This window comes from Phaeobacter sp. LSS9 (assembly GCF_003443595.1).
Lineage (GTDB): Bacteria > Pseudomonadota > Alphaproteobacteria > Rhodobacterales > Rhodobacteraceae > Phaeobacter > Phaeobacter piscinae.
Map to the genome: position 1 here is coordinate 2,727,043 of NZ_CP031956.1, position 115,343 is coordinate 2,842,385.

General features: G+C 60.5%; 91 protein-coding genes, 3 tRNA genes and 3 rRNA genes (2 of these 97 only partly in view). 54 read left to right on the forward strand and 43 right to left on the reverse strand.

What is annotated here, in order from left to right; translation table 11 throughout:
- A protein-coding gene (locus D1820_RS13110; RefSeq protein ID WP_118069361.1) for a matrixin family metalloprotease crosses the window boundary here: on the reverse strand, nucleotides 1-907 show its 5' portion. 335 nt of this gene lie to the left of the window's left edge; 907 of the gene's 1,242 nt are visible here — the first part of the coding sequence; its start codon is at nucleotides 905-907; its stop codon lies beyond the left edge, outside the window.
- A gap of 465 nt (nucleotides 908-1,372) precedes the next feature.
- On the opposite strand from D1820_RS13110, the gene D1820_RS13115 reads away from it, so the two are divergent.
- On the forward strand, nucleotides 1,373-1,582 hold the full coding sequence (locus D1820_RS13115) for a hypothetical protein (protein WP_052463933.1): 210 nt from the start codon (nucleotides 1,373-1,375) through the stop codon (nucleotides 1,580-1,582).
- A 65-nt stretch (nucleotides 1,583-1,647) separates the two neighbouring features.
- Here D1820_RS13115 and D1820_RS13120 read toward each other — a convergent pair whose 3' ends face one another.
- Nucleotides 1,648-2,496 carry a TIGR00730 family Rossman fold protein gene (locus D1820_RS13120; protein ID WP_118069362.1) on the reverse strand — a complete coding sequence of 283 codons (849 nt, stop codon included), beginning with the start codon at nucleotides 2,494-2,496 and terminating at the stop codon, nucleotides 1,648-1,650.
- 193 nt (nucleotides 2,497-2,689) lie between these two features.
- Between D1820_RS13120 and D1820_RS13125 the strand changes: the two genes are divergently transcribed.
- From D1820_RS13125 to dapD, 3 genes are all read left to right on the forward strand, one after another.
- On the forward strand, nucleotides 2,690-3,634 hold the full coding sequence (locus D1820_RS13125; RefSeq protein WP_118069363.1) for a threonine/serine dehydratase: 945 nt from the start codon (nucleotides 2,690-2,692) through the stop codon (nucleotides 3,632-3,634).
- A 48-nt stretch (nucleotides 3,635-3,682) separates the two neighbouring features.
- Complete coding sequence (locus D1820_RS13130; RefSeq protein WP_118069364.1) at nucleotides 3,683-4,288, forward strand: GntR family transcriptional regulator; 606 nt, start codon at nucleotides 3,683-3,685, stop codon at nucleotides 4,286-4,288.
- Between the two features lie 124 nt (nucleotides 4,289-4,412).
- Nucleotides 4,413-5,240, forward strand: a complete 828-nt coding sequence (gene dapD, locus D1820_RS13135; RefSeq protein WP_096790175.1) for a 2,3,4,5-tetrahydropyridine-2,6-dicarboxylate N-succinyltransferase — start codon at nucleotides 4,413-4,415, stop codon at nucleotides 5,238-5,240.
- Nucleotides 5,241-5,427: 187 nt separating this feature from the next.
- On the opposite strand, the gene hutU is transcribed toward dapD, so the two are convergent.
- The 4 genes from hutU to hutI are packed head-to-tail and all read right to left on the reverse strand — an operon-like array spanning nucleotide 5,428 to nucleotide 10,629.
- Nucleotides 5,428-7,107, reverse strand: a complete 1,680-nt coding sequence (gene hutU, locus D1820_RS13140) for a urocanate hydratase (RefSeq protein WP_118069365.1) — start codon at nucleotides 7,105-7,107, stop codon at nucleotides 5,428-5,430.
- Nucleotides 7,104-7,889, reverse strand: coding sequence for an N-formylglutamate deformylase (gene hutG, locus D1820_RS13145; protein WP_118069366.1), 786 nt, complete (start codon nucleotides 7,887-7,889; stop codon nucleotides 7,104-7,106). Before hutG ends, hutU begins: the two co-directional genes overlap by 4 nt.
- Nucleotides 7,886-9,409 carry a histidine ammonia-lyase gene (gene hutH, locus D1820_RS13150; protein ID WP_118070198.1) on the reverse strand — a complete coding sequence of 508 codons (1,524 nt, stop codon included), beginning with the start codon at nucleotides 9,407-9,409 and terminating at the stop codon, nucleotides 7,886-7,888. Before hutH ends, hutG begins: the two co-directional genes overlap by 4 nt.
- 5 nt (nucleotides 9,410-9,414) lie before the next feature.
- Nucleotides 9,415-10,629, reverse strand: coding sequence for an imidazolonepropionase (gene hutI / locus D1820_RS13155; protein WP_118069367.1), 1,215 nt, complete (start codon nucleotides 10,627-10,629; stop codon nucleotides 9,415-9,417).
- Between the two features lie 75 nt (nucleotides 10,630-10,704).
- Here hutI and D1820_RS13160 point away from each other — a divergent pair, with 75 nt between their 5' ends.
- The 3 genes from D1820_RS13160 (at nucleotide 10,705) to D1820_RS13170 (ending at nucleotide 13,290) form a co-directional block, all read left to right on the forward strand.
- Complete coding sequence (locus tag D1820_RS13160; protein WP_118069368.1) at nucleotides 10,705-12,072, forward strand: formimidoylglutamate deiminase; 1,368 nt, start codon at nucleotides 10,705-10,707, stop codon at nucleotides 12,070-12,072.
- 96 nt (nucleotides 12,073-12,168) lie between these two features.
- Complete coding sequence (locus tag D1820_RS13165; RefSeq protein WP_096790180.1) at nucleotides 12,169-12,870, forward strand: GntR family transcriptional regulator; 702 nt, start codon at nucleotides 12,169-12,171, stop codon at nucleotides 12,868-12,870.
- Nucleotides 12,871-12,942: 72 nt separating this feature from the next.
- Nucleotides 12,943-13,290 carry a hypothetical protein gene (locus D1820_RS13170; protein ID WP_040174930.1) on the forward strand — a complete coding sequence of 116 codons (348 nt, stop codon included), beginning with the start codon at nucleotides 12,943-12,945 and terminating at the stop codon, nucleotides 13,288-13,290.
- 80 nt (nucleotides 13,291-13,370) lie between these two features.
- Here D1820_RS13170 and D1820_RS13175 read toward each other — a convergent pair whose 3' ends face one another.
- The 3 genes from D1820_RS13175 to D1820_RS13185 form a co-directional block, all read right to left on the reverse strand.
- Entirely contained in the window at nucleotides 13,371-14,426 is a 1,056-nt protein-coding gene (locus D1820_RS13175; RefSeq protein ID WP_118069369.1) for a transporter substrate-binding domain-containing protein, read from the reverse strand.
- A 75-nt stretch (nucleotides 14,427-14,501) separates the two neighbouring features.
- Entirely contained in the window at nucleotides 14,502-15,581 is a 1,080-nt protein-coding gene (locus tag D1820_RS13180; protein WP_254683311.1) for a Hint domain-containing protein, read from the reverse strand.
- A 52-nt stretch (nucleotides 15,582-15,633) separates the two neighbouring features.
- Complete coding sequence (locus D1820_RS13185) at nucleotides 15,634-17,208, reverse strand: Hint domain-containing protein (protein WP_118069370.1); 1,575 nt, start codon at nucleotides 17,206-17,208, stop codon at nucleotides 15,634-15,636.
- 412 nt (nucleotides 17,209-17,620) lie between these two features.
- Between D1820_RS13185 and dapE the strand changes: the two genes are divergently transcribed.
- Both dapE and rnr read left to right on the forward strand, forming a co-directional pair.
- Nucleotides 17,621-18,778, forward strand: coding sequence for a succinyl-diaminopimelate desuccinylase (gene dapE, locus D1820_RS13190; protein WP_118069371.1), 1,158 nt, complete (start codon nucleotides 17,621-17,623; stop codon nucleotides 18,776-18,778).
- A gap of 103 nt (nucleotides 18,779-18,881) precedes the next feature.
- A complete protein-coding gene (rnr, locus tag D1820_RS13195; protein WP_118069372.1) occupies nucleotides 18,882-21,152 on the forward strand; it encodes a ribonuclease R in 2,271 nt (756 codons plus the stop codon).
- Between the two features lie 20 nt (nucleotides 21,153-21,172).
- On the opposite strand, the gene D1820_RS13200 is transcribed toward rnr, so the two are convergent.
- Nucleotides 21,173-21,619, reverse strand: coding sequence for a DUF1801 domain-containing protein (locus tag D1820_RS13200; RefSeq protein ID WP_118069373.1), 447 nt, complete (start codon nucleotides 21,617-21,619; stop codon nucleotides 21,173-21,175).
- An 87-nt stretch (nucleotides 21,620-21,706) separates the two neighbouring features.
- Here D1820_RS13200 and D1820_RS13205 point away from each other — a divergent pair, with 87 nt between their 5' ends.
- Nucleotides 21,707-22,441 carry a YafY family protein gene (locus D1820_RS13205; RefSeq protein WP_118070202.1) on the forward strand — a complete coding sequence of 245 codons (735 nt, stop codon included), beginning with the start codon at nucleotides 21,707-21,709 and terminating at the stop codon, nucleotides 22,439-22,441.
- Between the two features lie 110 nt (nucleotides 22,442-22,551).
- On the forward strand, nucleotides 22,552-23,946 hold the full coding sequence (locus D1820_RS13210) for a lytic murein transglycosylase (protein ID WP_118069374.1): 1,395 nt from the start codon (nucleotides 22,552-22,554) through the stop codon (nucleotides 23,944-23,946).
- Between the two features lie 5 nt (nucleotides 23,947-23,951).
- Here D1820_RS13210 and ubiB read toward each other — a convergent pair whose 3' ends face one another.
- Together ubiB and ubiE are read right to left on the reverse strand one after the other, a co-directional pair.
- Nucleotides 23,952-25,487 (reverse strand): 2-polyprenylphenol 6-hydroxylase, encoded by a 1,536-nt coding sequence (ubiB, locus tag D1820_RS13215; protein WP_040174916.1) that lies wholly within the window; start codon nucleotides 25,485-25,487, stop codon nucleotides 23,952-23,954.
- A gap of 3 nt (nucleotides 25,488-25,490) precedes the next feature.
- Nucleotides 25,491-26,243 carry a bifunctional demethylmenaquinone methyltransferase/2-methoxy-6-polyprenyl-1,4-benzoquinol methylase UbiE gene (gene ubiE / locus D1820_RS13220; RefSeq protein ID WP_118069375.1) on the reverse strand — a complete coding sequence of 251 codons (753 nt, stop codon included), beginning with the start codon at nucleotides 26,241-26,243 and terminating at the stop codon, nucleotides 25,491-25,493.
- Nucleotides 26,244-26,348: 105 nt separating this feature from the next.
- Here ubiE and mutM point away from each other — a divergent pair, with 105 nt between their 5' ends.
- The 7 genes from mutM (at nucleotide 26,349) to D1820_RS13255 (ending at nucleotide 33,856) form a co-directional block, all read left to right on the forward strand.
- Nucleotides 26,349-27,200, forward strand: coding sequence for a bifunctional DNA-formamidopyrimidine glycosylase/DNA-(apurinic or apyrimidinic site) lyase (gene mutM, locus D1820_RS13225; RefSeq protein WP_118069376.1), 852 nt, complete (start codon nucleotides 26,349-26,351; stop codon nucleotides 27,198-27,200).
- Between the two features lie 64 nt (nucleotides 27,201-27,264).
- On the forward strand, nucleotides 27,265-28,041 hold the full coding sequence (locus D1820_RS13230) for an enoyl-CoA hydratase (protein ID WP_076618309.1): 777 nt from the start codon (nucleotides 27,265-27,267) through the stop codon (nucleotides 28,039-28,041).
- Nucleotides 28,042-28,328: 287 nt separating this feature from the next.
- Complete coding sequence (rpsT, locus tag D1820_RS13235) at nucleotides 28,329-28,592, forward strand: 30S ribosomal protein S20 (RefSeq protein WP_014876530.1); 264 nt, start codon at nucleotides 28,329-28,331, stop codon at nucleotides 28,590-28,592.
- Between the two features lie 592 nt (nucleotides 28,593-29,184).
- A complete protein-coding gene (dnaA, locus tag D1820_RS13240; RefSeq protein ID WP_118069377.1) occupies nucleotides 29,185-30,612 on the forward strand; it encodes a chromosomal replication initiator protein DnaA in 1,428 nt (475 codons plus the stop codon).
- Between the two features lie 310 nt (nucleotides 30,613-30,922).
- Nucleotides 30,923-32,044: a DNA polymerase III subunit beta gene (dnaN, locus tag D1820_RS13245; RefSeq protein WP_040174904.1), complete on the forward strand. Its 1,122-nt coding sequence runs from the start codon at nucleotides 30,923-30,925 to the stop codon at nucleotides 32,042-32,044.
- 97 nt (nucleotides 32,045-32,141) lie between these two features.
- Nucleotides 32,142-33,239, forward strand: coding sequence for a DNA replication/repair protein RecF (recF, locus tag D1820_RS13250; RefSeq protein WP_118069378.1), 1,098 nt, complete (start codon nucleotides 32,142-32,144; stop codon nucleotides 33,237-33,239).
- Entirely contained in the window at nucleotides 33,236-33,856 is a 621-nt protein-coding gene (locus tag D1820_RS13255; protein ID WP_118069379.1) for a LysE family translocator, read from the forward strand. Before recF ends, D1820_RS13255 begins: the two co-directional genes overlap by 4 nt.
- A gap of 15 nt (nucleotides 33,857-33,871) precedes the next feature.
- On the opposite strand, the gene D1820_RS13260 is transcribed toward D1820_RS13255, so the two are convergent.
- A complete protein-coding gene (locus D1820_RS13260) occupies nucleotides 33,872-34,471 on the reverse strand; it encodes a TetR/AcrR family transcriptional regulator (RefSeq protein WP_118069380.1) in 600 nt (199 codons plus the stop codon).
- 100 nt (nucleotides 34,472-34,571) lie between these two features.
- Between D1820_RS13260 and D1820_RS13265 the strand changes: the two genes are divergently transcribed.
- The 14 genes from D1820_RS13265 (at nucleotide 34,572) to D1820_RS13335 (ending at nucleotide 51,245) form a co-directional block, all read left to right on the forward strand.
- A complete protein-coding gene (locus D1820_RS13265) occupies nucleotides 34,572-35,165 on the forward strand; it encodes an NAD(P)H-dependent oxidoreductase (RefSeq protein ID WP_118069381.1) in 594 nt (197 codons plus the stop codon).
- 85 nt (nucleotides 35,166-35,250) lie between these two features.
- The gene (gyrB, locus tag D1820_RS13270) at nucleotides 35,251-37,668 is read left to right on the forward strand and encodes a DNA topoisomerase (ATP-hydrolyzing) subunit B (RefSeq protein WP_040174895.1); all 2,418 of its coding nucleotides are present in this window, start codon (nucleotides 35,251-35,253) and stop codon (nucleotides 37,666-37,668) included.
- A 416-nt stretch (nucleotides 37,669-38,084) separates the two neighbouring features.
- Complete coding sequence (locus tag D1820_RS13275; RefSeq protein ID WP_118069382.1) at nucleotides 38,085-38,912, forward strand: hypothetical protein; 828 nt, start codon at nucleotides 38,085-38,087, stop codon at nucleotides 38,910-38,912.
- A gap of 152 nt (nucleotides 38,913-39,064) precedes the next feature.
- The gene (locus tag D1820_RS13280) at nucleotides 39,065-40,144 is read left to right on the forward strand and encodes a transporter substrate-binding domain-containing protein (protein ID WP_118069383.1); all 1,080 of its coding nucleotides are present in this window, start codon (nucleotides 39,065-39,067) and stop codon (nucleotides 40,142-40,144) included.
- Nucleotides 40,145-40,155: 11 nt separating this feature from the next.
- Nucleotides 40,156-41,181, forward strand: a complete 1,026-nt coding sequence (locus D1820_RS13285; RefSeq protein ID WP_118069384.1) for a transporter substrate-binding domain-containing protein — start codon at nucleotides 40,156-40,158, stop codon at nucleotides 41,179-41,181.
- Between the two features lie 1,044 nt (nucleotides 41,182-42,225).
- Nucleotides 42,226-43,689: ribosomal RNA gene (locus D1820_RS13290) — 16S ribosomal RNA — on the forward strand.
- Nucleotides 43,690-43,839: 150 nt separating this feature from the next.
- Nucleotides 43,840-43,915 (forward strand) — tRNA-Ala (locus tag D1820_RS13295).
- A gap of 25 nt (nucleotides 43,916-43,940) precedes the next feature.
- Nucleotides 43,941-44,017: transfer RNA gene (locus tag D1820_RS13300), tRNA-Ile, on the forward strand.
- A 421-nt stretch (nucleotides 44,018-44,438) separates the two neighbouring features.
- Nucleotides 44,439-47,266, forward strand: a 23S ribosomal RNA gene (locus D1820_RS13305).
- A gap of 118 nt (nucleotides 47,267-47,384) precedes the next feature.
- Nucleotides 47,385-47,499 (forward strand): 5S ribosomal RNA (gene rrf, locus D1820_RS13310).
- The 16S, 23S and 5S rRNA genes sit together here with 3 tRNA genes alongside, the layout of an rRNA operon.
- 146 nt (nucleotides 47,500-47,645) lie before the next feature.
- Nucleotides 47,646-47,722 (forward strand) — tRNA-Met (locus D1820_RS13315).
- Nucleotides 47,723-48,003: 281 nt separating this feature from the next.
- Entirely contained in the window at nucleotides 48,004-48,633 is a 630-nt protein-coding gene (locus D1820_RS19205; RefSeq protein ID WP_254683312.1) for a thermonuclease family protein, read from the forward strand.
- 406 nt (nucleotides 48,634-49,039) lie between these two features.
- On the forward strand, nucleotides 49,040-49,552 hold the full coding sequence (locus D1820_RS13325) for a GNAT family N-acetyltransferase (RefSeq protein ID WP_162894098.1): 513 nt from the start codon (nucleotides 49,040-49,042) through the stop codon (nucleotides 49,550-49,552).
- A gap of 454 nt (nucleotides 49,553-50,006) precedes the next feature.
- Complete coding sequence (locus tag D1820_RS13335; protein ID WP_118069387.1) at nucleotides 50,007-51,245, forward strand: AAA family ATPase; 1,239 nt, start codon at nucleotides 50,007-50,009, stop codon at nucleotides 51,243-51,245.
- Between the two features lie 380 nt (nucleotides 51,246-51,625).
- On the opposite strand, the gene D1820_RS13340 is transcribed toward D1820_RS13335, so the two are convergent.
- The 8 genes from D1820_RS13340 to D1820_RS13375 form a co-directional block, all read right to left on the reverse strand.
- The gene (locus tag D1820_RS13340; protein ID WP_118069388.1) at nucleotides 51,626-53,353 is read right to left on the reverse strand and encodes a hypothetical protein; all 1,728 of its coding nucleotides are present in this window, start codon (nucleotides 53,351-53,353) and stop codon (nucleotides 51,626-51,628) included.
- Between the two features lie 411 nt (nucleotides 53,354-53,764).
- Nucleotides 53,765-54,913 (reverse strand): hypothetical protein, encoded by a 1,149-nt coding sequence (locus D1820_RS13345; protein ID WP_118069389.1) that lies wholly within the window; start codon nucleotides 54,911-54,913, stop codon nucleotides 53,765-53,767.
- 181 nt (nucleotides 54,914-55,094) lie between these two features.
- A complete protein-coding gene (locus tag D1820_RS13350) occupies nucleotides 55,095-55,313 on the reverse strand; it encodes a hypothetical protein (protein WP_118069390.1) in 219 nt (72 codons plus the stop codon).
- Nucleotides 55,314-55,432: 119 nt separating this feature from the next.
- Nucleotides 55,433-55,681: an AlpA family transcriptional regulator gene (locus tag D1820_RS13355; RefSeq protein ID WP_118070206.1), complete on the reverse strand. Its 249-nt coding sequence runs from the start codon at nucleotides 55,679-55,681 to the stop codon at nucleotides 55,433-55,435.
- Nucleotides 55,682-55,764: 83 nt separating this feature from the next.
- Nucleotides 55,765-56,241 carry a hypothetical protein gene (locus D1820_RS13360; RefSeq protein ID WP_162894099.1) on the reverse strand — a complete coding sequence of 159 codons (477 nt, stop codon included), beginning with the start codon at nucleotides 56,239-56,241 and terminating at the stop codon, nucleotides 55,765-55,767.
- Between the two features lie 469 nt (nucleotides 56,242-56,710).
- Complete coding sequence (locus tag D1820_RS13365) at nucleotides 56,711-57,889, reverse strand: site-specific integrase (protein WP_118069392.1); 1,179 nt, start codon at nucleotides 57,887-57,889, stop codon at nucleotides 56,711-56,713.
- Between the two features lie 327 nt (nucleotides 57,890-58,216).
- Nucleotides 58,217-59,563 (reverse strand): aminotransferase class III-fold pyridoxal phosphate-dependent enzyme, encoded by a 1,347-nt coding sequence (locus tag D1820_RS13370; RefSeq protein WP_118069393.1) that lies wholly within the window; start codon nucleotides 59,561-59,563, stop codon nucleotides 58,217-58,219.
- Nucleotides 59,560-60,369, reverse strand: coding sequence for an IclR family transcriptional regulator (locus tag D1820_RS13375; RefSeq protein WP_118069394.1), 810 nt, complete (start codon nucleotides 60,367-60,369; stop codon nucleotides 59,560-59,562). Before D1820_RS13375 ends, D1820_RS13370 begins: the two co-directional genes overlap by 4 nt.
- Nucleotides 60,370-60,485: 116 nt before the next feature.
- Here D1820_RS13375 and D1820_RS13380 point away from each other — a divergent pair, with 116 nt between their 5' ends.
- The 10 genes from D1820_RS13380 (at nucleotide 60,486) to hpaH (ending at nucleotide 70,915) form a co-directional block, all read left to right on the forward strand.
- A complete protein-coding gene (locus D1820_RS13380; protein WP_118069395.1) occupies nucleotides 60,486-61,430 on the forward strand; it encodes a tripartite tricarboxylate transporter substrate-binding protein in 945 nt (314 codons plus the stop codon).
- Between the two features lie 63 nt (nucleotides 61,431-61,493).
- Nucleotides 61,494-62,033, forward strand: a complete 540-nt coding sequence (locus D1820_RS13385; RefSeq protein ID WP_118069396.1) for a tripartite tricarboxylate transporter TctB family protein — start codon at nucleotides 61,494-61,496, stop codon at nucleotides 62,031-62,033.
- 12 nt (nucleotides 62,034-62,045) lie between these two features.
- Entirely contained in the window at nucleotides 62,046-63,563 is a 1,518-nt protein-coding gene (locus tag D1820_RS13390; protein WP_118069397.1) for a tripartite tricarboxylate transporter permease, read from the forward strand.
- Nucleotides 63,564-63,568: 5 nt separating this feature from the next.
- Nucleotides 63,569-65,053, forward strand: coding sequence for an aldehyde dehydrogenase (locus D1820_RS13395; RefSeq protein WP_118069398.1), 1,485 nt, complete (start codon nucleotides 63,569-63,571; stop codon nucleotides 65,051-65,053).
- 11 nt (nucleotides 65,054-65,064) lie between these two features.
- The gene (locus D1820_RS13400) at nucleotides 65,065-66,324 is read left to right on the forward strand and encodes a Tm-1-like ATP-binding domain-containing protein (RefSeq protein ID WP_118069399.1); all 1,260 of its coding nucleotides are present in this window, start codon (nucleotides 65,065-65,067) and stop codon (nucleotides 66,322-66,324) included.
- A gap of 62 nt (nucleotides 66,325-66,386) precedes the next feature.
- Nucleotides 66,387-66,776 carry a 5-carboxymethyl-2-hydroxymuconate Delta-isomerase gene (locus tag D1820_RS13405; RefSeq protein ID WP_118069400.1) on the forward strand — a complete coding sequence of 130 codons (390 nt, stop codon included), beginning with the start codon at nucleotides 66,387-66,389 and terminating at the stop codon, nucleotides 66,774-66,776.
- Nucleotides 66,773-68,284 (forward strand): 5-carboxymethyl-2-hydroxymuconate semialdehyde dehydrogenase, encoded by a 1,512-nt coding sequence (gene hpaE / locus D1820_RS13410; protein ID WP_118069401.1) that lies wholly within the window; start codon nucleotides 66,773-66,775, stop codon nucleotides 68,282-68,284. The genes D1820_RS13405 and hpaE overlap by 4 nt, the downstream gene beginning before the upstream one ends.
- Complete coding sequence (gene hpaD / locus D1820_RS13415; protein ID WP_040171727.1) at nucleotides 68,284-69,267, forward strand: 3,4-dihydroxyphenylacetate 2,3-dioxygenase; 984 nt, start codon at nucleotides 68,284-68,286, stop codon at nucleotides 69,265-69,267. The genes hpaE and hpaD overlap by 1 nt, the downstream gene beginning before the upstream one ends.
- Entirely contained in the window at nucleotides 69,264-70,118 is an 855-nt protein-coding gene (locus tag D1820_RS13420; RefSeq protein ID WP_118069402.1) for a fumarylacetoacetate hydrolase family protein, read from the forward strand. The genes hpaD and D1820_RS13420 overlap by 4 nt, the downstream gene beginning before the upstream one ends.
- A complete protein-coding gene (hpaH, locus tag D1820_RS13425; RefSeq protein WP_118069403.1) occupies nucleotides 70,115-70,915 on the forward strand; it encodes a 2-oxo-hept-4-ene-1,7-dioate hydratase in 801 nt (266 codons plus the stop codon). The genes D1820_RS13420 and hpaH overlap by 4 nt, the downstream gene beginning before the upstream one ends.
- Nucleotides 70,916-71,002: 87 nt before the next feature.
- On the opposite strand, the gene D1820_RS13430 is transcribed toward hpaH, so the two are convergent.
- From D1820_RS13430 to D1820_RS13440, 3 genes are all read right to left on the reverse strand, one after another.
- Nucleotides 71,003-71,992: a Hint domain-containing protein gene (locus D1820_RS13430; protein WP_118069404.1), complete on the reverse strand. Its 990-nt coding sequence runs from the start codon at nucleotides 71,990-71,992 to the stop codon at nucleotides 71,003-71,005.
- A gap of 4 nt (nucleotides 71,993-71,996) precedes the next feature.
- Nucleotides 71,997-72,221, reverse strand: coding sequence for a hypothetical protein (locus tag D1820_RS13435; protein WP_118070208.1), 225 nt, complete (start codon nucleotides 72,219-72,221; stop codon nucleotides 71,997-71,999).
- A 295-nt stretch (nucleotides 72,222-72,516) separates the two neighbouring features.
- Nucleotides 72,517-73,431: a rhodanese-related sulfurtransferase gene (locus D1820_RS13440; protein WP_040171720.1), complete on the reverse strand. Its 915-nt coding sequence runs from the start codon at nucleotides 73,429-73,431 to the stop codon at nucleotides 72,517-72,519.
- A 121-nt stretch (nucleotides 73,432-73,552) separates the two neighbouring features.
- Here D1820_RS13440 and pncA point away from each other — a divergent pair, with 121 nt between their 5' ends.
- From pncA to pncB, 3 genes are all read left to right on the forward strand, one after another.
- Complete coding sequence (gene pncA, locus D1820_RS13445; RefSeq protein ID WP_118070210.1) at nucleotides 73,553-74,158, forward strand: bifunctional nicotinamidase/pyrazinamidase; 606 nt, start codon at nucleotides 73,553-73,555, stop codon at nucleotides 74,156-74,158.
- Nucleotides 74,159-74,216: 58 nt separating this feature from the next.
- Nucleotides 74,217-76,481, forward strand: coding sequence for an ATP-binding protein (locus D1820_RS13450; protein WP_118069405.1), 2,265 nt, complete (start codon nucleotides 74,217-74,219; stop codon nucleotides 76,479-76,481).
- Between the two features lie 64 nt (nucleotides 76,482-76,545).
- Nucleotides 76,546-77,835, forward strand: coding sequence for a nicotinate phosphoribosyltransferase (gene pncB, locus D1820_RS13455; protein WP_096790189.1), 1,290 nt, complete (start codon nucleotides 76,546-76,548; stop codon nucleotides 77,833-77,835).
- Nucleotides 77,836-77,961: 126 nt separating this feature from the next.
- Here pncB and D1820_RS13460 read toward each other — a convergent pair whose 3' ends face one another.
- The 5 genes from D1820_RS13460 to D1820_RS13480 form a co-directional block, all read right to left on the reverse strand.
- A complete protein-coding gene (locus D1820_RS13460) occupies nucleotides 77,962-79,419 on the reverse strand; it encodes an aldehyde dehydrogenase family protein (protein ID WP_118069406.1) in 1,458 nt (485 codons plus the stop codon).
- Complete coding sequence (locus tag D1820_RS13465) at nucleotides 79,412-79,885, reverse strand: GNAT family N-acetyltransferase (protein WP_118069407.1); 474 nt, start codon at nucleotides 79,883-79,885, stop codon at nucleotides 79,412-79,414. The genes D1820_RS13460 and D1820_RS13465 overlap by 8 nt, the downstream gene beginning before the upstream one ends.
- Nucleotides 79,882-81,489, reverse strand: a complete 1,608-nt coding sequence (locus D1820_RS13470; RefSeq protein WP_118069408.1) for an ABC transporter ATP-binding protein — start codon at nucleotides 81,487-81,489, stop codon at nucleotides 79,882-79,884. Before D1820_RS13470 ends, D1820_RS13465 begins: the two co-directional genes overlap by 4 nt.
- Nucleotides 81,486-82,301: an ABC transporter permease gene (locus D1820_RS13475; RefSeq protein WP_118069409.1), complete on the reverse strand. Its 816-nt coding sequence runs from the start codon at nucleotides 82,299-82,301 to the stop codon at nucleotides 81,486-81,488. The genes D1820_RS13470 and D1820_RS13475 overlap by 4 nt, the downstream gene beginning before the upstream one ends.
- A gap of 121 nt (nucleotides 82,302-82,422) precedes the next feature.
- The gene (locus D1820_RS13480; RefSeq protein WP_040171710.1) at nucleotides 82,423-83,370 is read right to left on the reverse strand and encodes an ABC transporter permease; all 948 of its coding nucleotides are present in this window, start codon (nucleotides 83,368-83,370) and stop codon (nucleotides 82,423-82,425) included.
- A 196-nt stretch (nucleotides 83,371-83,566) separates the two neighbouring features.
- On the opposite strand from D1820_RS13480, the gene D1820_RS13485 reads away from it, so the two are divergent.
- Nucleotides 83,567-84,751 (forward strand): acetoin utilization protein AcuC, encoded by a 1,185-nt coding sequence (locus D1820_RS13485; RefSeq protein WP_118070212.1) that lies wholly within the window; start codon nucleotides 83,567-83,569, stop codon nucleotides 84,749-84,751.
- Between the two features lie 70 nt (nucleotides 84,752-84,821).
- On the opposite strand, the gene D1820_RS13490 is transcribed toward D1820_RS13485, so the two are convergent.
- Nucleotides 84,822-86,300, reverse strand: a complete 1,479-nt coding sequence (locus D1820_RS13490) for an ABC transporter substrate-binding protein (RefSeq protein ID WP_118069410.1) — start codon at nucleotides 86,298-86,300, stop codon at nucleotides 84,822-84,824.
- 160 nt (nucleotides 86,301-86,460) lie between these two features.
- Here D1820_RS13490 and panB point away from each other — a divergent pair, with 160 nt between their 5' ends.
- From panB to glpK, 3 genes are all read left to right on the forward strand, one after another.
- Nucleotides 86,461-87,324: a 3-methyl-2-oxobutanoate hydroxymethyltransferase gene (gene panB, locus D1820_RS13495; RefSeq protein ID WP_040171706.1), complete on the forward strand. Its 864-nt coding sequence runs from the start codon at nucleotides 86,461-86,463 to the stop codon at nucleotides 87,322-87,324.
- A gap of 7 nt (nucleotides 87,325-87,331) precedes the next feature.
- The gene (gene panC, locus D1820_RS13500; protein WP_118069411.1) at nucleotides 87,332-88,189 is read left to right on the forward strand and encodes a pantoate--beta-alanine ligase; all 858 of its coding nucleotides are present in this window, start codon (nucleotides 87,332-87,334) and stop codon (nucleotides 88,187-88,189) included.
- Nucleotides 88,190-88,256: 67 nt separating this feature from the next.
- On the forward strand, nucleotides 88,257-89,741 hold the full coding sequence (gene glpK, locus D1820_RS13505; protein ID WP_118069412.1) for a glycerol kinase GlpK: 1,485 nt from the start codon (nucleotides 88,257-88,259) through the stop codon (nucleotides 89,739-89,741).
- Between the two features lie 120 nt (nucleotides 89,742-89,861).
- Here the strand turns inward: glpK and D1820_RS13510 are convergent, their stop codons facing one another.
- From D1820_RS13510 to D1820_RS13560, 11 genes are all read right to left on the reverse strand, one after another.
- Nucleotides 89,862-91,118: a flavin-dependent oxidoreductase gene (locus tag D1820_RS13510; protein ID WP_118069413.1), complete on the reverse strand. Its 1,257-nt coding sequence runs from the start codon at nucleotides 91,116-91,118 to the stop codon at nucleotides 89,862-89,864.
- 102 nt (nucleotides 91,119-91,220) lie between these two features.
- A complete protein-coding gene (idi, locus tag D1820_RS13515) occupies nucleotides 91,221-91,769 on the reverse strand; it encodes an isopentenyl-diphosphate Delta-isomerase (RefSeq protein WP_040171699.1) in 549 nt (182 codons plus the stop codon).
- Nucleotides 91,770-92,027: 258 nt separating this feature from the next.
- On the reverse strand, nucleotides 92,028-92,492 hold the full coding sequence (locus D1820_RS13520; protein WP_096870335.1) for a cytochrome c family protein: 465 nt from the start codon (nucleotides 92,490-92,492) through the stop codon (nucleotides 92,028-92,030).
- Between the two features lie 154 nt (nucleotides 92,493-92,646).
- Nucleotides 92,647-93,684, reverse strand: a complete 1,038-nt coding sequence (locus tag D1820_RS13525; RefSeq protein WP_118069414.1) for a P1 family peptidase — start codon at nucleotides 93,682-93,684, stop codon at nucleotides 92,647-92,649.
- A gap of 125 nt (nucleotides 93,685-93,809) precedes the next feature.
- Complete coding sequence (locus tag D1820_RS13530; protein WP_118069415.1) at nucleotides 93,810-94,571, reverse strand: SDR family oxidoreductase; 762 nt, start codon at nucleotides 94,569-94,571, stop codon at nucleotides 93,810-93,812.
- Nucleotides 94,572-94,637: 66 nt separating this feature from the next.
- Nucleotides 94,638-95,057, reverse strand: coding sequence for an alternative ribosome rescue aminoacyl-tRNA hydrolase ArfB (gene arfB / locus D1820_RS13535; RefSeq protein ID WP_118069416.1), 420 nt, complete (start codon nucleotides 95,055-95,057; stop codon nucleotides 94,638-94,640).
- Nucleotides 95,058-95,422: 365 nt separating this feature from the next.
- Nucleotides 95,423-96,055, reverse strand: a complete 633-nt coding sequence (locus D1820_RS13540) for a queuosine precursor transporter (protein WP_118069417.1) — start codon at nucleotides 96,053-96,055, stop codon at nucleotides 95,423-95,425.
- A gap of 170 nt (nucleotides 96,056-96,225) precedes the next feature.
- On the reverse strand, nucleotides 96,226-97,155 hold the full coding sequence (locus D1820_RS13545) for an esterase-like activity of phytase family protein (RefSeq protein ID WP_118069418.1): 930 nt from the start codon (nucleotides 97,153-97,155) through the stop codon (nucleotides 96,226-96,228).
- Nucleotides 97,128-98,051, reverse strand: coding sequence for a penicillin-insensitive murein endopeptidase (gene mepA, locus D1820_RS13550; RefSeq protein ID WP_118069419.1), 924 nt, complete (start codon nucleotides 98,049-98,051; stop codon nucleotides 97,128-97,130). Before mepA ends, D1820_RS13545 begins: the two co-directional genes overlap by 28 nt.
- On the reverse strand, nucleotides 98,048-99,412 hold the full coding sequence (locus D1820_RS13555) for an MFS transporter (protein ID WP_118069420.1): 1,365 nt from the start codon (nucleotides 99,410-99,412) through the stop codon (nucleotides 98,048-98,050). The genes mepA and D1820_RS13555 overlap by 4 nt, the downstream gene beginning before the upstream one ends.
- A gap of 74 nt (nucleotides 99,413-99,486) precedes the next feature.
- Entirely contained in the window at nucleotides 99,487-100,074 is a 588-nt protein-coding gene (locus D1820_RS13560) for an acyl-CoA thioesterase (protein WP_118069421.1), read from the reverse strand.
- 134 nt (nucleotides 100,075-100,208) lie between these two features.
- Here D1820_RS13560 and D1820_RS13565 point away from each other — a divergent pair, with 134 nt between their 5' ends.
- From D1820_RS13565 to yaaA, 3 genes are all read left to right on the forward strand, one after another.
- Nucleotides 100,209-100,496 (forward strand): YggT family protein, encoded by a 288-nt coding sequence (locus D1820_RS13565; RefSeq protein ID WP_014873231.1) that lies wholly within the window; start codon nucleotides 100,209-100,211, stop codon nucleotides 100,494-100,496.
- A gap of 222 nt (nucleotides 100,497-100,718) precedes the next feature.
- Nucleotides 100,719-102,797: a DNA helicase RecQ gene (gene recQ / locus D1820_RS13570; protein WP_205521413.1), complete on the forward strand. Its 2,079-nt coding sequence runs from the start codon at nucleotides 100,719-100,721 to the stop codon at nucleotides 102,795-102,797.
- A gap of 29 nt (nucleotides 102,798-102,826) precedes the next feature.
- Nucleotides 102,827-103,591, forward strand: a complete 765-nt coding sequence (gene yaaA / locus D1820_RS13575) for a peroxide stress protein YaaA (protein WP_118069423.1) — start codon at nucleotides 102,827-102,829, stop codon at nucleotides 103,589-103,591.
- Nucleotides 103,592-103,618: 27 nt separating this feature from the next.
- Here the strand turns inward: yaaA and D1820_RS13580 are convergent, their stop codons facing one another.
- Nucleotides 103,619-105,913: a response regulator gene (locus tag D1820_RS13580; RefSeq protein WP_118069424.1), complete on the reverse strand. Its 2,295-nt coding sequence runs from the start codon at nucleotides 105,911-105,913 to the stop codon at nucleotides 103,619-103,621.
- Nucleotides 105,914-106,222: 309 nt separating this feature from the next.
- Here D1820_RS13580 and D1820_RS13590 point away from each other — a divergent pair, with 309 nt between their 5' ends.
- Together D1820_RS13590 and pbpC are read left to right on the forward strand one after the other, a co-directional pair.
- Complete coding sequence (locus D1820_RS13590) at nucleotides 106,223-111,532, forward strand: alpha-2-macroglobulin family protein (protein ID WP_118070214.1); 5,310 nt, start codon at nucleotides 106,223-106,225, stop codon at nucleotides 111,530-111,532.
- Between the two features lie 62 nt (nucleotides 111,533-111,594).
- Nucleotides 111,595-113,619 (forward strand): penicillin-binding protein 1C, encoded by a 2,025-nt coding sequence (pbpC, locus tag D1820_RS13595; protein WP_371311705.1) that lies wholly within the window; start codon nucleotides 111,595-111,597, stop codon nucleotides 113,617-113,619.
- A gap of 34 nt (nucleotides 113,620-113,653) precedes the next feature.
- On the opposite strand, the gene D1820_RS13600 is transcribed toward pbpC, so the two are convergent.
- Nucleotides 113,654-115,343 carry the 3' portion of a hypothetical protein gene (locus D1820_RS13600; RefSeq protein WP_118070218.1) on the reverse strand. It continues 371 nt past the right edge of the window, so 1,690 of the gene's 2,061 nt are visible here — the last part of the coding sequence; the start codon falls outside the window, past its right edge; it ends in the stop codon at nucleotides 113,654-113,656.

The window sequence follows — 115,343 nt, forward strand, 5'->3', positions numbered from 1 at the left end:
CGTGTCCGCGATTGCCGTAGAGGACATCATTGTCGCTACCACCGGAATAGGCGTCGCCCGTTGTGCCGCCGATCAGAAGGTCGGCGCCATTGCCCCCGAATAGGCGATCCTCCCCCAGGCCACCAATCATCGTGTCGCGCCCATCCGCGCCACGTAGTGTGTCATCTGCTTCGCGACCCCGAACGTGGTCATGGCCGCCCTTGGCATTGATGGTGGTATTTTGATCGGTTCCGATCACCGTTTCAGAAGCATTCGTGCTGCGGATGATGATCGGGTCGCTTCCGCCGCCCAATATTTCCCAACCCGCAAAGCTGTCGGAGCTGCCATAGAGATGCTGCATTGCCTGAACGTCGAATGTACCCAAGTCGGTCACATAGGCAGGGCTATGATTGTAGGTCATTACGGTGTTCGCGGGCGTATCCGCGTGGTGATCTAATGTCAGACCACCGTCATGAGAGTGTTGCAGCCCGAGGGCATGACCTATTTCATGCAACACCGTGACATAGCCATAAGTGCCTTTTGTCATGACATCCGTATCAACGGTCAGGTCACCCCTGCCGGTGAAGCCATTTCCGGACATTGCGATATTGGCCCAGCCACCAGCACTGCTGCCGGTTGTACCAAACGCATTGATCATGCCCCGGCCTTCGACTTCGATAAACCGGACCCCCGAAATGTCTTCGTAGAGGGAAAGTCCTTCGCGAAAGATGTCGCGCTGATCCTCGTCAAATGACCAGTACTCCGTCGCGCCATAAGGATCACTGACTGCAGGATCTGCAAGGCTGCCTGTCTCTGTGAAGCTGTATGTGATGATTGCCTGCGTCCCCAGGTCTGCAGGGGCGTTCCAGCGAAAATGATCACCATCAAGATAGTATAGCAGCGCTGAATAATCCGAGACTCTTGGCATGTGACCACTCCACATTGGGTTGCCGTCAATCTCGTCAATGAATGTGGCGCCGATACGCCCAAGATTGGGACTTTTTGCGCAGTTTTCGGCTCGCAAACGACCTGAGAGAGACAGCCATTACTGATCCACCCCTGTCTGTGTCGCTGCTGAGCCCTTCTCGAAAGTGTATTTTATTCAACGCTGTATGTTGAAGCTGGAGGGAGGTCAGGCAATGCCCCATTGCATCAACTTTCAGAAAATGACGTTTCTGCGCCGGAAGGTCACATTCAAAACAACCCTCTTAAAGATTGGAGATCAGACGGCGAATCTGATGGCTCTTGGTATCCGGTTGCCAGGTGGCAATTTCGAACTCACTGACTTGCAGGTTTGGGTGTCGCCCAGAAATTTTCACAATTGCGGTACATTTCCGCCATTTCGGCAAGACAGTTTCCAAATCGTAGACAGTCAATGGAAGGGAAAGAGATCATGGCACGTCACACACCGGCCGCCACGCCGATTGAGCCCACCGTTTTGGATCTGGTGCGCGAAGAACGCGGCAAGGCGCTCAGCCCACGTGAATGGAAATTCCGCCTGCGCGGCTATGGCTATGCGATCAAGGATATCGAAGGATCGCAAATTCTGACTCGCCTGCCACATGGAAAACCGCTGGGAGTCCTGCCTGCTGAATTTGCCTGACCCGTTTGCAGATTTGCCGGCCCCCGCCACGCGCGATGTGTCGCGCGACGGGGAAGGTCATATGATCAATCGTCGCGACCGGGCAGGCTGTCGCGCGGCGGCGCTGGTGCCCAGTTGTCGATAATGTGGATTGCCTCCTCGGCGGTTTCCACAAAACGGAACAGATCAAGATCCTCCTCGGAGATGGTGCCCGCATCCGCCAGCGCCTCCCAATTGATGATCTTCTCCCAGAAGGCACGGCCGAACAGCAGGAACGGCACACGTTCCATCCGGCCGGTCTGAATAAGTGTCAGAGTTTCAAACATTTCATCCAGGGTGCCAAAGCCACCAGGGAACACGGTGATGGCGCGCGCGCGCATCAGGAAATGCATCTTCCGGATCGCAAAATAATGGAAATTGAAACACAGATCGGGCGTCACATATTCATTTGGCGCCTGCTCATGCGGCAGCACGATATTAAGGCCAACAGAGGCGCCTCCGGCATCAATCGCACCACGGTTGCCAGCCTCCATCACACCCGGTCCACCGCCGGTGACGATGACGTCATTCTTGCCACCGGTGAGCATGGATTTTTCGGTCATCAGCTTCGCAAATTTGCGGGCTTCATCGTAGAAATGCGACAGATCTCGCAATGTCTTGGTGCGTGCCTGATCCTTATCCTTAGGGGCCGGGATCCGCGCACCGCCAAACATGACGATTGTGCTCTCGATACCATGTTCATCCAGCATGAGCTGGGGTTTCAGAAGCTCCAGTTGCAACCGCACCGGTCGCAGCTCGTCGCGGCAGAGAAAATCCTTATCTGCAAACGCCAGACGATACGCGGGGGATTCGGTCTGCGGTGTCGATGGCACATGCTCGGCGCGATCCCTGTCAGAATGTGCATCCCGGAATCGGCTGTGGCGATCATCATTCATTGCAAACCTACTGTGTTATTTCTGAAATAAAGCGGAGTTTCAGTTCTACCGCTTTGGCTGTCGTGGCGCCAGTCCGGAATGGCGTGCCAATACGCAGGTGATCCGCAGTGAAGCTTGGTCAGGTGCAACGAGGGCTTGCGCCCGCCGGTACAGGGCTTACGGTCAGCGCGCCAATGGCAAAAGGGGACAGCATATGCATTGGACGCAGGATATCAGGGCCGCTGACACGCGGATCCGCCCGTATATTCAACGCACACCGATACTCGAAACCACCGGTTTCGGATTGGATTACCCAATCTCGCTGAAGCTGGAGCATATGCAGCACACCGGCAGCTTCAAGGCGCGGGGCGCCTTCAACACGTTGTTGGGCGGATCTGTGCCGGATGCAGGGCTGGTCGCGGCATCAGGCGGCAATCACGGAGCAGCGGTTGCCTACGCGGCAAAGCGGCTTGGGCTGCGCGCGCGCGTTTATGTGCCTGAAATGGCAGGCCCTGCAAAAATTGCGCTGATCCGGGCCTGTGGCGCCGATCTGAAGGTTGTGCCGGGTGCCTATGCCAATGCGCTAGAGCAGGCGCAGGCTTATGAACAGCAGACAGGTGCCATGCAGGTCCATGCCTATGATGCAGCTGCAACAGTGATTGGTCAGGGGACCTGTTTCGCCGAATGGGATGCCCAGGGTCTGGAGGCGGATACCCTTCTGATCGCGGTGGGTGGCGGCGGCCTTATCGCTGGCGCGATGGCCTGGTACGGTAGCGCGAAGAAGATCGTGGCGGTGGAGCCTGAAACCAGTTCGGCCCTGAACGCAGCGCTTGCGGCAGGCGCGCCTGTTGATGTCGAAGTCTCGGGTGTAGCTGCAAATGCACTTGGTGCTCGGCGCATTGGAACCATCTGTTATGGGTTGGCACAGGATCAGTCTGATACCGTGACCTCGCTCACTGTGTCGGATGAGGCAATTACTGATGCGCAGAACAAACTATGGCAGGAGCGCCGGCTTCTGTTGGAGCCAGCAGGTGCAACTGCGTTGGCAGCACTGACCAGCGGCGCCTATCAACCCGCCCCGGATGAGCGGGTTGCCGTGCTTCTCTGCGGTGGCAATATTGCCCATGATCCGCTGGAGGCACCACATGTCCCTTCGTGAGTGCCGTGTTGGCTTCTGGCTCGCTCACCGATGTCGCGGTGGTGTATCATGAGTGTCAGTGCCACGATCTCTGACCGTATCTATCATGCGTTGAGCGAGCGGATTGTCACCGGCGCGCTGCCTGCAGGTGAGAAACTGCGCCAGGATCATATCGCGCGTGAGTTCAACGCCAGCCATGTCCCGGTCCGCGAGGCGCTTCTGCGGCTGGAGGCACATGGACTGGCCAAGTCCATTCCCCGGAGGGGGATGCGGGTGACGGCTCTGGATCCCTCTGAAATACGCGAGGTCATCGAGATGCGTGTCTCGCTGGAATTGCTGGCGTTGCAAAACGCGTTTGCCCATCTGGGGGCGGCGGAGCTGGAGGCCGCAGATGCCGCACGCCTGGCCTGCGACGCTGCAACAGATATGGCTGATTGGGAGCAGAAAAACCGGGCCTTTCATCGGGTGATCCTGTCGCCCTGCGGCATGCCACGTCTGCTGGCGACAATTGATGATCTGCATATCGCTTCTGCCCGGCATCTCTTTGCCAACTGGAAGCACCGCTGGAGCCAGCGGGTCGATACCGACCATGCCCTGATCGTACAGGCCATGCGCCGTCGCGATGTGACCACTGCCTGCGATATTCTGCGCCGCCATCTGCGCCGCGTGCGCTAGGTGCCAGCTACCGCGACCGCGATTGGCCGCTGCGGAGAGGAATATTGACGCAATCCGCACATGACCCCATGGCAAAATGAGGGTATGTAGCAGCGAAACCAACCACACGCCGGAGAGACCCCTGATGTCCAACGCCCAGCTGGAAACCGCAATCGAGGCCGCTTGGGAGGCCCGTGACACCATCACATCCGCCACCACAGGTGAGCAGCGTGATGCGATCGAAGAGACCCTGAACGCATTGGATTCCGGCAAGCTGCGTGTGGCCGAGCGGCAGGACAGTGGCGACTGGCATGTCAACCAATGGGCCAAGAAGGCCGTGCTGCTGGGCTTCCGCATCAAGGATATGGAAGAGCAATCCGGCGGCCCGCAGGGCTCCGGCTGGTGGGACAAGGTCGATAGTAAGTTCAAAGGCTGGGGTGAAACCCAATGGAAAGCGGCGGGTTTCCGTGCCGTCCCCAACTGCGTTGTTCGCAAATCGGCCTATATCGCGCCGGGCGTGGTCCTGATGCCGTCCTTCGTGAACCTCGGGGCCCATGTCGATGAGGGCACCATGGTTGACACCTGGGCGACCGTTGGCTCCTGTGCCCAAATCGGCAAGAACGTGCACCTTTCCGGCGGCGTCGGTATTGGTGGCGTGCTGGAGCCGATGCAGGCGGGTCCCACGATCATTGAGGACAATTGCTTCATCGGGGCACGCTCCGAGGTGGTCGAAGGCTGCATCGTGCGGGAAGGCTCTGTCCTCGGCATGGGCGTCTTTATCGGCCAGTCCACCAAGATCGTTGATCGCGAAACCGGGGAAGTCATGTATGGCGAAGTGCCGCCCTATTCGGTTGTCGTCGCAGGCTCAATGCCATCGAAAAACGGCGTTAACCTCTACTGCGCGGTGATCGTGAAGCGTGTCGATGAGAAGACCCGCTCCAAGACCGGAATCAACGAGCTGCTGCGCGACTGAGTGCGCAGCACAGCCTGGCAAACGGAACGCGCCCTGGAAAACGGGGCGCGTTTTCTATTGTCAGGACCGGGGCTTTGCCCCGGACCCCAGAGTATTTTCTGGAAAGATGACAGGGGGGCTACATGTCACCTTTCTCCAAGTACTCCGGGGTGAGGCCGTAAGGCCGAGGGGCAGAGCCCCCTTGACCTCAGAGGATGCCGGGCAGATTCAGCCCGTGTTCGCGTGCGCAATCCTTGGCAATGTCATATCCTGCATCTGCATGGCGCATGACACCGGTGGCCGGGTCGTTCCACAGCACGCGTCCGATGCGGCGGTCGGCGTCCTCGCTGCCGTCGCAGCAGATCACCACGCCGGAATGCTGTGAGAAGCCCATGCCAACGCCGCCGCCGTGGTGCAGCGACACCCAGGTGGCACCCGATGCCGTGTTCAGCAGCGCATTCAAGAGCGGCCAGTCGGACACCGCGTCCGAGCCGTCCATCATCGCCTCGGTCTCACGGTTGGGCGACGCCACCGAACCCGAATCCAGATGGTCGCGGCCAATCACCACCGGTGCGGACAATTCGCCGTTGCGGACCATCTCGTTAAACGCGAGGCCGGCCTTGTGGCGGTCGCCGAGACCGATCCAGCAAATCCGCGCGGGCAGGCCCTGGAAGGCAATCCGCTCTTGCGCCATGTCCAGCCAGCGATGCAGGCCTTCGTTCTCGGGGAACAGTTCCTTCATCTTGGCGTCGGTCTTGCGGATATCCTCCGGGTCGCCCGACAGCGCGCACCAGCGGAACGGGCCGATGCCACGGCAGAACAGCGGGCGGATATAGGCGGGCACAAATCCGGGGAAGTCGAATGCGTTCTCCAGCCCTTCCTCCAGCGCCATCTGGCGGATGTTGTTGCCATAATCCACTGTGGGCACGCCCATCGCGTGGAAATCGCACATCGCCTTCACTTGCACCTTCATGCTGGCCCGCGCGGCTTTCTCCACCGCTTTCTTGTCGCTCTCGCGCTTTTCCTTCCACTGGGCCATGGTCCAGCCCTGCGGCAGATAGCCGTTGACCGGGTCATGGGCCGAGGTCTGATCGGTCACGATATCAGGCTTCAAGCCACCCGCCTTGGCGCGTTCCACCAGCTCCGCAAACACATCCGCCGCATTGCCCAGAAGACCCACGGATTTCGCTTCGCCCGCAGCGGTCCAGCGCTCGATCATCTCCAGCGCCTCGTCCAGGGTCTCGGCCTTCTCGTCCAGGTATTTGGTGCGCAGGCGGAAGTCGATACTGTCCGGGTTGCACTCCACTGCCAGGCAGGATGCCCCGGCAAACACAGCCGCCAAAGGCTGCGCGCCGCCCATGCCGCCAAGACCGCCGGTCAGGATCCACTTGCCGGTCAGATCGCCGCCGAAATGCTGGCGGCCGGCCTCGGCAAAAGTCTCATAGGTGCCCTGCACGATGCCCTGCGTGCCGATGTAAATCCACGAACCGGCCGTCATCTGGCCGTACATCATCAGGCCCTTCTTATCGAGCTCGTTGAAATGGTCCCAATTGGCCCAATGCGGCACCAGGTTGGAGTTGGCGATCAGAACGCGGGGCGCATCCTTGTGGGTCTGGAACACGCCGACCGGCTTGCCCGACTGCACCATCAGGGTCTGGTCTTCCTCAAGGTTTTTCAGGGTCTCGACGATCAGATCGAAATCCTTCCAGGTGCGCGCGGCGCGGCCGATGCCGCCGTAAACCACCAGCTCATGCGGGTTTTCGGCCACATCGGGATGCAGGTTGTTCATCATCATCCGCATAGGCGCCTCGGTCATCCAGGACTTGGCGGTGATTTCCGAACCGGTGGGCGGGAAGATGTCGCGGGTGTTCTTGCGGGGATCGCTCATGCCGAGGGCCTCCAGTTTTTGAGATCAGTCAGGATTTTGGTGAGATGGACGCGCAAGCGGTACGCGCGCTCCGGCAGATAGGTCCATGGCGGGCTCTCCTGGCAGTAGGTGGCCTGCGCCAGCTCCATCTGGATCGCATGCAATCCCTCCGCAGGCCGCCCGTAGTGGCGGGTGGTCCAACCGCCCTTAAAACGGCCGTTGAGGGTCGAGGTATAGCCCTCTGCCGCCGCGCAACGGGCCACGGTCAGCGCCTCGATTTCAGGCGCGCAGGTGGTGCCCAGATTGGTGCCAGTGTTAAAATCCGGCAGACGGCCCTCAAACAGGAACGGGATATCGCCGCGGATCGAATGGCAGTCATAAAGGATGGCAAAACCGTGGATCGCCTTCACCCGCTCAAGCGCTGCCATCAGCGCCGCGTGATAGGGCGCGTGATAGGTATCGCGGCGGTGGGTGATCTCCGCCTCATCCGGCGCCTTACCTTCGCGCCAGATCGGCAGCCCGTCAAAATCCGTCAGCGGCACCAAAGTGGTGGTATTTTGCCCAGGATAGAGACTGATACCGGCGGGATCGCGGTTCACATCGATCACATAGCGGTGGATGGGGGTGCGTACCGTCGTGACATCCTCCACCAAGCCGCCGTAAAGGACGTGGATATGCCAGTCGGTATCTGCCAGCGCCCGGCCCGTCTCGTTCAGACAGTCCCAGATTTCCGGCGGCACATCGGTGCCGGTGTGGGGCAGCCCCAGCACCAGCGGCGAGGCGCCTTGGGTCACTTCGATCATGCCGTCACCTTCACGCCTGCGGCATCCGCCACGCGGCCCGCGCGCACCATCGCACTGGCCGTTTCGATGTCCGGTGCCAGATAGCGGTCCTCTGCCAGCGCGGGAATGTCCGCGCGCAGTATCGCCAGCACGTCCTGCAGCCGGGCCGAGGTCTTGAGCGGCGCACGTGCCTCCACCCCTTGTGCGGCACAGAGCATTTCAACGCCCAGGATCACCGACAGGTTGGCGTTCATCTTCGACAGACGCAGCGCGCCGTGCGCGGCCATCGACACGTGGTCCTCCTGATTGGCGGACGTCGGCGTCGAGTCGGTGACGCAAGGGTTGGCGAGATGCTTATTCTCGCTCATCAGCGCGGCGGTGGTCACTTCGGCGATCATGAAGCCGGAGTTCAGACCCGGATCAGGGGTCAGGAACGGCGGCAGGTCGTGGCTAAGGGTCGGATCCACCATCAGCGCCACCCGGCGCTGTGCAATGGCGCCGATTTCGGCGACGGCCAGCGCGATCTGGTCAGCGGCAAAACCCACGTATTCGGCGTGAAAGTTCCCACCCGAAACAATGCGGCCCTCATCCACCAGCACCAGCGGATTGTCGGTGACAGCGTTGGCCTCGATCTCCAGCGTCTTGGCGGCCATCCGCAGCACGTCCAGCGCCGCGCCTACCACCTGCGGCTGGCAGCGGATGCAATAGGGGTCCTGCACCCTTGTGTCGCCCTCGCGGTGGCTCTCGCGGATCTCGGAACCGTCCATGATCCCGCGCATCTGTTGCGCAACGTCGATCTGCCCGGCATGGCCGCGCAATGTGTGGATATCGGCGATCAGCGGCGCGGTGGAGCCCATGATGGCGTCCGTGGTCAGTGATGCGATGGTCATCGAGGCCTCTGCCATGCGCCAGGCGTCAAACAGCCCGGCGAGCGCACAGGCGGTCGAGAATTGCGTGCCGTTGATCAACCCCAAGCCTTCCTTGGGACCCAGAATAATTGGCTCTAACCCGGCTTTTTTCAGCGCTTCCGCGCTGGATATGCGAGAACCTTCGAACGTGGCCTCTCCTGCCCCGATCATCGCCGCCGCCATATGCGCCAGTGGTGCCAGATCGCCGGAGGCGCCCACGGAGCCCTGCGACGGGATCACCGGCACCACGCCGCGCTCCAGCATCTGCTCGATCTGCTCAATCACCAGCCAGCGCACGCCAGAGGCGCCGCAGCCCATAGACAGCAGTTTCAGCGTCATCATCAGCCGGGTCTTATCCTCCGGCAGCGCCTCGCCCACCCCGCAGCAATGGCTGAGGATCAGGTTCCGCTGCAGGGTGGCGGTGTCTTCCGGCGCAATCTTGGTCGAGGCCAGCTTGCCGAAGCCGGTGTTGATGCCATAGACGGCGTCCTCACCTGCTGCTGCCTCTGCCACCATCTGAGCGGCGGCCTCCACTGGTTCACGGGCCGAGGCGTCCAGTTTGGCCGGGGTCAGGTTGCGGTAGATATCTTCCAGCGTGGACAGGGTCACCGTGCCCGGAACCATCTGAATCATCTCGGTCATTGTTTGCCCTCATAAATACGGGTGTAAAGCGGGTTGAAGCCGATGCGGTAGGCAAGCTCGGCAGGGGTTTCCACGTCCCAGACCGCCAGATCGGCGCGCATATCGGCAGCGATTTGACCACGATCCGTCAGCCCCAGCGCGCGGGCGGCATTGCGTGTGACGCCTGCCATCGCCTCTTCCGGCGTCATGCGGAACAGGGTGCAGCCCATGTTCATGGTCAGCAGCAAGGAGGTCAGCGGCGAAGAGCCGGGGTTGCAGTCGGTTGCCAGCGCCATCAGCACGCCGTGGGTACGGAAGTGCTCGATCGGGGGCGCTTGGGTTTCGCGGATTGTGTAAAACGCACCGGGCAGGATCACGGCCACCGAACCCGCAGCAGCCATCGCTTTGGCGTCGTCCTCGGTGGCGTATTCCACATGATCGACCGACAACGCACCGTAGTGCGCCGCCAGCGCGGTGCCGCCCTGATGGCTCAGCTGTTCGGCATGCAGTTTCACCGGCAGGCCCAGTTCCTGCGCCACCTTGAACACCCTTTCGATCTGCGCGGGGGCAAAGGCGATGTTTTCGCAGAAGCCGTCCACCGCATCGACCAGACCCTCGGCATGGGCGGCGCGCAGGGCGGGGATGCAGACCTCGTCGATATAGGCATCGTCCCGGCCCTTGTACTCGGCAGGTGTGGCATGGGCGCCAAGGAAAGTGGTTTTCACCGTCACCGGGCGCAACTGGCCCAGCCGACGGGCGGCGCGCAGCATGTTCAGCTCGGTCTCGCGGTCCAGCCCGTAGCCGGATTTCACCTCCACCGCCGTCACGCCCTCGGAGATCAGCGCATCCAAACGCGGCAGCGCGCCCTGCACCAGATCCTCCAGCGAGGCCTCGCGGGTGGCCGACACGGTTGAGACGATGCCACCGCCAGCACGGGCGACCTCCTCGTATGACGCACCGTTGAGGCGCATCTCAAACTCCATCGCCCGGTTGCCGCCAAAGATGATATGGGTGTGGCAATCGATCAGACCGGGTGTGATCAGACGCCCCCCCATCGAAACGCGCGGCCAGTCGGCGTAGTCCTTAGGCAGCTGCGCCTCAGGCCCCGACCAACGGATCCAGCCGTCTTGTACAACGATCAAGCCGCCAGGGATCAAGCCATAGGCAGGATCACTGCCAGCCATCGTTGCCAGTGTCGCATCACAGATCAGATAGGAATGGGGGCTGTCCATGGCATCCTCGCAAAAACGCTTGATAGGCGTAATGTATGAATCTAATATCATTATGTCTATACATAAGAGGATCTGATGCAGACAATTTTTGCACATCACGCGCGGATGCCTCAGGGCTGGGTCACCGATCTGCGCCTCACGATTGAGGCGGGAAAGATCACAACGCTTGAACCCGGTGCGGCTGTGCAGCCGCAGGACCATCGGGTCGGGGCATTGGTGCCGGCATTGGCCAATCTGCATTCTCACAGTTTCCAGCGGGCGATGGCTGGAATGACCGAAACCCGCGTGTCAGGCCGGGACAGCTTCTGGTCCTGGCGCAAGCTGATGTATCAATTCGTCGACCACCTGACGCCTGAGCAGTACGAGGCGATTGCCGCGCTTGTTTTCATGGAGATGCTGGAGGCGGGGTATGCGTCGGTCGGGGAGTTCCACTATGTGCATCACCAGCCGGGAGGTCAGCCCTACGAGGCGCTGGGAGAGCTGAGCAATCGCGTGTTTGCGGCGGCGGATTTGACCGGAATCGGGCTGACCCATCTTTCGGTTCTGTATACCTACGGTGGCGCGGGGCAGGTCCCTTTGAGCGGTGGACAGCAGCGGTTTGGCAATGATGTGGGGCGCTACGCAGATCTTCTGTCAGACTGTCGCACTGCTGCGCGTAAGCATTTGCCATCGGATGCGCGGGTCGGCATTGCGCCCCATTCACTGCGTGCGACCGCGCCGGAGGAACTGGCCGAGGTGCTCACACTGCGCGCGGGAAGCCCGGTTCATATCCACATCGCTGAACAGCCGCAGGAGGTCGCAGATATCAGCGGATGGCTGGGAGAGCGACCGGTGCAATGGTTGCTGAACAACTGCGCGGTCGACACGGATTGGTGTCTTATCCACGCAACCCATATGACGGAGGAGGAAACCCATGATCTGGCCCGCAGCGGCGCGGTGGCTGGGCTCTGTCCGATCACCGAGGCAAATCTGGGCGACGGGCCGTTTAATGGCGCGTTGTTCCAGGAGGGTGGCGGTCGCTTTGGTGTGGGGTCGGACTCGAATGTCAGAATTTCCCTCAGCGAGGAACTGCGGTTGCTGGAATATTCGCAACGGCTACGCGATCTCGCCCGCAATGTGATGGTGCCAGGGGAGGGATCGGTCGGCGCGGCCCTCTATCTTGGTGCAGCCAGCGGCGGGGCTCAGGCTCTGGGTCGTGACGCCGGCCGTCTTGAGGTTGGCGCATTGGCGGATCTGATGGCTTTTGACACAACTGATGTGGCGCTTTGCGCATTGCGTCCGGATCAGTTGCTGGATGGGCTGTGTTTTGCTGCTGATGATTCTGTCGTTCGCGATGTCTGGTCGGCGGGACGCCATGTTGTGACCGGCGGGCGCCATGCGAACCGTGCACAGATCATCGCCCGCTATACCTCTGCCGTGGCTTCGCTTCTGAGAGCGCTTTGACAGGTGGGATTGGGACAAATGGGATTGGGACACATGGGGTTGCGGCACAGGATGGCCTGTGGCAGCGGTTGAGCAGGGCACAAGAGGGGTAGAGGCATGACAGAGCGGACAAAAACCGGTTTTCAGGACGTCCGTGATGAGGTGCTGAAACGCATTCAGGATCGGGTCTGGGGGCAGGGTGATCTATTGCCGACCGAGCAGGAGCTCGCAGAAGAATTTGGCTGCGCCCGCGCCACGGTAAACCGCGCGCTGCGGGAACTGGCAGATCGCGGCATCATTGACCGCAAACGCAAAAGCGGCACACGGGTGGCAGTGTTACCCGTGAAACAAGCCAAGCTCGAAATCACCCTGACCCGCCAGTTGGTCGAGGATCGCAACGCTAATTACCGTTATGCGCTGGTCCACCGGGAGGAGGTCCCGGCGCCGGGATGGCTGTCATCGCAGCTTCAGCTGGCGGCTGACACCCCGGTGCTGCACATCCGTGCGATGCACTATGGTGACAATCACCCGTTTCAGTTCGAAGATCGCTGGATCAATATTGCCGCTGTGCCCGGCGTTACTGCGGCTGACTTCAGTACGGTCGGGCCTAATGAATGGCTATTGGCCGAGGTGCCGTTTTCGACGGCGGAACTCAGCTTTGGGGCAATTGCTGCTGATGCGGCGCTTGCCGAATACCTTGCTTGTCCGATTGCTGCGCCATTGTTTCAGATGGAGCGCACGACGTGGTTTCAGGCGCAGCCGGTGACTTTTGTCAGGATGAGTTTTCATCCGGGCTATCAGATGCGCAGCCGCTACTGACCGGGCGCGTTACTGCGCGCGGCAGTTTGGCTTGTATTGACCAAACCCCCGTCACAGGGATATGGCGAGCGCATGGAAAAAAAGAAAATCTCCCGTCAGCAGGTCTACACGCTTGTGGTGCAGATCGGGCGCAAGGAAGGTGATGGCCTTCCCGAAGGGGCCACTGGTGCAGCCCTGATGATCTACGCCTCCGGCGTTGATGAGGCTGAGGCCGTGCGTGAAACCGTTGCTATCCTGAAGCAGGCCGATACCGCGCCGCTGGATGTCACCGGCTATGGGACTTTGGCTGACCGTGAGGCCGAGGATCAAGACATCTCGGATGAAGAGCGGGCGCTGATGCAGCGGGCGCTGGACGAGAATTCGGTGATTGTCGCACAGATGACGCCGTTCTTTGAGGACGGGCCTGCAACTCTGCACTGACGGCGGGCGGGCCTTTGGTGTCTCTGACATAGTACGGTCCTGGGGCAGGCTTGGATGCAGGCCGCCCTGGTCACGTCTGGTCAGGGCGCCTTGCCGAACCACTTACGGTAGATGTCGCCATATTCGCCGTTTTCGCGCAGGGCCAGCAGGGCGCGGTTGATCTCTTCCAGATGTGGTGAGCCGTCCGGCAGCAACAAGCCATAGTCCTCGCGCAGGAATACCTGACCAACCGCGCGCCCATGCAGGCGACCGTTGTCTTCCATATAGTGATCCAGCACGGGAGCATCGAACACCACAACCCGTGTATTACCGCTTTCAAAATCGCTCAGCAGTGAGGCCAGATCCGAGAACCCGCGATAGCTGATATCACGCCGCTCGAGGAAGCGGGCGGCTGTGGACTCAGCGAGGGTGCCGACGTCTTTGTCATAGAGGTCATTGACAGAGTTGATCGATCCGCTGATCGCCTCAACCGTCATAACGGCAGTGATCTTGGCGACGAAGAGGGACACCACGAATAGTGAGGATACAACGAGAATCACGCCAAAGATCCGCCCAATCGGCGTGCGCGGTACCCGCTCCTCGAACCCACCGTTGACGACAAGGTTCAGGGCCCACCAGAATGACGGGAACCAGGCCTCTTTCAGGGGGCGGTCGAAATAGGGCTGGGCGCGCCGTTCCAGCCCCCACATCAGCATCCCACCCCCCATCAGCAGGACGACCGCAATCACGATGGCGATCATCAGATCGGCGGAGAACAGCACCCGGATCAGCGAGGGTGAACGCACATCAGCCGCCGCCACCATGATCCGCAGACCGCTCTCAAAGATGGGGTGGCTGAAATCCATATCGGTTTCGCGCGCTGCGGTGATGGAGATATTGGCCGCCGCCATATCCACCTCACCCGTGCGCACCATTTCCAGCATCTCGCCAAAGGTATCGGCGCGGATCAGCTGATAATCCCACCCCAACCGGTCGGTCAGGCTGCGCACCAGATCAATGGAGAACCCGGTCTCGCGGTCGCCGTCCATCATCGAAAATGGAGGCCGCGTTACGGTGCTGACGGTCAGGGTCTCGGCAGTCGCCGCCAGCCCCCACAACAGGTAGATCAGGACAAAAGGAGCAAAGAAGCGGCGCAACGGAACGATAGAACCCCATGAGACATCATTCGTTTTGTCCTTAGAATGTCCCAAAGCCTCAGGCAAGTGTCGCGGTCAGGCGATGCGCCGTTCTGCCAAAACTGCGGCATCAAAGCTGCGCAGCAACGGGGCCGGATCCATGGCATGTTCGGGGAGTGTATTGCGATCCAGATGGGACAGCGCGCTGGCCTCATAGGCGCTGCGCTTTCTTCGCAGGCGACCCAAATACAGGCTTTCGACGGCCGTGCCCGCTGCGATGAAGCGTTGATGACGTGGCAGTATCAGTTGGGTCAGTTCGATCAATGGGCAAGGACGGTCAGGTCTGCCGTGCAGCGCAACCGTCGTTGGTGCGGCCACCGCAGTTCCCTGAAGCATCTCCGCCGTCAGTCGAACAGCCGGGCGACCAAAGAGGTAATCCACATCCGTGCCGGAGATCACCAACCGCTGCTGTGGCGCCATCAAAAGATCCTCAGTCAGCCCAAAGAATGGCGCCCGCAGACGCATGGGGGCATCGTGACCGGTGGCTGGGACGCGGCGGTCGATGCGATGCAGAACAGGCACGGCATCGCCCTCGGGTGTCAGCACCAGATCTCCGCGCCGCAGCTGTCCCAGCGATGTCTCTCCATCGGGGGTGGCAATCTTTGTCTCTGGTATCAGCCCGGCAAGCGGCGTTAACGGCACAATGTCAGAGTTCAGCGAAACGGCCCGCAGCCCGCAGACCTCCGCCGTGGCTGGCAGCAGCGACAGCAGTGTTTTTGCGTCCCGCACCCGCAATGGTGGAGGCGATGAAATGTCCACGGTCGCGATGTTTCCGCCCGAACCGGTCATCAGCGCCAACCGCCCCCAGCGCAACAGGCTGTCCCAGGAATAGATCAGCCGCGCTGCATCGCTTTCGGTGCTAAGAGCGGTGTCGGCAATGATCCGGTGCTCCAGTTCGCAGCCCGGTTGGCAAAGGGTCAGCGTGATGCCACGGCCCAGATTGCGCTTCACACGCAGCAGGAGGGGCCAGCCCTCCGGATCCTCTATTGTTCGCTCCAGCCGCAGCAGATCACCGCTTGGGCGCGCCTCATCCAGAGACAGATCCAGACAGAGGCTGCCCCTTGTCATCAGGGCGTTGTCGGGGCCACCGGGGCAGCGGCTGTGTTGGGGCGTCACCAAGGCGATCCCCTTCCGGTCGATGCTATGTGCCGCCACCCAACTCATCTGATCAGCCCGCATCAAGTGTGGCGGAGAGCAGGCGCGCCTCATAGCTGCGCAGGCTGGGGCGGGCTGCCGGGCCATAGCCCTCGCCGGTGCGGGGGTCGAGGTCCGGGAACAGCGCTTGCAGTTCGTCCAGAACGTCGCGGTCGAATTGCCGACTGGTTTGCGGTCCGGGCTGGAAGCTCTCGGTCACCAAACCTTCACTGATGACCAGCTGATGATCATCGAACAGCACATGGACATAGGTGACCTCCCCACCGGGCTTGCGCGTGATCGACCGGTCGTTGACCAGGTCTTTGGCTGCGACCAGAACCTCACGCGCACCAAACAGCATTTCGGCCATCCCGTTACTCAGCAGTACGCGGTGCTGCGGCGACACCCAAAGGTCGTCATGATCGCCAAGCGCGCCGGCCCTGATCCTGATCGGGGCAAAACGCCCCTGCGCCTGTACCCGCCGCGTGCCGATCCAGCGCAGGGGTTGCAAGCCATCGTCGCGGGTCATGACCAAATCACCGGGCTGCAGGGTTTCGACAGGGACCAACCCCCGGTCTGTCAGCAGGCGGCTGCCGGCCACGAAACAGGGGATGCTGGTTGCCTCCACATAGCCGACATCGCTGTTGGTGCCATTGCTGGCCGTATAGGTGAAGGCGAAGTCTTCCACATCGCCATCGCCGACCAGGGTCAAGGTGCCGTTTGCATTGAGCTGGACCTGCTGGCCGGTGCCCAGCGTGATCACATCTCCGGCAACCACGGCGGTGCCGTTGATATGTGTGATGGTCAGTGCTGTTGCTGAGTTGTTGGTATCATTGGCCAGTACATTGACCACCCGCGATCCATTGGCGTCAACGCGGACCGTGTCGGTTTCCGCGATCACTTCGGTCTGCGCGGAGTCAGCGGCGATCAGCAGGTTACTGTCGTAGCTGCTGTCCGACACATCGGCGATACCGATCCGTATGGTGTTTTCCACACCGGGATCGACCTGCATGGTCAGCGTCATGGTGACGGTCAGACCGTCCATTTCTGTGTTGTAGTCGTCGTTGGCGTTGTCGAGGTAGATGTTGGAGTTATTGCCGGAGTTCACATTGCCCGGATCAGCGTCGCCATTGCCGATCTCCAAGTTCACCATCTGGCCATTGACCCAAACGCCGACGAAATCCTGAAACACCGAGTCCTGATACTCAGGGTATTCCTCAGAGGCAAAGACGAACTGCATTGTCATGACCGAGCCGTCGGGCACAAACGTCACATCCAGATAGGAGGCGTCGAATGTCCGTGTGCCCGCAGCCGCGTTGAAGGCCGGATCGCCGTTCGGACCATTGCTGGCAGTCGACTGATTGTTGGACTGATTGGCCTCACCGGTGGAGTTGGTATAGGCGCTGGCCTGACCTGTGGAGAGGATGATGCCGGTATCGGAGGGCGTCGCTCCGGGTGCGATTGTATCGCCGTCAGAATAGATCGCCGAGGCGCGGGTATCGCCGGTGTAGCTCGCGTTCACCACCCGCACGCTATCGCCAAAGATGGTCTCAGCCATCTGTTCCGCAGTCGCGTTGATGTTATATGTCAGCTCGGATGCCGCAACCATTGCTCTGTCTCACCTCTGCACGATGAGGCAGCATATGTGTCAGATCACGACATCATACCAGCGGTTGCCGGTGGCGCGTCCCTGCCGGGGCCACGCAATGTTCGATCTGCGCTGTGGCCCCGCTATTACGGTGGATCCCCAGCATGACTACTCTGCCTCGAGTCGTATGTTAGCTTTTTGTTAACATTTTCACCGGTGTCTTGTCTGGTTGACCAAGGGGTGACGGCGGAACAATGCAGGTCTGCGCGGCATTTACGCCACAAACGGGCGCCTTGCTCCGTAGGTAGACGCGCGGCGGGGCGGCCTTATGGGATCGCCCCCGGCGTGGAGGTTTGCACCATGGCCCGAACCGGGGTAGCCAGTGGTCGCAGACCAGGGCCAGAGACGTGCGGCCCATATCCGGAGGATCCAAATGACGCATTCGCCACTCGACCCGCAACAGCTGACCGCCGATTTGATCCGCTGTGCCTCTGTCACGCCGCAGGAGGGCGGAGCGCTGGTCCTGCTGGACAAGGTGCTGAGTGCGGCTGGTTTCACCTGCACCCGTGTGGATCGTGGCGAGGTCAGCAACCTGATCGCCCGTTGGGGTGACAAGGGCCATCCCCGCACCATGGGCTTCAACGGCCATACCGATGTGGTGCCGGTCGGTGACACGGATGCCTGGACCGTTGACCCTTTTGGTGCTGAGGAGAAAGACGGCTTTCTCTATGGGCGGGGGGCGACGGATATGAAATCCGGCGTTGCCGCCTTTGTGGCTGCGGCTGTTGATCTGGTGCAGACCGCACCGCCTGAGGGGGCCATTCTTCTGACCATCACTGGCGACGAAGAAGGTGATGCCATCGATGGCACCACCGCGTTGCTAGACCATATGGATCGCGTGGGAGAGCAGATGGACGTCTGCCTGGTGGGAGAGCCGACCTGCCCCAATGAGATGGGGGAGATGATCAAGATCGGACGTCGCGGGTCGCTGTCTGCCTGGTTCACGGTCACCGGCGTGCAGGGTCATTCGGCCTATCCCCACCGCGCCAAGAACCCGCTCAATGCCATGGTGCGCCTGATGGACCGCCTTGCCAGCCACGAGTTGGATCAGGGCACGGATCATTTTGATGCCTCCACCCTTGCGGTGGTGACCATTGATACCGGCAACCCGGCGACCAATGTCATCCCGGCGCAGGCGCGGTCCACGGTCAATATCCGCTTCAACGATGCTCATTCCGGCGCGGCGCTCAGCGATTGGCTGCGCGCAGAAGCGGCGCGTGTCGCAAGCGATTTCGATGTTGATATCGGGGTTGAGATCAAAATCTCTGGCGAGAGTTTCATCACGCCGCCGGGACCGCTGTCCGATCTTGTCAGCGCCGCAGTCGAGGCCGAGACCGGTCGCAAACCTGAGCTGTCCACCACCGGCGGCACCTCGGATGCGCGGTTTGTCAAAAATCACTGCCCGGTGGTTGAAGTGGGTTTGGTTGGCAAAACGATGCATCAGGTTGATGAACGGGTGGAAATTGCTCAGATCCACCAGCTGAAGTCGATTTACGGCCGCATCCTGCGCGATTATTTCGACCAAGGCTGATCGAATATGGAAACTGATACCTGAACAGCGCGCGCCCGGGCAATGACGTCTGCGGCGCGCTTTTCACGATGACCTTGGGGGCTGGGCGTGGTAGCTCAGGCATATGACCCGTATTCCTTCCAAGGCCGAGATCCTCGACTGGATCGCAGCCCATCCGACCCATACCTCCAAACGCGACATCGCCAAAGCTTTCGGCATCAAAGGCTCCGACAGGATCGATCTGAAACGGATCCTCAAAGAACTTGAGGCCGAAGGTCATCTGGAAAAGCGTAAAAAGACCTACCGCGACCCTGAGCGCCTGCCTCCGGTCAGCGTTCTGCAGATCAAAGCGCCGGATGGCGATGGCGATCTTTTTGCACGGCCGCTGGAATGGCATGGGGAAGGGGTCGAACCTGTCGTGCTGGTGATGCCGCGCGCATCAGACCCCGCGCTGGGCGAGGGGGACCGCATTCTGGCCCGCCTAACCGTGGTTCAGGATGCCGATTATCACTACGAGGCCCGGTTGATCCGCCGAATCGGCACCAATCCGCGCCGGGTGATCGGGATCTTCCGCAAGGGTGACGAAGGCGGGCGTATCGTGCCCATCGACAAATCCGCCTCCACGGAGTGGGCCGTTGCGGAAAACGCCACCCACGGCGCGCGCGACGGCGAACTGGTTGAGGCGGAACAGGCCGGACCGAAATCGCGCCTTGGCCTGCCACGCGCCCGCGTGGTGGAGCGGCTGGGCGATCCATCGGCGCCCAAGGCGGTGTCGCTGATTGCGATTCATCAGCATGGTATCCCCGACCATTTCCCGGATGAGGTCATCGCCGAGGCTGATGCCGCCAAACCGATGGGTCTGAAAGGACGTGAGGATCTGCGAGATCTGCCGTTGATCACCATCGACCCTGCGGATGCGCGCGATCATGACGATGCCTGTTATGCCCATGCCGATGAAGATCCCAAAAACCCCGGTGGCCATGTCATCTGGGTCGCGATTGCCGATGTCGCTGCTTATGTGCAGCCGGGGTCAGCGCTGGACCGCGCGGCACGCAAACGTGGCAATTCAAGCTATTTCCCGGATCGCGTTGTGCCCATGCTGCCAGACCGGTTGTCAGGTGACCTGTGCAGCCTGCACGAAGGGGTGCCGCGGGCCTGCGTCGCGGTGCGGATGCAGATTGATGCCGATGGCAACAAAATCGCTCATCGCTTTGTGCGGGGGTTGATGCGATCGGCGGCGTCCCTGCATTACGCTGAGGTGCAAGAGGCGATAGATGGCGCGCCAACGGATCGCACAGGCCCCTTCCTGGAGCCTGTGATCAAGCCGCTCTACGCCGCCTACGCTGCGTTGGTCAAAGCCCGGGCAGAGCGCCAGCCGCTGGATCTGGACCTGCCGGAACGCAAAATCGTCCTGGATGAGAAGGGCACAGTCGTTTCGGTGAATTTCCGCGACCGTCTGGACGCGCATAAGCTGATTGAGGAATTCATGGTGCTGGCCAATGTGGCAGCCGCGGAAACCCTGATCAAGAAACGCACGCCGTTGTTGTTCCGCGTGCATGAGGAACCGGCACCGGAGAAGCTGGAAGCGTTGCGTGAGACCGCCCGTGCCGCCGGTCTGTCGTTGGCGAAGGGGCAGGTCTTGCAGACCCGCCACCTGAATGCGCTGCTGAACGGGGCCGCCGGGACCGATGATGCGGAGCTGATCAATATCTCCACCCTGCGATCCATGCAGCAGGCCTATTATGGGCCGGAGAACTTCGGCCATTTCGGTCTGGCCTTGCGCAATTATGCACATTTCACCTCACCCATCCGCCGCTATGCCGACCTGATCGTACATCGTGCGTTGATCACCGCTCATGGTTGGGGTGATGACGGGCTGGACAGTGCCGAGATCGAACGGCTCGAACAGACCGCCACCCATATTTCAGAGACCGAACGCCGGTCGATGATGGCCGAACGGGACACCACAGATCGCTATCTTGCCGCCTATCTGGCGGAACGGGTCGGCAATGAATTTGAGGGGCGTATCAGCGGCATTGCCCGCTTTGGCGCCTTTGTGAAACTGGATGAGACCGGGGCCGATGGTCTGGTGCCGGTGCGCTCTATCGGGCGGGAGTTTTTCCATTTCGATGCCGAGGCCGGAACCCTGATGGGAGCGGACACCGGCCTGATCATCGCCATCGGCCAGCGGGTGAAGGTGCGTCTGGCACAGGCCACTCCGGTGACCGGAGGGCTGGAACTGGAATTGCTGTCGATCGAGGACAAACCGATGCCAGCGGGCGGCGGTGGCGGGCGGCGCAGCCCGGCGGGTCGATCCGTGAAACGCAAATCCGCCAAGGCAAAGGCCAAGCGCAGCAAGATCAAGCGCAAGGTGGAACGCAAGCGCCGCAGCTGATTTGACTGCGCCTTGCAGCCCTAGTTGAACCGGTCCGGGTCCCTGCGGGCCCGGTCCGCAGCAGACTTGGATTTGTGATAGGTCAATGCGTGGCGGATCAGCCAGCCGTGGCGCAGAGGTTCCACCTCCTCGACACGGTTGAACAGGACGCCACGGGTTCCGTCGAATCTGTCCCAAGCCGGAAAACGATTGGCAAAATTGTCGATTACCCGGCTTTGGCAGTGAACCAACAACGCAAATCGCGCCTGATTGGACCGGCCCAGACGCAGTGGGGTGCCCAGCCCGGCGCGCGCCGCGACATAGGAGGGCTGCCCCCATTTCAGGGTCTCCGTGACCGGCCCGACATCCGGATCGCTTTCAGCCACATCAAAGATCAGCGCGCGCAATCGCAACAGGCCTTCCCGCGTGCCCGGTGGCGCCTGATCAAAAACGGCAGAAATTTCAGCGCTGGCAAAGGGGCGGGTCATATTAATCTGGCTCCTGGAAGATGCGTTACCCTGTTTTAGAGGTTACTGATGACAGAAACTGTCATCAGGGATAGAGATGATGGGGCCATGTCCCGATCTCATCGTCTTTTTCAGGTTATGCAGCTGCTGCGTCAGGGCGGTGGTCCTCACACCGCCGCTAAACTGGCGCAGGACCTTGGTATTTCTTCCCGAAGTGTTCACCGCGATATCGCTACCCTGCGCGAGATGGGAGCGATTATCGACGGCGAGGCAGGCTATGGCTTCACCCTGATTGAGGACAATGCGCTGCCGCCCATGGGGTTTCGCGACACTGAGCTGGAGGCGCTGGTTCTTGGCCTTCGTGAGGTGCAGCAGATTGGTGATCCAGAACTGGCCGACGCCGCCGTCGAGGCCTTGCGCAAGCTGCAGGCGCGGCTGCCCAATCGTCAGGCTCATCGGCTGCGACATGCGGTGTTGTCTGCCTATCGGTTTCAGCGTCCACAACCGCCGGGGATCGCCCTGGCCGACCTGCGCCGTGCGACTTGGGATGAGGTCGAGGTACGACTGGATTATTGCGATGCCAAGGGTGCCGTCACTCAGCGACAGGTCAAGCCCCTTGGCTTGGTCTATTTTGATCGCTCCACCGTGCTGATCGCCTGGTGCGGATTGCGAGATGACGTGCGGGTATTTCGCGTTGACCGGATTGCGGGGTTTGAGGCCACAGACGTCAGTTTTCGTCCCCACCGGGTGCCGATGCTGCGGGATGCGCTGGCTCAGATGCGCGCTGATCGTGCAGCCTGCGCGCCGCAGACCGACGTGGAGCCTGATGCGCCCGAGGGGTAGCGCGGTGTTTCTGATACGTCGGCAAGCCTCCGCACATCGGCGCGCCACTGCTTTGAGCGAGGCAGGGATGCGGGTAGACTGAGGCAGAGCAGATAAAAATGAGGTGTAAGATGCAGTATGATCTTGGCGCCCGCAGGCACATAGCCCTGACAGCAGCGATGTTTGCGGCCCTCGTGGCGACCGATGCCAGCGTTGCAGCCAATCCTTTGCCCACAGCCGCTGGACCGCTTGTGGAGATTGCGGCATCGCAACCGCCGCAGGTGTCCTTGCGCCCAACCGCCCGCCCGGTGACGCCATCGGGCGTGGCAGCGACCCCATTGCGGCCACGGATACGCCCGGCGCAACAGACCCCCACACCTGAGGAGCCTCGGGCCTCCCCGGCCACGCAGCGCGCCTTTGAGGCCTGGATCACCGCGTTCCGCGCCCGCGCCCGGGCTGACGGACTGTCGCAGGCTACGCTGGACCGGGCGCTCGCAGGTCTGAAATTCGATCCGAAGATAGTACAGCGTGATGGCAACCAATCGGAGTTCGTAACTCCGATCTGGACCTATCTGGAGCGTGCCGTGTCCGACGCGCGCATTGACAACGGACAGGCTGCCCTGCGCGAGCACGCCCAGCCGTTGGCCCGCATCGAAGCCACATATGGCGTCGACAGGGAGGTTGTCGCGGCAGTCTGGGGCATGGAGAGCAACTACGGCACCTTTCGGGGGGAGCGCGATATCATCCGGTCGCTGGCGACGCTGGCCTTTGATGGACGGCGCGCTGCGTTTTTTGAAAGCCAGCTGATCGCAGCCTTGCAGATCCTTCAGGCGGGTGACGTGACGCCGGAGGCGATGACCGGCAGCTGGGCCGGAGCCATGGGGCATACGCAGTTCATGCCGACCTCCTACCTTGCCTATGCGGTGGATTTCACTGGGGATGGCAAACGCGATATCTGGTCCGACGATCCCACTGATGCGCTGGCATCAACCGCCGCCTATCTGAAGCGTTTCGGCTGGGTCAAAGGCCAACCCTGGGGATTGGAAGTGCGCTTGCCGACCGGGTTTAACTACGCGCTGGCGGATCGTAAAATCACCAAATCCGCGCAGGCCTGGCGGCAGCTGGGGGTGACCCGCGCCGATGGCGAGGCCCTTCCGGATCATGGCAAGGGCGCCGTACTGCTGCCCGCCGGTGCGCAGGGGGCTGCCTTCATCGTTTACAGAAACTTTGCCGTGATTGAGCGATACAATGCAGCGGATGCCTATGTGATTGGTGTCGGGCACCTGAGCGACCGGTTGCGTGGCGCGGGACCGATCCACGCCAGCTGGCCGCAGGACAGCCGCCCCCTGACCTCTAAAGAACGGCGCGAGTTACAGCAGCGGCTGACTGGCGCGGGCTATGGTACCGGCGGTGCGGACGGGCGGATCGGGCCGAAGACCCGCGCCGCCCTGCGCGCTTATCAGCTGGCCATGGGGCTGACCCCGGACGGCTATCCGTCGCTTTCGGTGCTCAACCGCCTGCGCTGATGGGTCTAGCTGAAGGCGGCTGCAGCAACAGCAATCGCCATCCCCAGCCCCAGACCGCAGAGACCCGGCAGCACCCAGCCAGTCTTGCCGGACCGGCGGTTGCGGTCATCGGTGTCATGGGTCTGGGCGATCAACGCCTGTTCCACAAGCGCGGGCAGACGCGGACCAAAACGGGCCATCACCTTGGCCGTGCTCATCAAATCATTGACGATTGCCCGGGGACCGATGGATTTCTTGATGTAATCCTCCACCACGGGGCGGGCCGAATCCCAGATGTTGATATGGGGGTCCAGTGACCGCGCCACACCTTCCACCACTACCATGGTGCGCTGCAGCAGGATCAGTTCTGTCCGGGTTTCCATGCCAAAGCGCTCGGTCACTTCAAACAGGTAATTGAGCAACCGCCCCATGGAGATATGGGTGGCATCCATGCCAAAGATCGGTTCCCCCACCGCGCGCAGGGCGCGGGCAAATTCATCGACATCGCGGTCGGCAGGCACATATCCGGCCTCAAAATGAACCTCGGCGACACGCTTGTAGTCCCGTTTGATGAAGCCAAAGAGAATCTCGGCGTAGACCCGGCGGGTGTATTCGTCGATATGCCCCATGATGCCAAAATCATAAGCGATGATATCGCCATTGGCCGCGACTTTCAGGTTGCCCTGATGCATGTCCGCATGGAAATAGCCATCGCGCAGCGCATGGCGCAGAAACAACGAGAGTACACGCTCCGCCAGCACCCGACGGTCATGCCCCGCGGCATCCAGCGCGGCATTGTCACCCAGCGGTAACCCGTCGGCCCAGCCCAGTGTCATCACGCGGCGAGCGGAGTGATTCCACAGAATCTGGGGCAGCTGAAACCCGGTGTCGTCCTTGGTATTGGCGGCAAACTCGGAGGCGGCCGCACTTTCCAATCGCAGATCCAGCTCTCCTTGCACAACCCCGTCGAAATGTTTGATCACGTCCATCGGCTTCAATCGCCGCGCGCCGGGGGCAAAGAGATCGGCAATGCGTGCCGCAAAGTAGAACGCGTCCACATCTTTGCGAAACGCGCGCTCGATGCCGGGGCGCAGAACCTTCACCGCAACTTCGCGTTCGTTGTCGACCAGACGCGCCCGGTGGACCTGCGCGATGGAGGCGGCGGCGATCGGTTCGCTGAACTCGGAATAGATCTGCTCGACCGGCTGACCCAGTTCCTGCTCGACCTGCGCCATGGCTTCCGCACGCGAAAACGGCGGTAGCTTGTCCTGTAGCACGCGCAATTGCAGCGCCAGATCATCGCCCACCACATCGGGCCGCGTCGACAGGACCTGTCCAAATTTGATGTAGGCCGGCCCCAGCGCCGTCAGCGCGCGCGTGGCCGGTGGCATATTGGGGTCGCCCTTGTAGCCTAGCCATTTGAAGGGCCAGCCAAGGGTGCGGGCCAGAATGCGCAGGGGTTTTGGCGCTTCAAACGCATCCAGTACGACATTCATGGCGCCCGTGCGCTCGAATGTGGCGCCTGTGCGGATCAGGCGGATAATATTGTGGGGGCCACGCATGGTTCAGATCTTCCAGCCGGAGTGCAACGCCGCGATGCCCAGCGACAGGTTGCGGTATTTTGCGTTGGCAAACCCGGCTTCGCGCAGCATCGATAGGAACGTGTCCTGATTCGGGAAATTACGGATCGATTCGACCAGATATTGATAGCTGTCATAGTCGTTGGCGATCATCTGACCCATGCGGGGAATCACATTGAAGGAATAGAGGTCATAGGCCTTCTGCATTGCCGGGTTTGGCAGTTGGCTGAATTCCAGCACCATCAGCCGCCCGCCGGGTTTCAGCACCCGGTAAGCCTCATTCAGCGCTTCCTGAGGGCGGGTGACGTTCCGAATGCCAAAGGAGATGGTGTAGACGTCAAAGGTATTGTCCTTGAACGGCAGCGCCATGGCATCGCCGGTGACCCAGTCCAGACTGTCGGCCATCTGTGCGGCCTCAGCCCGTTTGCGGCCCTCTTCCAGCATTGGCGCGGTCAGATCCAGTACGGTGGAATGGCCATAGCCCGCGCGCTTCAGGAATCGGAACGAGATATCGCCGGTCCCACCGGCCACATCCAGAAGGCGCTGACCGGGGCGCGGTGACAGCCAGTCCATCATCGCGTCTTTCCAGAGCCTGTGGATGCCCATGCTCATGACGTCATTCATCACGTCATATTTTGACGCGACTGAGTTGAATACGCCCTGCACGCGCCCCGCCTTTTCCGACTCGGGCACGGTTTCAAACCCGAAATGGGTGGTATCTTCAGATCTCTGGGTCATGCGGCTTGCCGTTTGTTGTGTGTCGCCCCAGTTATAGGGCGCTGAGAGGGCGTTACAATGCGGCCCTTCGGCCCCATGTTGGTGCAATGTGTCAGGAGGGATGTAATGCCAGAATTGCCCGAGGTCGAGACGGTGCGCCGCGGATTGTCCCCTGCGATGGAGGGGGCGGTGATCGAAAAGGCTGCCATCAATCGACCAGATCTGCGCTGGCCTTTTCCCGAACGTATGGCCGAACGGCTGACCGGGCGCCGTGTCACCGCGCTGCGACGGCGCTCCAAATACATCCTGGCCGATCTGGACAGCGGCGAGACGCTGCTGGTGCATCTTGGCATGTCGGGACGCATGACCGTGTCTGGTGATCCTCTGGGCCAGTTCGTTCATGATCACCCGCAGGCGCAGAAACACGACCATGTGGTGTTCGACATGGACAATGGTGCGCGCATCACCTTCAACGATCCGCGCCGCTTTGGCGCTATGGACCTGCTTGAGACGGCCACTGCGGATCAGCACAAGCTTCTGGCGGTTCTCGGGCCGGAACCGCTTGGCAACAGCTTTCACGAAGAACACCTGATCGCGGCCTTCAAGGGGCGCAATACGCCGGTGAAATCGGCGCTTCTGGATCAGGGAATCATCGCGGGTCTTGGCAATATCTATGTCTGCGAGGCGCTCTTCCGTGCGGGAATATCGCCCAAACGCAAGGCCGGGCAGATCGCCGCGCAGCGGGTTGGCGCCTTGGTTCCGATCATCAAGGACGTGCTGACGGATGCCATCAAGGCGGGTGGTTCATCACTGAAGGATTTCCGCCAAGCTGATGGAGAACTTGGATATTTCCAGCACAGCTTTGATGTCTATGGCCGTGAGGGAGCGCCCTGCCGACGGGCGGGATGCGATGGTACCATAGGTCGGATCACCCAGTCGGGGCGCTCTTCCTTCTACTGTGGCAAATGCCAAAGATAGCTTGAATGCGATGTGTCGCGTGATAATGACTCTTCCCTGAACGGAACAACCGAAAGCGACTATCATGGCCTATGAGACGATCAACGTCGAAGTGCAGGACCACGTTTGCCAAATTAAACTGAACCGGCCCGAAGCGTTGAACGCGCTCAATTCCGAGCTTTTGAGTGAGCTTTGCACTGCCCTGGAAGAGGCAGACGCCAGCGACAAGGTGCGCTGCATCATCCTGACCGGGTCGGAGAAGGCCTTCGCCGCAGGCGCCGATATCAAGGAGATGTCGGAAAAGAGCTTTACCGAAGTGTTCTCAACCAATCTGTTTGCTGGTGTGAATGACCGCATCAGCGCGATCCGCAAGCCGATCATTGCAGCCGTGGCAGGCTACGCGCTTGGCGGCGGATGTGAGCTGGCGATGCTTTGCGATTTCATCATTGCCGCAGATACCGCCAAATTCGGCCAGCCCGAGATCAATCTTGGCGTGATTGCTGGTATCGGCGGCACCCAACGCCTGACCCGCTTTGTCGGGAAGTCGAAATCCATGGATATGAACCTGACCGGTCGTTTCATGACCGCTGAAGAGGCCGAGCGCGCAGGGCTGGTGTCTCGTGTGGTGCCCGCCAAGAAGTTGTTGGATGAAGCCACCGCAGCGGCGCATAAAATTGCTGAGAAATCCCTGCTAACAGCGATGGCAGTGAAAGAAACCGTGAATCGCAGCTATGAGTTGCCGCTGAGCGAAGGGCTGCTGTTTGAACGCCGCGTTTTTCACTCAATGTTTGCCACTGAGGATCAGAAAGAGGGCATGGCCGCCTTCTTGGAAAAGCGCGAAGCTCAGTTCCGCGACAAGTAAGCCTGTTCACAGGCTGTGGCGACGCAATCTGCGGCGTCTCTTTCCGAGATATGAAACGGGCAGGCGCTGGCGTCTGCCCGTTTTCCGTTGGTACCGCGGCAGCGTGCGGGAACCGGGAAGGGCGAGCAGCTCCGACATGACTTGCATTCCTCGGGGTTTGACGTTACTACCCGCCGCCATACATGCGCGTGCAGCCCGCTTGGCTAGAATCACACCGGTGGATCGGATCCGGGTTCGGCTGGCATTGCGCCTATTGAAAACACGAAACCAAAGTTAGGTCCTACACCATGGCAAATTCGCCTCAGGCAAAAAAGCGCGCCCGTCAGAACGAGAAACGCTTTGCTGTCAACAAAGCCCGTCGTTCGCGCATCCGTACCTTCCTGCGTAAAGCTGAAGAAGCTATCGCTTCCGGCGACAAAGAAGCAGCAGCAGAAGCTGTGCGCGCTGCTCAGCCCGAACTGATGCGTGGCGTGACCAAAGGCGTCTACCACAAGAACACTGCATCGCGGAAAATCTCCCGTCTGACCGCCCGCGTCAAAGCGCTGGGTTAAAACGGGGTATTCGAGGGAGCGGCTGATTCCATTGCACCCGCGCTGAGCGCTCCCCCGACAAGCCGTAAAAAATACAAAGGCGTCGCGTTCCGCGGCGCCTTTTGCATTTTGGTCACAGCTGATGCGACCTCGGCGGGCACAGGGGATTCTTTGTGACCAATCCCTGAGTCAACATCATAGTTTCATTGCTGCGACCCCTTCCGAATTGCTACCACTGTTACAGCGATTCACTCGCTGGGGGGACAGGCTGCTATAGCATCCTTGATGGGACTCAAGGGCGCTGATTGCGCTGGTACACAGGCATTTCAATGCGCCGTGCACCACGCTCCTGCTGTGTTTCTGGAGTCATCCAGACGGCAGGCCTGTTCCAATTGTGTATGTATTTGGTTCGTCTATTCGACCGCCGCAAACTTGCTTGCCGGTTGATGTAAACGCGACCCCAAACTTTGCCTTCTGCGAGGCAGTGCTGCTCCGGTTGCGGGTCAGTACACACATCCGCTGTGCGTGAACGTCGTCTGGGTTTTGGGCCAGGCTGGGGATGAAACAAGAGGCCAAATAAGGGCCGATGCTATTGGGACGCGTGAGGCGCAGAATGACGGAAGAGAACTGGGGCCGGTTGAGACAGCGTTTGTTGAAAACCGTGGGGCAAAATAACTTTACGACTTGGATCGAACCTCTGGAGTTTACCTGCGTGGAGAATGGTGTTGCCATTTTCAACGTACCGACAAACTTCATGGGCAATTATGTCAGCCAGAACTTTGCTGACCTGATCCTGCATGAACTGAACATGTCCGGTGAACCGGTGCAGCGGCTGGCCTTTAGGGTTGCAGCCAATACAGCTGCACGTCCGACCGCTGTCGACACCGCAGGTGCTGCTGATGACCTGCCGCTCGATCTGGATGATGAGGCGCTGACCGATCTGCCGCGCGCCCGCGCTGCCACAGGTCACGGTGCCGCGCCAAAGGATCCGGGCGAGACATTGCAGGCCGCACCGCTGGATCCGCGTTTCACCTTCGACAGCTTTGTTGTGGGTAAGCCCAATGAGCTTGCGCATGCGGCTGCGCGTCGCGTCGCTGAAGGCGGGCCGGTGACCTTCAACCCGCTGGTGCTCTATGGCGGGGTTGGTCTGGGTAAAACCCACCTGATGCACGCGATTGCCTGGGAACTGACCGCCCGCAATCCCGAATTGAATGTGCTGTATCTCTCTGCAGAACAGTTCATGTACCGCTTTGTGCAGGCGCTGCGCGAACGCAAGATGATGGATTTCAAACATCTGTTCCGCTCCGTGGATGTGCTGATGGTCGACGACGTTCAGTTTATTGCCGGCAAGGACAGCACCCAGGAAGAGTTCTTCCACACCTTCAACGCGCTGGTGGATCAGAACAAGCAGATCATCATTTCCGCCGATCGCGCTCCGGGGGAGATCAAGGATCTGGAAGACCGCGTTCGGTCACGTCTGCAATGTGGTCTGGTGGTCGATCTTCACCCAACGGATTATGAGCTGCGTCTGGGCATCCTGCAGTCCAAAGTGGCGCAGCAGATGCAGACCTACCCGGATCTGCGGATTGCGGATGGTGTGCTGGAATTCCTGGCCCACCGCATTTCGACCAATGTTCGTGTTCTCGAAGGTGCGCTGACCCGTCTGTTTGCCTTTGCATCGCTCGTTGGTCGTGAGATCGACATGGAGCTGACCCAGGATTGTCTGGCGGATGTGCTGCGCGCGTCTGAGCGTAAGATCACCGTCGAGGAGATCCAGCGCAAGGTGTCCGAGTATTACAACATCCGCATGTCCGACATCATCGGCCCCAAACGCCTGCGCTCTTATGCGCGTCCGCGTCAGGTGGCGATGTATCTGTGTAAGCAGCTGACCAGCCGCAGCCTGCCGGAAATCGGTCGTCGGTTTGGTGGGCGTGACCACACCACCGTGATGCACGGCGTGCGTCGTATCGAAGAGCTGAAGACAATCGACGGCCAGATCGCCGAAGATGTCGAAATGCTGCGCCGCTCGCTGGAGGCCTGACATCTCTCGGTGTCAGTCGCCGATTTTTGCCCTGACGCATCGTCAGCTGGCATCCCCAAAAGTCCCGCATGACCCCGGCCAGTCCGGGGTCTTTTGCCCTCTGGGCCAATGGGATTGCGGAATGACACAAATCGGGTGGTTGCGGGCAAACCATGCCGGAGAGCCACGTTTACCGGGGATAAATCGGACAAGGGGGCATCCGCCCTTGACGCTGCGCACAATCCCTTGGACAAATCCATAAAAAGCCTTGTGCCGAAGGGGTAAAGCGTTACGTTGCTTCTCCCGGCCAGACGTTAGAGGACTTAGGGACATGAAGATCAGCATCGAACGCGGCACCCTGTTGAAAGCTGTGGCTCAGGCCCAGTCAGTGGTTGAGCGCCGCAACACCATTCCGATCCTGGCAAATGTGCTGATTGAGGCCGAAGGGGACACTGTTCAGTTCCGCGCCACCGATCTGGATATCGAGGTGGTCGACAAGGCCCCGGCCCAGGTCGAACGCGCAGGCGCCACCACCGTTGCCGCCACCACCCTGCATGAGATTGTGCGCAAACTGCCCGATGGCGCGCTGGTCACCCTGACTGCAGATGCCGCCAGTGGCCGCCTGACAGTGGAGGCCGGCCGCTCGAACTTCTCGCTGGCCACCCTGCCGCGTGAAGATTTTCCGGTGATGGCCTCTTCCGAATATCACTCCAACTTCACCGCCAATGCAGCCGTCCTGCAGCGGCTGTTTGACAAGTCGAAATTCGCCATCTCCACCGAGGAGACCCGCTACTATCTGAACGGTGTCTATATGCATGTCGCGGATGGTGTCGAAGGCGGCAAGGCGCTGCGCTGTGTCGCCACCGACGGTCACCGGCTGGCGCGGATTGATGCCAATCTGCCGATGGGTGCCGAGGATATGCCCGGTGTGATCGTGCCGCGCAAAACCGTGGGCGAGCTGCGTAAGCTGCTGGACGACGATGAGATGGACATTGCCGTTTCTGTCTCGGAGACCAAAGTGCGCTTTGCCACGCCCAATATCACCCTGACCTCGAAGGTGATCGACGGCACCTTCCCCGACTACACGCGGGTCATCCCGGCAGGCAACACCCGCCGTCTGGAAGTGGACGCTTCCGAATTTGCCCGCGCTGTGGACCGGGTCGCAACCGTGTCCTCCGAACGGTCGCGCGCGGTGAAGCTGCAGCTGGACGAGGATCGGCTGATCCTTTCTGTCAACGCACCCGACAGCGGTGCCGCTGAGGAAGAGCTGGCAGTGGCCTATCGGGACGAGCGGCTGGAGATCGGTTTCAACGCAAAATATCTGCTTGAGATCGCCAATCAGGTTGATCGTGAAAATGCGGTCTTCATGTTCAATTCATCCGGTGACCCGACTCTGATGCGGGAAGGCAGCGACGAAAGCGCGGTTTATGTCGTCATGCCGATGCGGGTGTGATCTGCCGGACGGTGCGCTTGCCCCTCTTGGCGTCTGAACTGTCCGCCGGGCGGGGGAATTTGAGTATTTTTGGAAAGATGACACGGGATCCCGCCTTATGCTGGCGTTGACGACCCTGACACTGTCGCACTTCCGCTCGCATCTGCGGGCGGATTTGCATTTGGACGGTCGCCCTGTGGCCATCCATGGTGCCAATGGCGCGGGCAAGACGAATATTCTTGAGGCGGTATCGCTGTTTTCCCCCGGTCGCGGTCTGCGCCGTGCCAGCGCTGCTGATATGGCGCGTCGGCCTGAGGCTCTTGGCTGGAAGCTGAAGGGCCAGCTGACCGCCGCGCGGCAGAGCTATGAGGTGGAAACCTGGTCGGAAGCGGGCAAGGCGCGTCAGGTCAAGATCGACAATAAAGCCGCCAGCCAGATTGATCTGGGGCAGATCTGCCGCGTCGTCTGGCTGATTCCCGCGATGGATCGGTTGTGGATCGAGGCGGCCGAAGGGCGGCGGCGGTTTCTCGACCGCATCGTGCTGAGTTTCGATCCCGGCCATGCCGAGGCGACGTTGCTCTATGAAAAGGCCATGCGGGAGCGCAATCGCCTGCTGAAGGAACAGATCCGCGATGCTGCCTGGTACCGGGTCTTGGAAACGCAGATGGCCGAAAGCGGCCATCGCATCCACGCGGCGCGCACTGCAGCGGTGGATCGTCTGCGCATGGCGCAGGAGGCTGCCGAAACGGCCTTTCCCGCGGCTGAACTGGAACTGATCCAATCCGACGGTGGGCTTCCGGATACCGCAGCAGATCTGCAGGAAGCCTTTGAGGAGGGTCGGTTTCGCGATCTGGCGGCTGGGCGTACCCTGCTGGGGCCGCACCGCACGGATCTTCTGGGCACCTATCAGGCCAAGGGCGTGCCTGCGCGCGATTGCTCCACCGGGGAACAGAAGGCGCTGCTGGTGTCGCTGATTCTTGCCAATGCACGGGCGTTGATCGCAGAAGGCGGCGCACCACCAATTCTGCTGCTGGACGAGGTTTCGGCGCATCTGGACGTGACTCGCAGGGCCGCGCTCTACCAGGAGATCGTGACGCTTGGAGCACAGGCCTGGATGACGGGCACCGGCCCCGAATTGTTCGATGAATTTGACGGCAGAGCGCAGATGCTCACCGTTGAGGACGGCGCCACAGGCTCCGAAGTGGTGGCGGGATGAGCGTGTCTGCCTGGGATCTGACTCTCTATGCAGGTGGGTTATTTGTGTTGTTTCTAACGCCGGGGCCGGTTTGGCTGGCGGTGATGGCGCGGGCGATGTCGGGCGGCTTTCCCGCGGCCTGGCCGCTGGCCTTGGGCGTGGCCTGCGGTGATATTCTCTGGCCGCTGGTGGCGGTGGCGGGCGTGTCCTGGATTGTATCAGAGGTCACCGGCCTGATGGAGGTGCTGCGCTGGGTCGCCAGTGCGATGTTCCTGTTCATGGGAGGGATGTTGCTGCGGCACGCCGATGCCCGGATTGAGGCCAATAGCGCGCTGACCCGTCCGGGGTTATGGGCCGGTTTCATCGCCGGTATCGCGGTCATTCTGGGCAATCCGAAGGCGATCCTGTTCTACATGGGGGTGCTACCGGGGTTCTTTGATCTGACAGCTGTCACCCATCTCGATATCCTCGCCATTGTGGTGCTGTCTTTTCTGGTGCCTCTGGCGGGGAACCTGTGCATGGCGGGTCTGGTCCACCGGGTGCGTTGGCACATCACATCCCCGGCGACAGTGCGCCGGATCAATATCGTGTCGGGGTGCCTGCTGATCGGGGTTGGGTGTCTGATCCCCTTCGTTTGAGGTTTGCACCGGTTCCTACGCCCCGGATGGCAGCACCAGCCATGGGCTGAGATAAGTCAGAAGATCCTTGCGGAAGTCGCCGGGGGCATCATGTGCGGCGCAGAATGACAGGGCCAATATATGATTCAGGAAGGCCTGCATCCCCTCGGCCAGCACGTCAGCTGACTGATCCTGACGCAGCGTGCCGGTGTTCTGCAGCTCGGTGACCCAACCGGACCAGAGCGAGGTCTGGCGGCAAAAACTCTGTGCGATGACCGCATCGGTTTCGGTGCCCGTGGTGCCTGAGTAGCGCAGCAGCAGATCGAAAATCACCCGGTCCTGCGCCACGAACTGCACCACAGGCAGCAGTCGGTCAATCACCTCCTCCAGCGTCTGCGGCGCGGGCAAGGCTTCAGTCTCGTCCAAAACCGCCATGATCCGGGGGCCGATCACCGCAGCGAGTAGGCCATTTTTGTCGCCGAAATGCGAAAATAACGTGCCCTTTGCGACCCCGGCTTCTGCAACCACATCCTCTACTCTCAAACCGCTATAGCCCGATGCGGTGATTTGCGCGGCAGCCACCTCCAGCAGGCGGGCGCGGGTTTCCAGTCGGCGTTGTTGCGGAGCGCGGGACATGATGACCTCTCATAAATATGACCATGGTCAATTAATTTATTGACCATGGTCATTTTCTCAATAAGTTGACCTCAGTCACTTTTAAGATTCGGAGGTCCCTATGTCCACGCGAAAAATCATCATCCTCAACGGTCACCCGGCGCCCAGTTCGCTGTCCCAGTCGCTTTGTCAGACCTATCAAGCGGCGGCAGAGGCAGGCGGCCATCAGGTGCGCTACCATGACCTGTCGTCCATGCAATTTGATATCGATTACGGGCAGACGGGATACAAGAATGTAAAACCGTTGGAACCGGATCTCGCAGCTTTTCTCACCGATCTGGAATGGGCTGATCACGTTGTGATGGCGACACCTATGTGGTGGGGCGCGATACCGGCAAAGCTGAAAGGCGTCTTTGACCGCGCACTCTTGCCGGGCCGCGCGTTTGATACCCGCAACGTCAATGTCCTGGGGCTGCCTGCGCCGATGCTCACCGGCAAGACAGCGCGGGTATTGCTGACGTCTGACACGCCCGCGCTCTGGCTGCGGCTGATCTACGGCAATGCGATCAAGCGGATTATCAGCAGTCAGATCCTGGGATTTGTCGGGATCAAACCGACGCGCTTCTCGTCTTTTGCACCGGCAACAGATGCTGCGGAGAAGACCGTCCTTTCCTGGCAGCGCAAGGTCGCGGACCTAGGCGCCAGAGCAGCCTGATTCCACCAAGAAAAAAAGGGGCTTGCGCGTGACATTCCCGGCCAGACTTCGTATAAAATCCTGAAGCAAAGACAGGAAGATGTGAATGTCCGGAAACGAGCAGGCCCCCGCAGACTATGGCGCGGATTCCATCAAAGTTCTCAAAGGCTTGGAGGCGGTTCGCAAACGCCCCGGCATGTATATCGGGGACACCGACGATGGGTCGGGGCTGCACCATATGGTGTATGAGGTTGTCGACAATGGCATCGACGAGGCGCTGGCCGGTCACGCGGACCGGGTGGTCGTGAAAATTCACGCCGATTCCAGCGTCTCGGTGAACGACAACGGGCGCGGGATTCCGGTTGGGATTCATGAAGAAGAAGGCGTTTCAGCGGCTGAGGTCATCATGACCCAGCTCCATGCTGGCGGTAAGTTTGACAGCAACTCCTACAAGGTTTCTGGCGGCCTTCACGGCGTGGGCGTTTCTGTGGTGAACGCGCTGTCAGATTGGCTGGAGTTGCGCATCTGGCGCGATGGCAAGGAACATGTCGCGCGGTTTGAGCGTGGCGATACGGCTGAACACCTGAAAGTTGTTGGCGAATGTGGTGATCAGACCGGTACCGAGGTGCGCTTTCTCGCGTCTACCGATACGTTCTCCAATCTCGAGTATTCGTTCGAGACGCTGGAAAAACGCCTGCGTGAACTGGCATTCCTGAACTCAGGCGTGCGGATCATCCTGATTGACGAGCGTCCGGCCGAACGGCTGGAGGTGGAGCTGTTCTACGAGGGTGGCGTCAAGGAATTCGTCAAATATCTTGATCGGTCGAAGTCGCCCGTGATGGAGGCGCCGATCTATATCACCGGCGACAAGGACGACATCGGGGTCGAGGTCGCGATGTGGTGGAACGACAGCTATCATGAAACGGTGCTGCCCTTTACCAACAACATCCCGCAGCGGGACGGCGGCACCCATGTTGCGGGCTTTCGCGGTGCGCTGACCCGCACCATCAACAACTACGCGCAATCCTCCGGCATCGCCAAGAAGGAGAAGGTCTCCTTTACCGGGGATGACGCCCGCGAGGGGCTGACCTGCGTGCTGTCGGTGAAGGTGCCTGATCCGAAATTCTCAAGCCAAACCAAGGACAAACTGGTCTCCTCCGAGGTGCGACCGGTGGTCGAAAGCCTGGTCAACGAAAAGCTGGCGGAGTGGTTTGAGGAGAACCCAAATCAGGCCAAGCAGATCGTCGGCAAGATTATCGAAGCCGCCCTCGCACGGGAGGCCGCCCGCAAGGCGCGCGAGCTGACCCGCCGCAAGACGGCGATGGATGTGAATTATCTGGCCGGCAAATTGAAAGACTGCTCGGAGAAAGATCCATCCAAAACCGAAGTCTTCCTGGTGGAGGGGGACTCCGCCGGTGGCTCCGCCCAGACCGGGCGCGACCGGATGACCCAGGCGATCCTGCCTCTGCGGGGTAAGATTCTGAACGTGGAGCGTGCGCGTTTTGACCGGATGCTTGGCAGTCAGGAAATCGGCAACTTGGTGATGGCTCTGGGCACCGGCATTGGCCGGGATGAGTTCAACATCGAGAAGCTGCGTTACCACAAGATCGTCATCATGACTGACGCAGACGTCGATGGCGCCCACATCCGAACCCTGTTGCTCACGTTCTTCTATCGCCAGATGCCGGAGCTGATCGAAGGCGGGTATCTCTATATCGCGCAGCCGCCGCTATATAAGGTGTCGCGCGGCAAATCGGAGGTCTACCTCAAGGATCAGGCCGCCCTTGATGAATATCTGATCAATCAGGGCGTCGACGGGGCGGTGCTGAAACTGGGCAGCGGCGAGGAACTGGTAGGTCAGGATCTTGCCCGTGTTGTCGATGAGGCGCGTCAGCTCAAGCGTGTTCTGGACGCCTTCCCCACCCATTACCCGCGTCATATTCTTGAGCAGGCCGCGGTTGCCGGCGCCTTTGTACCCGGTGCTGTTGATGCTGATCTGCAGGGCGTCGCTGATAAGGTGGCGCAGCGTCTGGACCTGATTGCGTTGGAATATGAACGTGGCTGGCGTGGGCGGATCACACAGGATCACGGCATTCGCCTGTCACGAATCCTGCGCGGGGTTGAGGAGCTGCGCACCCTGGACGGCCCTATGTTGCGCTCCGGCGAGGCCCGGAAAACCGGCAGCTTTACCAATAGCTTGCAGGAAATCTACGGGGCTGCGGCGACCCTCGTCCGGCGCGACCGCAGTCAGGCGATTCACGGCCCGCTTGGCCTGTTGAAAGCCATTCTTGAAGAGGGCGAAAAAGGTCTTGCGCTGCAGCGTTACAAAGGTCTGGGTGAGATGAACCCCGACCAGCTGTGGGAGACAACGCTGGACCCTGATGCGCGCACCCTGTTGCAGGTCCGCGTCGAAGACATGGTTGAGGCGGATGATCTCTTCACCAAGCTGATGGGTGACGTCGTCGAACCCCGGCGCGAGTTCATCCAGAAAAACGCACTGAGCGTGGAAAACCTGGATTTTTGATTTCAGCCGCGGGCAGCATGTTGTCGCTGCCCGCAACCAATCTGCCCGCGACGGTTCACCTGAGCTGGGGATGGCGCTGAGGCTTTCGGCGACGCGAGCTGGTACCGGTTTCGGTCGCTCTGCGACATGACTCGCTCATAACTCTTCTCATGATTGCATCTGGGGTAAGCGGTGATCCGTTCGGCGGGCGCGCGTGCGGCGGATATGATCGGCATGCGTACACCAAATATTTTGGTTCTGTATATTGAGGGATTGCCCGGTTTGCCTCTCAACATGAGCTTCCCCACAGCAAATCCTGTAGAGATTTACCATTCTGCCGCAGAATGTTGACGCAGAATCGCTCGAACGTTAAGAATCGGTTAATAAAACGCGGCTCGACCGCGATTTTCGGAGCAGCCGGGGGGTAGTGTGTGCCGATGTTGAGCGTAAAGAAAGACAGTGAAACCGGAACAGATGTTGCTGATGCCGGTGATCGCCCGGTGCGCTCGGTCCAGATTGATGGTGTGATCTCCTCAAGCAACAGCGCGCTTCGCTCTCCTCAGGCGGGAAAATCCCGCGCCAAGGCAAATATCGCGGCGGTGACCTCCGTTGCGACGGATCGGTCAGAACTCAATCCGGACATCAATAAGGGGGCTGGTGGATCATTGAACGCTGCAACCGGGAAGGCTGACGGGCGTAAGCCTGCTCCCGGCCGTCCCCTGGCCCAGATGTCGCCGATTGTGAAACTGGGGGCCGCAGCTGCGGTCCTGGGTTTGTTTGCCGTGGGTCTTGCGGTGCTGCAGTTCGGACCTGATGAGACTGCCGAAACGGCTGTTGATCAGCCCCGCGTGGCACGGTTGCTGACGCCGCAGGCGCTGGCGGGCCTGGACCCAAGTGCCACCCCGAGCGAGCGCGCTGCGGCTGAGGAACTGCTGACGGCTGCAGTCGAAACCGCCGCGCCGCTCAGCGCCGAAGATGCCATGGTTGCGCAGATGACCGCAGGAACGCTGGCGGCGCTGCGGCGTGGCAGTGCCGTGACCCCGTCTGCGGACGCAGAACAGCCCGCCGCCCCGGCGTCGCAGGCCCATACTGCGCTCTATAGTCTGGTGCTGCGGGCCGTCGGGCAGGGGCAATCGCCCGCCTATATCGACCAAATGGTAAATGACGCCTATCGCAGCGAGACCATCACCGTACCTGCGGCGCTGATCGGCGCAGATGGGCGCGTCGATACCGCAACCATTCTGGCGCTGTTCGTCGGTCAGTAGCGCCAGCGCCGGGCCGGTTTTGCTGCGTGCGCCGATGCGCTCGACCGAAACGCGGCAGAGCGCCAAGATATAAGCTTTCCAACCGTTTTAAGACAAAGAGGCGGCGCCGACGATCGGCGCGGGACGCCCGAGTTCAACCCAAGAGGGATATTATGAAAAAACACCTGATCGCGGCGCTCTGTTGCGTTACCGGCCTGCTGGCTACGCCTGCCGTCGCCGAGACCTGCGGTGGCACATATAAGGTGCGCCCCGGGGACAGCCTGTCGCTGATTGCTGATCGGCTTTACAAGGATGTGGGCATGTGGAGCGCGATCCACAGCCGCAACATCGACGCGATTGGCCCGCGCCCGGATGCGATCCGCGTTGGCATGGAGCTGACAATGGCCTGCCTGAATGGTCTGCCGACAGGGCTGCCCGGCGGCAAGGCGGTTGCGGATGCGCAGCCGGTGGTCGCGGCACCGGTCAAGGTCCAGCCGGGCACCGCCGCCGTGCGCAGCAAGATCAATCTGCTGACCGGGGATGACTATGCGCCCTTCACCTCCAAGACTGCCCACAATGGCGGGCTGATCACCGAGGTGGTGAATGCGGCGATGACCGATGCCGCTCCGGCGCAGGGCTTTGCCATCCACTGGGTGGACGACTGGGCCTCCCATTTCGATCCGCTGCTGTCGAACGCGCTGCTGGATCTGGGCTTCCCTTGGTATCGCCCGGATTGCGACACCATGCCGGAGAGCTACCGCTGCGTGAACTTCCTGTTTTCGGACCCGATGTTTGAGACGCTGATGCTGCTCTTTGTCGATAAATCGCGCCCCTTCACCTTTGAGACGGACGCGGACATTGAGGGCAAGACACTCTGCCGCCCGGCGGGGTATCTGACCTTCGATCTGGATGGCTACGGGCGCCGCTGGATGGAGGAGAAGAAGATCACCCTCAAACAGCCGCATAAGGTTGCCGATTGTTTCGAGATGGTCGCCAAGGGGGAGGCAGATGCCGTTGCGATCAATGAATTCACCGGACGCAGCGTGATGAAGGAAAACGATCTGCTGGATCAGTTTGAGGTGCTGCCACTGCCGCTCTCAGTGCTGGGTATCCATGTGGTGGTGCATAAAACCCATCCACAGGCCGAAGATATGCTGACCATGATCAATACCGGTCTGCGCAATATCCGTGAGAACGGTCGCTATCAGGCCATTATCGAGGATCACATGGCCAGGATCTGGGCCGGCTTCTGAGGGAGGGCGCCATGTTGAAACATCTCGCACCGGCGGCCATAGCGCTGCTGCTGGCCATCGGTGTCGCACCACGCGCGGCGCAGGCCATCTGCAATGTCGATTACCGGGTACAGCCCGGCGACACGCTCTTCTCGATTGCCGAAACCCATTATAGTGACCGCAGCCGCTGGACGCTGATCTACTATAGCAACCAGCATGTGCTGGAGGGGCCCAGCGTCATCCCAGGCAAAACCCTGCACATTCCCTGCGCGCAGCAGGCCTCCGCGCCTGATGCCACGCCCCTGCGCAAGGATGACGCGGAGATGAAGCTGTTGACCGGTGGTGGCTTCGCCCCGTTCACCGATCAGACGCTGCCCGGTCAGGGGATGGTGACCGAACTGGTCAATGCCGCGCTGGAGCTGACCCCTGCGCCGGTGTCCTATTCGATCACTTGGGAACAGGATTGGTCGAAACATCTGTTCCCGATGCTGGATGAGAAACAGTTCGATATGGGGTTCCCCTGGCTGAAGCCGGATTGCGCGGCAAACCCAACGGATGAGCGCTGCGTGAACTTCCATTTTTCGGAACCGCTGATGACCATCCCGATTATGGTCTTCGTGCGGGCAGATGCCGCCTTCGCCTTTGACAGCGACGCCGATATGCTGGGCAAGACCCTGTGCCGTCCAGAAGGATACTACACCCACGACCTTGATCGCGGCGATCGTCGCTGGTTGAGCGAGGGCAAGCTGACGCTGGTTCAGGCCGCGGATCCCGGTGCCTGTTTCCGCAAGCTGATGGCGCGGGAGGTGGATGCGGTATCCCTGAACCTCTTCCTTGGCGCGAACACGCTGATCTCAGAGGGGCTGCGTGATCAGGTGATCCCTCTGGAGCGTCCACTCTCCGAAGAAGGCCTGCATGTGGTGATTTCCAAACGCCACTGGCGCGGCACCTCGCATCTCTATCGCATCAACGCAGGCCTGAAGGCGCTCAAGGCTGATGGCCGATTTCAGGACATCGTCTCGCGTCATCTGGAACTGTTCTGGGCGCAACTCCAGTAACACCAGACAGACCGCACCCCTGTAAGGGGCGAGGTCTCCCGCCAGAACCGAACCTTTGGTCCTATTCTGTTGGGCCAGGCGCCGCGCCCCTTGCAGGGGTGCGGCGTTTGCAGTCCGAAAGCGCGGCGCATTTTTGTACGGCGCGGGTTGTGACCTTTGGCGTGCCCCCGGTCACCACCCAGTCCGGTCTTCATATATATGATGAGAGGAGGGGGACGCCTGTGGTTCGTCTGGCCTTTGGCGACACCGTCCAGACGAACCTGTGTTGTTTGTTTTTCGGTGATTTTGGTTTGTTTGTTTGCGTGTGTGTTTGGCGAGTCTGTGGATATGTGGGGCGAGTCTGTGGGTAAGTTGTGTTTGGGGGGATTTGGGGCTGTGTTTTGGCGGGGTTGGGGTGGATTTCGGGTCAGGTATGCTGACTTTGTTGGTGTGTAACTCTTTGATTTTGTTTGATTTCACGTTTTTCTCTGCGGAAACTTTGATTTTCTTTGATTTTGGTGTTGCGGCTTTGTGTAACTCACCTTAGAACCCCCTTCACCGGCGGCGCTGAGGCGCTACTGAGACACACCGGACGGGACGGCGGCGACGCTGGGATGGACGGGAAACGCGGCGGAGAGACGCTGGGACGGGCTGGAGAGGCGGTCGGACGCATCGGAAAGACGGTGGCATTTGTGGGGTTTTGATCGGCGGGCGCGTCAGGAATTTGGCGCATCTGTTGGTTGTTGTCTCTGGATGTATGCTCTTTGACATTGATGATATCTGAAGAGATATGTGGGCGGTTTGGTTCATTCGATGGATCAACCTCTTCATATCAACGCTAGTAGGGCTTTTGTCCGATGATCTAGTGTCAGCTTCACTGTTTGTCGGCTTTCTGTACCTTTGGTACTGAAGCACGAGAAACAGAGAATGTTGGATGTTCGTTTCGAGTTCCTAGCCGGGTTCGAAGCCGTGCTGTTTGAGGCCCGTCCTCAAGTAGCGTTAGCGGTAGGACATTCAAAGATGTGCAGAGGTTCGAACGTCAAGGATAAGCATGTAAGTGCTTTTCAACTTGAGAGTTTGATCCTGGCTCAGAACGAACGCTGGCGGCAGGCCTAACACATGCAAGTCGAGCGCACTCTTCGGAGTGAGCGGCGGACGGGTTAGTAACGCGTGGGAACGTGCCCTTCTCTAAGGAATAGCCACTGGAAACGGTGAGTAATACCTTATACGCCCTTCGGGGGAAAGATTTATCGGAGAAGGATCGGCCCGCGTTAGATTAGATAGTTGGTGGGGTAACGGCCTACCAAGTCTACGATCTATAGCTGGTTTTAGAGGATGATCAGCAACACTGGGACTGAGACACGGCCCAGACTCCTACGGGAGGCAGCAGTGGGGAATCTTGGACAATGGGCGCAAGCCTGATCCAGCCATGCCGCGTGAGTGATGAAGGCCTTAGGGTCGTAAAGCTCTTTCGCCAGAGATGATAATGACAGTATCTGGTAAAGAAACCCCGGCTAACTCCGTGCCAGCAGCCGCGGTAATACGGAGGGGGTTAGCGTTGTTCGGAATTACTGGGCGTAAAGCGCACGTAGGCGGATCAGAAAGTTGGGGGTGAAATCCCGGGGCTCAACCCCGGAACTGCCTCCAAAACTCCTGGTCTTGAGTTCGAGAGAGGTGAGTGGAATTCCGAGTGTAGAGGTGAAATTCGTAGATATTCGGAGGAACACCAGTGGCGAAGGCGGCTCACTGGCTCGATACTGACGCTGAGGTGCGAAAGTGTGGGGAGCAAACAGGATTAGATACCCTGGTAGTCCACACCGTAAACGATGAATGCCAGTCGTCAGCAAGCATGCTTGTTGGTGACACACCTAACGGATTAAGCATTCCGCCTGGGGAGTACGGTCGCAAGATTAAAACTCAAAGGAATTGACGGGGGCCCGCACAAGCGGTGGAGCATGTGGTTTAATTCGAAGCAACGCGCAGAACCTTACCAACCCTTGACATCCTAGGACCGCCAGAGAGATTTGGCTTTCACTTCGGTGACCTAGTGACAGGTGCTGCATGGCTGTCGTCAGCTCGTGTCGTGAGATGTTCGGTTAAGTCCGGCAACGAGCGCAACCCACATCCTTAGTTGCCAGCAGTTCGGCTGGGCACTCTAGGGAAACTGCCCGTGATAAGCGGGAGGAAGGTGTGGATGACGTCAAGTCCTCATGGCCCTTACGGGTTGGGCTACACACGTGCTACAATGGCAGTGACAATGGGTTAATCCCAAAAAACTGTCTCAGTTCGGATTGGGGTCTGCAACTCGACCCCATGAAGTCGGAATCGCTAGTAATCGCGTAACAGCATGACGCGGTGAATACGTTCCCGGGCCTTGTACACACCGCCCGTCACACCATGGGAGTTGGGTTTACCCGAAGGCCGTGCGCCAACCTTTCGAGGGGGCAGCGGACCACGGTGAGCTCAGCGACTGGGGTGAAGTCGTAACAAGGTAGCCGTAGGGGAACCTGCGGCTGGATCACCTCCTTTCTAAGGATGTATCTAGCTAGATCAGAGCTTGCTCTGTCTCGTGATACACTTAGCATAAGATCAGTAATCAAAACTGATCACATCCGGACCAGGCCGTCCTCATATCTCTTCAGAACTGTCATGATCTTGCCCTGGGGCAGGATCTAGCAAGGGGCCTTAGCTCAGCTGGGAGAGCGCCTGATTTGCATTCAGGAGGTCAGGAGTTCGATCCTCCTAGGCTCCACCACTCATGCGAACGGCCCACATAGAATGGGTCGGTAGCTCAGGTGGTTAGAGCGCACGCCTGATAAGCGTGAGGTCGGAGGTTCAAGTCCTCCTCGACCCACCATTCTTCAGACTATGATTTGATCATCAAGCACTTGCTTTGAGTGTTTGATCGTCCAATCGGACCGGATCGATGTTCCTTCGGGAAGGTTGATCACATTGACATCGTTTAGAGAGATACAATCAACAACACTGTTGGTCACCCGCGTAAGGGATCGACCTCAGTTTGGTGCTGAGGACCGCTTCGGTGGTCTGATGCGAGCCTTTGCATCCGCCCTTTTCCTCGGGCGCGCGAGGGTCTGCCGGATTGAAACCACAGTGTTGTCCAAGTCAAGTACACTAACCCGGTTCATATTCCGCAAGGTTTATGAACCAATGTTCACTTCTTATGAAGTGAGCGGGAAAGTATGCTTTTGGTTCAGAATAAGGCCACAGTTTCTTACCAGCTTCTGTGGCGTGACAGTTCACTGTCTTTTTCTGGACCAGATCAAGCGCGAGAAGGGCGTTTGGTGGATGCCTTGGCAGTAAGAGGCGATGAAGGACGTGATACTCTGCGATAAGTCATGGGGAGCTGAGAATAGGCTTTGATCCATGAATTTCCGAATGGGGGAACCCACCTGACAGTTTGTTATTGTTAGCTTTGCTATCAATAATGAGCTTAATCAGGTACTTAAGACCTGAATACATAGGGTTTTAAGAGCAAACCCGGGGAACTGAAACATCTAAGTACCCGGAGGAAAGGACATCAATATGATACTCCCCTAGTAGCGGCGAGCGAACGGGGACCAGCCGAGCCTTGAGTGTGAATAGAATGTGTTGGGAAGCACAGCCAGAGTGGGTGATAGCCCCGTATATGAAGCATGATAGGACGTATTAAGTAGGGCGGGACACGTGAAATCCTGTCTGAAGATCGGAGGACCACCTTCGAAGGCTAAGTACTCCTTACTGACCGATAGCGAACCAGTACCGTGAGGGAAAGGTGAAAAGCACCCCGACGAGGGGAGTGAAACAGTACCTGAAACCGAACGCCTACAATCAGTTGGAGGCCCCTTGAGGGCTGACAGCGTACCTTTTGTATAATGGGTCATCGACTTGGTCTCACGAGCAAGCTTAAGCCGTTAGGTGTAGGCGCAGCGAAAGCGAGTCTTAATAGGGCGCATGAGTTCGTGGGATCAGACCCGAAACCGAGTGATCTAGGCATGGCCAGGTTGAAGGTGCAGTAACATGCACTGGAGGACCGAACCCACATCTGTTGAAAAAGATCGGGATGAGCTGTGCCTAGGGGTGAAAGGCCAATCAAACTCGGAGATAGCTGGTTCTCTGCGAAATCTATTTAGGTAGAGCGTCATCCGAATACCCCGGGGGGTAGAGCACTGGATGGGTAATGGGGCCCCACAGGCTTACTGATCCTAACCAAACTCCGAATACCCGGGAGTACTAGATGGCAGACACACTGCGGATGCTAACGTCCGTAGTGGAGAGGGAAACAACCCTGACCTACAGCTAAGGCCCCTAATTCATGGCTAAGTGGGAAAGCAGGTGGGATGTCCAAAACAACCAGGAGGTTGGCTTAGAAGCAGCCATCCTTTAAAGATAGCGTAACAGCTCACTGGTCTAATTAAGACGTCCTGCGGCGAAGATGTAACGGGGCTCAAGCCATGAGCCGAAGCTTAGGATGCACATAGTGCATGGTAGCAGAGCGTAGTGTGACATAGCTTCATGTCTCCTTAGTGTCCTCGGACACATCGGAGACACGAAGCTTTCGATGAAGCGGGCGCGTGAGCGATCCCGTGGAGAGATCACTAGCGAGAATGATGACATGAGTAGCGACAAAGAGTGTGAGAGACACTCTCGCCGAAAGTCCAAGGGTTCCTGCTTAAAGCTAATCTGAGCAGGGTAAGCCGGCCCCTAAGGCGAGGCCGAAAGGCGTAGCCGATGGGAACTAGGTTAATATTCCTAGGCCAGGAGGATGTGACGGATTGTGAAGGTAGTTCATCCTTATCGGATTGAATGGGCTGCTGATCAGTCCCTGGAAATAGCCCTCCATGAGACCGTACCCTAAACCGACACAGGTGGACTGGTAGAGAATACCAAGGCGCTTGAGAGAACGATGTTGAAGGAACTCGGCAAAATACCTCCGTAAGTTCGCGAGAAGGAGGCCCGGTTCCAAGGCAACTTGGAGCTGGGGGCACAAACCAGGGGGTGGCGACTGTTTATTAAAAACACAGGGCTCTGCGAAGTCGCAAGACGACGTATAGGGTCTGACGCCTGCCCGGTGCCTGAAGGTTAAAAGGAGGGGTGAGAGCTCCGAATTGAAGCCCAGGTAAACGGCGGCCGTAACTATAACGGTCCTAAGGTAGCGAAATTCCTTGTCGGGTAAGTTCCGACCTGCACGAATGGCGTAACGACTTCCCCGCTGTCTCCAACATCGACTCAGCGAAATTGAATTGCCTGTCAAGATGCAGGCTTCCCGCGGTTAGACGGAAAGACCCCGTGCACCTTTACTACAGCTTCGCACTGGCATCAGGATTGTGATGTGCAGGATAGGTGGTAGGCATCGAAACCGGAACGCTAGTTCCGGTGGAGCCTCCCTTGAGATACCACCCTTCGCACTCTTGATGTCTAACCGCGGTCCGTTATCCGGATCCGGGACCCTGCGTGGCGGGTAGTTTGACTGGGGCGGTCGCCTCCTAAAGCGTAACGGAGGCGCGCGAAGGTTGGCTCAGAGCGGTCGGAAATCGCTCGTTGAGTGCAATGGCAGAAGCCAGCCTGACTGCGAGACTGACAAGTCGAGCAGAGACGAAAGTCGGCCATAGTGATCCGGTGGTCCCAAGTGGGAGGGCCATCGCTCAACGGATAAAAGGTACGCCGGGGATAACAGGCTGATACTGCCCAAGAGTCCATATCGACGGCAGTGTTTGGCACCTCGATGTCGGCTCATCTCATCCTGGGGCTGGAGCAGGTCCCAAGGGTACGGCTGTTCGCCGTTTAAAGAGGTACGTGAGCTGGGTTTAGAACGTCGTGAGACAGTTCGGTCCCTATCTGCCGTGGGTGTAGGATACTTGAGAGGAGTTGCCCCTAGTACGAGAGGACCGGGGTGAACGATCCACTGGTGGACCTGTTGTTGCGCCAGCAGCAGTGCAGGGTAGCTATGATCGGACAGGATAACCGCTGAAGGCATCTAAGCGGGAAGCCCCCCTCAAAACAAGGTATCCCTGAGGGCCGAGGTAGACCACCTCGTCAATAGGCCGGAGATGTAAGTGCAGCAATGCATTCAGTTGACCGGTACTAATCGCCCGATAGGCTTGATCTGTTCCAGTAACAGTCAGTGACACAAGAACCAAAAGCAAAACACAAAACTTGGACTTCATGTCGATTGTATCTCCGCGACGTCTCAAAACCGAAACGTCGCGAATATGGATTTTCCTCGGTTTGGTGGTCATAGCGCAAGTGAAACACCCGGTCCCATCCCGAACCCGGAAGTTAAGCACTGTTGCGCCGATGGTACTGCGTCTTAAGGCGTGGGAGAGTAGGTCACCGCCAAACCTAGAAAAATCCATAAACACAAACGATACCAATAAAATATACCTTCAGACACAAACATCTGAAGACAAAAACGCTCAGTCACAACACGCGTGATCAAGCAGCGGCAGCCTCAGGCAACAAAACGCAATGAGGCAAAACTATACTGTCGCGGGATGGAGCAGCCCGGTAGCTCGTCAGGCTCATAACCTGAAGGTCGTAGGTTCAAATCCTACTCCCGCAACCAAAAATTGAACGTAATATCAGGGTCTTAGCCTCGCATCCGCGAGGCTATTTCTGTTTGTACTATTGCCCGTGGAAGCACTATGGAAGCAAACGGGGTCGAAAAGTGGTGTGGTGCAAGGGCAACACTACCGTAACGCCAGGAAAGGCGCTCGCCACGCACAAACGAGCTCAGTTCTAGTTCGATCTCGAGAACAGGTCAGTTGTTTCCGACACACGGAATATTGCGTGTGGTCCGCTGCAAATTTATTTGCATACACAGTTGCGCTCCGTAATCATCTTCAGATGTTTAGATTTATTTTAAGAGCGCTATTTAGGCTAAACTATCGCCCTCAATCCAATCGGTTCCCGGATCCGGTTGAAAATTCCTCAGCCAATAGGAGAGGTCGCAGTATCTCTTCTTCTGCGCGCCCACGACCATCGCAGGTTGATGAGATATCAAGGGCCGAAACCTTCGATGCGACGACTGCACACGCGGTCGGTCTCCCGCGTATACTCACAGGCACAGCTTACGTTACGGATGGCGACACGATTAGAATCCAAAACACGCAGGTTCGCCTGTACGGGATAGACGCTCCCGAACTCCACCACCCTTACGGTAAGAAAGCTAAATGGGCGATGGTGCGCTTGTGTAAAGGACATTGCATACGCGCAGAAATCACCGACGAAGATGAACATGGGCGGACGGTGGCAAAGTGTTTCCTTCCCGATGGCCGTGACTTGTCGGAGGAACTCGTAAAGCAAGGGTTGGCTATCGATTGGCCGAAGTACTCAGGAGGTAAATACAAGCATCTTGAGGTGGCTGGTATACGCAAGAAGCTCTGGCTTGCCGATGCACGCCAGAAAGGCCGCATGCATGTTTGGGAGAAATTCGACGCCCGAAAGAAGGCCAAGGAGCAGGGTGATGAAAAATAACCAAATTCGTCATCAGGAACACGTACCTTGGTCGTACTAAGCCCGAAGGAGACATTCGTTTAGCATCGCGGGACAGGAAGTCCCCAACAGGTCGGGCGCAGAGCGGCCGTTCGCTGCGTCTTGGACGAACGTCAGCGATGCGCAGATAGCGGGCTTTGCAAAGTCGGCGGATCTGGTGGCATGACGAGCGATCAATGCCGCAGCCGCACGAGGAAAAGCTGGCCTTCGCCACGCGTGCAGCCGCCAACCATCATCGAATGGAAGGGGTGCGGACTTTGCTGACCTTCGCTGCGTCTGCGCCAAAGTCAGCTTCCATCTCGATTGGAGGAACAGCATTTTCCACACGGTTGTCATTCCCTTGTCATGTCGGACCATCATTACAGCCCGGAAATGGATGATTACCGATATGAAAATCCCTCAACTGGAGACTAAAAGACTTTTGTTCCGGCTTCCCTGTCGATCTGACTTGCCTTGGTACACGCGGTACTGCCTTAGCGAACGATCCCAGTACGTTGGAGGCCCTTTCAACGAGGTTCAGGCCTTTGAAAAGTTGGCTTCGATGATTGGACACTGGGAGCTGCGCGGTTTCGGGCGTTTCGTATTTCTGGAGCATGGAACTGAACGACCTCTGGGGCATTTCGGTCCCTTGCAGCTCAGTTCGTCTGAGCCCCCCGAGATCACTTGGACAATTTGGAATGAAATGGACGAGGGCAAAGGTTTTGCCACTGAGGCCGGAATTGCATTCAAGAGCTATGCAATACAGACGCTTGGGCTCTCCAACCTAATTGCACATGTAGATTGCAATAATTCTGCCTCGCGACGTCTAGCAGAACGCTTAGGTGGTGAAGTGGATGCCGAAGCGGTCCCGCCTTCTTGGCTGCCAAGTTCGGTGTTGTATCGATTTCGTTTGACGGCTTGACCGAGCTGCCGTTCGCGCGAGTTGCAGCATCCGGTACAACGGGCTCACTGCCGACTTGCGGCAATGCGGCGGCAGGGTTGCAGCGAAACTTCACCAGGACGCTTCTACCAGACGACGCCAGGCAGCCCAATGCGGACATTCGCACGAGGCCTGCGACGCCCTCGCTGCAGACGCGAAGGATCCCCGCCAGACATTCCCGAGAGCGGACCTTCAGGCTAGCTCAGCTGGCCAGGACGATGCTGTACCCCGCTCGAAGGTTAGAGATGCGCAGAAAGCGGACTTCGCAAAGTCTCAGCATATGCCACCTGGACAACGGTCACATGCTGCACGAGCGATGGAGAGAGCAGACCTTCGCCGCAAGTGCAGCCACCAACCATCATCGAACTGACGTGATGTTGACAAAGCACGCTTTCGCTGCGATTGCGCCAATGAACGGTATAGGGCAAAAGAAGGGGTGAGTATCGTCGTTTGGCAGTGTGTATTGTTCACCGTGAGCATTCAACATGGTCACGACGCGGCAAAGATCGACACCATTTTTTGTTTCGTTGGATTAGGCATGAGCGCAAACCGTAAATCTGAAATCCTTGAACTAACTCTAAACACCTACCTACAATCTAGCGACTTCAACGGAATGGGCGTGATGAAGTTAACGCGCTCCGGAGACGTAGCGCTGACAAGGGAACTGATCGCCGATGGACAGTTGGATCTTGTTCGCGGTGACGGGCACTCCAATCCTCACATCAAGGCACTCCCGGTAGAACCGATCGAAGTTCAGCTTGGAAAAATCGATAAAGGCGGGCTCGTTGGATGCCTGTATCCCACACCGCAATTACTTGCCGAACATGATGCAGGGGCCGGTGAGGTCGCCCCGTATACTAGAGCGTTAAAGGAGGGTGCCCCGCAATTGAGTTATCGCGCCTTCGATTTACGAGCGCTAGAATGGTACCGTAACGATCCGCGCTTCAGTTTTGACTTTGATGATATTCACGGGCGGATACTGCAAAAAGACGGCACGCAAATTGCGGATCGAACGGTTGTCCGGGACGGTCTCGAGTTCTTTGAATTTGGCTTTGCGTATGATGACGACATGCACCGCGCCATTGCAGCCTTCATTCGGTATTTACACGATCTCCCAGAAGCCCTTCAAGTCGAAATGGAGAAACACGAGCTAAACGGATCGTACAAGCTCCATCCCGATTTTTTTCGCACCCAGATCATTGGTGATTTTCCAGAGAAGATGTCGATCTACGACGCCTTCCTGCAAGAGAAGATGCAGATAAACCGGTTTTGCAAGCAAATGGGCAAACCGCCGTTGTTTCGGTCTGAGTTTGCTGAACTTAAGCGCCCGAATGGGTTTGGCATTTTGCTCAGACCGACAAAGAAGGAGTTCCGAGACTTTGCGCTGTTGCTCGACCAGTTATTGAGCGACGACTTGAACCGTGACTTTTTTAAGGGGGATGTGGAGTTAAACCGTTACCTAACTGATGAAGATGGGAAACGTGTCACACAGTCAAAAGGAACAATCCAACTCTTGGAAGAGTGGATCGGAACAAAGTTCGGCCTAGCGATCCGAATCCGGTGGAAAAAATGTTCACCAATTTTCGGGCGGTTCGAAAAGAGCGGCAAAAACCAGCGCACAAGGTGGAAGATAATGAGTTCGACCAGAAGTACGTCGTGGATCAGCGCGCTCTAGTCTGCAATGCCTTTGATGCAGTACGCACTTTGCGAATGGTTTTGGAAAATCACCCAGCCGCAAAAAAACACGAAGTAACTGGCTACCTGCGAGAAGCGAAGGTCTGGACAATGTGAGGAGTAGTTTTGCCGCCAAGAGATGACGCTGAAGATATCGCGCGAAAGTGGTCGTCCGAAAACCTTGCAGCATCTGTCATCCTGGGCGCATTGCTGCCTTGCGGCCATGCACCAGCAGAGTTGCAGCGTGCGCGCACATGTTCCCGGTCCCCAGAGGACGCCAGCCAGCCCAAAGAGGACATTCACAAATTGAATACCGGACGGGAAGCGAATGTTCGCAGCGGCACGCTAGGTTTTGTCCTCAAAAGCAAAGCGGACATCCAACTAGCTCTTAGGGGCCCTGCCAGGCTCCAACGCAAATTCTTTGATTCGAGGTGCTCCTGTAAGTGAGTCATCCTTAGTTCTGATCAAAACCTGTCGAGTTGGATGATACTCAATGTTGGCAGGTAGCATTGCCTCTGCTACGGGTGGGTGTGTCAGTACGATGGTTTGATAGTTTTTGGCCACCCAATCCGAAACAACCTTCGCCAGTGCCCAAGAATCCTTTTCCAACCCACCCCGCCGATGGAACTTTTCATCGTAGAAACCCAATACGTTGAGACAAAATCGGACGTATCGCGCACCCTTATAATTTGGAAAACGATCCATCTCCTTAATTTCACTCCAAATCATCCTGCGTAACTTCCGCCGCACCATTTTCATGATTTCAGTGTCTTGAACTTCCAACCTCTCAATGGAAGACCAAACTAGATTGTGCTGCACCTCCCACATCCTAAACTCTTTAGTATTAACGTCCGAGGCGTAGAAGACAGCGCTATGGAGAAGTTTGGCAATTTTTGATGAAAGCTCGTTTCCGAAAGAGTATTGGTCATTCCTCCTGAAAAAAACACGTTCCCCGGCCTTGTCGAATGCCTCAATGAGTTCGTTCAAGAAATCTTTAGCTTCGCGCGCGTGCCAGTATGGATTGTGTGAGTCGTACGTGTTTTCGTACCTTTTCTGATTTCCAATTTGTTCGAATGCTCTCTCCGTAGTTTCTAGGATATGTCTGATCCCGCTCGTGTTCGGCTTCCGATGCGTGCTCGAAGTAAGGCCACGGATGTATTCGATGGCCAAGCCGAAGTAGACCCTCCAAGTCTCGGTGTCCCAATCACGGGCATGGGGGTAGTCCAAGTCCAGCGGAGACTCTATTCCGCCTTCATATGCCTCCACTTTGTGCCAATTGCGGAAGATTGATCGAGTTATCGGTTTCACTTCTCCCGTGTAGCCCTGTCCCAACCATTCGTTCTCGACAAACAGCGCCGAGCCTGGCTTTGATAGGAGCGAAATCACTATTCTGCGAATAACAAGGTGCGCCGGAGCGTCAGATCTCTCCTGTCGAACCATTTCCTCAACCAGATGGGCGGGAAATGTTGGTATTTCCTCCGCGACCACATCGCAAAATCGAGTATTTGACAGCAGAAGCAGTAGATCGTTCGCATAGCATTCCACATCTGTTAGCTCCGGTTGTTCGCCGCCCTTGAAGCGCGAACGTTTTCGATCTGGGCTGTTGGCGATCAACCTTGGAAACTCGCCCATTAGTTCGCGGGCTAAGACGAGCAGCTCTTCTCGGCTTCCGTTGGTGATGTAAATAAAAGTTTGTTGAAAGAACTTTGGTGCAGTATATCGAGTAAATCGCGGCGGCCGGATGAAAGAAATTTTCATCCAATAGAGAACCAGAATGGTAATAATCGTCGCTATTAAGAAATTCACCGTATTTGGATTGACAAATGAAGGGAATTTAATTCCATAAATCACAAAGGCTTCAATGGTGAAAGTCGCCATTGCTGAGATGAGCAGTGTGACAAAGAAAATTCCACGAAATGGAAGTAATGCGGTCGCCTGCCGAAATTGAAACTTAGGTCCTGAGAGAGTGAAGACGGCGACAGAAAATGTAATAATCCCAAGGAATCCACTAGTATCTAGTACGGGGACGTACTCCTCACTAGGAACCAAATAAAGGCCCGTGGTCCACCACTCGCTTAGACGCGACCACCATTCTCTTAACTCGTCCAAAAATACCTCCTGCGCAACCCAGCCTTAATCGTCATCCCATTTTCTGGGCAGCTTAGCGATGTTCGGGTTGCGTTTCCATGAGGTAAGCAGGGGCTGTATACTGAACTTTGCAAAGGTCGCTTCCTGCGCTCCGCGGCCCCCGGTGCAACCCGCAGCATCCCGTGAAGCAGCTCGGCCCTGCCGAGCGTCCGCTGCCGGGAAATTGACCATGAAATTTCGCACAAGCAGCATCTTTGGCGCGGCACCACTTATCTACGACCGCTTCGGGCTGGGAGTGGACATACGTTTTGCACCGGTTGAATGTCCGCTGTGGGCCGTCAATCCCTTGGGGTTCGCTGGCCGTTCCGACTTTGTAAATGGTGCTTTCCTGCGCTTCGCTGCCATTGATGCTGAACGCAGACAGGTTCAGGATTACTTGAAGCGATACCGCGCGGCTGCCTTGCTTAGGCGTTCGGGCAGGGGAGTGGGGTGTTCTTCAGATAGTAGTTTCAGTGTTTCGATATGGCGATCCAGAAAACCTTGGAATTCGGCTGGCCGGACCTCTGACGCTGCTGCACGGGACACCAGCAGACCAAGGATTTGCCGGTCCAGCATCCGCATGTGTTCGGAACGGTTGGTCTCTATCACCTCACTTGGCAGCACGCCGGAACAATTCTCATGCAAATCATTGGCGATGACGCTGGTGACGTCGTGCCAGAGGTCATGCGTGGGCCATCGGGCGCGGTTGCTGTCACCGGAGGGCGTGGTGTAGCGGATCTTTTCGCAGAACTCGGTGTAGGCGTCGCCGACCATATCGCGTAGGTCTTGCCATGACCGCATTTCCCAGCGGTTGCGGAGTTGCTTGGCCCCCATACGTAATTCGAACCGCCAGACTTGGCTGGCTAGCCGGTCGGACAGATCCAAGGGAGTGCGGTTCAATTGGGCGCGAGCGTCGTTCCAGATGGTGAGCCAGCCCAGCTTGCCCTTTTGCATGACCTCTTGGCGCTTGTCGTAGATCGCCAATTGCCGGTTGGCGACGGCCCCGGCGCGCAGGCCGGTGACGCGTGCGCCTGTGGCATGGGTTTCGGTTTCATCAATGCCGGTGTGTTCCTGCACGCGGGTGCCGGGTGGCACCACCAGCGCCTCGCGGTCGGGTTCAAACCATGGGGCGAGAAAGTCGATGGCATAATCCACGCGGGTCACGCGCAAGAGGTGCTCGGCATAGCGGATGCCAAACGCATCCATGCAATCCCGAAAGTGTTTCTCTGCGGCGTCCAGCCCGCCAGTCGCCAGCAGGAAGGCCCGGAAATCCACAGTGATGCCGGGATTGTTCGCAGGGCGGTTTTCCGGGTCGAGGAAGTACCATTCGGCTCCGTATTCGCCAGTGTGGGCAGAAAAGGCAGACCCGCCTGTGCGGCGCACTGAGAGGGCCACAGGACCGAACTCTAACAGGGTCTCGGCATTGGTCTGGATTGCCAGTGCTTTGGCTTCTGCAAGCGCGGTGCGCAGCTCTGCCGGAATATCAGTTTCAACGGTGAATTTAAGCCCATCAAAGCCTGAATGCAGGATATCCGCTTCCATTTGCGCTGGCCTTCGCTTTCGTATTCGTGGAGGGGGGTGTTACAAGACCCCCCCTCCCGCGCGGCCCATTTTGCCGCCGTGTCTGTCGAGATGTTGTGAAAAGGGGCGGGGGTCTTTGACCCCCTTTCTGCCTCCGGCGGGGCAGCATGTGTTTTGGGGCCGGGCATGGCCCGGCGCTGGATCATTTGGCAGATATTTGACGGCCAATCCAGATTTCGGCGCGTTCCGCGCACTTGGCAAGATTGAGAAGGTCGGAATGGTGGAAACTGCCGGTATTATGCCACTCGCCCGTATCGGTCTTATAGCTGCGCGACAGGTCGACGGAATAGAATCCGTCATTCTGCCAGACGGTGGCCGTGATGAGGCCGATTTTGAATTTCTGTGCAGGCTGATTTGCCATGGTGGTTTGTCCTGTATCTGAATGAAGAAAGGGCGCGAGACTGTTTCGCCCGCGCCCTGCTGGAAGCCATCCGGCCCCAAAATCCCGCGCGGCGCTGCCAACCCCAACGCGGGCAAAACTCATGCGGCGCTGTAGCTGCTGGTGCTGCCGTGGCGACGACCGTTGGCCCATTCCAAGAGGTCGCTACGGCGGTAGCGCACAGACCGGCCCGATTTGTAGAACTTGGGGCCATAGCCGGTGACGCGCCATTTCTGGATGGTGCGGACACTCTGACACAAGAAGTCTGCGGTGGTTTTCTCGTCAATAAAGCCGTTCAAGTAGTCTTGAGCGGCGGCGTTGGCATCGGGGGTCGTTTCAGGGTTGAGCATCATTTTGTTCCGTTGTTGGATTTGATGCTCCAGTCTTCGCTCAACTGATTTCCTCTAAATACTCCTATAAAACCGCAAGGAATTTATAGTTTGGAGGACTTCCTTAAGGTGTTGAAAGAATGTGAAAAATGCTTCTGCATAGTTTTGTCTGAGATTTCCTCAGCTGGCACGCTGAGGTTCGGAGCATTCTGTTTCAGCCATGCTCGGACCTTCGGATAGTGGGATTGTTGGGAGGCGAGGACGTCGATTTCCCCGGCCTCTTGAAGGGCTGCGAATGCCGCCTTGATAGCGGGTCCAACTGTGGGGCGGCCAGCCGCTGGCGGGGTGGTATGATCCTCATTGCCTACGTTGAGAACGGTGTCGCGTAGCTGTCGCGAGACAACACGGATTTCAATAAGCTCAAGCCCTTGAGACGACAGGTCGGCCTTGTCCCATTGAATACGACCGTTCCAATAGGATGCTGGGATCTCGACGGGCTGGCTGTCCATTTTGCGGGGTGGCTCGAACCCATACCCAAACAGATTGCCCTGTTTCAGATGATACAAGATGAACGTGCGCATTCGATCATCCCATTCGGCCCGCGCGGACAGGATCTTTTGCGGTCCTTCCAGAATTTCTTGTAAGGCACTCGGGCCGTATCGCCCCTCTGCTTTCAAGTTGTCTACGGATGCTGCCATCGCGTCGATGGCAGATACTTTATGCAGGCGCTGGTGTTCTTCCTTGTCGGCTTTGGGGGCGAAGGAATAGGGCGCTCGGTTCAGGCGAACGCCGCGTTGCTAAAGTGCCAGAATGGGCGTGGTCATGATGGTCTCTTATGTCTTTGTTCAAATGTCTGTCAGAGCGTTTCGGCAATAGGATACATAGGCAATTGGTCTTGGTGCGCGGCCTCATTCATCCTACGTAATGTAACGTAACGCGTGAAGCACACGGCAGGGTGGAAAAATATCCGCTACGTATACGTAACGTACCACCACGACGTAACCTATGGATCGGGCGCAGGCTCCGCGCTGTAGGTATCGTTACGTATCGCTAGACGGCCCGCAACCTCGGACGTCCAATATCCCCGACCAGAGACCCCAAGCGCGCGGCGTTTTCTTCTGCGGCCTGTCGGACCGGATCATCCGCCAGATGCGCATAGCGCATGGTTGTCTGGATCTGGGTATGGCCCAGCAACCGCCCGACCATCTGGATCGGCATTCCGGCAGAGACCGCATTGGATGCGTATGTATGGCGCAGGTCGTGAATGCGAACCCCGACAAGCTCTGCCCGGTCACGAATGCGCCGCCATGGGTGTTGCAGGTCAGTGGCGTATTGTCCGGGTAGCTTTCCTTCGATCACGTAAGGATTGCCGGGGCTGCGCGGCAGGCGGGCCAACACATCCCGCGCCGGTTGGGGCAGGGGGATGCGTCGCGCCCCGGTCTTGCTGTCGGGGAGTTCCATGCCGTTTGCAGTGATGTAGTCCCATTTCAGGGTCTGGATTTCTCCCAACCGGCAGCCGGTCAGGATCAGCAGCCGGAATGCGGCGACCATCTGCGGCGTTTCGCTGCCTTCGCGTTCCACCTCGGTCAGAACCTGCCCCAGCCGTTGCAATTCCTGCTGGCTGAGAAAGCGCTCCCGCTTCACCTCGCGATATTTCGGGACGTGTCGGCATGGATTAGAGCCATCCGGGCGGAGGCCCCAGATTTCCGCCAGATTGAACATCTTTGACAAAACCCCCAGCGTCCGGTTCGCCTGATATGGCTTATCACGGAATTTGTGGTGCAACTCGGCAATATCCCGGCGCTCTACATCAACCACTTTGAAACTGCCGATGGCCGGAACAATGAAAAGATCAATGGCGCGTCGGTATTCCTTCTGGGTGGAGGGCTTGCAGCGTTCCTTGGCGTGGGCCTCAAAGAAGCGCTCACAGAGCGCAGCGACGGTAGGAGCCTTGCGGTGCTGCGAGAGTTCCTCGGCTGGGTTCTCACCCTTGGCGACCTGCCCCATGATCTCCTTGGCCAGCTTACGGGCTTCATCCACGGTGATCTTGCCGTGCCGTCCAACCGAGACACGCCGGGTTCTGCCGCCCTTGCGATATTGCGCCTGATAAGTCTTTGCACCGGACGGCATGACCCGGACGCCAAAGCCCGCAATCTGGCTGTCCCAGAGGAAGTAATCCTTCGCCTCCGGCATCAGGGCCTCAACGGTTCGCTTGGTCAGTTTGGGCATGTCCGGTCTCCTCTCTGCTCCGCTTCCGTGGAAGCACTGTGGAAGCAAGTGAACGCATATATTGGCGTAAGAGGTAGAAGCCGGTGAAGTTTGGCGTCAATGAAAAATGAGCGATACCAATAAGATAGGGTAGGTGGGCGCAAATCTGGGCAGAGGGTGCGAGACCCCTAAGCGCTCTCATAACCTGAAGGTCGTAGGTTCAAATCCTACTCCCGCAACCAATAATACCAAAACATAACACATACTTACAGCCGCCTCCGGGCGGCTTCCTGCGTTTGGGACAAGCCCGCTGAAAGCACAAGGATGTAAACAGAGCCAAGAGAGGTCCTATGCTGCACCAACACCAACCCGCAGCGCGTCCAGCAAACCGCCTGCATCTGCTTCACTCATGACGAGCGGCGGGGACAGAATCACGTTTGCACCCGAAACCCGGATCAATGCACCGGCTTCGTAGCAGGCCTCCTGAACGGCCAGAGCCCGGCGCCCGTCAAGCGGCGCCCGTGTCTGGCGATCACTCACCAGTTCGAGGGCTGTCATCAGCCCATAGCCGCCCCGAACATCGCCGATGACATCAAAACGGTCCTTCAGGGCCAGACACCCCTCGTACAGCTGGGTGCCGCGAGCCGCTGCTGTTGCGGTCACATTCAGGCGCTGCATCTCTGCCAGACAGGCGAGCGCGGCCGCCGCACCGACGGGATGGCCGGAATAGGTATAGCCATGGCCAATCTTGGCGTCGGGGTTCTCCTCAAAGACCTCAATCATCCGGTCACCCATCATGACCGCGCCAAACGGGAAATAGCCGTTTGTGATCGCTTTTGCGGTACACATCATATCGGGCTGGATGCCCCAGAGCCGGGCCCCCGACCAGGCCCCTGTGCGTCCATAAGCCGTGATCACTTCGTCGGTGATCAGCAGGATGCCGTTGCGATTGCAGATCTCCTGGACCATTGGCGCAAATGACGGATGGGGCGGGATCACACCGCCCGCCCCGAGGATCGGCTCCATGATCATCGCGGCAATCGTATTGGCGCCCTGGAAGGCGATCTCATCCTCCAACGCGGCGGCGCAAAGCTGGGCCAGACGCTCCGGGTCGCTTTCGTTGAAGGGGTTGCGATAGGTATAGGGGGCCGGGATATGAAAACAGCCGGGAAGCAGCGGTTCGTAAGCATTCCGGAAGTTGGCGTTTCCGTTTACCGAGGCGCCGCCGATATGGGTGCCATGATAGCCTTTCTTGAGGCTGAGGAACTTGGTTCGGCCGCTGTCGCCACGCAGTTTGTGATATTGTCGCGCCAGCCTCAGCGCGGTCTCCACGGAATCCGAGCCGCCGGAGGTGAAGAAGGCTCGGCTCAGGCCATCTGGAGCGAAGAACCGGCTGAGTTCATAGGACAGCTCAATCGCCGCATCATTCGATGTTCCGCGAAAGGTAGAGTAATACGGCAGCTTCTCCAGCTGTGCAGCCATCGCGTCCTTAACCGGCTGGCAGGAATAGCCGAGGTTCACATTCCATAGGCCGCCAACCCCGTCAATGACCCGATGCCCGTCAATGTCCGTGATGGACACGCCCTCGGCACTGGTGATGATCTTGGGCGGCTGCGCGACACTGTCCTGCGGTGAGGTCATCGGATGCCACATCAGGCGGCCGTTGTGTTCCTTGAGGAAGTTTGACTCTGTCATGATGTGGAATCCGTTTCATAGTGCCGACTGGACTCACTGGCCCAGGCGGATGTCACATTTGCGGGGAGCTGCCCCCCCCAGTTTCGGGTGATGTCGCGGCTCGCTTTGATCAGTTCTGTTTTGATCAACTGCTCTTGCTCGGGGGACACACGTGTGGCGACGCTGGCCACCGAAACGGCGCCCGCAAACAGGCCGGTCTGATCGTAGAGCGGCGCAGAGAGACTGTGGATTTCCGCCTCAAAGCTGCGGTCCGAACAGCCAAAGCCGGTAGCGCGCGCGTCGGTGATCAGATCGCTCAACGCCTCCGCTGTGGTGGCTGTATGCGGGGTGAACCTGTCCATCTGGGAGAGTGCGGCTTCCAGCATCGCGTCAGGGCCAAAAGCCAGCGCGCAAAGGCCTGATGCCGTCGCGTGGAGTGGAAATGTTGTGATGTCGATGATCGCCCGTGTGCCGTGACGAGGCGATTCGCAGGACGCAAGCGCGTAGAGTGTGCTGCCCGACACCACCGAGACATGCGCCGTCTCGCCAGTCACGTCGGCGAGCTGCGACAATGGCAATTGCGCCCCAAGCTTGCGCGGGACAGTAGCCTCCCGCACCTGCGCCAACTGTAGGACAGCGGGGCCCAGCCGATAGTGTTTTGTCGTTGGGTTCTGCTCGATAAATCCAGCTGTCTCAAGGGCTTGGAGATGGCGATATGTGGTTGCCTTGTCGCGCCCGGCAATCCTGCACAGCTGCGATAGGCCGATTTCCGGGCGGTCGGCCGAGAAGTGCGACAGAAGTGCCAGCGTTTTGGTTGCAGAGGACATGTCGTCGGTCACCGTTCCTGTGGAGTCAGAAATAATTTGACACATGATAGATAGCAAGGCAACCTTTTTTACGAAACACTGGTTTGATATACGAACCAGTCAAAGGGAGGGGAAACATGTCGAAATTCAAAAAATCTATTACCGCGCTTGCCTTGGCCGTCGCTGCTGCTGCCGGTGCGGTTCATGCCGAATACCCGGAAAAACCCGTAGAATTTGTGGTGCCATGGCCGCCCGGCGATCTGGAGGACGTTCTGACCCGCATGATTGCTGAGGATTTCTCGGCGGCCTATGATGTGCCAACTGCTGTAGTGAACAAACCCGGCGGTGGCGGCGGGCCATTCCCTGGCGCGGTTGCGGTGGCAGAGGCGCCTGCAGATGGCTACACCATCGGCTCCTTTATTATCGCGATCCCGGTGGTTGGCCCGCAGATCGGCATTCCGCAACTGAGCCCGGATCCATTTGTCCCATTGGGCAATTTTCTGACCTATCCGTTTGTGATCGCTGCCAGCGCTGATGCGCCCTATGATGACATCGCCGGGCTGGCGGCTCATGCGGCGGAGAACGATGTGGTTTTGGGTCATTTCGGTGCGCCCTTGGTCCCAACTCAGGTGACATTGGGTTTGGCCAAGGAGATGGGGTTTTCCTACGCCTCGGATGCGGCGTTTGACGCGCTGGATTGCAACACATTGGCCTCTGGCGATGTGGATGTGATCAACACCACGCTGCAATTGATCCTGCCGTGCCTCGATGATGTGAAGGTGCTCGCCTCCATTGGTTCAGAGCGAATCCCGTTGATCGCCGGGGCGCCAACCGTCGCAGAGCTGGCGCCGGATCTGAACGTCTCTCTTTGGAATGGGCTGTTTGTTCACAAGGAAACGCCGCAGGACGTGCGCGACAAGATTATTGCTGTCGCCCAGAAAACCGTGATGTCCGATCGGGCTCAGGCGCTTGCTGCAGAAACGGGCGCGGCGGTTTACTGGCAGCCCGCGGCAGACGTGGTCACGCAGATCCAGACCGACACCGAGACCATGGCCCGGATTGAGAAAATGCTCTCCGAATAAGCACGACCGGGGACGCCGGGCGGTGCCACCGCCCGGTCATGGCCATTCACGACGGGGGGACAGATGTCGCGGGTCAAAACGCTTCAAGCCTTATTCAAACGCTATCGCAGACCGGGCGATATCGTGTTTGCCTGGATTATCCTCATTGTGGCGCTGCTGCTGCTGGCGCAGCTTTACGAACAGACCGCGTGGCGCAATGGCGGGCCGCTGTTTGCCCAGCCCCGATTCTGGCCGGCGGTTTCCCTAACAGGCATGGCAGGGTTTGCGGCGTTTCACCTGCTTGGTTCCGTTCTGTCTGAGCGTATCCATGGCCGCTGGCAGGAGGTCTGGCTTTGGCTGTCCTCACTGGAATATGCCGGTTGGTTTATCGCCTATGCGGCCGCCGTGCCCTATGCGGGCTACCTTCCGGCCACGGTCCTTTTCGCAGTCGCTTTGGCTCTGCGGGCCGGCTACCGGCGACCAGCAGCGCTTGCCAGTGCGGCAGCTTCTGCAGGGGTGATCGTGCTGCTGTTCAAAACCTTGCTGAAGGTGAACCTGCCCGCTGGCCGTGTTTATGAGGTGCTGCCGGACGGGTTGCGCCAAATCATGCTGACCTATTTTTGAACGGAACACTCGATGGAAAACCTCCTCGCCGGAGCCGAGATGCTTGCACGCTGGGACGTGCTCGTTGCGCTGTTGGTCGGATCAATCGGCGGCGTCGTGATCGGCGCGATCCCGGGGGTTGGCCCGGCGGTCGCCATCGCAATCCTCCTGCCCGCGACCTTTGCTTTCGACCCGATCGTGGGGTTAACGATGCTGCTGGGGATTTACGGCTCCTCGATGTATGGCGGCGCCATTCCGGCTGTCCTGATCAATACACCGGGCACAGCGGTCAATGCGCTCACCTCCTACGATGGCCACCCGATGACACAGAAAGGCGACGCCCACCGTGCGCTTTCGCTGGCCTATAGCGCGTCTTTCTGGGGCGGAATATTTGGCATTGGTTGCCTGATCCTGTTGTCGCCGGTTTTGGCGCTGGTGGCTCCGATGTTTGGGTCCAGAGAGATTTTTCTGGCGGCACTTCTTGGGGTTATTCTGGTGATCCTCGCCCACCGCGGTCAGATATTCGCAGCCGGTGTTTTGGCCATGTTTGGTATCTTTCTGCAAACCATCGGCCTGGATGCGGTGACCTATACCCAGCGCTACACTTTTGGTCTGACCTTTCTCAGCTCCGGCGTGAATCTGATTGTTGTCGTGCTTGGCCTCTTTGCGCTCAGTCAGGCGTTTTTTCTGCTTACGACACCGGACAACAGTCCGGATGCCAAACCGGTGTCCGGACGCATGAGTGCAGGCATACGTGAATTGATGCGTCACAAGCGGGTTGCCACGGTCGCCTCCGGCTGCGGTGTGATCTTGGGCATGATCCCCGGCACTGGTGAGTTTACGGCCCAGTTCATGAGCTACACCTACGCGCAGAAAACCTCCAAGACGCCGGATCTGTTTGGCAAAGGCTCTCCCGAAGGGCTGATCGCTTCAGAGGCTGCAAACAACGCCGTCCCGGCTGCGGCCATGATCCCGCTGCTGGCGCTTGGTATTCCGGGCGAGGCTCTGACCGCCATGATGCTGTCAGTGTTCTATGTTCACAATGTCATCCCCGGCCCACAGCTATTTCAGAACAATATCGATCTGGTCTATGGCCTCTATCTGGCGCTGATCCTGCTGAATGTGATCGTGGTGGCCTTTCTGATGGTGTCCACCAACCTGCTGACCCGGATCATCCGGATCCCGACCCGGTTTCTGGGGGTGCTGATCCTTTTGTTGTCCTTTGTCGGGGTCTACTCGCTGCGGAACTCCCTTACGGACTGTATGATTGCTGCGGGGTTTGGCGTGTTCGGCCTGATCCTCAAGCGCCTGAACCTGCCGATTGTGCCGATCATTCTGGGCATGGTTCTGGGCGGCATCATGGAGGTCAAACTGCGTTCTGCCCTGCCCAGACTCAAAACACCGTTTGATATGATTGACCGGCCGATTTCCTTCATTCTTTTCGCGCTGATCGTCTTGGTTCTGGCGCTGCATATCCGCGCATTGATGCGGGAATGGCAGCTGCATCAACCGGATGAAGACCATGATTTGCACGATAGCCAGACAAGGTAACCCCAATGGACCAAACCAAAATTGATACCCTGCGTGCGCAGCCTGTGCCGTGTTTTTCACATCTGATTGACGGGCAGCAGGTTGCCGCCTCCGATGGTGCGACGATGGAGGTGCTTTCGCCCATCGACGGGCAGGTGTTGACCCGGATTGCGCGGGGAACAGCAACGGATATGGAACGTGCCATCACCTCCGCTCGCGCCGCCTTTGAGGACCGCCGCTGGGCCGGCCAACCCCCGGCTGCGCGCAAGAAGGTGCTGATGAAATGGGCGGACCTGATTGAGGCGGACGCGCTGAACCTTGCGGTTCTGGGTGTGCGGGATAATGGCACCGAGATCAGCATGGCGCTGAAGGCCGAACCGGGATCCGCCGCCGCGACCATTCGCTACTATGCCGAAGCGCTGGACAAGATCTATGGCGAAATCGCTCCAACCGCCGGGGACATCCTTGGGATGATCCACAAGGAACCGGTCGGCGTTGTCGGCGCGATCATTCCCTGGAATTTCCCGATGATGATCGGCGCATGGAAGCTGGCGCCAGCATTGGCCATGGGGAACTCTGTGGTTCTGAAGCCGTCTGAGATGGCGTCACTCTCGCTGATGCGTATGGCGGAACTGGCATTGGAGGCCGGGCTGCCGCCGGGTGTTTTGAACGCGGTCACCGGGGAAGGCGCGGTGGTGGGCGAAGCGCTTGGGCTCTCCATGGATGTTGACGTTTTGGTCTTCACCGGATCAGGGCAAACCGGGCGCCGTCTGATGGACTATGCCGCGCGCTCCAATCTGAAACGTGTGTATCTGGAGCTGGGGGGTAAATCCCCCAATATCGTCTTTGCCGACGCGCCAGATCTGACAGAGGCGGCGCAAGTCACCGCTGCGGGTATTTTCCGCAACGCCGGTCAGGTCTGCGTGGCGGGATCGCGGCTCCTGGTGGAGGCCTCGATTCATGACGCCTTTGTCGAAGAGGTGGTGAAGGCAGCACAGGCGATGCGGGTCGGCGACCCGCTCCGGCTCGACACGCAGATCGGCGCGATCAATTCCGAAGCACAGCTGGCCAGAAACCTGCAATGTGTCGCCAAAGCAGAAGCGGAGGGAGGACAGATCGTCACCGGGGGGCAGCGTTTGCTGTCGGAAACCGGTGGCTCTTACATGGCGCCTACAATTGTCACCGGCGTGACGCCTGATGCAACTCTGGCACAGGAGGAGGTCTTCGGCCCGGTGCTTGCCGTCACGCCGTTTGAGACTGACGCCGAAGCCCTGCGGATTGCCAATGCCACGGTCTACGGCCTCGCGGGCGCGGTCTGGACCTCCGGGCTGAGCCGGGCCCATCGCATGGTGCGGGGCGTGAGAACGGGCGTCATGCACGTCAACACCTATGGCGGAGCAGACGGCACGGTGCCTCTTGGCGGGGTCGGGCAATCCGGCAATGGCGCAGATAAATCGCTCCATGCCATCGACAAATACATCAATCTGAAAACCGCATGGATGAAGCTTTAAAGGGGGGTGTCATGACTAATAAAACCATTCTGGTGATCGGCACCTATGATACCAAAGACGATGAGTTGAGCTTCCTCGCGGGGGTTATTCGTGACCAGGGCGGCCAGGTGCTGACCATGGATGTCTCGGTGCTGGGCGATCCTGCGACCCCGACCGATTATTCAAAACATGATGTGGCAACGGCTGGTGACAGTTCTATCCAGACCGCTATCGACAGTGGTGACGAAAACACCGCGATGCAGATCATGGCGCGCGGGGCGAGCGAGCTGGCGGCACGGCTGCACAGCGCCGCCGCCTTTGATGGCGTGATTGTTCTGGGCGGGACAATGGGCACCGATCTGGCACTTGATGTCTGTTCCGCATTGCCGCTTGGCGTGCCGAAGTACATCGTCTCAACGGTTGCTTTCTCGCCGCTGATCCCAGCCGAGCGATTGGCCCCTGACACCCAGATGATCTTATGGGCGGGAGGGCTATATGGTCTTAACTCGGTGTGCAGGGCCTCGCTTAGCCAGGCCGCTGGGGCGGTTCTCGGCGCGGCGCGGGCAGTGCAGATGCCGGACCCGGATAAACCGCTGATCGGGATTATGTCCCTCGGTACCTCGGCGCTGAAATATGTCATCCCGCTGAAACCGGCGCTGGAGGCGCGGGGTTTTGAGGTCGCTGTATTTCACGCCACAGGCATGGGGGGGCGGGCGTTTGAAAGCCTCGCAAAACAGCGCGCCTTTGCCTGTGTTTTTGATTTTTGTACGCAGGAACTTGGGAATCAGATCCACGGATCAGCTATCTCCGCCGGGGCGGACCGGCTGACCAATGCGGGTCTCGCAGGGATCCCGCAGATCGTCGCACCTGGCTGTTACGATCTCGTGGATGTGGTCGGCTGGCAACCGGTTGCGGAGCAATGGGCCGACCATCCGACCCATGCACATAATCGCCTGCTGACCTCGGTTGTACTCAACACGCAGGAGCGGCGGCAGGTCGCGCAGGCCCACGCGACGCAGCTGGCGACAGCCACCGGTCCCGTCGCAGTGATACTACCTGAACGCGGGCTGGGCGAATGGGATCGGGACGGCGCGGACCTCCATGACAGCGCCGGGCTGGCGCGCTTCCTGGCGGAGCTTGAGGCAAGATTGCCCGCCCATGTCGCCGCACATCGCATCGACAGCCACATCAACGATGCCGCCTTCGCTGACAAGGTGTTGGACATTTTCGACAGCTGGTGCGCCGAAGGCATCATTTCGCCGGAACGGCGAATTGGTGGATCCCCACATTGACACAGGCGATTTTTTACTTAACTTGATAAGTAATACATCACCAATAACCCGCAGGATCCGTGATGCCGCATTTCCAGATCGAATATTCTGCCAACCTTGAAGAGGCGCTGGACATGACGGCACTCTGCGAGGCGCTCCGTGCCGAAGCGGCGCAGATTGACACCTTTCCCACCGCCGGGATCCGCGTTCGCGCCGTTCGGGTGGACCATGTGGCGATGGCGGATGGCAACCCCGCACACGGGTTCATTGACCTGTCCATCCGTCTGCGCGCAGGGCGCAGCCTTGCGGTCAAGAAAGACGCCACCGCGCGCATATTTGCGGTGCTTTGCGATTTTGCCCGCAGCGCGATGGAGAGCCGCCCCATCGCCCTCTCCGCGGAGATGCGTGACGTCGACGCGGAGCTTTCACCCAAATTCGGAAACATCCGCGACCATCTGGAGGATAAGGCATGAGCCAGCTCGACAGCAATATCGGCAAATTGGACGGCTATCTTGCGCGGTTCCGCGACACGGGGATCCGGAACCGGATCGCGGGTACGGATGTGGCCGGAGGGGCTGGCGTGTTTCAGACCATATCCCCGGTCGACAAAAGCGTGATCTGTGATGTGGCGCATGGAACGGCGGCTGACATCGACGCGGCCGCTCAGGCGGCGCAGCAGGCCTTCGCGGAATGGCGGGATTTGCCTGCGGTCCAGCGCAAGAAAATACTGATCCGCATTGCCGAGGGTATTGAGGCGCGCGCGGAGGAAATTGCACTCTGCGAGTGCTGGGACACCGGGCAAGCCTATAAATTCATGTCCAAGGCCGCTCTGCGCGGTGCCGAGAATTTTCGCTATTTTGCCGATCAGGTGGTGCAGGCCCGGGACGGGCAACACCTGCAATCCCCGACGCTGATGAATGTGACCACCCGTGTCCCCATCGGCCCGGTTGGGGTGATCACGCCATGGAACACGCCATTTATGCTCTCTACGTGGAAGATTGCGCCAGCGTTGGCAGCAGGCTGCACGGTTGTTCACAAACCCGCCGAAGCCTCGCCCCTGACGGCCCGCCTGCTTGTTGAAATCGCTGAGGAGGCCGGCCTGCCCCCCGGCGTGCTGAACACGGTCAACGGGTTTGGCGATGAGGCAGGCAAGGCGCTTTGTGAACATCCAGCCATCAGGGCCATCGCCTTTGTGGGTGAGTCGCGCACCGGCAGTCTGATTACCAAACAGGGCGCCGACACGCTGAAGCGCAACCACCTCGAACTGGGCGGCAAAAACCCTGTCATCGTTTTTGAGGATGCAGATCTTGAGCGCGCGCTGGATGCGGTGATTTTCATGATCTACTCGATCAACGGGGAACGCTGCACTTCATCGTCGCGGTTGCTGATACAGGACAGCATCAGGGACGATTTTGAGGCCCGGCTGATCGCGCGCGTCAACAACATCAAGGTTGGCCACCCGCTGGACCCCACGACAGAAATCGGCCCGCTTGTCAGCGAAGAGCATTTCAACAAGGTCACCAGTTATTTTGACATCGCGGCGCAAGACGGCGCAACAATTGCGTCCGGCGGCGAACCCCTTGGCGACGAGGGGTATTTCATCAGGCCCACCCTGTTTACGGATGCGCGCAATGACATGCGTATCGCCCAAGAGGAGATCTTCGGCCCGGTGCTGACATCCATCCCGTTTACCACCGAAGAGGAAGCGCTGGCACTGGCCAATGACACGGCTTACGGGCTGACCGGTTATCTCTGGACCAATGACCTGACCCGGGCCTTACGGTTCACCGACAGGCTGGACGCGGGCATGATCTGGGTAAACTCTGAAAATGTGCGCCACCTGCCGACTCCGTTTGGCGGCGTTAAGGCGTCCGGTATTGGTCGCGACGGCGGCGATTGGTCGTTTGAATTCTACATGGAGCAAAAACACATCGGTTTCGCCACCGGCTCCCACAAGATAACGAAGTTAGGAGCGCTCTGATGCCAGTCCCAGCCCCAAATCTCTATCCCGACTTCAACACCATCCGGCTCAGCCATGTTTGCCTGAACGTCAAGGATCTGGCCGCGTCTCAAAAATTCTATACCGAAATCCTTGGCCTGCAGGTCAGCGATGCGGATGAAAACCGTATCTATCTGCGCGCGATGGAGGAACGCGGCCACCATTGCGTGATCCTGCAACAATCGGACCAGCCGGGCACGGTTGAGGTGATGGGCTTCAAGACCTTTGATGAGGAAGATCTGGATCGCGCCGATGCCTATTTCCGCAAGAAGGGACGGCCAACCGAATGGGTGCAACGCCCGTATCAGGGGCGCACACTGCTGACCTCGGATAACATGGGTATCCCGCTGGAATTCTATCACAAAATGGACCGGCTGGCGCCGATCCACCAGCAATACCAGCTCTATCGCGGAGTGAAGCCGCTGCGGATCGACCATTTCAACTGCTTCAGCCAGGACGTAGATGCCTCGGTCGCCTTTTACAGTGATTTCGGCTTCCGTGTGACAGAATACACCGAAGACGAGGAGAGCAAGAAACTCTGGGCGGCCTGGCTGCATCGCAAAGGTGGCGTGCATGATATGGCCTTTACCAACGGTACCGGTCCGCGCATGCATCACGTTGCCTTCTGGGTGCCAAACCCACTCAATATCATTGATCTGCTCGATCTGATGGCGACCACCGGCTATGTCGACAATATCGAACGAGGCCCGGGGCGACACGGCATTTCCAACGCCTTTTTCCTCTATATCCTCGATCCCGATGGCCACCGGATTGAGATCTACTGTTCCGATTATCAGACTGTCGATCCCGACCTTGAGCCGATCAAATGGGATCTGAAGGATCCGCAGCGCCAGACGCTCTGGGGGGCGCCGGCCCCGGAAAGCTGGTTCAAGCATGGCAGCCGTTTTGTTGGCGTCACGCCAAGGGAGCCGGAGTTGCAAGCCAGCCCGATCATCGCACCATGAAGTTTGCAAGTTACAGCGCGGATGGGCAGAATTTCTACGGAGCCGTAACCGATGACGGGATGATCGCGCTCAGCCCCCGTTTTCCGGCGTGGCCAACGCTGCTGGATGTGATCCGGGAGGGCGGTCTCGATCAACTTGCCGTCGCAGCGACGGACCAACCTGTCACCCATACAGATGTGCAGTTCGACATGGTGCTGCCCAATGCGCGGCGTATTCTCTGTGTCGGGGTGAATTTCCCGGACCGCAACGCCGAATACAAAGACGGCAGCGCGCAGCCGAAATACATGTCGCTGTTCCCCCGGTTTGCCAGCGGTTTCACCGGTCACAACCGCCCTCTTATCCGCCCGCCCGAGAGCCATATGCTCGATTACGAAGGCGAGGTTGCGATCATCATTGGCAAAGGAGGGCGGCGCATCGCGCAGGCCGACGCCTATGACCACATTGCGGCGTTGACCATCTGTAACGAGGGCACCATCCGCGATTGGGTGCGGCACGCAAAATTCAACGTCACCCAGGGCAAGAACTGGGATAACTCCGGTGCCATCGGCCCCTGGCTTGTGCCTTTCAATGATCCTGCGCAGTTGGACACCGCACGGATCATTACGCGTGTGAACGGGGATATCCGACAGGACGATGTCCTATCGCGGATGATGCACCCGATCCGGCGGGAGATCGAATATATCTCCACCTTTATGACGCTGGAGCCGGGCGATGTCATCGTGACCGGCACGCCAACAGGGTCCGGTGCGCGGCTTGATCCGCCTCAGTACCTGAAGCCCGGCGATGTGGTTGAGGTAGAAGTCACAGGGATTGGTACTCTCAGAAACACGATTGAGGACGAACAGCCATGACACCGCAGGACCACGCGCAGGCCGCTGCGGATTTATTGCAGGCGGAGAAGACCGGCCAGCAGATCGGATTGCTCAGCCTGCGGCACCCGGAGATGGGCATGGACGATGCCTATGCGATCCAGTCAGCGATCCATCAGGCCAAGCTGGCCCAGGGGCGCCGGGTCATCGGGTGGAAAATCGGGCTCACGTCGAAGGCGATGCAATATGCCCTGAATATCGACATTCCAGATAGCGGTATCCTCTTCGATGATATGCTGTTTGCCGATGGTGGGCGTATCCCCAAAGGCCGTTTTATCCAGCCGCGGATCGAAGCGGAAATCGCCTTTGTCATGAAAACTGCGATTGGCGGCAGCAGTGTCACGCGCACCGACGTTCTGACCGCCACTGATTATGTTACGCCCGCCCTCGAAATTCTCGACACCCGCATCGCGCGCCAGGACCATGCCACCGGCCAAAGCCGGAATGTCTTTGACACCATTAGCGACAACGCCGCCAATGCAGGTGTTGTGCTGGGCGCTCAGCGCCACTCGGTTGATGCCTTTGATCTACGTTGGGTCGGGGCGATCACCAGCCGGAACGGACAGGTTGAGGAAACCGGCCTCGGGGCGGGTGTTCTCAACGATCCGGTCGAAAGCGTGGTCTGGCTGGCCCGCCGCATGGCGCAATATGGTCAACGCATTGAGCCGGGTCAGATCGTCCTGTCGGGCAGCTTTATCCGCCCTGTCGAATGTCCGTCTGGCACAAAGATCGCTGCGGATTTCGGCCCCTTCGGCACAGTAGAGATCGGTTTTGCGTAATAACAGATGACGGCCGAAGGCGATCTGCTGTCTCAGTCCAATTTTCCCGAGGAGCCCCTAGCCTGCGATGCTCGGCCGGGGCGCAGGTCACGGCGCCTCTGTTGGAACGCCCCCAAGGATGGGTTTGTTGTTCTTCAGATGGCGCGCCACCAGCTGGCGTTGCTGTCTGCCGCTGGGGATCGGGCAGGCTGAGCGGGCTGTGGTGTGCGGGGCAAGCAGCTCAGGAAACAGCAGGGTGATTTCCTCATAGGCCTCCGGGGGCAGCGCCTTCAGCGCCTCGGCGCCGGTGAACAGACTTTCGGTCGGGGCGCCTTCGGCGAAAATCACTTCGTGCTGATCGCACAGCAGGTGGAAATACTCGACCGCCTTGTCGTTCGGCTCAACAAAAATACCGGGAAGCTCTGTCAGGCGCACCGCAGCCACCAGCACCTCGGGGGCAACAAACATCCGCTCCGAGATTTTCGACGACACCAGCATCCGGTGCTGGCGCGACACCCGAAGATCGCGCTCCGGCAGCCCATGACCCAGGGCACCCGCGGTGATTCTGACCGGCCTCAGCTTGGGGTTGTCGGCCACGTCAGCGGCGGAGAGCTTGCGGCTCATCACCATGCGCAAGGGGCGATAGCTGCCGTCTGCGACCCGAACCCGATCGCCGGCAACAAGGGCCTCAACCGCGATTTGGCCACGATCCGTTTCGATCAGCGTGCCGCGCGCAAAACAGGTGATGTCGGCATAATTCCAGCCCGAGGTATGGTTCTGATAGCTGCCCAGCGTCGCGCCGACGGTAAATTCAGAATCCGGCCCGGGCACGAAATACCAACTGCCACCGGTGTTGAAGAAATAGAAGGTCTCGACATGTCCGGTGCCGCCGGTGTCGGTGAAGGAGACATTGATCGCATAAGGCGTCCCCGTAGACCCGTTGAAGGCACCGCCGTTGATGCTGATGCTTTCATTGCCGTCGCCAGTTCCCTGATAGGCCGCGTCGTCATCGTCCAAAGTGGCGGTGTAGGAGGTGTTGTACTGGGCGTTATAGCCAGTCCCGCTCCACCTGAAGGCTGTGACTGTATACTGTGGCATCGCGCTACCCTCGCGATCCGGTATCGGCGGAGACACCGCCCGACAGAGACTGATCTGACAGCGGTTGGTCCGACAGCGATTGGAACAGCTGGCGCAGACCGGCTGGGGTCAATTTATACTGGATTGCATCAGCTCCCAGGTCAGCCTCAACCGGCTGACGTTCCGCCGGATCAACCGCAACCCCGTTGCTGGATTTCAGTGCGGCGCAAAATGCTGCGTTCTTGCTCATCGCCATAAACCTCGGCTCACTCTTCAGGCAGGACTCTCTACCACTTTAGGGCAGTGTGCCGTTTCTCCAAACATATTATCCATTTGCACCGCCATCCGGGTGCCGACTGTCGCTCGGATGGCAGCTGACCTAGGGGAATTTAACCGGGGTTCTTCATGGCGACAATGGGGGCGTATGCCTCCGCGCGGGATTGTTGCACCCCGGTCTGTTGCGCGCCGGTCGGTTAAACCCCGGTCTGGTGCCGGTCGTTCATATTGCGCAGACACAAACCCAGGGGCTGTGTCTTGTGTCAGGATCAGCGCAGCGGCAGATGGCCCAGATGATCCTCGCCACGCTGCCGCGCCAGTTTCATCTGTTTCTGGCGTTCACGGAACCGGGCCTTGTCCGCCTCTGAGGTTTCATTGATGCAGAGATGGCAGGATACGCCCTGTTCAAAGGCGGGGTTGGCCTTGTCCTCAGGCAGAATGGGACGGCGGCAGCCGTTGCACAGCTCATGCGGGCCTTCCTGCAATCCGTGGCCAACAGACACCCGGCTGTCAAAGACGAAACATTCGCCATTCCAGCTGCTGTCCTCTTTCGGCATTTCCTCAAGGTAGCGCAGGATGCCACCTTTCAGGTGATAGACGTCCTCAACACCCTGCCCAATAAGGAAGTTGGTGGATTTCTCACAGCGGATGCCGCCGGTGCAGAACATCGCCACGCGTTTGTTGTGAAACCGGTCCTTGTTCTCTTCCCACCAGGCGGGGAACTCGCGAAAACTCTCGGTCTTCGGATCGATGGCGCCCTCAAAGGTGCCGATGGCAACCTCGTAGTCATTGCGGGTGTCGATCACCACCACATCGTCGGAGCGGATCAGATCATTCCAGTCTTCCGGCTCCACATAGTTGCCGACACGGGCGCGCGGATCAATGTCCGGCTGGCCCATGGTCACGATCTCTTTTTTCAGCCGCACCTTCATCTTGCCAAAGGCGGGCTTATCGCTGCTGGCTTCTTTCCAGTCCAGATCGCTGCATCCCGGCAGCGCCCTGATATGCGCCAGCACCGCATCAATCCCGGCCCGCGGACCGGCGATGGTGCCATTGATCCCCTCCTGCGCCAGCAGCAGAGAGCCTTTGACCTGCTGCGCCTCGCACAGCGTCAGCAGCGCCGGTTTGATGGCGGCAGGGTCGTCGAAACGGGTGAAGTGATAGAGCGCAGCAATCGTATACATGGCGCCGCTTTACACCAAGCAGACAAGCCGCTGCAAGGTCACGGGCCGCGACATCGGCGCAGCTTTGTTGACGGGTGGGTGTGCGACGCGTACCCCTGTCACCAAAGATGCGGAGACCCTTATGACCAAAGCTTTGATCGTGATTGATGTGCAGATGGATTTTTGCCCGGGCGGCGCTCTCGCGGTGCCGGAGGGGGATCAGGTCGTGGCCCCGATCAATGCAATGATGGCGCAATATGATGCGGTTCTGATGACCCAGGATTGGCATCCCGGCGACCACAGCTCCTTTGCCTCGCAGCATCGCGATGCCGCCGCCTATGATATGGTCGAGATGCCCTATGGCCCGCAGGTTCTGTGGCCGGATCACTGTGTGATCGACAGTGCAGGCGCCCAGTTTCATCCGGATCTGGACCTGCGCGGCGATCTTATCCTGCGCAAAGGCTACCGGCGTGAGATCGACAGTTACTCCGCGTTCTTTGAAAATGACCAGAGCACGGCCACCGGCTTGCACGGCTATCTGCAGGCGCGGGGGTTTTCGGACCTGACGCTGGTTGGGCTGGCGACGGATTTCTGCGTTGCCTTCTCGGCGCTGGATGCCGCCCGGCTGGGATATGATGTGACGGTTGATCTGACGGCCTGCCGGGCGATTGATCTGGAGGGGTCGCTGGCGGCGGCCATCGCGAAGATGCAGGCAGCTGGCGTGCAGCTGCGCGGTGCCCTTGGGTAAGTTGTTAACGAATTGACGATAATAAGAGACTCGTCGTCATCAGGGACCTAGCAAGCAGATGTCGCAGGCCGATGCGCTCAAAAACGGGCCATTAGAAACCTACAATAGGCGATACAGCCAGCGTGGGCTGCTCAACCGGTATGCGGATGGGCGGCGCCATTATTTTATCTATCGCCAGATGACAATGGCGGGGCTGTCGGCGCTGATCGGGCTGCTGACCTTTCCATTGGTTGGTCTGCTGGTCTTTCTCGTCGCCTTTCTGGGGGACATGCTGGACACCCTGTACCTATCCCGGGCCACGCCCATAGGGGAGGATGCGCGCTTTCGGCACGTGCAGGTGATCAGCACGATCACCGCCGCAATTCAGGCCCTGTCGTTGGCGTTTCTGGCCTGGTCCCCATCAATTTTCATGCATTCTGAGGATCACCTGCATCAAGCCCATGCCACGCCGCTTTTCACGGTGGGTATTCTGGTCGGTGCGGCCATCAACGCCACCGTGATCCTACCCTATAATGTGTCTGCCGGCATCACGCGGCTGGCGATCTACGGTCTGACACCCCTGGCCATGATCGCGCTTGAATCCCACGCCGAAACCGGCGGCGGGATGGAGGAGGTGCAGCTGTTCCAGATCGCTGGTCTGGCTGTGCTCAACTTCAGTATCTTCTTCTTCGTCAGCTTTATCACCGGCCGTCATAACCGCAGCCGCAAGAACACGTTGGCAATGGCGCTTCAACATAAGCAGCTGGCCCAGATCAACGCCAAGCTTCAGGCCCAGCAGCGGCAATCCCAGCGGCTTGCTCTGGTGGCGGAAAACGCCAATGACAGCGTGTTTCTCATGGATGAGGAGGGCCGGATCACCTGGGTGAATGAGGCGTTTACCCGGATCACCGGCTATCGCTACGATGAGGCAATCGGCAAAATGCCGGGCGCGTTGCTCAACGGGGATGAAACCGATACGGCGGTGGTCCGGGCGCTGGAGAAAGGGCGTACCACTGGCAAACCCTTCCGGCTGGAGATCTGCAACCGGCGCAAGGATGGCCAGCTCCTGTGGCTGGAGACCAATCAGGTGCCGATGCTGCGCGACGATGGCACGGTGGAAACCATCATTGCCGTTGAACGCGATGTCACAGCTGCCAAACAATATGAACAGCAGCTGAAAGATGCCCGGATCGCCGCCGAGGAAGGTGCACGGGTGAAATCCGAATTCCTCGCCACCATGTCCCACGAAATCCGGACTCCGATGAATGGTGTCATCGGTATGGCGCAGATGCTGGAACGCACCCAGCTGAATGAGGACCAGAAACTCTATGCCGACACCATCCTCGGCTCTGCGCGCACCCTGCTGTCGCTGATCAACGATGTGCTTGACCTGTCGAAGATGGACGCCGGTGAGGTGATCCTCAGCGAGGTGGATTTTGACCTGCCCGCCTGTTTCCAGCAGACCCTGCAGCTGTTTGAACCGCAGGCACAGGAAAAGGGCATCACCCTTGATCTGGATATTGCACCGGATGTGCCGCGGATGATCAACGGCGATGACCGGCGGTTGCGTCAGGTGTTGCTGAACCTGGTCGGCAATGCGGTGAAATTCACCGAATCCGGCGGTATCCGGGTCGCGGTGGCCACCAGCCGCGCTGGCGATCGGCTGCGCCTGCGCTTCTCCGTGACCGATACCGGCATCGGCATTGCCAAGGCAAAGCAGGATCAGATCTTCGAACGGTTCTCTCAGGCGGATGCGGCGATCACCCGGCGGTTCGGCGGCACCGGCCTGGGCCTCACCATCTCGCGCCTGTTGTGCGAGGCGATGGGCGGCGAAATTGATGTCACCTCGGATCCGGGCAAAGGGTCCTGTTTCTCGGTGCATATGCGGATGCAACCTGCCACCGGATCCGGCCTTGTTGAGGTTGCCGACAGCGCCCAGCAGGCGGGGCGATCCCTAGACGGGATGCGCATCCTTGTGGCGGAGGACAACAGGATCAACCGCCTCCTTGTGGAGAAATACCTGCAGGATGAACCTGTCACGCTCGAATTTGCCGTCGACGGGGCAGAGGCGATGGAGAAAACGCCTGATTTTGACCCCGACGTCATCCTGATGGACATGTCGATGCCGGTGATGAACGGGCTGGATGCCACCCGCAATATCCGCGAGATGGACATTCGTCAGCCGGTGATTGCGGCGCTGACCGCCAACGCCTTTGACTCCGACCGCGAGGCCTGTCTGAAGGCGGGTATGGACGATTTCCTCAGCAAACCGATCAATCGCGATGACCTGCTTGCGGTCCTGCGCAAACATTGTCCGGCACAGGGGCGCCGCGCCGCGGTCTGATTTCCTTTGCTCCCGGCTGCGGGCTGTTTTATCAACCATTGAAACACGATGGATGAGGCCGCCTGTGGACATTGCAACCCGCGTCTATAACCACAAGTGGAAGATCGATCCGATCGTGCGATCCCTGATCGATACGGATTTCTACAAACTGCTGATGTGCCAGTCGGTGTTTCGCAATCGGCGCGACACCCATGTACGGTTTTCGCTTATCAACCGTTCCAAACATATCCCGCTGGCGGATCTGATTGACGAGGGTGAGCTGCGTGAACAGCTGGACCACATCCGCTCCCTGTCGCTGTCACGCGGCGAAAGCACCTGGCTGCGCGGCAACACCTTTTACGGCAAACGCCAGATGTTCCGCCCCGACTTCATGGAGTGGTTCGAAGGGCTGCGCCTGCCCCCCTATGAGCTGGAGCGCAAAGGCGACCAATATGAGCTGACGTTTGAGGGCAAATGGCCCGAGGTCATGCTCTGGGAAATCCCGGCGCTCTCGGTGCTGATGGAACTGCGCAGCCGCGCGGTGATCAACAGCATGGGCCGGTTCGAACTGCAGGTGCTCTACGCCCGCGCCATGACCCGTGTCTGGGAAAAAATCGAGCAGCTGCGCGATATAGATGGCCTCAGCATTGCCGATTTTGGCACCCGCCGTCGGCATGGGTTTCTCTGGCAGGATTGGTGCGTGCAGGCCATGATGGAGGGGCTGGGCGACAAATTCACCGGCACCTCCAACTGCCTCATTGCGATGCGCCGCGAGGTGGAGGCCATCGGCACCAATGCCCATGAACTCCCCATGGTCTATTCTGCACTGGCAAAGGATGATGCGGCCCTTGCGCAGGCGCCCTATGACGTGCTGTCCGACTGGCATGATGAACACGAAGGCAATCTGCGCATCATACTGCCCGACACCTATGGCACCCGGGGTTTCCTGGATCGCGCGCCTGATTGGTTGGCGGGGTGGACCGGCATCCGCATCGACAGCGGCGATCCGGCCAGCGGCGCGGAAACCGCCATTCGCTGGTGGCAGGACCGCGGCGAGGATCCGCAGGACAAACGGGTGATCTTCTCCGACGGGCTGGATGTGGCCAAGATCAAGGAACTGCACGCGCAATTCTCAGACCGGACCAAAGTGTCCTTTGGCTGGGGAACGCTGCTCACCAATGATTTCCGCGGGCTGGTGCCGGACGATGCGCTGGCTCCCTTTTCGCTGGTGTGCAAGGCGGTCTCTGCCAATGGCAACCCTACCGTGAAACTCTCCGACAACCCGGAGAAGGCGATGGGGCCGCAAGCGGAAATCGACCGCTACAAACGGGTGTTCGGTGTTGGGGACCAGCAAAGTCAGGCGGTAATTGTCTAGCAATACTTCGCGTATTTTGCGGCCGGTCTGGCAAGGGTCCCAACAAGTTGCGGCAACAGATCTGCCCCAATGTTTCGCACGCGAAACAATTGGGCAGATCCTATGACCTAAACGCTGATCGTCAGTCTAACCGTGATACGCCGCGACGGTTTTCAGCTGCGAAAACCCATACAGCGCCTCAAAGCCCTTCTCGCGCCCATGGCCGGATTTGCCAACCCCGCCAAAAGGCAGCTCAACCCCGCCCCCGGCACCATAGTTGTTGAGGAACACCTGACCCGCGCGCAGGCGTTTGGCCAGCCGCATCTGCCGCGCACCATCGCGGGTCCAGAGGCCTGCAACCAGACCATAATCGGTGCTGTTGGCAATCCTGACCGCCTCGGCCTCATCCTCAAACGGGATCAGCACCTGCACCGGGCCAAAAATCTCCTCCTGCGCCAGCGGATGATCTGCCGCGACATCGGCAAACAATGTGGGGTGCACATAGGCGCCGCTGTCGCTGGCCTCCTCGCTCAGCACGCCCTGGGCCGCAATGGTCAGATCCGCACCTTTGGCCAGATAGCCTTCAACGATCTCTTTCTGGCGGGCTGAAATCAGCGGTCCCAGACGCAGGTCAGACAGGGCCGGGCCGACGGTCAGCTGGCTATAGGCCTCGGCCATCGCGGCGCGCAGCTGATCATAAACACCGCGCTGCACCAGAATACGCGAGGCGGCAGAACAGGTCTGGCCTGCGTTCTGGATCCCTGCATTCACAAGGAAGGGCAGGGCAGCATCCAGATCTGCATCGTCAAACACCAGCTGCGGGGACTTCCCGCCCAGCTCCAATGTGACCGGCACCACATTGGCCCCTGCCGCCTGCTGCACCAGCGCGCCGGTGCTGACCGACCCGGTGAAGGAAATATGATCAACACCCGGATGCCCCGCCAGCGCCGCGCCGGCCTCGGCACCTATGCCGGGCACCACGTTCAGCGCACCTGCGGGCAACCCGGCCTCCACCGCGATCTGGGCAAAGGCGAGTGCGGTCAGGCAGGCTTCCTCAGCGGGTTTCAGGACGCAGGCATTTCCCATGGCCAGTGCCGCCCCGACAGAGCGGCCAATGATCTGCATTGGATAGTTCCAGGGCACGATATGCCCCGTCACCCCATGCGGTTCACGTAGGGTGTAGACGGTGTAGCCGGACTGATAGGGGATGGTTTCGCCATGCAGTTTATCCGCCGCACCACCGTAGAATTCCAGATACCGCGCCAGCGCCACCGCATCGGCGCGCGCCTGTGTCAGCGGCTTGCCGACGTCCATCGCCTCCAGCTGGGCGAGGGTCTCGACACGGTCCAGCACCATCGCACCCATCCGGGCCAGCAACCGCCCCCGTTCGGTTGCGGTCATCTCTCCCCAATCCCCCTCCAAGGCGACGCGGGCTGCGGCAACAGCAGCATCAATGTCGCGCGCATCACCGCGCGCGATCTGGCAGAGGGGGCTGCCATCCGACGGGTTTGTCAGCGGCAGGGTGTCGCCCCCGGCAGGCGCTTCCCAGCGGCCACCAATCAGGCAGAGTGCGGGATCAAACCAAAGCGGTGCTGCATCAGTCATTCTGGTCTCCTGCAATGTAAAAACTGTAGCTCTTCACCTGATGGTCGGTGAAGGGGGCACCATCGCGCAATTGTTCAACCCCTTTGATCGCACTCAGGCAGGTGCCCCAGAACGCCACCGCATTGGGGGATCCGGCAGAGATGCCCATGCGCCAGTAGCCGGGAAATTCGGCAAAGATCAGGCTGGCCGCCGCATGGCCGTGCCCCTGCCTGCGATAGGCCGGATCAATCGCAAACTCCGATAGCTCACGGCGGTCATCGGGCAGGTTCAGCACGATGGCAAAGCCGATGCGATCCTCCTCCCGACGGATCCAGAACGCGGTGACATCCTTGCGGTGCAGCATCTGGCCAGCACGTTCGCTTGGGTCGATCCGCAGATCGGGGGCAATCTCTGAGTAATACCGCGTCAGCGCCGCCGCAAGCCGCGCCCGTTCGCGGGGCAGGATCAAGGTCAGTCGAAAGCTCATGCTGCCCCCGTTTCCAGATCAGGCAGCACCGGGGCCGCGGCGATCAGGGATTGCGTATAGGAGTGTTGCGGGTTGGCGAACAGATCCTCTGTCTTGCCCTGTTCCACGATCTGACCCTTTTGCATGACCAGACAGCGGTCGGTCATGCTGCGCACCACATGCAGATCGTGGCTGATGAACAGATAGCTGAGCCCATAGGTGCGGCACAGGTCGGCCAGCAGATCAAGGATCTGCGCGCGCACGGAGACATCCAGTGCCGAGACCGCCTCATCAAACAGGATCAGATCAGGCCGGGTGATGAGCGCGCGGGCAATGGCAATGCGCTGGCGCTGACCGCCGGAGAACTGATGGATATAGCGCCCCGCATCATCGGGGCTGAGGCCAACCGCGCTTAGCGCTTCGGCTACACGATTGTCCCGCTCCTGCCCAGTGGGGGCGTCAGGGACGCCATGGAAGGGTTCGGTGATCAGCCGTGCCACCCGGTGGCGGGGGTTGAAGCTGCCAAAGGGATCTTGGAACACCACCTGCATTTTGCGCCGCTGCTCTGCCGTCAGCCCCTTGCCCGACAGGGGGGAGCCATCCAGCAGGATCTCGCCCCGTTGCAGCGGTTCCAGCCCCAGAATGGCGCGGGTCAGGGTGGATTTGCCGCAACCGGATTCCCCAACCAGCCCCAGCCGCTCCCCTCGGTGCAGAGTGAAGCTGACGTGGTCCACCGCGCGCATTTGTTCGGCGGGTGCAAACAGGCCGCTGCGCGGCAGGGGATAGTCGCGCACCGCCTCGCGGACCTCCAGCAGCGGCGTGCTGTGCGGATCCGCTGCCGTGGCCGCGGGCAGGTTGGCCTGATGGTTCGATGCAGCAAAGAGTTTCTGGGTATAGGGATGGCGGCGATTGGCGAGGAGCTGCGCCGTGGTGCCGGTCTCCACCACCTCACCCTTGCGCATGACGATGATGCGATCGGCCATATCGGCGACAACTGCCAGATCATGGGTGATGATGATCATCCCCATGCCGTAGTCCCGCACCAGATCGCGCAGCAGATCGAGGATCTGCGCCTGCGTCGTCACATCCAGCGCGGTTGTCGGCTCATCCGCGATCAGCAGGGCGGGGCGCATGGCAATGGCCATGGCGATGACCACCCGCTGGCGCTGCCCGCCAGACAGCTCATGCGGATACCGGCTGAGCGGGAAGCGCTCCGCCGGCAGGCCAACCCGGTCCAGCAGGTTGCGCGCCTCGGCTTCGGCATCGGCTTTGGTCGCGCTGCTGTGCAGGAGGAGGGTTTCCATCACCTGATCGCCAATGCTCTGCACCGGATTGAGCGCGCTCATCGGTTCCTGAAACACCATGCCGATTTTGCGCCCGCGCAGATCGCACATCTGCTCTTCGCTCAGTGCCAACAGATCCTGCCCCTCAAGGCTGAGATGTCCCGACAGGCGCGTGCAAGTGGGCAGGAGGCGCAGAATGGTGAGCGCGGTCAGGGATTTGCCCGATCCGCTTTCGCCGGTGATGGCCAGGATCTCGCCAGTGTCCACCGACAGGGAGACCTCCCGCAGGATCGGAAAGGCCCCGATGGAGAGCGACAGGTTGGTGACATCAAGGAGGGTCATGCGCGGCCGTCCTGCAATTTGGGATCAAGCCAGTCACGCAACCCGTCGCCCATCAGGTTCAACCCCAGAACGGTGAGGATGATCGCACAGCCCGGCACCAGCGCCATATGCGGGGCGAGGCTGACCATGGTCTGCGCATCGGCCAGCATCCGCCCCCAGCTGGGCACCGGTGGCTGCGCGCCAAGGCCGACGTAGCTGAGGCCGGCTTCGGCCAGGATGCCGAGCGAGAACTGGATGGTGCCTTGGACGATCAGCAGGTTGGCGACATTGGGCAGGATATGTTCGGCTGAAATCCGCGCCGACCCCTTGCCAGCGACACGGGCGGCCAGAATGAACTCCCGCTGCCAAAGCGACAGCGCCGCGCCACGGGTGACGCGGGCAAAGACTGGGATGTTGAAAATGCCGATGGCGATGATTGCATTGATCGCACCGGCGCCAAGGATCGCGGTGATCAGGATGGCGATCACCAGCGACGGGAAGGCAAAGACCAGATCATTGGCCCGCATGATGCCTTCGTCCAGCCAGGAGCCACGTTTGGCCGCGGCGGCTAGGCCCAAGGGCACGCCAAGCCCCATGCCGATTCCCACGGCGACCAGCGCCACCGCAATCGAGGTGCGCGCGCCGACCATGATCATCGACAGGATATCGCGGCCAAAGTGGTCGGTCCCCAGCCAGTGTTCCGCGTTTGGCGCCTGCAGCTTGGCGGGGATGTTCATGGCAGTGTGGTCGTAAGGTGTCCAGATGAAGGACAGCAGTGCGGCCAGCAGCACCAGCGCGGAGAGGATTCCGCCAAGGATGAGGCTACGGGTCATCGGGGACCTCGCGTGTCGCGGAGTGGCTTGCGTCCGACCCTGGGTGGGTGCAAAGCGCCCTCCCGGGGGGAGGGTCGGGCGCTGCCCGGCTGTGCCGGGCATATGTGAGCCATGTGGTTTGTCATCCGCGCCCCCGCAGTCTGGGATCGACCAGTGCATAGGTCAGATCGACCAGGAAATTCACCATGATGACGGCAAAAACCAAGAGCATTACGACGCTTTCCACCACGATCAGATCACGGGCGGAAATGGCCTGAAACACCAGCCGCCCCAGACCGGGCAGGTAAAACACCTGCTCAATGATGATTGCGCCAGCGAGGAGGAAGGAAAACTGCAACCCGATGATGGTCAGCACCGGGATCAGCGCATTGCGCAGCCCGTGCCGCCAGAGCGCCTGCCGCTGGCTCAGACCTTTGGCGCGGGCGGTGCGGATAAAATCCTCGCCCAGAATATCGAGGAGAGCCGAGCGCATGACGCGGGCCAGAATGGCCGCCTGTGGCAGGGCAAGCGCGATGGCGGGCAGGGTGAGGGAGTGCAGCGCGGCAAACGGCCCGGCCTCCCAGCCGACAAAGCCACCGGCGCTGAACCAGCGCAGATTGATGGCAAAGACCAGAACCAGCATCATCGCAAACCAGAAATTCGGCACCGCGACGCCCAGCTGGGTTGCGCCCATCACCGCGATATCGCCTGACCTGCCCCGGCGGGCGGCGGCATAGATGCCAGCGGGCAGGGCAATCAGCGTTGACAGCGTCAGCGCATACAGCGCAAGCGGCAGCGACACCCAGAGCCGGTCGGCGATCATCTGCGCAACCGGCGTGCGATAGGTGTAGGAGGTGCCGAAATCGCCCTGCAACATACCGGTGAACCAGCTGATATAGCGGGCGAATTTCCCCTCATCCAATCCCAACTCACTGCGCAGGGCGGCAATGGTGTCGGGTTGCGCGTTGATGCCCAGCATGAAGGACGCCGGATCCCCCGGCGCGATCTCAATCACGAAAAAGATCACCCAAGAGGCAATCACAAGGCTGACGATCAGCGACAGCAGGCGTTTGGCGAGGTAGCGTCCCATTGGCGGCAGGTTAGGGGGGCGCTGGGCGCGGGTCCAGAGCGGGCAGGCTCCGACTTGGAGAAAACGGCAAAAACATTTATTTCACAGGGCCCTAGCATGATCGTAAAAGGCGAAGATGTGCGGCTATCGCGCGGCTGTTGCTGCCGTTCGATCTGCGGGGTTTGGCGCAGCAAAGTTCCGCGCTATTTCTGGGCGCATGACACAATTTCCTGTTGCTTCCGCTCTGTCTGCCACCGCTGATGCGGTCCCGCCCTCCGGCCCGCTGGAGGCGCCGGTTTTTATCGGCTCTGAGATCTATCGCGGGTCCAGCTATGGGCGGATGCATCCGTTGCGGGTGCCGCGCGTATCAACGGTGATGGATCTGACGCGGGCGCTGGGCTGGTTGCCGTCGGCGCAGTATCAGACCTCACCGCGGGCGAAACCGGCGGCGCTGGAACGCTGGCACAGCGCGGAGTATATCGCCGCGCTTCAGGCGGCGGAGCGGGCGCAGGCGGTGAGTGATGAGGTGAAGGCGCGCCACCATATCGGAACGATTTCCAATCCGGTGTTCCCGGAGAACTATCGCAGGCCCGCCACGGCGGCGGGTGGATCGATCCTCGCGGGGGAGCGGTTGGCGCAAGGGGGCGTGATCTACAATCCGGCGGGGGGCACGCACCACGGGATGCCGGATCGGGCCAACGGGTTTTGTTATCTCAATGATCCGGTGCTGGCGATGCTGTCGCTGCGCCATCACGGCGCGCAGCGGATTGCCTATGTCGATATCGATGCCCATCATGGGGATGGGGTCGAGCACGGCTTTGCCGGCGATCCGGATGTGCTGATGATCTCAACCCATGAGGAGAACCTCTGGCCCAAGACGGGGCAGCTGGCCGATGATGCGGGCGGCAGTGCGCTGAACCTGCCGGTGCCGCGCGGGTTCAATGACAGTGAGATGGCCTATATCCGTGAGGAGCTGATCCTGCCTGCGGTGGCGGATTTCGCGCCGGATGCGGTGGTCCTGCAATGCGGGGCGGATGCGGTTACCGAGGATCCGTTGGCGCATCTGGACCTGTCCAACACGGCCCATTGGTCGGTTGTTGCGGCGCTGCGACCACTTGCGCCGCGCTATCTGGTGCTGGGCGGCGGCGGCTATAACCCCTGGTCGGTCGGGCGGCTGTGGACCGGGGTGTGGGCGACCCTGATCGGGTATGAGATCCCCGATCGTCTGCCACCAGCGGCAGAGCAAGTCCTGCGCGGGCTGGAGTTCAAGGGGCATCGTCTGGGGCGCAACCCGCCAGAGCATTGGTTCACAACCTTGCGGGATACACCGCGCCCCGGCCCCGTGCGCGATCAGATCCGCGCGTCGGTGGCGCAGCTGCGTCGGCGTCGTGGGCTTGGCTAAAGACCGGCAAGAGACAACAGCGCCCGGTCCGGGGCGCTGTTGTTTCGGCTCTAATACAGGGAATTTTAGCCTATTTTGCCCAGCTGACTCCGGTCAGGTCAGTGGCCTGTGTCGGGGCATTGGCCCAGAGCCCTTGCAAATCCGCCTTGGCCACGCTGAGTGCGGCGAGCTGGAACAGGAAGCCGTTCACATAGTCCTGCGCGATGATCTCCTGCGCCTGTTGCAGCATCTTGGTGCGGGCGTCGGGATCTGTGGTGCCGGTCAGATCTGCCATCAGATCCTGAAAGGCGGCGTTGTCATACTGGAAGTAGTAATCGGGCCGGGCGTAGATGCCGATATCCATCGGTTCGGTATGGCTGACGATAGAGAGGCCAAAATTCTTGCCTCGGAACACGGTTTCCAACCACTGGGCCCATTCCACATTGATGATCTCGGCGGTGATGCCGACCTCAGCCAGTTGCGCAGCGATGATCTCTCCCCCCCGACGGGCGTATGACGGCGGCGGCAAATGCAGCGTGGTGGTGAAACCATCGGGAAAGCCCGCCTCAGCCAGCAGCGCGCGGGCCTTCTCCGGGTCATGGGCGCTGGTGCCGGTCAGGTCGACATAGGCCGGGTTGTGGGGGGCGAAATGACTGCCGATCGGCGTGCCGTAGCCAAACATCGCGCCATCAATGATCGCCTGACGGTCAATCGCATGGGCCACAGCGGCGCGGACCTTGGCGTTGTCGAAGGGTGCCCGTTTGTTGTTAATCGACAGGATCGTCTCCCCCTCGGTCGAGCCGATGAGCACCTGAAACCGTGGGTCGGCCTCAAACTGCGGCAGGTTCTCTGGCGCGGGGAAGGCGGAGAAGGCATCCACATCCTCAGCCATCATCGCGGCAAAGGCGGCGGTCGGATCGGAGATGAATTTGAAGGTCGCCGCACTCAGCGCCGGGGCCTCGCCCCAGTAATCCGGGTTGCGGGCAAGGTCGATGCGGTCGCCCTGAACCCAGTTGGTGAAGGTGAAGGCGCCCGTGCCGACGGGGGCAGTCTTGATCGTGTCGATGCTCTCTGGCGCGACGATGACGGCGTCCCCCCATGCGAGGTTGAACAGAAGGTTGCCGTTGGGCTGTGACAGGGTGAGCCGCACCGTCAGCGGGTCAACGACATCCACACTGGCGATATCGGCAAACAGTGCTTTCTGGGCGTTTGTGCTCTCTTCGGCACGAGCGCGGTCGAGGCTGAATTTCACATCCTCCGCGTCCATCGTGGTGCCATCATGGAAGGTCACGCCGTCGTGCAGGGCGAAGGTATAGGTCAGGCCATCCTCGGAGATCTCCCAGCTCTCGGCAAGGCCGGGCACTACCGCGCCATCGCCCATGAAGCGGGTCAGCCCCTCAAAGACGTTGGAGTAGAGCACCTGATCAATGGCACCGGCGGCGGCGCTGGTGGGATCAAGATGCGGCGGCTCCAGTTGCAGGGCGACGGTGACGGTGTCGCGCGCGGAGGCGGCCCCGGCCAGAATGGCCAGCGCGGAACTGGCGGCAAACAGGAATGGCAGTCGTGTCATCGGTGGTGTCTCCCTACTGTGGTGGCGGTCTTTTGTGACCTTTCGGAAAACTGTTCCGCATTTTCCGTCAGGTAATCAAGGTTGACGGGACATTTCGCCCCCTAGAAGCGCGCAGCGTAAATTGCTAGCGGTGCGCAATGCGAACGGAGAGGACAGCATCATGAGTGCAACGGCCCGCAAAATGGCACCCAACGCCGAGGATATTCGCGCCCGCAAAGGCGGCACCCCGCTGGTGAGCCTGACCGCCTATACCACACCGATGGCACAGGTGATGGATGGTCATTGCGATTTTGTGCTGGTCGGCGACAGCGTCGGCATGGTGCTGCATGGGCTGACGTCCACGCTGGGGGTCACCATGGAGATGATGATCCTGCATGGGCAGGCGGTGGCGCGCGGGTTGAGCCAAGCGATGATGGTGATCGACATGCCGTTCGCCAGCTATGAGGAAGGCCCGGCGCAGGCGTTTCGCAATGCCGCGCGGCTGATGGCGGAAACGGGCGCCGGCGCGGTGAAGCTGGAGGGTGGCGTGGAGATGGCAGAAACCATCCGCTTCCTCGTCAAACGTGGCATTCCGGTGATGGCGCATATTGGCCTGACGCCGCAGTCGATCAATACGCTTGGCGGCTACAAGGTGCAGGGCCGTGACGCGCAGGCGGAGGCGGTGCTGGCCGATGCCCATGCGGTGGCGGAGGCTGGCGCGTTTTCCGTGGTGCTGGAGAAGGTGCCGCAGGGGCTGGCGGATCGGATCACGGCGGAGGTCGCCATTCCCACCATTGGCATTGGGGCCAGTGCGGGCTGTGATGGCCAGATCTTGGTTGTGGATGACATGCTGGGGTTCTTCACCGCCTTCAAGCCGAAGTTCGTGAAACGCTATGCCGATCTCGGCCCCTTGGCAGAGGCGGCGATTTCCGAGTATGCAGCCGAGGTGCGCGCGCGCAGCTTCCCCGCGCCCGAGCATGTGTTTGCAGACCAGGCCCCGGCTGCCGCCAAGACGGCCGCATCCACGGCCCCGCAAAAGGACTGACCCCATCATGACTGCCCCGATTCTGCGCCGCCTGAGCGACCTGCGCGCGTTGCATTCCGACTGGCGCCGCGAGGGTGCCCGTATTGGTCTGGTGCCCACCATGGGCGCGCTGCACGAGGGGCATCTGTCGCTGGTCGCTGCGGCCAAGGCGGCCTGCGACCGGGTCATCGTTACGATTTTTGTGAACCCCAAGCAGTTCAACAACGCCGAGGATCTGGCGAAATATCCCCGCACGGAACTGGCGGATGCAGAGAAACTGGCCCCCTACGGTGTTGATGCGATCTATGTGCCGGATCCCGATCAGATCTACCCGGAGGGCTACGCGACCACTGTGTCGGTGGCGGGGCTGACTGATGTGCTGGAGGGCGAGTTTCGCCCCGGTCATTTCGACGGGGTGGCCACGGTGGTGGCCAAGCTGTTCCTGCAAAGCGGTGCGGATGCAGCGTTTTTTGGCGAGAAGGACTATCAGCAGCTGATGGTGGTTACCCGTATGGCGCGGGATCTGGACATTCCGATCAAAGTGCAGGGCTGCGCCACCGTGCGCGAGACCTCTGGCCTGGCCATGTCGTCGCGCAATTTGCGGCTCTCGCCTGAGGCGCTGGGCAAGGCGGGGCAACTTTATCCGGTGCTGCGGGATCTGGCCGATCAGTTACGGGCAGGGGCGGTGTTTGACGACATTCTTCCGGCGGCCAAGGCGCGTCTGGCAGCGGCCGGGTTTGGCGATCTGGAATATCTGGACCTGCGCTGCGCCGAAACGCTGGCGCCACTGTCGCGGCCTGATCGTCCGGCCCGCCTGCTGGTCGCGGCATGGCTGGATGGCATCAGGTTGATCGACAATATCGCGGTTGACCAACTAAATGATTAGTAGGGGCTGGTAGCGATAGCACTTTTGCGTCTAATCTCTGCCCCAAACGACCCAGGGGAGGGGCAAGATGACGTATATTCTGGCGATAGATCAGGGCACAACCTCGACCAGAGCGATCCTGTTTGATGATAAGATGCAGGCGCAGGGCTCGGCCCAGCAGGAGTTCGCCCAGCATTTTCCGCAGGCGGGCTGGGTGGAGCATGACCCGGAGGATCTGTGGTCCACAACGCTGGATGTCTGCCGCAAGGTGATGGCAGAGCAGGGCGTTACGGCGGCGGAGATTGCCGGGATCGGCATCACCAATCAGCGTGAAACCACGGTGGTCTGGGATCGTCACAGCGGCAAACCGATCCACAACGCCATTGTCTGGCAGGACCGTCGCACCAGCCCGATCTGCGAAGAGCTGCGGGCGGCAGGACATGAGGACAGCGTGCGCCAGAAAACCGGGTTGCTGCTGGATCCCTATTTCTCGGGCACCAAGTTGAAATGGATTCTGGACACCGTGCCGGACGCCCGCGCCCGCGCTGAGGCCGAGGATCTGCTATTCGGCACTGTCGACAGTTTCCTGATCTGGCGCCTTACGGGTGGTGCGTCCCATGTGACCGATGCCACCAATGCTGCGCGGACCCTGATGTATGACATTCGCAAGGGCCGTTGGAGCAGCGAGATCTGTGGCTTCCTCGGCGTGCCGCGCGACATGTTGCCGGAGGTGAAGGACTGCGCCGCCGATTTCGGCACTACCAAGGCTGAGTTTCTGGGCGGCGAGATTGCCATTCTGGGGGTGGCTGGCGACCAGCAGGCGGCCACCATCGGACAGGCCTGTTTCCAGCCGGGGATGATGAAATCGACCTATGGCACGGGCTGTTTTGCGCTGCTGAACACCGGCGATACGCCGGTTGTGTCGCAAAACCGGATGCTGACCACCATCGCCTATCAGCTGGAGGGCGCGCCGACCTATGCGCTGGAGGGCTCGATCTTCATTGCGGGTGCGGCGGTGCAATGGCTGCGCGATGGGCTTGGCATTATCGGCTCAGCGCAGGAAAGCGGTGCCCTGGCGCGCAATGCCGATCCGGGTCAGGACGTCATTCTTGTGCCGGCCTTTACCGGGCTGGGCGCGCCGTATTGGAAACCGGATTGTCGGGGCGGCATGTTTGGTCTGACCCGCAACTCAGGACCGGCGGAATTTGCCCGGGCTGCACTGCAAAGCGTGGCCTATCAGACCCGCGACCTGTGGGAAGCGATGCGGGCGGATTGGGACGGTGACAGTCTGGTGACCCTGCGGGTGGATGGCGGCATGAGCGCCAGCAACTGGACCATGCAGAGCCTTGCGGACCTGTTAGGCGCGGCGGTGGATCGTCCGGTGATGCAGGAAACCACCGCGCTGGGTGCAGCCTGGCTGGCGGGGATGCGGGCGGGGGTCTACCCGGATCAGGCGGGCTTTGCCGCGACCTGGGCGCTGGATCAGCAGTTCACCCCTGAGATGGATGAGGATCGCCGCAGCGCTGCCTATGCGCGTTGGAAGCGCGCGGTTGAGGCTGTGATCGGGGTCTGAGGGACTGCGCAGGCGGGGCCTCCCGCCTGCTCCGCCACAGTCGGGGACTGGGCCTGCACAGTTGGGTGTGGCGCCGCGCCATGCGCGGCGTTTTCGTTGCTGAGACGCGCGTCAGTCGTCTTAGGTAAGACGGGTGCCTGCGGGTATGGTGCGCGGGCGGGCGTTCAGCTCCTCAATCGAGAAGCCGGCGATGGATTTGTATTTTGCGGCATGGGCGGCCAGCTCCGCCTGAGGGATTACCTCGCCTATATCGCTGAAATCACCCCCGCAGAGGGTTTCGACCTGTTGCAGCACGCCGTCGGGGCCGCCGCCTGCGCGATTGGCCAAGGCGACGGCGGTTGTCACCGGGCGGACCGCTGCCTCATAGGTGCTCAGGGCCTGAGGTGTGACGCCATGGGCCAGCATCTGCGCGCCAATGAGCCGGGCATCAACGATGGCTTGGCTGGCACCGTTGGAACCCACCGGATAGGTTGGGTGGGCGGCGTCCCCCATCAGGCTGACCGGCCCATCCTGCCAGCGGGGCAGCGGGTCGCGATCCACCATAGGGTATTCGTAGACGATCTCAGCCCCGTTGATCAGCGCAGGAACATCGATCCAGTCGAACTGCCAATTGGAAAAATCTGGCAGAAAATCACGGATGTCGGCGGCGCGATTCCAGCTTTCGCGGTTCCAGCGCGCGGATGGGTCGAACTGTTTTTCCGCAATCCAGTTGATGGTGGCGGTGCCTCTATCGTCTGGCGCGCTGATGGGATAGGCGACAAGGCGCAGTTGGTCATGGCCGATCATCGCCATGGCCGCGCCGCCGTGAAAGGCGGGGGCAAAGGTGGTGGCGCGCCAGAGGATGCGGCCATTCCAGATCGGCGCGCCCTCATCCGGGTACATCTGAGCGCGGATGGCGGAATGGATCCCATCGGCGGCGATCAGCAGATCACCACGGGCCGAGCGGCCATTCTCCAGATGCAGGCAGGCGCCCTGATCCGAGGTGTCGTAGCCGGTGGCGCGCGCACCTGTTGTGATGACGCTGCTGCCTGCGCGCGCCAGCAGCGCGTGGTAAAGCATCATTTGCAACGCGCCGCGATGGACGGAAAACTGCGGCCAGCTGTAGCCTGCGGCCTCGCCGCGCGGCTCCTCCCAAATGGTCTTGCCCAGCTTGGAGTAAAATCCAAGGCGCCGGGTGCGCACACCAATGGCGGAGAGCTCGGCCTCAAGCCCCAGATCAAAGAGTTCGCGCACCGCATTGGGTTGCAGATTGATGCCGACGCCCATCGGCTTCAGCGTTTCTGTGGCCTCATAGATGTGAAAGGGCACGCCCAATTCGTGCAGGGTGAGGCCAAGTGTCAGCCCGGCGATCCCTGCGCCTGCAATCATCACCGTCATCTGGCACTCCCCGTTTCTGCGCGCTTTGCGGCATTAGAACCATGATGCGCGCGGCGGAACAAGATGGGGAAATGCCACGGTTAGAGCCTGATATTTGCGCGTCTACCCGTCCTCATTGCTGCCGAGGCTGAGGTCGGGGCCAAAGATCACGTCGGAGTAGCTGTTGAGATAAATCTTGAGCCAGGGGGTAAAGCGATCCGGGTGGCGCTGCACCTCGGCCAGAAGGTCGTGATAGTCGACCCAGCGTGTCTCCATCACTTCTTCGGGGTTGGGTGCGAGATCCGGCGCGCGGTGCGCATGGGCGAGAAAGACATCCACCACCTCATGTTCGATCAGCCCGTTGCCGACATCGGCGCGGTATTCCAGGTGGTGGCGGAACTCAGGATAAAGCCCGGTGATGCCGAGTTCCTCTTCCATGCGGCGGACCGCACAGGCCGAGGAGGCCTCACCCCATTGCGGGTGGGTGCAGCAGGTGTTCGCCCAGAGCCCGGGGGTGTGATATTTGCCGAGCGCGCGGCGTTGCATCAGGATTTCGCCGCCCTTCACCACAAAGACCGAGACGGCCTTGTGCTTCAGCCCCTGTTCATGGGCGGCCAGCTTATCAACTGGCGTCAGGGTGCCATTCACCCAGGCGGGAATCTTGTGGGTCATTGCAGGAACTCGCAAGGATTGAGCAAGGAGGCGGGCGGCCAAGCCATTGGGCCGGGCGCACGGGATCGAGCAGATATGGTGGTCATCAGGTGGAGATCAATCCCACAAATGAGGCTGCCCGGATCGGCGGGTTACTGGATGCAGGGGCCAAAGGCCTGCGCGGGACGGTCAATATCGCAGAGAAATATGAAAATCAATTGTGCGAAAAGCCGCGGCCGGGGGCGCGCGGCTTTTGCCAGTTTGTCTGCAGACCAAGGATCAGTTGGTTGCGGTCTCTTCCGTGGTGGCCTCGCCATCGGCGTCGGCGGCATCAGCAGGACCGTGCATTGCAAGGAACGCGTAGATGTCTTCGGCGCCTTTCTTCAGGCGGAAGGACATTTTGGACTTGGCTTTCTTGTCGCCGAGGTAGTCGCGCAAGAAGGCTTTGGGGTCGGCGGTATAGGCGGTGAAGGAGGCTTCGTCCCAGGCCAGGCCTGCTTCGCCGGCGGCGACCATGTCCTTGCCGTATTTGTAGCCCTCATAGGTGCCGGCGGTGCGGCCGACGACGCCCCAGAGGTTCGGGCCGGTCTTGCCGCCCTTGATGATCACGTCACCGCTGTCGGAGACAACCATGTGGCAGGATTTGCATTTGTTGAAGCCCTTTTCGCCCTTGTCGGCATCGCCTTCGGCAAAGGCAGGGGCCGCAATCAGGCCCAGGGCCGCTACAGCAGTCAGAAGTTTCATTTCGCTTGCTCCAATATTGAGTTGGCTTGATCAATACGCGCGTGATGCGGCGCAGAGTCAAACGGGCGTTTTGCCGCGTCCGCTCTCTGCTATACGCTCAATGCGTTGAAGTGTATCTGATCTGCGTCAGGTCAAGGGAGGGATGGCCGCGGGGTCAAATCTCCTGCCAGCAGGGCAGCAGGTCACGGGGCTCCGGGCGGGCCAAGGCGGCGGCGCGGGCAATGGCGCGGCTGAGGCAGAGGGCGGCGGCGTGGCCGATTTCGCCAAGATCAGCGCCGGGTTCCCCACCGGTGATTGCCGCGCCCGGATCGCCGGTGCTGACGGCAAACACAAGATCGCCGTCGCCGGGGGAATGGGCCGGAACAATCGCCCGCCCGATCCCGTCATGGGCAGCAATGGCAAGGCGCTGGCATTGCGATTTCGTCAACGGCGCATCGGTGGCGACGATGGCGATGGTGGTGTTGCTGCCCTCTGCCGGGATCGCGGCGTCGGCGGCCAGCTTCTGCATTGAGGCGAGTTTCAGGCTGGGGGCGGGGGTGGTGAAGCCGGAGGCGGGATCCACACCCGCGCCGCCGAATTCGCCGTCGATCTCAAAAGGGGCGGCCCAGAAATGGCGATCCCCCGGCGTGGTGACGGAGCCAAGCGGATTGGCCGCCACCAGGGCGCCCACCGTGGTGCCATCCGGCAGCACAAAGGAGGCCGACCCAAGCCCGCCCTTCACCCGCGCGGCGAGGGCGCCGGTGCCCGCCCCGGCGGTGCCAAGCGCAAACTGGTGGTCTGCGGCCTCATAGGCGGCGCGGCCGAGGGCAGGATAGGGATTGTCGGGCCAGCCCTTGTCGCCGCCATTCAGCAGATCAAAGAGGATGGCACCCGGCACAATAGGCACGCGGGCGGGTCCAACCGCAAAGCCGCGCCCGGCAGCGCGCAGCCCCGCAACCACACCGGAGCAGGCATCCAGCCCGAAGGCGGATCCGCCCGACAATACCAGCGCATCAATCTGGGCGACGGATTTGTCCGGCGCCAGCAGATCGGTTTCGCGTGTCCCCGGCGCTCCGCCCATGACATGAACCCCGGCGGTGAAGGGCTGATCGGCAGTCAGCACCGTCGTGCCGGATTTCAACTGCCGGTCCTCGGCGTTGCCGACCTTGAGGCCGGGCACATCGGTGATCAGGTTCAGGGGGCCGGGGTGCATGGGCGTGTCCTTTGTCGTTGGCTTGGTGCGGGTCTGTGGCAGGGGCGCGCTGGCGCGCGCGGCCTCCGGCGGGAGTATTTGGGGAAAGATGACAGACGGGCCCGCCCTGCCGCCAAGGGCCGTGGTCAGATGCAGCGGCCGCCGTCTACTTCCAGGGCAACGCCGGTGACCATGCTGGCCTCATCCGAACAGAGGTAGCAGGCGGCATTTCCCATATCCTCCGGGGTGGAGAAGCGGCCGATGGGGATGGTGGAGAGGAATTTCGCGCGCAGCTCCGGCGTGTCTTCCCCCATGAAGGTTTTCAGCAGCGGGGTTTCGCCCGCAACCGGGTTGATGGCATTGACGCGCACCCCTGCAGGCGCAAGTTCCACTGCCATGGTGCGGGTGGCGGTGATCATCCAGCCCTTGGAGGCATTGTACCAGTTGAGGTTCGGGCGCGGAGAAATGCCGGCAGTGGAGGCGACGTTGAGGATCGCGCCGGACTGGCGGGATTTCATATGCGGCACCAGCGCGCGGGCGGTGAGATAGACCGATTTCATATTCACCGCAAAGACGCGATCGAAGTCGTCTTCACTGACATCTTCGAGCGGGGTGGGCAGGTGGCTGATACCGGCGTTGTTCACCAGAATATCAACCTGGCCAAAGTGATTGAGCGCTGCCTGCGCCATCTGATCCACTGAGGCGCGGTCAGAGACATCGACGGTCTGGGCGATGGCCCGGTCTGCTCCATAGGTTTCGCAGGCCCCGGACGCAGCTGCAGCAGCGGCGTCGCCGTTGATATCCGCGATCATCACCCGCGCGCCCTCTGCCAGGAATTTGGTGGTGATGCCGGCGCCAAAGCCCGAGGCCCCGCCGGTTACAATGGCGCATTTTCCTGCCAGCCGCATATGCTCTCTCCCCGATTGACTTTGCGGCAGCTTGGCTGAGCGCGGCGGGCAGTGCAATTGCCTGTATTAGTCGAGGTCGATCTTACCGCGCGTCGCTTTGACATCACTGCGCTGGCGTTTGGCATCAAGGCGGCGACGCACAGAGCCGCGCGTGGGTTTGGTGGCGATGCGGCGTTTTGGCGGGACCAGAGCCTGACGGACCAGCTCGGCCAGCCGCTCACGGACCAGATCGCGATTGCGTTGCTGCGAGCGGGTTTCGTCGCATTGCAGGATGATGGCGCCCTCTTTCGTCCAGCGGCGCCCGGCCAGTCGTTTCAGGCGGGACTTCACCGCCGGCGTGAGCGCCGGAGAGCGTGCGGCCTCGAATCGCAGTTCAACGGCTGAGGAGACCTTGTTCACGTTCTGCCCGCCGGGGCCGGAGGCGCGCATGAAGCTTTCGGTCAGTTCCCAGTCCTGCAGGGCGATGGTGTCGGTGATACGCAACATGAGAGGGAGCATAAGGCCGCTGTTCCGGGAGGTCCAAGCGAAAGCCGGGGTGGTGCCGTCACTGTGGGCTCTGCGCCACGCAAAAAGGGCCGCCCCTTGCGAGGCGGCCCTTTCCGAAAGTCTGTAAGAGCAAAGGCAGGTTAGGGTCTGCGACCCAGCCGGATGGCTGCTGCCAGAGAGGGCTGCCTCAGAGGCCCGCCGCTCCGGTTGTTGCTACGCCTTGCTCCAATACCTTTCTTGACACTGGATCACCTCCTTTTCTCTTTGTTTCCGTTACCTTTAATGGTGGCACGGAACGGGCGGATCTCCAAATAAAAACTGCAGTGTTCTTATTTATGATGTCAGTTCAGGTGTCAGCAGGGCGGTCAGTGGGCTGCCGCCTTGGCGCGGGTCAGGAGGGCCACGATCAGGCGGAAAGGCACCAGAGCTAGCAGCGCCAGCGCCACCTTTACGCCCCAGTCGGCCACCGCGAGCGAGACCCAGAGCGGGGCGACAGGACCAGTGCCGAGAATCGGCAGCATTTCTCCGGCCCAGCTGACGTCATTGCCGGGTTCCAGCCAGACCAGCGCACCGGAAAATGCGATGCTGAAGAACAGCGCGGTATCAACGGAGGCCCCAATCAGGGTGGAGGCCAGCGGCGCACGCCACCAGGCGCCATTGCGCAGGGCAGCAAAGATCGAGACATCCAGCAGCTGTGCGGTGAGGAACGCGAGACCAGAGGCAATGGAGATGCGCAGGGTCACCAGCGGGCCGAATTCGCCCATGATCTGCGTGCCGATCAGCGAGCAGATGACGCCGACGACAAAACCGGCCAGCACCACCCGGCGGGCGGGGCCGGTGCCGTAGACGCGGTTGGTCACGTCAGTGACGAGAAAGGCGATGGGGTAGGTGAAGGCGCCCCAAGTCAGCCATTGGCCGAACAGGAATTGCACCAGAATGTTGGAGGCCACCACAACGACGGCCATGGCAAGAATGCCAGGAAGATAAGAGCGTGTCATTTTGCAGTCCGTTTTTTAGACAAGGTCGCGGAGACTTGTTTCGCCAATGCGAAAGATCAGGCCCAATAGCGGAAAAGCTGCGGTTTGGGCAAGGGTTTTGTCAGGGCGCGCGCCTGTGCTGGTGCCGGTGTAGGTACCTGTGTTGATGCCGGTGCGCGGCGTGTGAGGACCTAGTCAGGCAGCCGGTATTCCACCAGTTCGGTGCGTTGCAGCGATTTGAAATTGTCGTCGGAGACCATGGTGGCACGCAGCGCGCCACTTTGATCGCGCCAGATCGACACGCCTTCCAGATTGTCGTGCAGCCCAAGGCCGGTTTCCAGCAAGGTAACCTCACCGCTGATGCCATCCGGCGTGAGATCCCAGCGCCGCAGACGGCTGCGAAACCCGATCAGGCCGAAGTTGCGTTCCAAGAGGTAGAAGCGCCCGTCAGGCCCGAAATCCGCCCCCACGGGGAGGAAATTGCCCCGGCTGGGCAGCACGAAAGGGCGGTCCCAGCGGGTCCCGTTCCAACGCCAGACCGGAATATCACCCGTCGCAGTCAGGGCGCGTTCCGGCAGGGTGTAGAGATGGCCCCTGGTGTCGATGGCCAAGGCTTCAAGCGCCTTATTCAGGGGCAGGCGGCGGAAAGCCTTGGGGCGCGGCAGGACCTCGGCGCGGCTGTCGCCCCGGCGGTGGCGGGCCACGCGCGAGACCCCCTCAAAGGAGATGAACAGAGTGCCGTCGCGCGCCACGGCCAGACCTTCGGCATCGACGATGCGCCCGCGCAAGAGCGCGCCATCGGAGGCGCGCAGCCGGTGGGCTTCGGTCGGGGTCACCGCCTTGATCGGTTGCATCGCCTCCGGGCTGCGCTCAATCCGGGCGGTGACGATGGTGGCGCGGTCGCTGACCACGGTCATCTGCCGCCCGTCCGGTGACAGGGAGAGCGCCGAGAACCCCCCGAACCATTTGGCCGGGTGGGTCCAGCGATAGGCCGCGATGAACTGCGCCCCGCCGGGCTGGGCAGCGGAGGCGACAGGGCGATAGGCCACCAGCGCGGTCAGAGCGAGGCCAAGGGCGGTTGCGACGCCGAGGCTCAGTTTGATTGCAGAACGACGGCGCATTGCTGTGGCAGATCCGATAGGGTGTAGTCACGCCGGGGCTTGGGCTTGGGCGCATTGGGGTCGCGGGGTTTTGGAGGTGGTGGGCTCAGGATGTCCTTCACCCATTGGCGGGCATCATCGCAGCCATCACCGCGGGGAGGCGGATCCTGATTGACGCAGCCGCGCGCACCGGGCGGGCATTTCAGGCGCACATGGAAGTGGTAGTGGTGGCCATACCAGGGCCGGATTTTACGCAGCCAGTCGCGGTTGCCTTTCTCGTCGTTGCACATCTGCACCTTGGCGCCCGGAAAGACAAAGATCCGGGCGACGCGATCATCCTTGGCGGCGGCGCGCAGGATGGCGTGATGCTGAGGGGTCCAGTTGGAATTGGTATAGGCGCCCTTCGCCCGGCGCAGAGAGATCGAGGAGATCTTCTCGCGTTCGGCCACGGACAGATCGAGGCGTTTGGCCGGCAGCATCCAGATATCGGCATCCATGCCCATCTGATGGCTGCGGTGCCCCGACAGCATCGGCCCGCCGCGTGGCTGGCTGATGTCGCCGACATAAAGCCCGTTCCAGCCGCTCTGGCGGGCGGCGACACGGCTCAGATCCTTGATGAAGTCGATGGTCTCGGGATGGCCCCAGTTGCGATTTCGGGACAGGCGCATGGCCTGCCAGGTGGGGCCGGTCTGGGGCAGCTGTTCCGCGCCTGCGACGCAGCCCTTGGCGTAGGAGCCATGCGGCGCAGGTTTCTGGGCTGAGCCGCTACGCTTGGCCCCGAACAGCTGTTTTGCGGGCACGCCTGTATCGGCAGAGCGGCTGACCACCGGGTTTACGGTGGGCGAGCGGCTGTCTGCAGCGGGGCCGCAGGCGGTTAACAGGAGGGCGGTGAGGGTGATGTATCGACTGAACTTCAACTCTGGTCTCCTTCTGCATTGACCCAGCGCAGGACGATGAGTCCGATAATGAACAGGAAAATGACCGGTGCAATCCCAAGGCGGGCGCTGCCGGTCAGGGTGGTGGCGATGCCGATCAATGCAGGCGCAAGAAAGGCAGTTGCGCGCCCCGAAAGACCATAGAGGCCAAAGGCCTCCGTGGCGTTTTCCGGGGTGGTGTGGCGCACCATAAGACTGCGGCTGGCGGCTTGCAGAATGCCACCAAAGCCGCCGATCAGCACGCCGCAGGCGAAGAACACCGTGTCAGGCAGGCCGGAGCCTGCAGCGAGGGTGACGCCAAAGAACTGGTCGCGCGACATGTTCACGACCAGAAAACACACCGCCGTTAGGATCAGGATCGACAGGGTGATAACGGGTTTCGGGCCAAACCGTCGATCTGCGAGACCGCCCAGCCAGCTGAACAGCGCCGAGGAGATCACCGCGATGATACCGAAGATACCAATGAGGGTGATTTCCCAGCCCAGCACCAGCCGCGCGTAAATTCCGCCAAAGGCATAAAGCCCGTTCAGCGCATCACGGTAGAGCATCGACGAAATCAGATAGCCGGTCAGGCTGGCGCGGTGGCGCAGGTTGGCGATGGCGCGTCCGACGGAGCGGATGGCATCGCGAAACCGGCCCCGTGTGCCGGTGATGGCATCATCATGCACCCAGCGGAAATAGGGGATGATGAAGACCGCGAACCAGATCGCTGTCAGCGGACCGGCGGCGCGGGTGCCTTCGCGAAGTGCTGCATCCAGTCCCAGAATGGGATCGATGCCGATCAGGGTCTTGCCGTCGGCCTGCTCAACAAACAGCGTCAGCATCAGAAACAGCGCGATCACCCCGCCAAGATATCCGATGGCAAAACCGGTGCCGGAGATGGTGCCCATATCCTCCTTGCTGCCAAGCGACGGCAGCTGCGCATTGACGAAGATCAGCGCAAATTCCGCACCGATGAAGCCAAAGCCAAAACTGATGAGCATCCACCACAGGTTCGCGCCGCCGGGATCCATGAACCACAGCCCCCAGGCGCCGATGATATACATCAGCGAAAAGACCATGATCCACGGCAGTTTACGCCCGGAAATATCGGCAAGGGCGCCAAGGAACGGCCCGCCAAGACCAATCAGCAGCCCGGTGATGGTGAGGCACATCGACCAGACGGTTTGCGCCTGCGCCTTTGCGGCCTCCTCCGCCAGCCCTTGGGTGAGGTAATAATCGGCGGCCACCGCTGCAAAGAAGGGCGCAAAGACAAAGGTCACCAGCAGCGTGTGATAGGGCTGGCTGGCCCAGTCAAAGGCCCACCAGCCCCAGATGCGCTTGCGCATGGAAATCTGCGTCATGCCTCGTCTTCCCTCGCCCGATGCCTGTCGTGGTCTTTTGTCGTTACCTTTTGGTATGACAGGCCGGTGTGGGGTTAGGCAAGCGTGTCCTCAGCAGCCGACACGCCGGAAGCCACGGTTTGTGCCGGCATCATCGGTGGCCAGGGGCGACCTGCGTCCGCCTCGCACCAGGCCTTGATCCAATCGGGCATCTCCGGCGCGGCACGGTCGGTGCGGCCGATGGTTTTCAGCACCTCCTGCGGCGAGACGATCCCCTTGGCGTCGGTGATCGCGGTGCGCAGCATCACGTGGCTGGCGCAGTCACCATTGGATTTCCACATGGATTGTTCCAGATAGATGAAGCGATCGTCCCAGGCGACCGCGCGGCTGCGCATCTCAAACCGTTCAAACCCGCGAATGCGGCGGCGGAACCGGACGGTGGTGCCCGCAACCGTCATGCCCCAGCGACGGCTGCGCAAAGCCCCGATCAGGCCGACACGCTGCGCCAGCATGGTGCGGCCCAGATCATAGAGCGTCATCGCACGACCGTTGTTCAGCTCCATCCAGATGTCCAGATCCCACGGCCAGCAGATATGGCGCGAGACATGGGTTTCGGTGAGATCCAGCGGCGGCATCCGTCTGGCAACCAGAAGATCCTTGATCAGGCGGACGATGGGAAACATGGGCGCGCTCTCCTGTGTGATGTGCCCGTGTTGCCATGTGTTTACAGCACGTCAACCGCAACCTCGCGGCAGTCTTGCGATTTTGCGCGGGCGCGCTTACCTGTGGACAAGCTCCAAAAAGGGAAATCAAAGAGATGCTGTCGCTGTTTCAAATTCTGATGCTGATCCTGGACATCGTCTGGTTCTTCATCATCGCCCATGTGATCATGAGCTGGCTGATCAATTTTCAGGTTCTGAACCTCAATCAGCAATTTGTGGCGCAGGTCTGGTATGGTCTGAACCGCTTGTTAGAGCCGCTATATGCCCCCGTTCGCCGTATCCTGCCGAATATGCAGGGGCTGGATCTGGCGCCGCTGGTGGTGTTGATCGCGGTGTACGCGCTGCGGATCATTCTGACCAACAACATCGCGATGTTCTACTAGGCCGACAGGCCGTGGCGCCGCTTGTCAGAAAGATCATGCGCGTCTCGATCTACAGTTGGACCGCCACGGCATGGGCCGCTGGCGGTCTTTTTCTCTGTATGCGGCGTTCTGCATAGGGGGTCTGGCACTTGCCGCCTGAATCCGGTTGTGGGATTGTGGCTGTACGACGAGCAGATCACAAAAACGAGGCCACCCGCCCCCATGTCCGCAGTTTCGCCGGAAATGACCGCCCCCAGTGGTGCGACGTCACCTGCCGTGTCCGCAACCGATGCGACACCGCTGTTGCGCGAGATCTTCGGCTTTGACGGGTTTCGCCCCGGTCAGGAAGAGATCGTTGATGCGGTGACGGCTGGCGAGAATGTTCTGGCGATTATGCCAACCGGCGGCGGCAAATCCCTGTGTTTCCAGCTGCCCGCACTGCTGCGCGAGGGGGTCACCGTTGTGATCTCGCCATTGATTGCGCTGATGCGGGATCAGGTGCGGGCACTGCAGGAGGTGGGCGTGACCGCCGGGGCGCTGACCTCCGGCAATACGGAGGAGGAGACCGAAGCGGTCTGGCAGTCCATTGAGGAGGGGCGGTTGAAGCTTCTGTATATGGCGCCGGAGCGTCTGGCCTCGGGGGCGGCGATGGGCATGTTGCGACGTATCGGCGTCAGCCTGATCGCGGTGGATGAGGCGCATTGCGTCAGCCAGTGGGGCCATGATTTCCGCCCGGATTACCTGCGTATCGGGGAATTGCGACGTGCCTTGGATGTTCCTTTGGCAGCCTTCACCGCGACGGCGGATCAGGAAACCCGCGAAGAGATTGTCGAGAAGCTGTTTGATGGCGAGGCGCCGCGCAGTTTTCTGCGGGGCTTTGATCGGCCCAATATCCATCTTGCCTTTGCCACCAAAGACAGTCCGCGCCGACAGATTTTGGAATTTGCGGCCGCGCGAAAAGGCCAGTCCGGAATTGTCTATTGTGGCACCCGCGCCAAGACCGAAGCACTGGCGGCGGGGCTGCGAGAGGCGGGGCACGCGGCCTGCTATTATCATGGCGGTATGGACGCAGAGGATCGGCGCGGCGTAGAGACCCGCTTTGCCCGCGAGGATGGATTGATTGTGGTGGCAACCGTTGCCTTTGGCATGGGGATCGACAAGCCAGACATTCGCTGGGTTGCTCATGCGGATCTGCCCAAATCCATCGAGGCCTATTATCAGGAAATCGGTCGTGGTGGCCGGGATGGCGCGCCTGCTGAGACGCTGACCCTGTTCGGGCCGGAGGATATTCGCCTGCGCCGCAGCCAGATTGACGAAGGGCTGGCACCTGCGGAGCGGCGCAGCGCCGACCACGCGCGGCTGAATGCACTGCTGGGGCTGGCGGAGGCGCTGAAATGTCGGCGGCAAACCCTGCTGGCCTATTTCGGCGAGGAGGCTGAGCCTTGTGGCAATTGTGATCTGTGTGACCAGCCGGTGGATGTGTTTGATGGCACCACGGCGGTGCGCAAGGCGCTGTCGGCGATCCTGCGGACGAATGAGACCTATGGATCAGGGCATCTGATCGACATTCTGGTGGGCAATATCACCGACCGGGTGCGCGACAAGCGGCATGATGACCTGTCGGTTTTCGCCTGTGGCAAGGAATATGGCAAGCGGCAGTGGCAGGCGGTGTTCCGGCAGATGATGGGGCATGATCTGGTGCGCCCGGATCCCGAACGTCATGGTGCCTTGCGGATGACCGAAGCGGCGCTGCCGGTGCTGCGCGGCGAACAGGAGATTGCGCTGCGCCGCGATACCATCAGCTCCGCCAAGCGTAGCCCTGCGGTGAAGGCGCTGGTGTCTGATGAGGATGCGCCGCTGCTGTCGGCGCTGAAGGCCAAGCGCCGCGCGCTGGCGGAGGCGCAAAAAGTGCCGGCCTATGTCATTTTCCCGGATCGCACCCTGATCGAGATGGCAGAAACACGTCCCGATACGCTGGACAAAATGGCGCGGATTGGCGGTGTCGGCGCCAAGAAGCTGGAGCGCTATGGCAGTGCATTCCTGGCGGTGATCACTGGCGAGAGTGAGGCGCTGCATCCGATGCGGCGCAAGTTGGCCGGGCGCGACGCCGGATCGCTTTATGATGCGCTGATGGAGACGCAGACGCGTCTCGCGCGGGGCGATGACGGCACCGACAAACCGCTCAGCTGTTCTGCGGCGCAGCTTGCGAAACTGGCGCAGATGCGTCCACAGGACGAAATGGCGATCACAAGGCTGTTAGGGGAGCGCCGCGCCGAACGTTTTGCGGCGGCGTTTCTGGACGTCCTGCGCGGCGCGGGCTAGGTCTTGACCAGAACAAACGGGGGCAGAAAATGCTGGTAGTGACTTCTCCGGCGAAAAAGCTGGACTGGAGCGAACGCGACGTTGAGATGACGTGGCCCGCCATGCATGACGCGGCGGTGGAACTGGCGTCGGTGGCGCGCGATCTGTCGGTCGCCGATCTGATGAAGCTGATGCATATCAGCGAGGATCTGGCAAAGCTGAACTATGATCGGTTCCAGAGGTTTGCGGCTGATCCTGGCGCGGATCACATTCGCCCGGCGGCGCTGGCCTTTGCGGGCGATACCTATCAGGGGCTGGAGGCGGCGACGCTGGAGCCGGAGGAAATGGGGTGGGCGCAGGATCACTTTCGCATTCTGTCGGGCCTATACGGTCTGTTGCGGCCGTTGGACGCGATGCAGGCCTACCGGCTGGAGATGGGGTCGCGTCTGAAAACCGAGCAGGGCAAGACCCTTTATGACTATTGGGGGCGTGCGATCTCTGATGCGCTGAATGCGCAGGGGGAGGCCGTGGGCAGCGATGTGCTGGTGAACTGTGCCAGCCAGGAATATTTCGGGGCCGTGGATCGTGATGCGCTGAAGCTGCGGGTGGTGACGCCGGTGTTCATGGAAGACAAGAACGGCACGCCCAAGGTTGTGAGCTTCTACGCCAAACGGGCGCGGGGCGCGATGGCGCGGTACATCATTCAGAACCGGCTTACCGATCCTGCGGCATTGCTGGATTTCGACAGCGGCGGCTATCGCTACATGCCGGAGATGTCGCAGCCGGATCAGCCGGTGTTCCTGCGCGCGGGCTGATCGCCACGGGGGCGCGGGACCGCCGGATCAGGCGGCGCCGGTCTGGGTGACCGCCTCATGCGTGAGCGGCGCCGCCTCCGCCGGGAGATAGGCGTGAATGCGTTCGTGGATCAGCGCCTTGCGCAGGGGTTTGGTCAGGTAGTGATCCAGCCCGGCTGCGAGAATGCCATCGGAATCACCGGCCATGGCATGGGCGGTCAGCGCGATGATCGGGACATAGGTGCCGGTGCCGTGTTCCAGCGCGCGGATTTTCTGGGTTGCTTCCTTGCCATCCATCATCGGCATGGAGATATCCATGAAGATCAGATCAGGCTGGAACGACTGATAAGCCTCCACCGCCTCTATCCCGTTGCTGACAAATTGCAGGTCTATGTTCAGATCCTTCACCATCTTGCGGAAGACAAGCTGGTTGGTGCGATTGTCCTCTGCGGCCAGTACCCGCATGAGCCGCTGGGTGGGGCGCGTGCTGACGGCGGCGAGAGGAGGGGGCGCAGTTGGAGCAGGCTGGGGTGGAGCGGGATTTGTTGCGACGCTGCTCAGCTCTGGTGGCGTTCCCATGGTTTCAGGAGCGGCGGAGGTACCGGTCTCCGATCCACCGCTGGGCAGATCGACCAGCCTCTGGAACAGCTCATCCCGCTGGATTGGTTTCAGAAGCACGCTGTCCGTCACCGATTGTACATCTGAATTGCTGGATGCAGTGGGATCGCTGCTGAGCATCAGGATCGGCACCTGCGCAAAAGGTCCGGAGCGCAGTTTCTGTGCCAGTTCGATACCATTCTGATCTGGCAGTTGTTCGTCGCAAACCACCAGATCAACGTCGTCTGGCATGCCGGCAATCGCAGCGGCGCCATTGTCGAATACGGTGACCTCCAGCCCCAGCATGGCCAATTGTTTGCTGAGCACATCGCGCATCACCGATTGCGAATCTATGACAGCGATCTGACACAGCCCCTTGGGCAGGGTGGGAATACTGGTGGAGGCGCCTTCCGCCAGCGGCAGTTCCATGCGGAAGCCGAAGCAGGATCCCTTGCCCTCCTGGCTTTCGACCCAGATCTCACCGTCCATCAGCTCAATCAGGCGTTTGGAGATCGCGAGGCCAAGGCCGGTGCCCTCAAACTGGCGATTGCGCTCGTCCTCGACCTGATTGAACTCGCCAAAGATGTCTTGAACTTTCTCCTCCGGGATGCCGATGCCGGTGTCTTCAATCGTGACGTGGATTGAGGAGACTTTGTCATCCGCGTTGGAGATGCCGGTGATTTGCAGCGCGACATGCCCCTCGGCGGTGAATTTCACCGCGTTGCCAACGAGATTGGTAAGGACCTGGCGAATGCGTCCGGGATCTCCGACAAAGCTGGTTGGCAGGAATAGGTCATAATCCAGCAGCAGTGTCAGCCCCTTGTCCCGCGCGGTGGGCTGCAACAGCATCAGCACCTCATGGACACTGCGTTCCAGATCAAAGGGTTCGGGGTGCAGCTGCAGTTTCTGCGCCTCGATTTTGGAATAGTCGAGCACGTCATTGATGATGACCAGCAGCGCCTCTCCGGAATTCTTGATCGTGTTGGCGTAGAGCTGCTGTTCCTCGCTCAGTTTGGTGTCACTGAGCAGTTCCGCCATGCCGACAACCCCGTTCATCGGGGTGCGAATCTCGTGGGACATATTGGCAAGGAAAGCGGATTTTGCCCGGTTTGCAGCCTCGGCCCGTTCACGGGCGGCCTGCAACTCTTCCTCATATTGAACGGTGGAGGTGATATCGAGCGCAAGGCTGACCATATCGCCACCGTGGCCACGTTGATCCAGGAGCCGCAGGTAGCGATCATCCCACATCCGCACGACCACCGGTTCCGGGGAGGGGGACAACCAGCGTTCCGACATCTGCGCGCGCCAGTGATCCGGGTCCTGTTCGCCGGTGTTGACCAGCCCCTCATCGGTGAGGATCTGCAGGATGCGCATGTAGGAGACGCCCGGCGTGACCTCCTCCAGACCGTCGAACAGATCGAGATAGGCGGTATTGGCGCCAATCAGTTTGCTGTCTGAATCGAAAAAGGCAAATCCGTCCTGAAAGGCCTGGATCGAATGCCAAAGGCGCTGCTCGGCGCGCTCAACCTTCTCGTTGGCGGTGGAGAGATCCGATTTCACCTTGGCGTTTTCGTCGCGGACGGTGGCCACCTCGGCCTGGGTGGCGCCGATTTGGCGCGTCAGAGCCAGCGCATGGCGCCCGAGTTTGCGGTTGGCTGCCGAAAGCTCCGCCTGCTTCAGTTCGAGCAGGCGCTCCGCCGCGAGACGCGCGCGTCGTTCTTCCGTCAATTTGTCAGCAAGGTTCATCCCTGCAAACTCCACTTAAAAACCAACACGACTGACCTGCCCCAGTTTAGAGGAGCAGAGATTAAATTGAGATTAGCCCATCTGTTACGTTGCGATACCTTGCTATGGCGTTAACCCCGTGCCAGCCTCTGGGCAGGTTTGGAGGGTTCCATGGTGCGTGTGTTCATTTCACTTATTGTACTTTTGTGCGGTTGGCTTGTTCAACCTTTAGTTGTTTTTGCTGATTCAATTTTTCCGGAAAATCGGTATGTCATTCAGCGAGATACCGATCATTTCGGGGCTGACCTTGGGCCACTGTTTGAAACCGATATGCGCAGCTGTGCGCGGGCCTGTTCGGCGCAACCAGACTGTGCCGGTTTTGCGTTCAACAGCCGCTCCAACGCCTGTTTTCCCAAATCCGCGATGGATCAGCCGTCTCCCTATGAGGGTGCGTTTTCGGCACTCAAACTGACCAGTAACCGCGCACAGAGGCAGGCGGCAGATGCGCGCGCCGCTGCCTTGCAGGGGCTGCAGGAAGATGATCTGGCGCAGGCGGCAAAACAGGCCCAGAACCTCGGATTACGCTTTCCCACCGGGGGTGCCAGCGTTGATGACCTGGTTGCGGCGGCACAGAGCGCGTCGCCCGCGACAGGCTTGCGTTGGATCGCGGAAGCGGTGGTGCTGAGTGACCGAAGCGATCTGTGGCTGGACTATGCCCGGCGGCTGATGCGTCAGGAGGCGCAAGGATCGGCGCAGCGGCGCGCCCATGAGGCGGCCCTTTCGGCGGCGCTCAACAGTTATCTGCGTGGCCCGGATGATGCCGCTGAGGCGCAGGCTCTGGCCACGGCGGCCAAGGCATTGGAACAGCTGGGGCGCGGGCGTGCTGCGCTGGCAGTTCTGCGGCTGGCGGCAGAGCGGGACAACAGCCCGAAACTGGCGGCCCGTCTGGACGACGCAATTGCCAAATATGGATTTCGGGTCACCGGAAGCCGGGTAGAAAGCGACAGCGCATCGCCCCGTATATGTGTCGAATTTTCCGAAGATTTGGCACCAAGCGGGGTCGCCTACGATGATTTCATCAAGCTGGCGGATCCGCGTCTGGTGGCTGAGTCGGCAGGGCGGGAGCTTTGCGTGGATGGGGTTGATCACGGCACCCGCTACCGGCTGACGCTGCGCCGGGGGCTGCCTGCCGGCAGCGGTGAGATATTGGCCAAGGATGTGACGCTGACCCACTATGTGCGGGATCGCGGGCCGAGTGTCCGCTTCTCCGGTCGGTCATACGTATTGCCCAAGGGCGATCAGGTGGCGGTGCCGGTGGAGACGGTGAATGCCACCACGCTGGAGCTGCGCCTGCGCCGTGTCAGTGACCGCAACCTGCTGCGCAGTCTGCAGGAGGACTACTTTGCCCGACCGCTGTCGCAGTGGCAGGAGGAACAGTTCGCCAGCGATATCGCCGAGGAGATCTGGAGCGGCACCGCCGAGGTTTCGCAGACATTGAACCAAACGGTGACCACGCGATTGCCGCTGGATCAGGCGCTGGCGGATCAACCGGTGGGGATCTACGCGCTGAGTGCGCAGCTGCCCGGCGCCGACCCTTATGAGAGCCCGGCCGCGACCCAGTGGTTTGTGCTGACCGATCTGGGGCTGAGTACGATGCTGGGCAGTGACGGGTTGCATGTGCAGGTGCAGGGGCTTTCCGATGCCGCGCCGCGTGCTGGTGTGCGGGTAGAGCTGATCTCCAACGCCAACGCCGTGTTGGGAACTGCGGTGAGTGATGCCGAGGGCTATGCGCATTTTGATGCGGGTCTGACGCGTGGACAGGGCGCGTCTGCTCCGGCTGTCCTGATGGCGCAGACGGGTGAGACGGGTGAGGCAGCCGCTGACTTTGCCTTTCTTTCGCTGCGGGATGCCGCCTTTGATTTGTCGGATCGGGGCGTTGAGGGGCGCGTGGCGCCCGGGCCGGTTGATGTGTTTTTGACCACGGATCGCGGCGCCTATCGTGCCGGAGAGGTGATCCATGCCACAGCCCTTGCCCGTGATGCGACGGCGCAGGCGATCGCGGGCCTGCCGTTGATCGCGGTTCTGACCCGCCCCGATGGGGTCGAATATGCCCGGCTGATTTCGGATCAGGGGGTGGCTGGGGGGCATGTCTTTGCGCTGCCGGTGGGAGAGACCGCGCCAGGTGGCACCTGGCGGTTGTCGATCCTGTCCGATCCAAAGGCACCGGCACTCGCTAGCCGACAGATTCTGGTTGAGGATTTTCTGCCTGAGCGCATTGATTTCACCCAGACTCTGACAGCCGCGACCGGGCAGGCGTTGCGCCCCGGTACCAGCAGCCCCTTGCGGATTGAGGCGCGGTATCTGTTTGGTGCGCCGGGCCGGGATCTCAGTATCGATGGCGAGGTCACGCTGCGCCCGGCGGATCAGGTGGCGGGCTGGGACGGCTACCGCTTTGGCCGCTACGACGATTTGGTATCCCCGCAAAGCCGCCATTTTGGCGGCGCGCGGACGGATGCGGAGGGGATCGGGACACTTTCGGTGGCACTGCCCGAGATTGAGGCGCTGGGGCAGCCGCTTGTCGCGGAGGTGACCACTCGTCTGAGTGATGGCAGCGCACGCCCGGTTGAACGGCAGCTGAGTGTCCCCTTGCAGCCGGACGGCCCGGTGATTGGCATCAAACCGCTGTTTGAGGATGTTGTCGCAGAGGGCGATGCGGCGCGGTTTTCCATTGTCGCGCTGGCTCCGGATGGCAGCCCGCAGGATATGTCGGTGACGTGGACGCTGAACCGGGTGGAAACGCGCTATCAGTGGTACCAGCTTTACGGCAACTGGAACTGGGAGCCCACGACCCGCCGAAGCCGTGTTGCAACCGGCGTGGCGCAGGTGAATGCCACCACGCCACTGGTACTGGACCAGCCTGTCGATTGGGGCAGATATGAGTTGGTGGTGGAGCATCAGGGCGTGCCTTATGTCGCGGCGTCCAGTGATTTCTATGCAGGCTGGTACGTCCCGGACGAAGGGGCGGATACTCCCGACCAGCTGGAGGTGTCCTTGGATCGTGACAGCTATGAGCCGGGGGATACCGCCCGCCTGCGCGTGGTGAGCCGCGCGGCCGGAACCGCGTTGGTGTCGGTGATGTCGAACCGGTTGATCAGCCGCCAGATGGTCGAGGTGCCTGTGGGGGAAACCTTGGTCCCGCTGAATGTTACCGCTGATTGGGGCAGTGGCGCCTATGTCTCTGCCATGGTGGTACAGCCGCTGATGGGCAAGGCGGATCAAAGCCCGACTCGGGCGCTGGGGCTGGCGCATGCAACGGTCACCCGGCCGGGACAGGAACTACAGGTGGCGCTGGACCTGCCCGGGGTGGCCCGGCCACGCAGGACCGAGTTGGCCAAGGTTGAGGTGCGCGGCGCCGCCCCCGGTGAAGAGGTCTGGCTGACACTGGCGGCGGTTGATCTGGGGATCCTCAATCTGACCGGATTTCAGAGCCCGGATCCATCGGCACATTACTATGGCCAGCGACGGCTGGGGATGGAGCTGCGCGATTTATACGGACGGCTGATTGAGACTGGCACCGGGGCGCTTGGCCGGGTGCGTTCGGGCGGGGATGCGGGCACGGGGATGCGGTTGCAGTCACCACCGCCGACGCAGGATCTGATGGCGGTGTTTTCCGGCCCGGTGAAGCTTGACGCGGAGGGGCACGCCGAGGTGCCGATCGCGCTGCCGCCCTTTAACGGAACGGTACGGGTGATGGCGGTGGCCTGGTCGCAGGGTGCGGTGGGTCAGGCTGCCGAAGACATGCTGGTCCGGGATCCGATTGTGGTCAGTGCATCGGCACCGCGGTTCCTTGCGCCGGGCGATAGCAGCCGGGTGCAGATCGAGGTCACCCATGCGGATGGCCCTGCTGGTCGGCTGGAGCTTGCGGCCCGCACCCTTGGAGCGGGGCTGGAGATCGGGGCGCTGCCTCAATCGCTTGACCTGGCGCCGGGCGGCAGCGAGACCGTGATCCTGCCGGTTGCGGCGCTGTCCGTTGGCGACCCGGAGATAGAGCTGACGCTGACAACGGCTGAGGGCGAAACCCTGATCCAGACCCTGCGCCTGCCGGTGCGGGCCAATAATCCAGCGGTTGCGACCACCCGCCGTTTCCAGTTGGCGGCGGGGAACAGTTTCCTATTCTCCTCTGACGTCTTTACCGGATTGCGACCGGAGGGCGCGCGGGCGGTGATGTCTGCCGGGCCACTGGCGCGATTTGATGTGCCGGGGCTGCTCAACGGGTTGGAGCTCTATCCCTATGGCTGCACCGAACAGGTGACCTCGCGCGCATTGCCGCTGTTGTATCTGTCATCGGTGGCAGAGGCCGCGGGACTGGGGAATGCGCCTGAGGTCACCGCAAAGATCGACAGCGCCATCCGGCAGGTGCTGGCGCGGCAGGCCAGCAACGGTGGCTTTGGCCTGTGGCGCGCCGAAAGTGGTGATTTCTGGCTGGATGCCTATGCCAGCGATTTTCTGAGCCGTGCGCGGGCGCAGGGCTATCAGGTGGCCGACACCCGGTTCCGTCAGGCGCTGGACAACCTGCGCAACCGGGTCAACTACGCGCCCGATTTTGACACGGGCGGCGAAGATATCGCCTATGCGCTGTTGGTTCTGGCCCGCGAGGGCGAGGCGGCAATGGGGGATCTGCGCTACTATGCGGATGTGAAGGCGGGCGATTTTGCCACGCCGCTGGCGGTGGCGCAGGTGGGGGCGGCTCTGGCAACCTATGGCGATCAGCGTCGCGCAGATCAGATGTTCGCCCGTGCCGCTGCGATGCTGCAAGGCGCTGATCCCGATCCAACCCTGTGGCGCGCCGACTATGGCAGCCTGCGCCGCGATCAGGCCGGGGTTCTGGCCCTGGCCAGTGAGGCCGGGTCTGACGCGGTGGACCGTCGCGCGCTGAGTGCGGGGTTGGTCGGGGAGGGTCGGGGGCTCTCCACACAGGAAAGCGCCTGGACGCTGATGGCGGCCCATGCGCTGATTGCTGGGGATGGCGGATCCGGGCTGCTGGTCAATGGGCAAGCCGCAGATGGCCCAATGGTTGAGGTGTTGGACGGTGGCCAAGATCAGGACCCGCTGGCGCTGACCGCTGCTTCCGGTAGGGATGTGGACATCACGCTGACCACGCTGGGTGTGCCGCTGGTTGCGGCCCCTGCGGGCGGAACCGGCTACAGCATCGAACGCAGGTATTATTCGATGGAAGGTGAGGCGCTGGCGCCGGATCAGTTCACCGTTGGCGACCGGTTTGTCACGGTGCTGCGGGTGGTTCCGTTTGAGCCGGTTGGCGCAAGATTGATGATCAGTGATCCGCTGCCTGCGGGGCTGGAGATCGACAACCCGAGCCTGCTGCGGTCCGGTGATGTGCGCGGCCTCGACTGGCTCACGCTGAGCGAGGCCCGCCATGCCGAGTTCCGTGCGGACAGGTTTCTAGCGGCGATCAACCTGCGGCGTGGGCGCGGTGGAGAGGCGGGCTCGCCTGTGACGCTGGCCTATGTGGCGCGCGCAGTCACGCCGGGCCTGTTCCATCATCCGGCGGCCTCGGTTGAGGATATGTACCGGCCTGCCTATCGCGCCCGCACCGCGACGGGCCGCGTCCAGGTCCGGTGATCCGTCTGTTGGCTCCGGCCTTGCGTCGTTTCCGGCGATGGCGTTGGATCACTGCGGCTTTGATGGGTCTATGTGCGGTCGCGGTGATCGGCGGTGTGGCCTTTGATGATTGGGTCGAGAAGACGCCGATGCCAGCGACGCTGGCGGAGACCGCGACAGAGGTTCGCGACCGCAACGGGCAATTGCTGCGAGCCTATCCGGTGGCGGATGGGATCTGGCGTATGGCTGTGACGGTGGATCAGGTCGACGCGGGCTATCGCGCGATGTTGCTGCGCTATGAGGACAAGCGATTCTATGACCACAGCGGTGTCGATCCGCTGGCGTTGTTGCGCGCGGCGGCACAGGCCCTGTGGCGGGGGCGGGTGGTCTCAGGCGGGTCAACGCTGAGCATGCAGGTGGCGCGGCTGTTGGAGGATGGCAGTACCGGGCGCTGGGCGGGCAAGCTGCGGCAGATCCGGCTGGCGCTGGCGTTGGAACGCCGCCTCAGCAAGGCGCAGATTTTAGAGCTGTATTTGATCCACGCGCCTTTTGGCGGCAATCTCGAAGGGGTGCGGGCGGCGAGCTATGCCTGGTTCGGCAAGGAGCCGTCGCGGTTGACCCCAGCCGAGGCTGCCCTGCTGGTGGCGTTGCCGCAGGCCCCTGAGGCGCGCCGCCCGGATCGCGCGCCGGAAAAGGCACGGTTGGCCCGCGACTGGGTGTTGCAGCGGATGCGTAATGCCGGGCTGCTGACGGCTGACGCAGCAGAGGCCGCAGCGCGGGCGCCGATGCCACGGCGCATGCGGGGTTTTCCACAGCTGGCGCCACATCTGGCGGATGATCTGGTGGCAGATACACCGGAGCAGGCGCGGATTGATCTGACCCTTGAGGCGGGACTGCAGCAGCGTCTGGCGCAGCTTCTGGCGCAGAGTGTGGCGCGGCAGGATGCGAGGCTCTCTGCGGCGGTGCTGGTGGCGGACCACCAGAGCGGCGAGATCCTCGCCTCTGTCGGATCGTCCGGGTACCGCGATGATCTGCGGCAGGGGTTTGTCGATATGACACGCGCCCCACGGTCCCCCGGATCGACGCTGAAACCGCTGGTTTACGGTCTTGCCTTCGATCAGGGGCTGGCCCATCCGGAGACACTGATCCACGATGGTCCGATTGATATTGATGGCTATGCACCGCAGAATTTCGATGGCCGCTTTCGGGGGGATCTGCGAATCCGGCGGGCGCTGCAGCTGTCGCTGAACACACCGGTGATACAGCTGATGCAGGCACTGGGCCCGGCGCGGCTGATGGCGGCGTTGCGGCGGGGCGGCGCGCACCCCCGGTTGCCCGGCGGCAAGCCAGGGCTGGCGGTGGCGCTCGGTGGGGTCGGCGTGTCGCTGCGGGATCTGGTGCAGGTTTACGCGGGGCTGGCGGCTGGTGGGCAAGGCCCCCGGCTAAGGGCGCGTCTGGATGCCCCTTACGAGCGGATGCCGCGTCTGATGAGCAAGGTTTCTGCCTGGCAGATCGGCGATATTCTACGCGGTGTGCCGCCTCCCGCCGGGGCGCCTGCGGGTATGCTGGCTTATAAAACAGGCACATCCTACGGCCACCGCGATACCTGGGCGATCGGATGGGATGGCCGCTATGTGGTGGGTGTCTGGCTGGGGCGGGCGGATGGCACACCGGTGCCGGGAGCCTTTGGTGCGGAACTGGCGGCGCCCCTGCTGTTTGAGGCCTTTGGGCGGATTGGTCGCGGATTTACCCCCTTGCCAGCGGCGCCTGCCTCGACCCTGCGCGTTGCGACGGCGGAGTTGCCGCTGCCATTGCAGCGCTTTGACAGGGGGAGTGTTGGTGGTCCACCCGGCGCGCGGCTGCAGCTGGCCTTTCCTCCGGATGGGGCGGCTCTGCTGCTGGCGGAGGGCGGGCAGATGACCCTGCGGATCAAGGGCGGCGAGGCGCCGTTTCTGGTGCTGGCCAATCAGACGCCTGTGGTGACCGGTGCCCGCCGTCGCAGCATCGACCTGTCAGGGCTGGACCGTGGGTTTTCAACGCTGGTTGTGGTCGACCGTAACGGCCGGTCGGATCAGGTGCGGGTGCGCATCACCCGCCCGGACGAGTAATTCTCAGCGCACTGTCAGGCCCCGGAATGTGGGATCAGCGCCGCCCCTCGCGCAGCCACCCTGCGATGATCGCGGCGCTGGCCATCAGCAGAACCAGCCAAGCGGGCAGCAGCGGCGTCTGCCTGACCGAAATGGTGCGATAGGCGTCACGTGGCGTCAGGCCGATCCAGCCGCGCCCTGCTGCAACACGTCCGACACGTATATTGCGCAGGCTGGGAATACCGTCGTGCAAGGCCCGCACGCCGCCGCGTGTCTGGGCCACAGCGGCGGCCATGACCTCCCTCGTGGCGATGGTCTGTTCAAATTCGCGCGGGGCCGCAGGGCCGAGGCCGATCACGGTGGATTGCTCCCCTTCCTCCAGCCGGTAGAGGCCGGGTTCCGGTCCCTCATAGCGGCCTTCCCACCGGCCGGGTGCGGTCTGGGTCAGGGGGACCGTGGCGGTGCTGCCATCCGGAGTGGTGATGGTGACCTCGCCGACATCCGCGTCGAGACTGCGGCGCTGGATACGCATGCGCTGGCCGGTGGCCTCGGCGGAGAGGACATCCTCCTCCAGCTCGGGCTCTTTCATCATCCAATGGGCCAGACGGCGCAGCAGTTCCAGCTGCGGGCCGCCGCCCTCATATCCCCGGCTCCAGAGCCAGGCATGATCAGAGGCCAGGAGCGCCACACGCCCTTCCTCAACGCGGTTCAGCACAAGCAGGGGGCGGGCGTCGACGCCGCTCATCAAAACATGGCCTTCGGGCACGTCGACTTCGATCTGGCGCAGCCAGCGGCCCCAATCAGCGGCGCCGGTCAGGTCAGCGGTGACAGGATGGCGCTGGCCGAGATCGGTGATCTCGGGCCGGTAGGCCCGTTCCAAGACGCGCGCCGAAGGGCTGGCGGGCAGAATACTGGAGAGCGGTGAGCGATAGATACTGTCGGCGCTGGCAAAATCCGGCCCTGCGGCGACGAGAACAGCGCCACCGCGCTGCACGTAGTCGGCCACATTGTCGAGATAGATCGCGGGCAGAATGCCACGGCGTTTGTAACGGTCAAAGATGATCAGATCGAAGTCGTTGATTTTCTCCAGAAACAGCTCCCGCGTGGGGAAGGCAATCAGCGACAGCTCATCTACCGGCACGCCATCCTGTTTTTCCGGCGGGCGCAGAATGGTGAAATGCACAAGATCCACGGCGCTGTCGGATTTCAGCAGATTGCGCCAGGTGCGCCCGCCGGGATGCGGCTCACCCGAGACCAGCAACACACGCAGGCGGTCGCGGACGCCGTTGATCTGGACCAGCGCGGCATTGTTGCGATCCGTCAGCTCGCCCTCGGCGGTGGGGACGGTGAATTGGATCACGTTGCGCCCCCCATGAGGCAGCGTCAGCGGCAGATCGAAATCGACGCCAACCGGCAGGTTGAAGCGCTGTGGCTCGGCGCCACCGATGGAAATTGCCAGTTCCGCCAGTGCGCCCGCAGGCGGGGCGTCGCCCTGATCCTCGATCCTGAGGGTCAGGGTCACCGGTTCGCCGATGATGGCAAAACTCGGGGCGTTCTTCACGATCAGCCGCCGGTCCCAATCACCGGGGCGGCCGGTCAGCAGCAGATGCAGCGGGGCCGGCAGGGCCGGGGTTTGTGCAATGTCATGGATCTGACCATCGCTGAGCGCAATGATCCCGGCGACCCGTCCACGTGGCACATTGGCCAGCGCCTCTGCCAGCGCGCCCATCAGGAGGGTGCCGCTG

Bases quoted from the DNA above. Each gene is read 5' to 3' on its own strand.
- D1820_RS13435 (WP_118070208.1), bottom strand. From the start codon at position 72,221: ATGAGCAAGAACGCAGCATTTTGCGCCGCACTGAAATCCAGCAACGGG.
- rnr (WP_118069372.1), top strand. From the start codon at position 18,882: ATGACCCGTATTCCTTCCAAGGCCGAGATCCTCGACTGGATCGCAGCC.
- D1820_RS13460 (WP_118069406.1), bottom strand. From the start codon at position 79,419: ATGACTGATGCAGCACCGCTTTGGTTTGATCCCGCACTCTGCCTGATT.
- D1820_RS13590 (WP_118070214.1), top strand. From the start codon at position 106,223: ATGCGCAGCTGTGCGCGGGCCTGTTCGGCGCAACCAGACTGTGCCGGT.
- D1820_RS13365 (WP_118069392.1), bottom strand. From the start codon at position 57,889: ATGCCCAAACTGACCAAGCGAACCGTTGAGGCCCTGATGCCGGAGGCG.
- dnaA (WP_118069377.1), top strand. From the start codon at position 29,185: ATGACGGAAGAGAACTGGGGCCGGTTGAGACAGCGTTTGTTGAAAACC.
- D1820_RS13440 (WP_040171720.1), bottom strand. From the start codon at position 73,431: ATGTATACGATTGCTGCGCTCTATCACTTCACCCGTTTCGACGACCCT.
- pncA (WP_118070210.1), top strand. From the start codon at position 73,553: ATGACCAAAGCTTTGATCGTGATTGATGTGCAGATGGATTTTTGCCCG.
- D1820_RS13275 (WP_118069382.1), top strand. From the start codon at position 38,085: ATGTTGAGCGTAAAGAAAGACAGTGAAACCGGAACAGATGTTGCTGAT.
- D1820_RS13405 (WP_118069400.1), top strand. From the start codon at position 66,387: ATGCCGCATTTCCAGATCGAATATTCTGCCAACCTTGAAGAGGCGCTG.
- D1820_RS13420 (WP_118069402.1), top strand. From the start codon at position 69,264: ATGAAGTTTGCAAGTTACAGCGCGGATGGGCAGAATTTCTACGGAGCC.
- D1820_RS13125 (WP_118069363.1), top strand. From the start codon at position 2,690: ATGCATTGGACGCAGGATATCAGGGCCGCTGACACGCGGATCCGCCCG.
- D1820_RS13520 (WP_096870335.1), bottom strand. From the start codon at position 92,492: ATGAAACTTCTGACTGCTGTAGCGGCCCTGGGCCTGATTGCGGCCCCT.
- D1820_RS13430 (WP_118069404.1), bottom strand. From the start codon at position 71,992: ATGCCACAGTATACAGTCACAGCCTTCAGGTGGAGCGGGACTGGCTAT.
- hpaE (WP_118069401.1), top strand. From the start codon at position 66,773: ATGAGCCAGCTCGACAGCAATATCGGCAAATTGGACGGCTATCTTGCG.
- recQ (WP_205521413.1), top strand. From the start codon at position 100,719: ATGACCGCCCCCAGTGGTGCGACGTCACCTGCCGTGTCCGCAACCGAT.
- D1820_RS13380 (WP_118069395.1), top strand. From the start codon at position 60,486: ATGTCGAAATTCAAAAAATCTATTACCGCGCTTGCCTTGGCCGTCGCT.
- D1820_RS13165 (WP_096790180.1), top strand. From the start codon at position 12,169: ATGACAGAGCGGACAAAAACCGGTTTTCAGGACGTCCGTGATGAGGTG.
- D1820_RS13580 (WP_118069424.1), bottom strand. From the start codon at position 105,913: ATGAACCTTGCTGACAAATTGACGGAAGAACGACGCGCGCGTCTCGCG.
- D1820_RS13470 (WP_118069408.1), bottom strand. From the start codon at position 81,489: ATGACCCTCCTTGATGTCACCAACCTGTCGCTCTCCATCGGGGCCTTT.
- D1820_RS13160 (WP_118069368.1), top strand. From the start codon at position 10,705: ATGCAGACAATTTTTGCACATCACGCGCGGATGCCTCAGGGCTGGGTC.
- dapD (WP_096790175.1), top strand. From the start codon at position 4,413: ATGTCCAACGCCCAGCTGGAAACCGCAATCGAGGCCGCTTGGGAGGCC.
- D1820_RS13265 (WP_118069381.1), top strand. From the start codon at position 34,572: ATGTCCACGCGAAAAATCATCATCCTCAACGGTCACCCGGCGCCCAGT.
- D1820_RS13475 (WP_118069409.1), bottom strand. From the start codon at position 82,301: ATGACCCGTAGCCTCATCCTTGGCGGAATCCTCTCCGCGCTGGTGCTG.
- panB (WP_040171706.1), top strand. From the start codon at position 86,461: ATGAGTGCAACGGCCCGCAAAATGGCACCCAACGCCGAGGATATTCGC.
- hutG (WP_118069366.1), bottom strand. From the start codon at position 7,889: ATGATCGAAGTGACCCAAGGCGCCTCGCCGCTGGTGCTGGGGCTGCCC.
- hutH (WP_118070198.1), bottom strand. From the start codon at position 9,409: ATGATTCAGATGGTTCCGGGCACGGTGACCCTGTCCACGCTGGAAGAT.
- D1820_RS19205 (WP_254683312.1), top strand. From the start codon at position 48,004: ATGTTTAGATTTATTTTAAGAGCGCTATTTAGGCTAAACTATCGCCCT.
- panC (WP_118069411.1), top strand. From the start codon at position 87,332: ATGACTGCCCCGATTCTGCGCCGCCTGAGCGACCTGCGCGCGTTGCAT.
- idi (WP_040171699.1), bottom strand. From the start codon at position 91,769: ATGACCCACAAGATTCCCGCCTGGGTGAATGGCACCCTGACGCCAGTT.
- D1820_RS13385 (WP_118069396.1), top strand. From the start codon at position 61,494: ATGTCGCGGGTCAAAACGCTTCAAGCCTTATTCAAACGCTATCGCAGA.
- D1820_RS13120 (WP_118069362.1), bottom strand. From the start codon at position 2,496: ATGAATGATGATCGCCACAGCCGATTCCGGGATGCACATTCTGACAGG.
- D1820_RS13205 (WP_118070202.1), top strand. From the start codon at position 21,707: ATGTCCCGATCTCATCGTCTTTTTCAGGTTATGCAGCTGCTGCGTCAG.
- D1820_RS13185 (WP_118069370.1), bottom strand. From the start codon at position 17,208: ATGGTTGCGGCATCCGAGCTGACATATAACATCAACGCGACTGCGGAA.
- pbpC (WP_371311705.1), top strand. From the start codon at position 111,595: ATGGGTCTATGTGCGGTCGCGGTGATCGGCGGTGTGGCCTTTGATGAT.
- D1820_RS13210 (WP_118069374.1), top strand. From the start codon at position 22,552: ATGCAGTATGATCTTGGCGCCCGCAGGCACATAGCCCTGACAGCAGCG.
- D1820_RS13255 (WP_118069379.1), top strand. From the start codon at position 33,236: ATGAGCGTGTCTGCCTGGGATCTGACTCTCTATGCAGGTGGGTTATTT.
- D1820_RS13480 (WP_040171710.1), bottom strand. From the start codon at position 83,370: ATGGGACGCTACCTCGCCAAACGCCTGCTGTCGCTGATCGTCAGCCTT.
- rpsT (WP_014876530.1), top strand. From the start codon at position 28,329: ATGGCAAATTCGCCTCAGGCAAAAAAGCGCGCCCGTCAGAACGAGAAA.
- yaaA (WP_118069423.1), top strand. From the start codon at position 102,827: ATGCTGGTAGTGACTTCTCCGGCGAAAAAGCTGGACTGGAGCGAACGC.
- D1820_RS13115 (WP_052463933.1), top strand. From the start codon at position 1,373: ATGGCACGTCACACACCGGCCGCCACGCCGATTGAGCCCACCGTTTTG.
- D1820_RS13465 (WP_118069407.1), bottom strand. From the start codon at position 79,885: ATGAGCTTTCGACTGACCTTGATCCTGCCCCGCGAACGGGCGCGGCTT.
- D1820_RS13545 (WP_118069418.1), bottom strand. From the start codon at position 97,155: ATGCGCCGTCGTTCTGCAATCAAACTGAGCCTCGGCGTCGCAACCGCC.
- D1820_RS13360 (WP_162894099.1), bottom strand. From the start codon at position 56,241: ATGCGCACGTTCATCTTGTATCATCTGAAACAGGGCAATCTGTTTGGG.
- D1820_RS13395 (WP_118069398.1), top strand. From the start codon at position 63,569: ATGGACCAAACCAAAATTGATACCCTGCGTGCGCAGCCTGTGCCGTGT.
- dnaN (WP_040174904.1), top strand. From the start codon at position 30,923: ATGAAGATCAGCATCGAACGCGGCACCCTGTTGAAAGCTGTGGCTCAG.
- D1820_RS13280 (WP_118069383.1), top strand. From the start codon at position 39,065: ATGAAAAAACACCTGATCGCGGCGCTCTGTTGCGTTACCGGCCTGCTG.
- D1820_RS13355 (WP_118070206.1), bottom strand. From the start codon at position 55,681: ATGCTCAACCCTGAAACGACCCCCGATGCCAACGCCGCCGCTCAAGAC.
- ubiE (WP_118069375.1), bottom strand. From the start codon at position 26,243: ATGACCCAGAGATCTGAAGATACCACCCATTTCGGGTTTGAAACCGTG.
- mutM (WP_118069376.1), top strand. From the start codon at position 26,349: ATGCCAGAATTGCCCGAGGTCGAGACGGTGCGCCGCGGATTGTCCCCT.
- D1820_RS13510 (WP_118069413.1), bottom strand. From the start codon at position 91,118: ATGACGGTGATGATTGCAGGCGCAGGGATCGCCGGGCTGACACTTGGC.
- hpaD (WP_040171727.1), top strand. From the start codon at position 68,284: ATGCCAGTCCCAGCCCCAAATCTCTATCCCGACTTCAACACCATCCGG.
- D1820_RS13350 (WP_118069390.1), bottom strand. From the start codon at position 55,313: ATGGCAAATCAGCCTGCACAGAAATTCAAAATCGGCCTCATCACGGCC.
- D1820_RS13375 (WP_118069394.1), bottom strand. From the start codon at position 60,369: ATGTCCTCTGCAACCAAAACGCTGGCACTTCTGTCGCACTTCTCGGCC.
- D1820_RS13285 (WP_118069384.1), top strand. From the start codon at position 40,156: ATGTTGAAACATCTCGCACCGGCGGCCATAGCGCTGCTGCTGGCCATC.
- D1820_RS13485 (WP_118070212.1), top strand. From the start codon at position 83,567: ATGACACAATTTCCTGTTGCTTCCGCTCTGTCTGCCACCGCTGATGCG.
- D1820_RS13565 (WP_014873231.1), top strand. From the start codon at position 100,209: ATGCTGTCGCTGTTTCAAATTCTGATGCTGATCCTGGACATCGTCTGG.
- hpaH (WP_118069403.1), top strand. From the start codon at position 70,115: ATGACACCGCAGGACCACGCGCAGGCCGCTGCGGATTTATTGCAGGCG.
- arfB (WP_118069416.1), bottom strand. From the start codon at position 95,057: ATGTTGCGTATCACCGACACCATCGCCCTGCAGGACTGGGAACTGACC.
- D1820_RS13170 (WP_040174930.1), top strand. From the start codon at position 12,943: ATGGAAAAAAAGAAAATCTCCCGTCAGCAGGTCTACACGCTTGTGGTG.
- D1820_RS13200 (WP_118069373.1), bottom strand. From the start codon at position 21,619: ATGACCCGCCCCTTTGCCAGCGCTGAAATTTCTGCCGTTTTTGATCAG.
- D1820_RS13525 (WP_118069414.1), bottom strand. From the start codon at position 93,684: ATGCACCCCGGCCCCCTGAACCTGATCACCGATGTGCCCGGCCTCAAG.
- D1820_RS13530 (WP_118069415.1), bottom strand. From the start codon at position 94,571: ATGCGGCTGGCAGGAAAATGCGCCATTGTAACCGGCGGGGCCTCGGGC.
- D1820_RS13450 (WP_118069405.1), top strand. From the start codon at position 74,217: ATGTCGCAGGCCGATGCGCTCAAAAACGGGCCATTAGAAACCTACAAT.
- D1820_RS13345 (WP_118069389.1), bottom strand. From the start codon at position 54,913: ATGGAAGCGGATATCCTGCATTCAGGCTTTGATGGGCTTAAATTCACC.
- dapE (WP_118069371.1), top strand. From the start codon at position 17,621: ATGACGCATTCGCCACTCGACCCGCAACAGCTGACCGCCGATTTGATC.
- gyrB (WP_040174895.1), top strand. From the start codon at position 35,251: ATGTCCGGAAACGAGCAGGCCCCCGCAGACTATGGCGCGGATTCCATC.
- recF (WP_118069378.1), top strand. From the start codon at position 32,142: ATGCTGGCGTTGACGACCCTGACACTGTCGCACTTCCGCTCGCATCTG.
- D1820_RS13390 (WP_118069397.1), top strand. From the start codon at position 62,046: ATGGAAAACCTCCTCGCCGGAGCCGAGATGCTTGCACGCTGGGACGTG.
- D1820_RS13260 (WP_118069380.1), bottom strand. From the start codon at position 34,471: ATGTCCCGCGCTCCGCAACAACGCCGACTGGAAACCCGCGCCCGCCTG.
- D1820_RS13370 (WP_118069393.1), bottom strand. From the start codon at position 59,563: ATGACAGAGTCAAACTTCCTCAAGGAACACAACGGCCGCCTGATGTGG.
- D1820_RS13230 (WP_076618309.1), top strand. From the start codon at position 27,265: ATGGCCTATGAGACGATCAACGTCGAAGTGCAGGACCACGTTTGCCAA.
- D1820_RS13540 (WP_118069417.1), bottom strand. From the start codon at position 96,055: ATGACACGCTCTTATCTTCCTGGCATTCTTGCCATGGCCGTCGTTGTG.
- hutI (WP_118069367.1), bottom strand. From the start codon at position 10,629: ATGGACAGCCCCCATTCCTATCTGATCTGTGATGCGACACTGGCAACG.
- D1820_RS13560 (WP_118069421.1), bottom strand. From the start codon at position 100,074: ATGTTTCCCATCGTCCGCCTGATCAAGGATCTTCTGGTTGCCAGACGG.
- D1820_RS13490 (WP_118069410.1), bottom strand. From the start codon at position 86,300: ATGACACGACTGCCATTCCTGTTTGCCGCCAGTTCCGCGCTGGCCATT.
- D1820_RS13325 (WP_162894098.1), top strand. From the start codon at position 49,040: ATGAAAATCCCTCAACTGGAGACTAAAAGACTTTTGTTCCGGCTTCCC.
- glpK (WP_118069412.1), top strand. From the start codon at position 88,257: ATGACGTATATTCTGGCGATAGATCAGGGCACAACCTCGACCAGAGCG.
- D1820_RS13555 (WP_118069420.1), bottom strand. From the start codon at position 99,412: ATGACGCAGATTTCCATGCGCAAGCGCATCTGGGGCTGGTGGGCCTTT.
- ubiB (WP_040174916.1), bottom strand. From the start codon at position 25,487: ATGCGTGGCCCCCACAATATTATCCGCCTGATCCGCACAGGCGCCACA.
- hutU (WP_118069365.1), bottom strand. From the start codon at position 7,107: ATGAGCGATCCCCGCAAGAACACCCGCGACATCTTCCCGCCCACCGGT.
- D1820_RS13400 (WP_118069399.1), top strand. From the start codon at position 65,065: ATGACTAATAAAACCATTCTGGTGATCGGCACCTATGATACCAAAGAC.
- D1820_RS13130 (WP_118069364.1), top strand. From the start codon at position 3,683: ATGAGTGTCAGTGCCACGATCTCTGACCGTATCTATCATGCGTTGAGC.